Below are 113,500 nucleotides of genomic sequence, written 5' to 3'. Positions count from 1 at the left end.
CCGTCCGCCGCCCGGCAACTGGCCCACGGCCTGATCACGGGCAGTGAGCGCCGGGGTGGCAAGCCCGAGCAGATGGTCGCCTTCCTCTGCCAGGAGCCGGCGGCCGGTGAGTCGGGACGACAGGTCATGCGGCGGCTGGAGCCGCTCGCCCAGAGGCTGCGCACGGAATGCGGCCGCCATGACGTCCCCGTGATCGAGGCACTGTGCATCTCCGACGGCCGCTTCTGGTCGTACTGCTGTCCCTCCGAGGGGTGCTGCCCCGACGAGGGTCTGCCGATGGGACTGCCCGGTACCTCCGTACTGGCCGCCGCGGCGGCCTACGCCGGAATCCAGGTGCGGGGAAGCCTGCGGGAGATGCGGGCCAGACTGCTGCCCTGGGAGACCGCCGCGGCGCTGGACCAGGAGATCGCCCTCGACACCGCCGGTATGGACCTGGTGCCCCGGATCCTCGACGAGGTAAGCCGCGCGACGGTGGCCGAGCGGACGCTGGAACTGGCCGAACGCGTCGTGCGTCGGTTCGCCGAGGCGCCCTTCGTGCCCGGCAGCGCGCCGGCGGACCTGCGGGACGACGACCTGCTCGCCCACGAGGAAGCCGCGGCGCTGATCCTCGGCCTGCAGGACCGCGAGACGCGGGACCGTGCGGCCGAGTGGATGGAGGGCGACGAGGCCGGTCCGGCACTCCGGCTCTGGCGAGCCCTGGCCCGCCGCTGCGTCGGCCCCTACGGCGAGCACGCGGCCGCGCCGCTGACACTCGCGGGCTGGGTCGCCTGGTCCACCGGCGACGACCTCGAGGCGAGGGAGGCGCTGGCCATGGCACTGGGCGCGGACCCGGACTACCTCTTCGCCCGCCTTCTGCACCAGGCCTGCAACGAGGGGCTGGACCCGGAATCGGTCCGCCGCTGCCTGCGCGCGGAGCGTGACGGACGGGCGCGACCGAAGGCGGGGGGAGGCGATGTCCCTGAGGCGAGGGGAGTCCCTGAGACGGAAGGGGCCGTCGGGGCCGTCAGCGCAGTCGGCGAGGAGACGAACGAGGCGGCGCCTCCCGAGGTGAGCCCCACCGACGCCCGGGAGACGCACGGGGCCGCGCCCGACGGCCCGGCGGAGACCACCGCCCGGGAAGCCGGACCGGCCTCCGAGGGCGACACGGACACGTCGACACCCTCGGACGCGCGGGCCCCCAGCGGTTCCTGCCGCCCCCCGGCATCGGGGGAGGCGTCGTTGCGGCGCAGGCGCCGGACCAGGGCAGGCCGATCGGACGCGTCGCGCTCCGGCCGGGAGGACATGCGCCGGGGCGGGGACGGGAGGCGCCCGAGCGGGACGCGCCGGGCGGCCAGGACGCACCCCGCGCCGTCCCGGACCGACACCTTGCACCCGGACTCCTCACGGTCGGCAGACCGCCCGCGCCGGGGCGGCGCTGCAGAGGACGGCACCCCATGCCGAGGCACCGCGGCCGAGTAGCGCACCCGACGCCGAGGTACCGCGGCGGCCGGGAACGGCGCACCGCGCCGAGGTGCCGACAGCTCCCCCGGCCCGATCACGCGAGGCGATGCCCCCGACGGCACCCCATGAGCAGCAACCCCGGGCCGGGAACGGATCGCCGGCTCGACCAGGTGAGCGTGCCCCCTGCCCGGCGCACGCCGGGTCGGTCAGCCCCTCACCCCCGGCCCGCCCCCGGCCACCCTTCGGTCTGCTTTCCCGCTCACGGGCGTGACCCTGCGGGTACGGCAGGACGGTGGGGGGCCCGTCCGCGCCGTGGGCCGCGCGGCGACGAGCCCGCTCGCAGCCGAGGTCGGCGGCGGCCGGGGTGCTGCTGCCGACCGCGCTCGTGGGCGTCCGCCCCGACGCCCCGGCCCGGACGGTTGCGCTCCGGCCCCTGCGCTCCGCACCGCTCGGAGAGATCGGCCTCACGCGGCTGCGGGGCGCCGGCGCCCCCTTCTCCATACGGGTCAGCCGGCTCCGACTGGCCCTGGTCGAGGAGGCCCCCGGCGGACTGCGGCCGGGAGCGTGACCTCGGACGACGCGGCGCCGGACGACGGGAGGAGAGAACGTTTCGAGAGCCGTGAGAACCGTGACCGATCGAAACGGAGCAGTCATGGTCGCCCTTGACGGAGGGAGTGTTTATCGTCAGGCAGACGACTATGATCGCGGCATGCCCTACGACCCGTCAGCCTTTCCGCCTTTCGCCGTCACCGTGGACCTGGTCGTGCTGACCGTGCGCCGCCATGCCCTGTGCGCGCTGGCGGTGCGCAGGGGGGAGCCCCCCTTCCAGGGGCGGTGGGCGCTCCCCGGCGGCTTCGTACGGGCCGACGAGGACCTGTCGCAGGCCGCGGCGCGCGAGCTGGCCGAGGAGACCGGGCTGCGCGCCCACGACCCGTCGGTTCCCGCCCAGGACAACGGCGCCCACCTGGAGCAGCTCGCGACCTACGGTGATCCCAAGCGTGATCCCCGTATGCGCGTCGTCAGCGTCGCCCACCTGGCCCTCGCCCCCGACCTTCCCGCACCCCGGGCGGGCGGCGACGCCAGCAACGCGCGCTGGGCGCCCGTCGAGGAGCTGCTGCAGCAGGGCGGGTACGGCCGGGACGGCGAGCCGGTGGCTCCACTCGCCTTCGATCACGCCCAGATCCTCGCGGACGGGGTGGAACGCGCCCGCTCCAAGATCGAGTACTCGTCGCTGGCGACCGCGTTCTGCCCGCCCGAGTTCACCGTCGGCGAGCTCCGCCGGGTCTACGAGGCGGTGTGGGGTGTGGCGCTCGACCCGCGGAACTTCCACCGCAAGGTGACCGGCACGCCCGGGTTCCTGGTGCCGACCGGGGGCACCACCACCCGCCAGGGGGGCCGCCCGGCACAGCTCTTCCGGGCGGGCGGCGCCACCCTGCTCAACCCGCCCATGCTGCGCCCGGAGGTCTGACGCCGCGTCCCGTGGGGGAGGGTTCGGCACGGCGACTGGTCGGCCCGGGGCGGCCAGGGCCGATCTTTCTTGCGATTCCTTCCCGTGAACCGCCGACGCGGGACCGGGATGTGGCATGGGCGGAGGTCAACGCGCGTCGCGCTACCCGAAAAAACCGACATAACGCGCTATCTTGCTGCGGGTGATCCAGGCCTTCGGATTGACCAGCAACTCCCGCAAGGACCTTCCGCCCGCCGTCGACGACGTCTCCTTCGAAGCGCACGCGGGCCGTGTCACCGTGCTCCTCGGAACGCCGGGCGCGGGCAAGACCACGACGCTCAGACTCATGCTCGAACTCCAACGGGGCCGCGGCATCACCTACTTCAAGGGGCGCCCCCTGCACCGCATCGCCCACCCGTCACGCGAGGTCGGGGTCCTTCTGGGCGATGTCCCGGGCCACCCCGCCCGAACGGTCCGCGGTCACCTGCGCATGCTCTGCGCCGCGGCGGGCCTGCCGACGCGGCGTGCCGACGAAGTGCTGGAGGTCGTCGGGCTCGTCAGCCTGCGCGAAGAGCGGCTGGGCACCCTCTCGCGCGGTATGGACCGCCGCCTGGGCCTGGCCTGCGCCCTGCTCTCCGACCCGCACACGCTCGTGCTCGACGACCCGGCCGCCGGGCTCTCCCCCCGCGAAGCCCGCTGGTTCCACGGCATGCTCCGAGCCCACGCGACCCAGGGCGGCACGGTCCTGTACACCACGGCCGACTCCAAGGAGGCGGCGCGCACGGCCGACCGCGTCGTCACACTCGCCCGGGGGAGCCTGGTCGCCGACCAGGAGGCCGCCGACTTCGCCCGCACCCGGCTGCGCCCCCGGGTCGCAGTCCGCAGCCCGCACGCCACCCGCCTCGCGGCCGCCCTGACCAAGGAGGCCCGCACCGGCCGCCACTCCGTGGAGGTCGTACGGGAGGAGGGCAATCGTCTGTCCGTCTACGGCAGCACGTGCGCCGCCATCGGCGAGACGGCGTTCCGCCACGGCATCCTCATCCACCAACTGGCGGACGAAGTGGGGGACATGGGCCCAGGTGCCGATACGGCGCCCTCGGACGGCGCAGCGGCCCGCGGGGAGCTCCAGTCCTCGCCGACGCCGACGCCGACGGCCACCGGGCAGCGAAAGGCCCCCGTGAACGTCGTACCCGCCCCGGAGCAGCCGACCCCCCGGCGCTCTGCTGCCGAAGCGGGCACGCCGGTGACCGAGGACGCGTCCCCGGCCGCCGCCGCCCGCTCCGGCGACGAGGCCTCCCCGGCCCCCGCCGATCTGGCGTCCGTCGCCACTCACGCCGAGGGCGCGTCCGACAGGGCCGCTGCCGCCGGCGCGCCGGGGACAGCGCCGGCCCAGAGCGCCTGCTCCACGGCCCCCCTTCAGGACGTCTCCGCCGCGGACCGCTCCGAACACACCCCCGCGGCCCGTCGGCCCGCAGGTCCCTCCAGCGCCTCCCACCCCGCGGAAGCCCCTTCCGTGGGCACCCCCGCAGCCGTCCGTCCCCAGGACTCGTCCGCGACCGCCACGCCGGCGCAGTCATCGAAGCCTGGCCACCCCGGGCACTCACCCGCGGCCGGGCGTCCCGCGGGCTCGTCCGCGAGCGAGCGTGCCGTGAATTCGTCCGCGGCCGGGCATCCCGGGCGCGTGTCCGCGCACGCACCCGCGACCAAGCGCCCCGCGCCCCCCTCCGCTGTCGTGCGCCCCGGGAGCAAGGGCGATCCCGCCACGGCGCGGTCCACGGAAGGCGCGCCCACCACCCGCGGGGCCGACGGCGCGTCCGGCACGGCGTCCGGGCAGCCCTCGATTCCGACCCCGCGCCCGGCCGAGGCCGCAGCGTCCGCTCTCTCCTCCCCCCTGCCGCCTCCCATCGCCGTCCGGCCCGGTCCCCGCCCCCTGCGTCCCCTCCGCTACGAGTTGCGCCGCGCCGCCGGGATCAGCACGGGCTTCGTCATCGGTGCCGCCGCCCTCGTCACCTCCGCCCTCACGGCCCTGGTCCTGGGCCGACTCGGTCACACGCCCCAGCCGCGCCTGCTCGCCGCGTGGCCGCAGCAGTTCCCCCTGCCGCCCGCGGCGCTCGCCGCCGGCCTGCTGGGCGCCCTCTCCTTCGGCGACGAGTTCCGCCACCCCGCCCTCGCCGCCGACCGTGGCTCCGTGCCCCGCCGGCTGGGACTGCTCACCGCGAAACTCCTCGTCGCGGCCGCATCCGCGCTGCTGCTGGCCTTCCTCACGGTGGGCTGTGACGCCGAAGTGCTCTACCTCGTCTACGGACGGGAACTCACCCAGGTTCCCGGAGACTGGCTCTCCCCGGCGGTGAGTTGGGTCGGCCTCGTGGTCGGGTGCGCCTGGGCCGGCGTACTGGCCGCCGGTCTGTTCCGGTCCACCACGGCCGGGCTCGCCGCGGTGCTCGCCGTGCCGGTGCTCGCCGTGCCCCTGGTGGAGAAGGTCTTGGCGGGGGCCACGGCCCGGACCGCCGCCGGTTTCCCCCAGCGGCTTCGCGAATCGTTCCTGCTGCAGTGGCCCTTCGGAGGGGACCGCCTTGTTGCCGCTGCGGTCCAGGTGATCGCCCAACCTGTGGGCGGCGCACTGACGTTGTCGCTGGCCACGCTGTTGTGCGCCTACCTGCTGACGACCCTGCGAAGCAGGATCGGATGACCGCCCTGCGCGTCTTTTCGGTCGTCCCGCGGGCACAACTTCCCGAGGGGTGCTCATTTCTTTTCGATAAGGCGTCAATTGCGACGGAGTGAGCGATCACCCTTTCGTGTGCTTTTCACCAAAGACCTCAAGGGAGTTGGAGGCGGCGCCGACAAAGGATCCGTGAGTACCCTTGCGCACACCATGATGACCGCCGCCCGCTCCTCAGACTCCGGCCTCGTCGGCCCGGGCGGACTCGACCGCTACCCCTACGCCGAGGCGCCCGTCCCCGATCGCGTCGGCGCCCCCTCCTGGGAGGGGCCGGACCCGGAGCTGGGCCGGGTGGGCCGGCGTGCCACGGGCAGCCGCGGCCGCGGACTGCACGGCCAACTCGTCCAGCAGCTGGGTCAGATGATCGTTTCCGGGGACCTGGGCGCGGACCGCCCGCTCGTGCCCGAGGAGATCGGCCAGCGCTTCGAGGTCTCCCGCACCGTCGTCCGCGAGTCCCTCCGCGTGCTGGAGGCAAAGGGCCTGGTCAGCGCCCGCCCGAACGTGGGCACGCGGGTACGCCCGGTCAGCGACTGGAACCTGCTGGACCCCGACATCATCGAGTGGCGGGCCTTCGGGCCGCAGCGCGACGACCAGCGCCGCGAGCTCAGCGAGCTGCGCTGGACGATCGAGCCGCTCGCCGCGCGCCTCGCCGCCGGGCACGGGCGCGAGGACGTCCAGCAGCGCCTCGCCGACATGGTCGAGATCATGGGGCACGCCCTGGGGCAGGGCGACGCGCTCACGTTCTCCCGCGCGGACGCCGAGTTCCACACGCTGCTCATCCAGATCGCGGGCAACCGCATGCTGGAGCACCTCTCCGGCATCGTGTCCGCCGCCCTCCAGGTCTCCGGCGGCCCCGTCACGGGCTGCGAGCGGCCGAACGAGACCACTCTGGCGCAGCACGCGCGGATCGTCGACGCGCTCGCGACGGGCGACGGCGCGGCGGCGGAGGCCGCCATGCGCCAGTTGCTCACGGTGCACCCCGAGGTCGAGCGCGTCGTCCCCGCGCCGCGCGAGCACTGACCCGCGCGGAGACGACACGGCCGGGCTCTGCCGTCCTCTCGAGCGGACGGCACGGCCGGCTGCATCGTCCCCGCGGCCCCACCGAGGCGCCGGAGCGCCGCTCGCAGGACCTCGCCGAATCCTTTGTGCATCCGGCGAGGTCCGCGAGCGACGGTCGAGAGCGACCGGGCGGCGTGGCGATCGGCCGGGAACGAACGGCGCGTGTGCGGCGAGCGGCGCGGAAGCGGCTCGGCGGTGCGGCTCCCGTGGTGAAGTCCGCAGGTAGAGTCCGGTCAGCGACACAGGTGACCCCAATTGCCCACATCTGACCGTTCTTGAGTGCTTACGGGGTGTGACTCGGGCCACGCAGATTGGGCGTAACGCTCGTGGAGACAGCGCGATGACCTAAGAGGTGACAGCCGCGGAGGAATACGGACGCCGTTCACGGCGCTGTGCCTCTTCCCGGCCCCCGCCCGCGCCGTCGGCCCGTCCCCAGGCCGGTGGTCGGCTCCTGTCCGTCGTGGACGGGGCCGGAAGCCGTTTTCCAACGTTCCGAGAGGTTGTTCGTGTCGGCCAGCACATCCCGTACGCTCCCGCCGGAGATCGCCGAGTCCGTCTCTGTCATGGCGCTCATTGAGCGGGGAAAGGCTGAGGGGCAGATCGCCGGCGACGATGTGCGTCGGGCCTTCGAAGCTGACCAGATTCCGGCCACTCAGTGGAAGAACGTACTGCGCAGCCTCAACCAGATCCTCGAGGAAGAGGGTGTGACGCTGATGGTCAGTGCCGCGGAGCCCAACAAGCGCACCCGAAAGAGCGTCGCAGCGAAGAGTCCGGCCAAGCGCACCGCCACCAAGACGGTCGCGGCGAAGACGGTGGCCACCAGGAAGGCCACCGCCACCGCCACGCCGGCGGAGCCCGCCGCCGACGCGCCCGTCGAGGACGACGCCCCCAAGAAGGCCGCCGCCAAGAAGACGACCGCCGCCAAGAAGGCAGCGGCGAAGAAGACCACCGTCGCCAAGAAGACGGCGGCGAAGAAGACCACCGCCGCCAAGAAGGACGACGCGGAGCTCCTCGAAGAGGAGGCCCTCGAGGACGCCCCGAAGGCCGCTGACGAGCCCGAGGGTGCCGAGAGCGCCGGTTTCGTGCTCTCCGACGAGGACGAGGACGACGCCCCCGCCCAGCAGGTCGCCGCGGCCGGCGCCACCGCCGACCCGGTCAAGGACTACCTCAAGCAGATCGGCAAGGTCCCCCTGCTCAACGCCGAGCAGGAGGTCGAGCTCGCCAAGCGCATCGAGGCCGGCCTGTTCGCCGAGGACAAGCTGGCCAACGCCGACAAGCTCGCCCCCAAGCTCAAGCGCGAGCTGGAGATCATCGCCGAGGACGGCCGCCGCGCCAAGAACCACCTCCTGGAGGCCAACCTCCGTCTGGTGGTCTCCCTGGCCAAGCGCTACACCGGCCGCGGCATGCTCTTCCTGGACCTCATCCAGGAGGGCAACCTCGGTCTGATCCGCGCGGTCGAGAAGTTCGACTACACCAAGGGCTACAAGTTCTCCACGTACGCCACCTGGTGGATCCGCCAGGCGATCACCCGCGCCATGGCCGACCAGGCCCGCACCATCCGTATCCCGGTGCACATGGTCGAGGTCATCAACAAGCTCGCGCGCGTGCAGCGCCAGATGCTCCAGGACCTGGGTCGCGAGCCCACCCCGGAGGAGCTGGCCAAGGAACTCGACATGACCCCGGAGAAGGTCATCGAGGTCCAGAAGTACGGCCGCGAGCCCATCTCGCTGCACACCCCGCTGGGCGAGGACGGCGACAGCGAGTTCGGTGACCTCATCGAGGACTCCGAGGCGGTCGTCCCGGCCGACGCGGTCAGCTTCACACTGCTGCAGGAGCAGCTGCACTCGGTCCTCGACACCCTGTCCGAGCGCGAGGCGGGCGTCGTCTCCATGCGCTTCGGTCTCACCGACGGTCAGCCGAAGACCCTCGACGAGATCGGCAAGGTCTACGGTGTCACGCGTGAGCGCATCCGCCAGATCGAGTCCAAGACCATGTCGAAGCTGCGCCACCCGTCGCGTTCGCAGGTGCTGCGCGACTACCTCGACTAGGTCGCAGCCGTACGGCTCCGAAGGCCCGGTTCCCCTCAGGGGGCGCCGGGCCTTCGTGCTGCGGCCCGCGGCGCTCTGGATCACTCTGGGTGTTCGACGACTGCCCAGGAGTGAGGAGTGTGCATGCGAAGCCGTATTGCCCGGGCACTGGCCCGGCCGCTGGTCATGGCGGCAGCCACGGCCGCGATACCGCTGGTGAACGCCTCCCCGGCGGCCGCCGACGGCGTGGTCGTCGGCGGTACTCCCGTAGATGTGTCCGTGAGTCCGTGGGCGGTGGCGCTGTCCAGCCGTGACCGGTTCGGGGGTACCCGCGCCGGACAGTTCTGCGGAGGTGTGGCCATCGGTCGGGCCACCGTGCTGACGGCCGCCCACTGCATGGCCAAGGAGGCCGTCGGCGCGCCACCGACACCCGATCTGAAAGTCATCACAGGGCGTACGGATCTGCTCTCGGACGAGGGCAAGGAAGTCTCCGTACGCAGCGTCTGGATCAATCCGGGCTACGACGGTGCCACGAACGCCGGCGACTTCGCCGTGCTCTCCCTCGATGAGCCGCTGCCCCAGAGTTCGGTCATCGCGATGGCAGGCCCGGGCGACCCGGCGTACACACCGGGCACCGGGGCGGCGGTCTACGGCTGGGGGGACACCACCGGCAACGGGGCGTATCCACATACCCTGCACGCCGCCGGCGTGCACATCCTGCCCGACGCCCAGTGCCGACAGGCGTACCCGGGCGGTATCGACGGCACCTACCTGCCGCAGACCATGCTGTGCGCGGGGGAGAAGGAGGGGGGAAAGGACGCCTGCCAGGGGGACAGCGGCGGGCCGCTGGTCGCCGAGGGGCGGCTGGTGGGCCTCGTGTCCTGGGGGAGCGGCTGTGGGCGGCTGGGAAGCCCGGGGGTCTACACGCGCGTGTCCGAGGTCGTACGTACGCTGAGCGCGTTCACCGGCAAGAACAGGACGCCGCACGGATCCCGCCGGGGCTGACGGGGATCAGCGGGGCGCGACGGTGATCGACGGATCATGGACGCCCCGGGCGCGACGGCCACGTGGACGGGCGGCCGCTCCTGAGTGAGGAGTGGCCGCCCGTTCGCCGGCCTGGCCGGCGGTGGCTCGTCGTGCGAGATGTCAGCGCTCATCCTCGGACGCTGAAGCGGGAACGGTGGTGAGGCGCTCCGTCTCGTCCTGTATCTCAGCGGCGATCTTCTTGAGTTCCGGCTCGAACTTGCGACCGTGGTGGGCGCAGAAGAGCAGTTCGCCGCCGCTCGCCAGGACGACGCGCAGGTACGCCTGGGCGCCGCAACGGTCGCAGCGGTCAGCGGCCGTCAGCGGGCTCGCGGGGGTCAGAACAGTAGTCACGTCGCCTCTTCTCTAGCTCGACGAGCTGTCGTACCAGGGTCAACATCCAACCAGCCCCAAACGTTCCCGCTCGTGGCTTTTTCTCGAAAAACCCTTCCGAGACGTCGGCTGCTGCCGGTTTGGCGGCGAATGTGCCGTATTGCGTTTCTGTGTGTCTTACGGTTTCGCGCGGTCGGTCATGGATCGGTCCTCCCGGCCGGGTTGCCGGTTGTTCATGAGGACGTGCCCGGAGCCTAAATGGTTCATGCCTGGAAGGGAACGTGATTCGTGCTTCACTCCATCGAAGGATCGAACATCCATACGACTCTCTACTACTCTGGGTCTCAGCCGAGGGTTGCGTTGCAAGGGCTCTACCAGGCCTCGGTACCCTCTGAGCGGCTACCGATGCCGCGCCCTCACCCCGCAGGGCCCACTCGAAATTCAGCGAGGAGCGAACCGCGTGACCGCCGAGACGTCCGTGCCGTCCACAGCTCTGCTGGCAGGAGCAGACCGGGACGGTTCCAACTACACCGCGCGGCACCTGCTCGTCCTCGAGGGGCTCGAGGCCGTACGCAAGCGCCCGGGCATGTACATCGGCTCGACCGACAGCCGCGGTCTGATGCACTGCCTGTGGGAGATCATCGACAACTCCGTGGACGAGGCCCTGGGCGGCTACTGCGACCACATCGACGTGATCCTGCACGACGACGGCTCCGTCGAGGTGCGGGACAACGGCCGGGGCATCCCGGTCGACGTCGAGCCCAAGACCGGGATGTCCGGCGTCGAGGTCGTCATGACCAAGCTGCACGCGGGCGGCAAGTTCGGCGGCGGCTCGTACGCGGCCTCCGGCGGTCTGCACGGCGTCGGCGCCTCCGTGGTCAACGCCCTGTCCGCCCGCCTCGACGTCGAGGTGGACCGCGGCGGCCACACCCACGCCATCAGCTTCCGGCGCGGCGTCCCCGGCGCGTTCACCGGCAACGGGCCCGACGCCAGGTTCGAGGCCAAGGGGGGCCTGCGGAAGGCCAAGAAGATCCCCAAGACCCGTAACGGCACCCGGGTGCGCTACTGGGCCGACCGGCAGATCTTCCTCAAGGACGCCAAGCTCTCCCTGGAGAACCTGCACCAGCGAGCCCGCCAGACCGCCTTCCTGGTGCCGGGCCTGACCATCGTGGTCCGCGACGAGTACGGGCTGGGCGAGGGTGGCAGCAAGGGCGAGGAGTCCTTCCGCTACGACGGCGGCATCAGCGAGTTCTGCGAGTACCTGGCCAGTGACAGGCCCGTCTGCGACGTCCTCCGCTTCACCGGGCACGGCACCTTCAAGGAGACGGTCCCGGTCCTCGACGACCATGGCCAGATGACGCCCACCGAGGTCACCCGTGAGCTCGGCGTGGACGTCGCGCTGCGCTGGGGAACCGGCTACGAGACGACCCTCCGGTCCTTCGTCAACATCATCGCCACCCCCAAGGGAGGCACCCATGTCGCCGGCTTCGAGCAGGCCGTCGCCAAGACGATGAACGAGGTGCTGCGCGCCAAGAAGCTGCTGCGCGTCGCCGAGGACGACATCGTCAAGGACGACGCCCTCGAGGGCCTCACCGCGGTCGTCACGGTCCGCCTCGCCGAGCCGCAGTTCGAGGGCCAGACCAAGGAGGTCCTCGGCACCTCGGCGGCCCGCCGGATCGTGAACACCGTGATCAGCAGGGAACTCAAGGCGTTCCTGACCTCCACCAAGCGCGACGCGGCCCAGCAGGCCCGCGTGGTCATGGAGAAGGCCGTCGCCGCCGCCCGCACGCGCATCGCCGCTCGGCAGCACAAGGACGCACAGCGCCGCAAGACGGCCCTGGAGTCCTCCTCGCTGCCCGCCAAGCTCGCCGACTGCCGCAGCGACGACGTCGACCGCAGCGAGCTCTTCATCGTCGAGGGAGACTCGGCCCTCGGTACGGCGAAGCTCGCGCGGAACTCCGAGTTCCAGGCACTGCTGCCGATCCGCGGCAAGATCCTCAACGTCCAGAAGTCGTCCGTGACGGACATGCTGAAGAACGCCGAGTGCGGTGCGATCATCCAGGTGATAGGAGCGGGCTCCGGCCGGACCTTCGACCTGGACGCGGCCCGCTACGGCAAGATCATCATGATGACCGACGCCGATGTGGACGGCTCCCACATCCGCACCCTGCTGCTCACGCTCTTCCACCGCTACATGCGACCCATGGTCGAGGCGGGCCGGGTGTTCGCCGCGGTGCCGCCGCTGCACCGCGTCGAACTGATCCAGCCGAAGAAGGGCCAGGACAAGTACGTCTACACGTACTCGGACCGCGAGCTGCGCGACAAGCTGCTGGAGTTCCAGAGCAAGGGCATCCGCTACAAGGACTCGATCCAGCGGTACAAGGGCCTCGGTGAGATGGACGCCGACCAGCTGGCCGAGACGACCATGGACCCGCGCCACCGCACCCTGCGCCGGATCAACCTCTCCGACCTGGAGTCCGCGGAGCAGGTCTTCGACCTCCTGATGGGCAACGACGTGGCACCCCGCAAGGAGTTCATCGCGAGCTCGGCGGCGACGCTGGACCGCTCACGCATCGACGCGTAGCGGCTCCGCTCGGCGGGTGCGGGTGCGGGTGCGGGTGCGGGTGCGGGTGCGGGTGCGGGTGCCGGGGGAGTCTCCCTCCTCCGGCCTCCACCCGCGGGTGGAGAGGCGCGGTGTCTCGGGCTCCACCCGTGATCCACCCGTGGTCCACCCCGGCTCCGATCACGCGGCCCACCGATTTCCGTAGCGTCGAAGGCGTCGGCGGCACTCGGCCGTCGGCATCCCCTTCCGTTCACGGAGGCTCCGATGTCCGGGCTGGCCAACGCGCTGGTGATCGTGGTCGTCGCCGCCCTGGTGATCTCGCGGCAGTGCCGCGCCCGCCGATTCGACGCCGACCGGCGCTGGTGGCTCCTGCCCGCGATCCTCGCGGTCGTCGCGCTGCGCGGTCCCGGCATGCTCGACGTCCGCCACCGCACCGAGTCCGTCGCGCTCCTCGCCGCCGAGGTCGCCGTCGGCCTCGCCGTCGGCGTCGGCTGGGCCTGGACCACCCGTACATGGGTGGAGGCGGACGGCACCATATGGACCAGGAGCGGCAGGGCCGGCGCGGCCGTCTGGATCGCGGGCATCGCCGTGCGCGGTGGCCTCTTCGGACTCGGCGTGCTGCTGGGCGTGCGTCAGAACAGTTCCGCCGTGACCCTCGCCCTGGCGGGGACGCTGCTGGCCCGCTCCGCCGTCCTGGCCTTGCGAACACGGGCCCTCGCCAAGTCCGACCTCCGTGTCCCGTCCGCCCTCCGTGTCCCGTCCGCCCTCCGCGCCACGGCCGACGTCCGTACCGCGGCGTACCGTGACGGCATGCCGCGGCCCGCGTGGAAGGAGCGCGTGTGACGGAGAACGTCTGGACGCGCTGGCCCTCGCGCGAGGCGCTCGGACGCGCGGGGATCTCCCGGGCGCGGCGGTTCCTGGCGCTGTTCGCGAGGCTGCTGGTCCTGGGCATGTTGCTGTGGGGCGTCTTCACCGGAAGTCACGTCCACGGCTGGGCCGCGGCCGGGGCGGCGGCGGGCCTGCTGGCGGCCGCCCTGGCCTCCTGGGCCTTCTTCCGCACCACGCTCGCTCACCGACTCCGGCCGTCCCTCGCTCTGGTCGCGGTGCTCATGGCGATCGGGGTGGTGGCACAGGTGACCGGCTTCCGGGTGCCGGCTCTGGTCCTCTGGTGCGGCTGCGCCGTGGTCTCGCTGGAGCGGCTGCCCCTGGCCGCCGCCCTGCCGGTGGCGTCGGCAGCCCTCGCGACATACGCGGCGGTCGACAGCGACCCGTGGCTGACCACCGCCGCCACGACCGCGGGCCTGGCCCTGGCCGGATACGTCCTGCGTCTCGACGCGGAGGCTCAGGGGCAGGCCCAGCGGCTGCTCGTCCAGGAGCGGGCGGCGCGGGCCGCGGAGGCGGAGTCGGCGGCGCTGGCGGAGCGGGCCCGGATCGCCCGGGAGATCCACGACGTGCTCGCTCACAGCCTCTCGGCGCAGCTCGTGCACCTGGAGGCCGCCCGACTGCTGATCGAGCGGGGTGCCGACCGGGAGCAGATCCTCCAACGAGTGGTGGCGGCGCGGGGCATGGCGCGCGACGGCCTCTCCGAGACCCGGCAGGCGCTGTCCGCCCTGCGCGGGGAGCTGACCCCGCTGGAGGACTTCCTCAACGGGCTCGTGGGGATGAACGACGGTGCCGATGTCACCGTCACGGGTGAACGCAGACCGCTGCCGGCCGAGGCCTCGCAGACCGTGCGCAGGGTCGCCCAGGAGGCGCTGACCAACGCCCGCAAGCACGCCCCGGGCGCCCGGGTCCGGGTGCGGCTGGACTACGGCGAGCACCAAGTCACCCTCGCCGTGCGGGACACGGGCGGCACGCCGGGGGAACTGACCGGATCCGGAGGGGGGTACGGTCTGCTGGGCATGCGGGAGCGTGCCGAGCTGCTGGGCGGCTCGCTGGAGGCAGGGCCGCACGAGGAGGGTTTCGCGGTGACGCTGAAGGTGCCGGTATGACGGAGGAGCCCGGGGAGAGGACCGCGCGGGTCGTCGTGGCGGACGACCAGACCGTCGTCCGGGAGGGCATCGTGATGCTGCTCGGGCTGCTGCCCGGGATCGAGGTCGTCGGGTCAGCGGGCGACGGGGACGAGGCGGTGGAGCTCGTCGCCGAGCTGGCCCCGGACGTGGTCCTGATGGACCTGCGCATGCCCCGCTGCGACGGAGTGGAGGCCACCCGGCGGATCCGCTCGGAACATCCGGGGACGCAGGTGGTGATCCTCACGACGTTCGCGGACGACGACTCCCTGTTCCCCGCTCTCGCAGCGGGAGCCCGCGGCTACCTCACCAAGGACGCCGGCGGGGACGAGATCGTCCGGGCCGTGCAGAGCGTGCTGTCCGGGGACGCCGGACTGTCACCCGGCATCCAGCGGCGCCTGCTGGAGCGTCTGGCCGAGGCGCAGCCCCCGCCCGCCGTCCCGGCCGCGGCGCCGGACGGACTCACCGTGCGGGAGACCGAAGTGCTGGAGCTCATCGCCGACGGCCTGAGCAACCAGGAGATCGCCCGCCGACTGCACGTCTCGACCGCCACCGTGAAGACCCACATCAACAACCTGTTCGCCAAGACGGGCCTCAAGGACCGTGCGCAGGCGGTGCGGTACGCCTATGCGAAGGGCCTGGTCCGGCCACCGACCCGGCCGATCACCTAATGGGGTGAAGAGGACGGCGAAGAGAAGTCGGGGATCTTCCCGTTCTGTCCATCCTTGGACATGCAGTCAAGCAATGGTCGTTCCCGCGGTGGCGGTGAAGGTCCCGAGAACGTGGTCGAGAGCCACGGGGGCCAGGATTCGTCATCCGGAGACATGAGGTATCGGGACCCCTGGTACGACGCGCTGGCCTCCGGGTGGGGTGAGGGGGACGGAGTGCCCGTCCCGGCCGCACCGGTGCCGGGGGCGCGCCGGGAGGATCAGTGCGGCGGCGCCGTCGGCGCGGCGGCCGTCGTCTATCTCGAGGTGCAGCGCAGCGCGGCGTTCCGGGAGGTGCGCGGCCGGTACCGGAGGTTCGTGGTGCCCGCGGTCGCGGTCTTCCTCACCTGGTACGTGGGGTACGTGGTGACGGCGACGGCGGCGCCCGGTCTCATGGCGCGACCGGTGCTGGGCGCGGTGAACGTGGGGATGCTGGCGGGGCTCGGCCAGTTCCTCAGCACGTTCCTCCTCACCTGGGCCTACGCGCGGCACGCGCGGCTGCGCCGGGACCGGGCCGCGCTGGAACTGCGCTGGGACACCCAGGAACTGACGCGTGGTGTGCGGGGCGGGGTCTCGTGACGGACAACCATCAGACCCTGGCGCTCCTGCTGTTCAGCACGTTCGTCGCCGTCACGCTGGGGATCACGACCTGGGTGAGCCGTCACCGGCACGGGTCGGCGGAGGAGTTCTACGCGGGCGGCCGGCTCTTCTCGCCCATGGAAAATGGTTTTGCCATCGCCGGCGACTACATGTCGGCGGCGTCCTTCCTGGGTGTCGCCGGTCTCATCGCACTGTTCGGCTACGACGGGATGCTGTACGTGGTGGGCTTCCTCGTGGCCTGGCTGGTCGTGCTGTTCCTGGTCGCCGAACTGGTGCGCAACTGCGGGCGGTTCACCCTGGCCGACGTCATCGCGGCCCGGATGAGCGAGCGGCCGGTGCGGATCGCGGCCGGAACCTCGTCGGTCACCGTGTCCGTTCTGTATCTGGTGGCGCAGATGGTGGGCGCGGGCAGCCTGGTGGCGCTGCTCCTCGGGCGCACCGGCCAGGGGGCGCAGGCCTGGACGGTCATCGGCGTCGGAGCCCTGATGGTGGTCTACGTGTCGTTCGGAGGGATGCGGGCCACCACCTGGATCCAGATCGTCAAGGCGGTCCTGCTGCTCGGCGGCACCGTCGTGCTGACCGTGCTCGTCCTGGTCCGGTTCCACGGCGACATCGACCGCCTGCTGCTCACCGCCGCCGAGCGCAGCGGCCACGGGGACGCCTTCCTGGCCCCCGGCCTGAAGTACGGCGGCGACTGGACGGCCCGCCTGGACTTCATCAGTCTCGGACTTGCCCTGGTGCTGGGCACGGGCGGACTGCCGCACATCCTGTCCCGGTTCTACACGGTGCCGACGGCGCGGGCCGCCCGCCGGTCGGTCATCTGGTCGATCGGACTCATCGGAGGCTTCTACCTGATGACGATCGTCCTCGGCTTCGGGGCGGCCGCGATCGTCGGCCCCGCGGCCGTGCGGGGCTCCAACACGGCCGGGAACACCGCGGTTCCGTTGCTCGCCCTCGACCTCGGTGGCGGCGCGGACTCCACGGGGGGCACGGTGCTGTTCGCGGTGGTGGCCGCCGTCGCCTTCGCCACGATCCTCGCCGTGGTCGCCGGGATCACTCTCGCCTCCTCGGCGTCGGTGGCCCACGACCTGTACGCCTCCCTGCGCCGCCGGGGCGCCCGGCAGCGCAGCGAGGTCGCCGTGGCGCGGGTCGCCGCGGTCGGTGTCGGCGTGGTCGCGATCGGGCTCGGTCTGCTCGCCCGCGATCTGAACGTCGCCTTTCTGGTGGGCCTCGCCTTCGCCGTCGCCGCCTCCGCGAACCTGCCCGTGCTGCTCTACTCGCTGTTCTGGCGGGGCTTCACGACGCGCGGCGCCGTATGGGCCGTGTACGGCGGGCTGGTGCCGGCGCTGGTGCTCGTCGTGCTGTCGCCGGTGGTGTCCGGCAGTCCCGACTCGCTGTTCCCGGGGGTCGACTTCCAGTACTTCCCGCTGCAGAACCCGGGCATCGTCTCCGTCCCGCTGGGCTTCCTCGCCGGCTGGCTGGGCACCGTCACCTCCGCCGAACTGCCGGACGAGGCCAAGCACGCGGAGACGGAGGTGCGGTCGCTGACCGGCGCGGGAGCCGTGTAGACGCCGTCTCCGACGGATCAAGGGCGCGGGAAGGCGCTGAAAGCGCCTTGATCAGGCCCGGTGAGCCGGTGGCGTCCCGTCGTGGTGTCCGGGTGCCGGGTTACGGCGCCACCCACGCGTACCGGTGTTCGGGGCGGCCCGTGTCGCCGTATCTGAGGGAGAGGCGCAGACGTCCGGCCTGTTCCAGGTGGCGGAGGTAGCGCTGGGCCGTGGAGCGGCTCAGGCCGGTCTCCGCGGCCACCTCGTGCGCCGACAGGGGTCCGCCGGCCCGGTGCAGGACGCCGCAGATCAGATCCGTGGTCGGCTCCGAGTGACCGCTGGGCAGGCCCGGGGAGGACGGCGCGGGGCCGGTGCGCAGGGCACCGAAGATCCGGTCCACCTGTTCCTGCCCGGCCACCCCCCGGCCGCCGACGCGGTCGACGGTGCGGCGCAGGGCCGCGTAGGAGTCCAGGCGGGTGCGCAGCGCGGCGAAGGTGAAGGGTTTGACCAGGTAGTGCAGCGCGCCCAGGCGCATCGCCTGCTGCACGGTCGCCACGTCGCCTGCCGCGGTGATCATGATGACGTCGGCGCCATGGCCCTGTTCCCGCAGGTGATGGACGAGTTGCAGACCCGTCCGGTCGGGCAGGTAGTGGTCGAGCAGGACCAGGTCGATGCCGCCGCGCTGGACGGCGGTCAGGGCCTGCGCGGCACTGTGTGCGCGGGCGGTCACCCGGAAACCGGGAACCTTTCCCACGTACTTGGCGTTGATCTCGGCGACACGGAAGTCGTCGTCGACCACCAGGACGTCAATCATCGGGCCTCTCTCCCTCAAGGCCTTGGCGAGCGTCGAGCCCGTGTTCGGCTCCGTTGTTGTAGCGCGAGCAAAACGAGCACAACAGGTGCTTGCGAGCAAAAGAACGGCTTGCGCCCAGAAGACTGCTGCTGTGGCCCGCACCACACCTACCGTCCCGGCCATGAGCGCAGACACCAGCCCCGCCATCGAACTGCGGGGCGCCAGCAAGACGTTCAGGACCCCGTCAGGGGGCCTGCACACGGCCGTCAGGGGCCTCGACCTCACCGTGGCACGCGGTGAGTTCGTGGCCGTCGTCGGCCCCACCGGTTGCGGCAAGTCGACCACGCTGACCCTGGTCAGCGGCCTGGAGGAGCCCAGCGAGGGCGAGGTGCTGGTCGCCGGCACACCGGTTCGCGGTGTCGGCGACAAGGTCGGGTTCGTCTTCCAGCAGGACGCCACCTTCCCCTGGCGGACCGTGCTGTCCAACGTGATGGCCGGCCCGCGTTTCCGCGGTGTACCGAAGGCGGAGGCGAAGGAGAAGGCGCGCGCCTGGCTGGCCCGGGTCGGCCTCGGCGCCTTCGAGGACCGCTACCCGCATCAGCTCTCCGGCGGCCAGCGCAAGCGCGTCGCCCTCGCCGCCACCTTCGTCAACGACCCCGAGATCCTGCTGATGGACGAGCCGTTCTCGGCTCTCGACGTGCAGACCCGGGCGCTGATGTCGGACGAGCTGCTGGAGCTGTGGGAGGGCACCGGCGCCTCGGTCGTCTTCGTCACCCACGACCTGGAGGAGTCCATCGCGCTGGCCGACAAGGTCGTCGTGATGACCGCCGGTCCCGCGACGGTGAAGCACGTCTTCGACATCGACCTGCCCCGGCCGCGCAAGGTCGAGGAGGTGCGGCTGGAGCCGCGGTTCATCGAGATCTACCGCGAGATCTGGGAGTCCCTCGGCGAAGAGGTCCGCATCACCCGTGAGAGGGGTGCCGCCCATGTCGCCTGAGGTCCTCACCACGCCCGTCGTCGACACGGCCAAGACGCCGGACCGCGCGCACTCCCGGGCCCGCGCCGCGCGCCGCCGCAGGGCGATCGTGACCACCATGCGGGTCCTGCTCCTGGTCGGCGTGCTCGGCCTGTGGGAGGCGCTCTCCCGGGCCAAGATCATCGACCCGTTCAACTTCTCGATGCCCTCGAAGATCTGGGACCAGATCTGGACCTGGGTCACCCACGGCACGGCGCTCGGCTCGCTGGGCGAGCAGATCTGGTACACCCTGCACGAGGCGCTCCTCGGCTGGCTTTTCGGCGTCGTGGCCGGTGTGGTCCTCGGCATCGCGCTCGGCCGCGTCGCCTTCCTCGCCGATGTCCTCGGCCCCTACATCAAGGTGCTCAACTCCATACCGAGGATCGTGCTCGCCCCGATCTTCGTGATCTGGTTCGGGCTGGGACCGGCCTCCAAGGTCGCCTCCGCCGTGGTCCTGGTCTTCTTCCCGGTGTTCTTCAACGCCTTCCAGGGCGCCCGGGAGGTCGACCGCAACCTGGTCGCCAACGCTCGGATCCTCGGTGCCGGCGACCGCAGGGTGACCCTTCAGGTCGTCGTCCCGTCCGCCACCTCCTGGATCTTCACCAGCCTCCACGTCAGCTTCGGCTTCGCCCTCATCGGCGCGATCGTCGGAGAGTACATCGGCGCGACCAAGGGCATCGGCCTGCTCGTCGCGCAGTCCCAGGGCACGTTCAACGCGGCCGGTGTGTACGCCGCGATGGTGATCCTCGCCGTGGTCGCCCTCTTCGCCGAAGGGCTGCTCACCTTCGCCGAGCGCCGCATCTTCCGCTGGAAGCCCGCCGGCTCCGGGGACTGAACGAACCCCTCCCGTACCGCAGTTCGCATCATCAGCGTTTCTCCCGCCCGCACCGCCTCTCACAAGGACGTGAACTCCCATGCGCAAGAACGCCAGACTCGCCGCGTCGGCCGCCGCCGGCCTGCTCGCCCTCACCTCCCTCACCGCCTGCGCCAACGACGCGGCCAGTTCGACGTCCGACTCCGGCAGCGGCTCGGGCGGCGGCAAGGGCGAGCACGTCAAGATCATGGTCGGGGGCCTGGACAAGGTCATCTACCTGCCCGCGATGCTCACCCAGCGGCTCGGCTACTTCTCCGCGGAGGGCCTGGACGTCCAGCTGCTGAGCGAGCCCGCCGGCGTCCAGGCCGAGACCGCGCTCGTCTCCGGCCAGGTCCAGGGCGCCGTCGGCTTCTACGACCACACCCTCGACCTGCAGGTGAAGGGGAAGTCGGTCGAGTCCGTCGTCCAGTTCTCCCACGCGCCCGGCGAGGTCGAGGTCGTCTCCAACAAGGCGGCGGGCGCGATCACTTCGCCCAAGGACTTCAAGGGGAAGAAGCTGGGCGTCACCGGCCTCGGCTCCTCGACCGACTTCCTCACCAAGTACCTCGCGGTCAAGAACGGGGTCAAGGTCAGCGAGTTCACCCCGGTGGCCGTCGGCGCCGGACCGACCTTCATCTCCGCGCTCCAGAAGGGCGCCATCGACGGCGGTATGACCACCGACCCGACCGTCGCGACGATCCTGGACAAGAAGGCGGGGAAGGTCCTCGTCGACATGCGGACGCCCGAGGGTTCGCAGCAGGCACTCGGTGGGCCGTACCCGTCGTCAAGCCTGTACATGCAGACGGACTGGGTCAACAGCCACAAGGACACCGTCCAGAAGCTGGTCAATGCGTTCGTCAAGACGCTCACGTGGATGTCCACGCACAGCGCCTCGGAGATCGCCGCCAAGATGCCCGCCGACTACTCCCAGGGCGACAAGGCGCTCTACGCCCAGGCGATCAAGAGCACGCTGCCGATGTTCACCAAGGACGGCATCATGCCGGCCGACGGACCGCAGACGGTCGAGAAGGTCCTCAAGGCGTTCAACCCGAACATCAAGAACGCCAAGATCGACCTCGGCAAGACGTACACGACGGAGTTCGCCGAGAAGGCCGCGGGCTGACATCCGTATGCAAGGGGGGCACGGTCCCTTCCCCCCGCCCCCACGGGCCGTGCCCTCAGGCGCGGGTCGCCCACACGTAACGGTGTTCCGGGCGGCCCGCGTCGCCGTACTTCAGGGTCAGCCGTGCCCGCCCCGTACGCTCCAGCAGTTTCAGATAACGCTGCGCGGTCTGCCGGCTCACCCCGGTCCGCTCCGCGATCTCCTGGGCGGACACCGGCACGGGCGCGCTCATCAAGGACCTGCGGACGAGTTCGGCGGTGGCGGGGGAGTGCCCCTTGGGCAGTCCGGGCTCCGGCGCGGCGGACAGCGTCCCGAAGATCCGGTCCACCTGCGCCTGTTCGGCCTCGCCGCCGCCGTCCAGGGTGCGCCGCAGCCGGGCGTACGCCTCCAGCTTGGCCCGCAGACCCGCGAAGGCGAACGGCTTGACCAGGTACTGCAGGGCTCCGTGCCGCATCGCCGCCTGCACGGTCGCCAGGTCCCGGGCCGCCGTCACCATGATCACGTCGAGCACGTGACCGCGCCGGCGCATCTCCTGGACCACCGCCAGGCCCGTCCCGTCGGGCAGGTAGTGGTCCATGAGCACCAGGTCCACCCGTGGCAGCGTCTCCAGCAGGCACAGCGCCTCGGCCGCGCCGTGCGCCTCGCCCGCCACGTGGAAGCCGGGCACCTTCTCGACATAGGCCGCGTGCACCCGCGCCACCCGGGTGTCGTCGTCCACGACCAGGACCTCGATCATCGCGGCTCCTCCCCGGCGGCACTGCCGGCCGCGCCCTCGGCGGCGGCCGGCGCCGGTTCAGGGCCCGGCTCGGCGAGTGCCTCGGGCAGGACGACCGTGAACCGCGCGCCGCCGCCGTCCGCCTCGTCCACCGACACGCTCCCGCCCTGCCGCTCGGCGAGCCTGCGCACCAGGGAGAGGCCGATGCCCCGCTTGCCGTGCGCCGGCGGCTGCTTGGTCGACCAGCCCTCCGTGAAGATCAACTCGCGCTGGTCCGCGGGAACGCCGGGCCCCGTGTCGCACACCCGGAGGACGGCGGTGCGTCCCTCGGCGCGCAGTTCGACCTCCACGCGCGCGTGCGGTGTGGCGGCGACCGCGTCGAGCGCGTTGTCCACCAGGTTGCCGACGACCGTCACCAGCCCCCCGGGATCGACCAGCCGGTCCGGCAGCCGGGTCCGGTCCGACACCCACAGCGCGACCCCGCGCTCGGCGGCGACGGTCGCCTTGCCGACCAGCAGGGCGGCGAGCAGCGGGTCCTGGATCTTCTCGGTGACCTGTTCCGACGTGGCCCGGTGGTCGCCGACCACCTCCCCGACGAACTCGACGGCGTCGTCGTACATCTCCAGTTCCAGCAGCCCGAGCAGGGTGTGCATCCGGTTGGCGTGCTCGTGGTCCTGGGCGCGCAGGGCGTCGATCAGGCCGCGTGTGGAGTCCAGTTCGCGGCCCAGCTGCTCCAGTTCGGTGCGGTCGCGCAGGGTCGCCACGGCGCCACCGTCACCGGTGGGCATGCGGTTGGCGACGAGGACGCGCTGCCCGCGCACGGTGAGCAGGTCGGTGCCCGTCACCCGGCCCGCCAGGACGTCGGTCGTGCGGCCCGCGCCGAGGGCCTCGTCGAGGGACCGGCCGACCGCCTCGTCGCCGATGCCGAGCAGCCGTCGCGCCTCGTCGTTGAGCAGCCGGACGCGGCCGGTGCGGTCCAGCGCCACGACACCCTCGCGGATCCCGTGCAGCATCGCCTCGCGCTCCGCGAGCAGCGCCGCGATGTCCGAGAAGGCCAGGTCCCGCGTCTGGCGCTGGACCCGGCGGGAGATCAGCCAGGCGGCCAGCGCGCCGACGGCCAGGGCGCCGCCCGCGTACGCCAGCAGGCCCGGGATGGCATGGAGCAGCCTGGCCCGGACGCTGTCGTACGCGATGCCGACGGAGACGGCCCCGACGATGCCGTGGTCGGCGCCGTACAGCGGCACCTTGCCGCGGGCGGAGCGGGCGAGCGTGCCCTTGTCGATCTCCATGACCTCCCGGCCGGCCAGCGCCTCCGTGGGGTCGGTCGACACGGGCCGGCCGATCCGCCGCGGGTCGGTGTGCGACCAGCGCACGCCCCGCCAGTCCATCACGACGATGTACTCCGCCCGCGTGGCCAGCCGGATCCGCTCCGCCGCCCGCTGCACGGGCCCGTCAGCCGTCGGGGCGGTGTTCTGCACGTCCCGCGCGATCTCGGGGTCCTGGGCGACGGTCCGCGCGATGGCGAGTGCGCGGCGCATCGCCTGGTCGTCCAGCTGATGGCTGAGCGGCGCGAGGAACAGCCCGGTCGCCAGCACCGCCACTCCCGCGGCGATCGCCAGCTGCATCAGCAGCACCTGCGAGAACACCCGCCGGGGCAGGCCGAGGCGCCGGCGGCGTGCGGGGGGAGGGGTGCTCATGCCCATGACGGTACGTCGGAGTGCGGGGGCCGCCCCAGGGGGTGTGGCGCGGATCTCGTGCCCCGTCGCCGGCCGACGGGACCGCGCGGGAGCCGGCCCCCGCGTGGTCCGACGGAGTCAGCCGGCGAGCCGAGCCGCCGTCAGTTCGCGCAGGGCCACCACGTCCATCCGGCCGGGCGTGCCCAGCACCGACGCGCCGCAGCTCTCGGGGCCGGGCGGCAGCGAGGCGCCCTGCGCCACGGACACCCGCCACCGGCGTCCGTCGGCATGGCCCACGGTCACCTCCCAGCGGGGCGCGAACCCTTCGGGGCCCACGACGGCCGGCTCGGTGCGCACGACGGTCAGCGCGTCCGCCCCGTCCTCGCCCGTCGCCGCGCGCACGGCCAGCTCGGCGGCCTGCGCGGGCCGCTCCCAGGCCGTGCGGCCCCGGCAGCCCTCGACCACGACCCGGCCCTCCCGCACGGCGTGCAGCACGTCCTTGACGGCGTGCGCCTCGGCCCGGCCGTAGGCGTATCCGTACGGCAGCACCAGCAGCGTGGGGGAGAAGCGGTGGCCGCCGAGGTGCGTGACCTCCCAGACGCCCTCGACTCCCGAGGCGGCGAGCTCGGTCGCCAGCGGACGGCCCAGCAGGGCGCAGCAGCGGTCGCGCTTGCCGTTGGTGCACACGAGGGCGAGCGGGTCGCCCGTGTGGGGCCGGCCCCCCAGAACCACGTCGAAGGAGTGGTGATCGCCCCGGCCCAGCGCGGCGAAGTCGAGGTCGAGCAGCCGTTCCGGGTCGGCGGTCAGGGCGCTGCGCAGCCACACCCTGCCCGGAACGGTGTGGGCGACGTACACCCGCCGCACGGACGGAGTACGGCGGTCGGCGTGCCGTCCGGGGCGGCGGATGAGCGCGACACGGACGCCCGTGTCCCGCGTGGCCCGCTCCAGCGCGCGGCCCACGGCGGGGTCCAGGTGGCTCGAAGTGAGCGCCTTGGCACCCCATGGGCCGGGCTGCTCCAGGAGCAGCCACGTCGTCGCCGTGGCCGCGGTGGCGGACAGCGGCTCGGCGTGATCCCGGGAGACGGTCGCGCACGTACTCACACAGGTGAGCCTAACCTGACTCGGAGCGGAGCGACGCCCGACCGTGCGGGTGATCTATTCCGGCAGCGGTTGCGGTGGCCGCGGTCCCACGTAGTGGCCACTCGGGCGCATGCGCAGCGGACGCTCCCCGTACTCCTCCAGGGCATGGGCGATCCAGCCCGCCGTCCGGGCCACGGCGAAGATCGTCTCGCCCGCGGTGTACGACATTCCGCTGGACGCGGTGAGCACGGCGAGCGCCAGGTCGACGTTGGCGTGCAGCGGGGCGCGGCGGGCCGCGGTGGCCTCGATGTCGCGGGCCGCCGCGAGGGCCGGGGCGGCGCCCGGGATGCCCTCCAGGATCTCGAACAGCGCACGCGCGCGCGGGTCCTCGCCCGGATAGAGGCGGTGGCCGAGCCCCGGGATGCGGCGGCCGTCCCGGAGCTCCTCCGCGATCACGGGGCCCGCCGAGCCACGGTCGAGCACCTCCAGCAGCAGCCGGTGGGCGAGCCCGCTGGCGGCGCCGTGCAGCGGGCCCTCGATCACGCCCAGCCCGGCGGAGACCGCCGCGTAGGCGTGCGCGCGGGCGGAGGCGGCGACGCGCACGGCGAGCGTCGAGGCGGCCAGATCGTGGTCGACGAGCAGGGCCAGCGCGGTGTCGAGGGCGCGCAGCGACACGTCGTCGGCGGGGCGGCCGCTCAGCCGCGCCCACAGGCGGTGAGCGAGCGGACCGTCGTCGTGGTGGTCCCCGAGGGCCGGCGGCAGCGCGGCGACGAGGGTGGGGATGAGGATGCGGGCGGTGCCGAGCACCGCGTCCTCAGAGAAGTCGAAGCGCAGCGGGTCCGCGGCCGCGGCGGCGATCGCGGCGACCCGCAGCCGGTCGGTGGGCCCGGCGTGCTCGGGCAGGGCGTGCACGGCGCGGCGGGCGACGGCGACGGAGGCGGCGGGCGCGGTGAACGTGACACCGGGACGCAGCTGCCCCGTCCACAGCCACTCGGCGACCTCCTCGTACGTGTGCCGGGCGGCCAGCGCGGTCGCGTCGACGCCGCGGAAGTAGTACCGGTCCTTCTCGATGAGCGTGATGCGGGTGCGTACGGACAGTTCGCCGCCCGTGGCCGCCGAACCGCCGCCGCCCTCCCGCCTGTTGCGGCGGGCGAGCGTCTCGACCTCACGGGCGTCGAAGGTGCTGCCCCGGCCGCCCGGCGCACGCCGGCTGCTCAGCTGACCGCGGCTCACATAGGCGTACACGGTCTCGGGCTTCACACCGAGCAGTTCGGCCGTCTCCCTGGTGGTCAGCCGCCGCTCCGCGGAGCCGGGGGCGGGTTCTTGATCGCGCATGGGGCTCACGGTATCCGTCCGGTCGCGTATTGATTCAATCAATATTGACAGCTAATGAGTCAAGCATGGACAGTCGAATCAAGTTCAGGGAGGAACATGTCCAGCAACAGAGCCGCAGCCACGCTCGTCGACGTACCGAGGGGGCTCGCCGGAGTCGTGGTCACCGACACCCGAATCGGTGACGTCCGCGGACGCGAGGGCTTCTACCACTACCGGCAGTACTCGGCCGTCGAGCTGGCGCGGACGCGCCGCTTCGAGGACGTCTGGCACCTCTTGGTGCACGGGGAACTGCCCGCTCCGGAGGCGGGCGCCGCCTTCGCCGCACGGACCGCGGCGCTGCGCCGGCTGCCCGAGGAGGTCCGGGCCGCGCTGCCCGCCGTCGCGGCCGCGAGTGCCCGGTCCGGCCCGCTCGCCGCGATGCGCACGGCGCTGTCCGTGCTGGGCGCGGCGAAGGGCTTCCGCCCGGTGTACGACATCGACCCGGACCGGCGGCGCGAGGACACGCTGACGGCCTGCGCGGCCGTACCGACGCTGCTCACCGCGCTGCATCGGCTGGGAAAGGGTCTTGAGCCGGTCGAGCCGCGCGAGGACCTGTCGTACGCGGCGAACTACCTGTACATGCTGACGGGTTCCGAGCCGGACCCGGAGCGCGCCCGTGCGGTCGAGCAGTACTTGATCTCAACCATTGACCACGGATTCAACGCGTCAACCTTCACGGCGCGGGTCATCGCCTCGACGGGCGCCGATGTGGCGGCATGCCTGGTGGGGGCAGTCGGCGCCCTGTCCGGACCGCTCCACGGCGGCGCGCCCAGCCGGGCACTGGACACCCTCGACGCCATCGGCACGCCCGACCGCATCGACCCCTGGATCCGGGAACGCGTCCTCGCGGGCGAGCGCATCATGGGTTTCGGTCATGCGGTCTACCGCACCGAGGACCCCCGCTCCCGCATGCTCCGGGAGACGGCCCGGCGCTTCGGCGGCCCGCGCGTCGAGTTCGCCGTCGAGGTGGAACGCCGGGTGGAGGCGATCCTGGCCGAACTGAAACCGGGCCGCGAACTGCACACGAACGTGGAGTTCTACGCGGGCGTGGTCATGGAACTCTGCGGTCTGCCCCGCGAGATGTTCACCCCGACCTTCGCCGCGGGACGGGTGGTGGGCTGGAGCGCGAACATCCTCGAACAGGCGGAGGACTCGAAGATCATCCGCCCGGTCGCGCGGTACGTCGGACCTCGGGCGCCCGTGACGGTGCCGGCGGCCTGAACGGCGGCCGGTCCGCAGTGGCGGCGGCAGCGAGGGGCGCACGGCCCGGCGCCATGTCCGACGTCGCCCCGCGCGAGCTGCTGACGATCGTCCACTCCGGCGGGTTTCCCGCGGCTCGTATCCTGTGTCGGCATTCAGTGTTGGTCCGCGCGTCACAGGTGCGAGCCGGGGCGCGCGTCGGCGTGAGAGAGGTCGCACGGTGAGTGAGCCGAGCCCGCGTACGGGGCCCACCCCGCGTCTGCCGAGTCCGAGTGCGGGCACCCGACCGGATCCCCGCACGAGTACCCGGCAGATCCCGGTCGTCGTGCTCGCCGGATTCCTCGGTTCGGGCAAGACCACGCTGCTCAACCATCTGCTGCACCACAGCGGCGGCAGCCGCATCGGCGCGATCGTCAACGACTTCGGCGCCATCGAGATCGACGCCATGGCGGTCGCGGGCGCGCTCGGGGACTCCACCGTCTCCCTCGGCAACGGATGCCTGTGCTGCGCCGTCGACGCCAGTGAGCTCGATCTGTATCTGGACCGGCTCACCGCGCCCGCCGCCGGGATCGACGTCGTCGTCATCGAGGCCAGTGGGCTCGCCGAGCCGCAGGAGCTGGTCCGCATGGTGCTGGCCAGCGAGAACCCCGCGGTCGTCTACGGCGGCCTGGTCGAGGTGGTCGACGCCGCGGAGTTTTACGGCACCCGGGCGCGGCACCCCGAGATCGACCGCCACCTCGCGCTCGCCGACCTCGTCGTCGTCAACAAGGTCGACCGGGCCGACGACGGCGAGAAGCTGGTGGAGCTGGTGCGGTCCCTCGCCGACGGGGCCGCCGTCGTCCCGGCCCGCTACGGCCGCGTCGACCCCGAGTTCCTCTTCGACTGCCGCCCCGCCGGGGAGCGCGTCGGGCAGCTCTCGTTCGACGATCTGCACGACGACCCGCCGCACGAGTGCGCGGAGCCCGCCCCCGCCGGGCACCTGCACACCGGCTACGACAGCCTCTCCTTCACCTCCGACCTGCCCCTGGACCCCCGCCGGCTGATGCGGTTCCTCGACAGCCGCCCCGACGGGCTCTACCGGATCAAGGGCTACGTCGGATTCGGCCCCCACGACCCGCGCAACCGGTACGCCGTGCACGCCGTCGGCCGGTTCCTGCGCTTCTACCCCGAGCCCTGGCCGGCCGGCGACCCGCGCCGCACCCAACTCGTCCTCATCGGCTCCGCCATCGACACCGAGGCCCTCGGCAAGGAGCTGGAGGCGTGCGGGAACGACGCCCCGCACGCCGACGAGCACGGCATGTGGGGCGTCCTGCGCTACGTACGGGACCCCGACCAGCGGGAGGTACAGGACCCCGACGAGGCCGTGCCCGGTGCCGTGCCCGTGCCCGATCCCGGTGCCGGTGCCGGTGCCGGGCCGGATCCCGGTGCCGAGCCGGTGCCAGGGCCCGGGCCGGGATCCGTGGGGCAGCACTCCCGCCCCACGGATCCCACGGACGCGCTCTAGGCGAGAGGCCCCGGACGCCGGCCCGGCGCGCCTAGACCGGCCCCGCCACCGCCGCGACCGTCTTCGCCAGCGACACGCCCGAGCCGTCGCGGCGCGGGTCCGTCTCCGGCAGCTCGGCCGGGGTGCCGTTCTTCTGCGCGGCCCGTGCCGGGGCGGGCCCCGCCCAGGCGAAGGACAGGCAGTCCTCGCCCTTGAGGAACCGCTGGCAGCGGACCCCGCCGGTCGCCCGGCCCTTGCGCGGGTACTGGTCGAACGGCGTCAGCTTGGCCGTGGTGTGGACCGAGTCGTCCAGCGTGCCGCGCGAGCCGGCCACCGTGAAGACGACCGCGTCCGCGGCCGGGTCGACGGCCGTGAACGAGATGACCTTGGCGCCCTCGGCGAGCTTGACGCCCGCCATACCGCCGGCCGGGCGGCCCTGCGGACGGACCTGCGCGGCCTGGTAGCGCAGCAACTGGGCGTCGTCGGTGATGAAGACCAGGTCCTCCTCGCCGGTGCGCAGCTCGACCGCGCCGACGATCCGGTCGCCCTCCCTGAGGGTGATGACCTCCAACTCGTCCTTGTTGGCCGGGTAGTCGGGCACCACACGCTTGACCACACCCTGCTCGGTGCCCAGCGCCAGGCCCGGCGAGGACTCGTCCAGGGTGGCCAGGCAGACCACGGTCTCGTCGTCCTCCAGGGAGACGAACTCGGCGAGCGGCGCGCCCCCGGAGAGGTTCGGCGCGGTCGCCGACTCCGGCAGCTGGGGCAGGTCCACGACGTTCAGCCGGAGCAGCCGGCCGGAGGAGGTCACCACGCCCACCTCGCCCCGGGCCGTCGCCGGGACCGCCGAGACGATCACGTCGTGCTTGTGGCGCCTGCCCTCGTGGGGCAGCGGCTCGTCGGTCATGGTGCGGGCCAGCAGGCCCGTCGAGGACAGCAGGACCCGGCACGGGTCGTCCGCGACCTGGAGGGACACGGCCGTGGCCGGGACGGCGCCCGCCTCCAGCAGCAGAGTCCGCCGGGGCGTGGCGAACTTCTTCGCCACCGCCGCCAGTTCGGCGGAGACCAGCTTGCGCAGCTCCGCGTCCGACTCCAGGATCCGGGTCAGCTCCTCGATCTCCGCGACGAGCCTGTCCTTCTCCGCCTCCAGCTCGATGCGGTCGAACTTGGTCAGACGGCGCAGCGGCGTATCGAGGATGTACTGGGTCTGGACGTCGCTCAGCGAGAAGCGCCGCATCAGGCGCTCCTTGGCCTGTGCGGAGTTCTCGCTGGAGCGGATCAGGCGGATCACCTCGTCGATGTCCACCAGCGCGGTGAGCAGGCCCTCGACCAGGTGCAGCCGGTCGCGCCGCTTGCCCCGGCGGTACTCGCTGCGCCGCCGCACCACCTCGAAGCGGTGGTCGAGGTAGACCTCCAGCAGCTCCTTCAGGCCCAGCGTCAGGGGCTGGCCGTCCACCAGCGCGACGTTGTTGATGCCGAAGGACTCCTCCATCGGCGTCAGCTTGTACAGCTGCTCCAGGACCGCCTCGGGCACGAAGCCGTTCTTGACCTCGATGACCAGGCGCAGGCCGTGTTCGCGGTCGGTGAGGTCCTTGACGTCGGCGATGCCCTGGATCTTCTTGGAGCCGACCAGGTCCTTGATCTTGGCGATCACCTTCTCCGGGCCGACCGTGAAGGGCAGCTCGGTCACGACGAGGCCCTTGCGGCGCGCCGTCACCGTCTCCACCGTGACCGTCGCGCGGATCCTGAAGGTGCCCCGGCCGCTCTCGTAGGCGTCGCGGATGCCGGACAGGCCCACGATCCGGCCGCCGGTGGGCAGATCGGGGCCCGGGACGTGCTTCATCAGGGCGTCCAGATCCGCGTTCGGATGGCGGATCAGGTGGCGGGCGGCCGCGACGACCTCGCCGAGGTTGTGCGGCGGCATGTTCGTGGCCATGCCGACCGCGATGCCCGACGCGCCGTTGACCAGCAGGTTCGGGAAGGCGGCGGGCAGGGCGACGGGCTCCCGCTCCTGGCCGTCGTAGTTCGGCGCGAAGTCGACCGTGTCCTCGTCGATCGACTCCGTCATCAGGCTCGTCGCCTCGGTCATGCGGCACTCGGTGTATCGCATGGCGGCGGGCGGGTCGTCGTTGCCCAGGGAGCCGAAGTTGCCGTGGCCGTCGACCAGGGGCACCCGCATGGAGAAGGGCTGCGCCATGCGCACCAGGGCGTCGTAGATCGACGCGTCGCCGTGCGGGTGGAGCTTGCCCATGACCTCGCCGACGACGCGGGCGCACTTCACGTAGCCGCGTTCGGGGCGCAGGCCCATCTCGTTCATCTGGTAGACGATGCGGCGGTGGACCGGCTTGAGGCCGTCCCGGGCGTCCGGCAGGGCGCGCGAGTAGATGACCGAGTACGCGTACTCGAGGAAGGAGCCCTGCATCTCGTCGACGACGTCGATGTCGAGGATCCTCTCCTCGTACGGCTCGTCGGGCGGCGGGGTCTTCGTGCTGCGGCGGGCCATCGCTGCCGGCTCCTTGCTGAGCGTTGACGGGATCTGACGCGGACCATTGTGGACCGCGCGACTGACAGTGCGGACCAGGACCCGGCACCCGCCGCTTCACCCGGGGTCCCGAGAGGCCTTCGGAGCCACCCTCGGGCGGTGGCGAAGCGACGGTTGCGGCACCCGCGGGGCGCGCGCGGCGCGGCACCCCGTTCCCGCTTCCGGCCTGCCGTCCCGTTCTCGCTCTCGGCGTACGACCTCCGGGAACTTCGCCAGGCGTCCGCGCGCTTGCATACAGTGGCAGGACGGCAGGAAAACGGCGGTTTCAAGACCGCCACCGCGATCGAAGGGACCTACATGCCCAAGGGTCACACGGCCACAGCCGAGGCAGGCTCCGGCGGCCTGACAGCGACCGAGCACCGCCTGGCCAACGGCCTGCGCGTGGTGCTCTCCGAGGACCACCTGACCCCGGTCGCGGCGGTGTGCCTCTGGTACGACGTCGGCTCCCGCCACGAGGTCAAGGGACGTACCGGTCTGGCTCACCTTTTCGAGCACTTGATGTTCCAGGGCTCCGCGCAGGTGAAGGGAAACGGCCACTTCGAGCTGGTGCAGGGCGCGGGCGGCTCGCTGAACGGCACCACCAGCTTCGAGCGCACCAACTACTTCGAGACCATGCCCGCCCACCAGCTGGAGCTCGCGCTCTGGCTGGAGGCCGACCGCATGGGCTCGCTGCTCGCGGCCCTCGACGAGGAGTCGATGGAGAACCAGCGGGACGTCGTCAAGAACGAGCGCCGCCAGCGCTACGACAACGTTCCGTACGGCACCGCGTTCGAGAGGCTCACCGCGCTCGCCTACCCGGCCGGCCACCCCTACCACCACACGCCCATCGGCTCGATGGCCGACCTCGACGCGGCCACCCTGGAGGACGCGCGCGCGTTCTTCCGCACGTACTACGCGCCCAACAACGCCGTCCTGTCCGTGGTGGGCGACATCGACCCCGAGCGGACGCTCGCCTGGATCGAGAAGTACTTCGGCTCCATCGCCTCGCACGACGGCAAGCCGCAGCCCCGCGACGGCTCCCTGCCCGAGGTCATCGGCGAGCAGCTGCGCGAGGTCGTCGAGGAAGAGGTCCCGGCGCGGGCGCTGATGGCCGCCTACCGGCTGCCGCACGACGGCACGCGCGCGTGCGACGCGGCGGACCTGGCCCTGACCGTCCTGGGCGGCGGGGAGTCCTCCCGCCTCTACAACCGGCTGGTGCGCCGGGACCGTACGGCCGTCGCGGCCGGGTTCGGCCTGCTGCGGCTGGCCGGCGCGCCCTCCCTGGGCTGGCTGGACGTGAAGACCTCCGGTGACGTCGAGGTCCCGGTCATCGAGGCCGCCATCGACGAGGAGCTCGCCCGGTTCGCCGAGGAGGGCCCGACGGCCGAGGAGATGGAGCGCGCCCAGGCCCAGCTGGAGCGCGAGTGGCTGGACCGGCTCGGCACCGTCGCGGGCCGCGCCGACGAACTGTGCCGCTACGCCGTCCTGTTCGGCGACCCGCAGCTCGCGCTCACCGCCGTGCACCGCGTGCTGGAGATCACGCCCGAGGAGGTCCAGGAGGTCGCCAAGGCCCGCCTGCGCTCCGACAACCGCGCGGTGCTCGTCTACGAGCCGGTCGCGGCCGAGACCGAGACCGGGGGCGCGGACGCCGCGGACACCGACGACACCGAGGAGGCGGCGAAGTGACCGAGCTCGCCACGATGGAGTTCCACCCCCGGCCGCAGGCGGGCGAGGCCAGGCCGTGGGCGTTCCCGGCCCCTGAGCGCGAGACGCTGGACAACGGTCTGACGGTGCTGCGCTGCCACCGTCCCGGCCAGCAGGTCGTCGCCGTCGAGGTGCTGCTGGACGCGCCTTTGGAGGCGGAGCCGGCGGGCCTGGACGGCGTCGCCACGATCATGGCGCGGGCCTTCTCCGAGGGCACCGACAAGCACTCCGCCGAGGAGTTCGCCGCCGAGCTGGAGCGTGCCGGCGCCACGCTCGACGCGCACGCCGACCACCCCGGCGTCCGCCTGAGCCTGGAGGTCCCGGCGTCGCGCCTGGCCAAGGGGCTCGGTCTCCTGTCCGACGCGCTGCGGGCCCCCGCCTTCGCCGAGAGCGAGGTCGAGCGGCTGGTGCGCAACCGGCTCGACGAGATCCCGCACGAGCTGGCGAACCCGTCCCGCCGCGCCGCCAAGGAGCTCTCCAAGGAGCTGTTCCCGGCCTCCTCGCGCATGTCGCGCCCGCGCCAGGGCACCGAGGAGACGGTCCGGGCCATCGACTCTGCGGCGGTCCGCGCCTTCTACGACCACCACGTCCGCCCCGCGACGGCCACCACCGTGGTCGTCGGCGACCTCACCGGCATCGACCTCGACGCGCTGCTCGGCGAGACCCTGGGCGCGTGGAGCGGCTCGCAGGCCAAGCCGCGGCCCGTGCCGCCGGTCACCGCCGACGACACCGGCCGCGTGGTGATCGTGGACCGCCCGGGCGCCGTCCAGACGCAGTTGCTCATCGGCCGTATCGGCCCCGACCGGCACGACCGCGTGTGGCCCGCCCAGGTGCTCGGCACCTACTGCCTCGGCGGCACCCTCACCTCCCGTCTGGACCGCGTCCTGCGCGAGGAGAAGGGCTACACCTACGGCGTGCGGGCGTTCGGCCAGGTGCTGCGCTCCGCTCCCGACGGCACGGGCGCCTCGATGCTCGCGATCAGCGGCTCCGTCGACACCCCGAACACCGGCCCGGCGCTGGGGGACCTGTTCGCGGTGCTGCGCAAGCTCGCCGCCGACGGTCTGACCGACGCCGAGCGGGACGTAGCCGTGCAGAACCTGGTCGGCGTGGCGCCGCTCAAGTACGAGACGGCGGCGGCCGTGGCGGGCACGCTGGCCGACCAGGTCGAGCAGCACCTGCCCGACGACTACCAGGCGACTCTGTACCAGCAGCTCGCCGCGACCGGCACGGTGGAGGCGACCGCGGCGGTCGTCAACGCCTTCCCGGTGGACCGCCTGGTGACCGTCCTCGTCGGTGACGCGGCGCAGATCAAGGAGCCGGTCGAGGCCCTCGGCATCGGTCAAGTCGACGTCGTGGCAGCCGAGTAGACGGCCGCGGCGCCCGCACGGCGCGGGTCCGCGCCCACCCGCGCGGGCGGCCGGCGAGCGGTATGCGTGAGGGAGCCCCGGTGGCCGGAGTGTCACCGGGGCTCCCTGATGTCCGAATTGAGGGAGAGGCTGCCTTTCTGCCCTGTGTCCTGCGCTACAAAACCCACCATTCGTTTGGGATTTGAAAGCGGGCCCGTTTAGCGTCGGTCCGGCTGTCCGTCAGGCAACGCGCCGCGCCCGCGGCACCGGACCGTCATCGCCGAGTCCCCGTACGGCGCGAGCCAGGGGAGCCGGGGACCCACCGTCCCTGGGGTGAATCGGACGCCCGCGCGTGCCGCGAGGGGGTCCGTAGGAGACCTTCCTGCTCCGAACCCGTCAGCTAACCCGGTAGGCGAGAAGGAAGGAAAGGAACAGCGTCTGCATGGCGTTCACCCGCGCCACCGGGAAGCACCGTCGTCCCAGCCGGATGCACCGCACCACCGCACGCGCGGTGGGCGTCGCCGCCCTCACCACCTCCGGCGTCCTCGGCACTCTCTCCGCCGCCCCGGCCCTGGCCGCCGAGACGCCCGCTCCTGAGGACACCGGTCTCACCCCGGTCATCACCATCGGTGACTCCGTCGCCGAGAAGATCGACGCCCAGGCCGTCGCCCAGCACCGGGCCGCCGCCCAGAAGCAGGCCGAGGAGGCCGCGCGCGAGAAGGCCGCCGAGCAGGCGCGCAAGGCCCGCGAGGCGGCGCGTGAGGCCAAGGAGCGCGCGGCCCGCGCGGCCGAGCGCAAGCGCCTCAACACCTTCGTGGCGCCGATCAACGGCTCCTACGTCTCCACCGGGTACAAGACCGGCGGCACCCTGTGGTCGTCCGGCTCCCACACCGGCATCGACTTCCACGCCTCCAGCGGCACCGCCGTCCACGCGGTCGGCACGGGCACCGTCGTGAACACGGGCTGGGGCGGGGCGTACGGCAACCAGGTCGTGATCCGGATGGCCGACGGCATGTACACCATGTACGGCCACCTGTCGTCCATCGGCGTCTCGGTGGGCCAGAAGGTCGTGCCGGGTCAGCAGATCGGGCTCTCCGGCGCCACCGGCAACGTGACCGGACCGCACCTGCACTTCGAGGCCCGCACCACTCCCGAGTACGGCTCCGACATCGACCCCGTCGCCTACCTGCGCAAGCACGGCGTCGACGTCTGACGCGGCCCCGGCGCCGCCCGCCTCCCGCACATCCGAAGCCCCGGCTCTCGCAGCCGGGGCTTTCGGCGTTTCGGATGCCCCGCTGTCCAAAAAAACTCCATGGATTCCGGCCCGCCGTCGGAAATTCCGGCTCATTGCAATAGAGTCACGGAACGGGCGTCCATCGTCGGCGTTTCACGGGGATTAAGGCGGAGGTCGGTCATGCGTATTCCGGCGCACTCGGTGTGCACGGCGATCCGGGACGACATCGTCGCAGGCGTCCATGAGCGCGGCAGCCGGCTCACCGAGGAAGTCCTCGCGCGCCGCTACGGCGTCTCGCGCGTCCCCGTGCGCGAGGCCCTGCGCACCCTGGAGGCCGAGGGTTTCGTGGTGACCCGGCGGCACGCGGGCGCGTGCGTGGCCGAGCCGACCGAGCAGGAGGCGGCGGACCTGCTGGAGATGCGGATGCTCCTGGAGCCGCTCGGCGCCGCCCGGGCGGCCCAGCGCCGTACCGAGGCCCATCTGAAGGTCCTGCGCGGCCTGGTCAGACTGGGCCAGGAGCGGGCCCGCAGGGGCAGCAGCGAGGACCTGCGCTCCCTGGGCGGCTGGTTCCACGAGACGCTCGCCCAGGCCTCCGGCAGCCCCGCGCTTACCTCGATGCTGACCCAGTTGCGGCACAAGATCTCCTGGATGTACACGGTCGCGGCGCCGGCCGATCCGGTGGAGTCCTGGGTGGAGCACGGCGCCATCGTGGACGCCGTCGCGCGGGGCGACGGCGAGCGGGCTCGGACGGTCACCGCCGTGCACACCGAGCGCGCGACGGCCGCGCACCGGCTGCGTCCGCCCGGCGCCGCGCCCCGCGCCGACCGTGTGAGGACTTCGCAACATCCCCTAAACACATCGGGCCCGCGGTATTAACACGAGCGCCGTATACAAAGAAGGGATATTTGGTCGAGGTGTATTTCGGCTGCCCTTTTTCAGTGACCCCGGGAATTTCCGCTCGGCGTGCCCCGAGGGGTGAGCGCCGTCCCAGGAAGAGTGTCCACGCCAATTCCGTCGGACCCGCCGAAACGCCGGGTGGACCCGCCGGAGCGAAAGAGGCCGCGCCGCCCGGAAAGGGCGACGCGGCCTCCTGTGCGCGGTGAGGCGGTCAGACCGTCTCGGGGAGTTCCTCGAGCCCCTCGGAGACCAGCTTGGCCAGCCGGTCGAGGGCGATCTCCGCGCCCTCGGCGTCGGAGGCCAGGACGACCTCCTCGCCGCCTTGGGCGCCGAGGCCGAGGACGGCCAGCATGGAGGCCGCGTTGACGGGGGTGCCGTCGGCCTTGGCGATCGTCACGGGGACCCCTGCGGCCGTGGCGGCCCGGACGAAGATGGAAGCGGGGCGGGCGTGGAGGCCCTCGGCCCAGCCGACGTTGACGCGGCGCTCAGCCATGTGATGCTGCCCTTCAGGTGTTCAGGGTTGTCTAGACCAGTTTTCCATATGGTGCGGCGCGCTCCCGGAGCGGTCCGGTGTTCCGGACCCGGGAGGACGTCGGGCCGCGGCCTCGGCCCGACATGTGCCTTCCACAGACTGCCTCGCGCCGTGGCCGTTGCGCCAGGGCGCGCCGTGCGGACGCGGACCGCACCGGCCCGGGTCCGCACTGATCCGAAAGGAAGATCCTGGCCGTACTCTGGGGCCCATGCAGAGCTCGTCGGACCGGCATGTGTACCCCGCCCACTGGGAGGCCGACGTGGTGCTGCGCGACGGCGGCACCGCACGGATCCGCCCCATCACCGTCGACGACGCCGACCGCCTGGTCAGCTTCTACGAGCAGGTGTCGGACGAGTCGAAGTACTACCGCTTCTTCGCGCCCTACCCACGCCTGTCCGCGAAGGACGTCCGCCGCTTCACGCACCACGACTTCGTGGACCGGGTGGGCCTGGCGGCCACGGTGGGCGGCGAGTTCATCGCCACCGTGCGTTACGACCGCATCGGCGCCGACGGCATGGCCGCGACCGGCCCCTCCGACGAGGCCGAGGTCGCCTTCCTCGTGCAGGACGCGCACCAGGGGCGCGGGGTCGCCTCCGCCCTCCTGGAGCACATCGCCGCCGTCGCGCGCGAGCGCGGCATCCGGCGCTTCACCGCCGAGGTGCTGCCCGCCAACAACAAGATGATCAAGGTGTTCACGGACGCCGGCTACACCCAGAAGCGCAGCTTCGAGGACGGCGTCGTCCACCTGGAGTTCGGCATCGAGCCGACGGACCGCTCGCTGGCGGTGCAGCGTGCCCGGGAACAGCGCGCCGAGGGCCGGTCGGTACGGCGCCTGCTTGCGCCCGGGTCGGTCGCCGTCGTCGGAGTCGGCCGCACCCCCGGCGGCGTGGGCCGCAGCATCCTCGGCAACATCCGCGACGCCGGGTTCACCGGCCGCCTGTACGCCGTGAACAGCGCCTTCGCCGAGGACCTGCGGGAGATCGACGGGGTGCCCGCGCACCGCTCGGTGCGGGAGATCGACTCCCCGGTCGACATCGCGGTCGTCGCCGTGCCCGCCGACCACGTCCCCGAGGTCGTCACCGAGTGCGGCGAGCACGGCGTGCAGGGGCTCGTCGTGGTCTCCGCCGGATACGCGGAGAGCGGCCCCGACGGACGCGAGCGCCAGCGCGCCCTCGTGCGGCACGCGCGCGCGTACGGCATGAGGATCATCGGGCCCAACGCCTTCGGCGTCATCAACACCTCGCCCGGCGTCCGGCTGAACGCCTCCCTCGCGCCCCGGATGCCCCGGCCCGGCCGCATCGGGCTGTTCGCGCAGTCCGGCGCCATCGGCATCGCGCTGCTCTCCCGGCTGCACCGGCGCGGCGGGGGCGTCACCGGCGTCACGGGCGTGTCGACGTTCGTGTCGTCCGGCAACCGGGCCGACGTCTCCGGCAACGACGTCCTGCAGTACTGGTACGACGACCCCGACACCGACGTCGCCCTGATGTACCTGGAGTCCATCGGCAACCCGCGCAAGTTCACCCGGCTCGCCCGGCGCACCGCCGCGGCGAAGCCGCTGGTGGTCGTCCAGGGCTCCGGCAGCGGCCCGCAGGGGCACACCGTGCGGGCGACGCGGCTGCCGCACGCCACGGTGTCCGTGCTGCTCCGGCAGGCCGGGGTGATCCGCGTGGACACGATCACCGAACTGGTCGACACGGGCCTGCTGCTCGCCCGGCAGCCGCTGCCCGCCGGGGCGCGCGTGGCGATCCTCGGCAACTCCGAGTCGCTCGGCGTGCTGACGTACGACCGCTGTCTCGCCGAAGGGCTGCGTCCGCAGCGTCCCGTGGACCTGACGACGGCGGCCTCGGCGGAGGACTTCCGCGCGGCGCTGGCCCGGGTGCTCGCCGACGACACCTGCGACGCGGTGGTCGTGACGGCGATCCCGGCCGTGGGGGAGGGGGCCGCCGAGGACGCCGCCCTGGCCGAGGCGCTGCGGTCGGCGGCGGAGACGGTGCCCGGCAAGCCGGTGCTGGTGGTCCACGTCGAGCTGGGCGGACTCGCGGAGGCACTGTCGGCCGCGGCCAGCACCGGCCCGCAGGCCGGGCCCGACGCCGGCTCACAGTCCGGCCCGGAGGCCGGTGCGCAGGCCGGACCCGGCACCGCCCCGCACGCCGCCCGGGACACCGCCCCGCAGCCCGGCCCGGACACCCGCAGGCCCCCCGCCGCGGCGCCCGGAGCGGGCGCGGAGCCCGCCGCCCCGGCCCCCGAAACCCCGGCACCCGGGGCCTCCGGCACCTGCTCCCGCCTGATCCCCGCCTATCCCGCCGCCGAGCGAGCCGTACGGGCCCTCGCCGAGGCGGTCAGGTACGCCCAGTGGCGGCGCGATGCCGCCGACCCGGGCAAGGTGCCCGAGTACGACGACATCGACGAGAAGGGCGCCGCCCGGCTGATCGACGGCCTGCTCGCGCGCGGACAGGGGCTCACCCTCGGAGCCGAGGAGACCGGCGAGCTGCTCGGCCGCTACGGCATCGACGTCCGCCGGGCCCTGCCCGCGTCGACTCCCGACGCCGCCGCCGAGGCGGCCCGCTCGCTCGGCTACCCCGTCGCCCTCAAGGCCACCGCCCCCCACCTGCGCCACCGCGCCGACCTCGGCGGCGTACGCCTGGACCTCGCCGACGAGGAGCAACTGCGCCGAGCGTACGCGGAGTTGACCGAGCTGTTCGGCAAGCCCGAGGAGCTGCGGCCGGTGGTGCAGGGCATGGCACCCAGGGGCGTCGACACCGTCGTACGGGCCGTGATCGACCCGGCGGCCGGCGCGGTGCTCTCCTTCGGGCTCGCCGGGGCCGCCTCACAGCTGCTCGACGACATGGCCCACCGCCTGGTCCCCGTCACCGACCGGGACGCCACCTCGATGCTCCGGTCCATCCGCATGGCGCCGCTGCTGTTCGGCTGGCGCGGCTCCGCGCCGGTCGACAGCCCCGCGCTGACCGAGCTGCTGCTGCGCGTGTCCCGGCTGGTCGACGACCACCCGGAGGTCGTCGCCGTCACTCTGGAGCCCGTCGTCGTGGCCCCGCGCGGACTGAGCGTGCTGGGCGCCGGCATCCGCCTCGCGCACCCGCCCGCCCGCGGCGACCTCGGCCCGCGGACCCTCCCGGCGTACTGAGCCGCGTTTCCCCGGCCCGCGGCGGTGCCTCGCAGTCAGTGCGCCCCCGTAGGATGGGCGGCATGGCCAAGACCAGTACGACGACCCAGGGGCTGCGGGCGGCGATCGAACGCAGTGGCTACTACCCGGCTCTCGTGGCCGAGGCGGTGGAGGCCGCCGTGGGCGGCGAGCCCGTCCGGTCGTACCTGGTCCATCAGGAGACCACGTTCGACCAGAACGAGGTGCGGCGGCACGTGACCGTGCTCGTCCTCACCGGCAACCGCTTCATCGTCAGCCACACCGACGAGCAGGCCGCCGACAGCACCTCCCCGACGCCGTACGCCACCACCTCGACGGAGTCGGTCAAGCTCGACCGGATCTCCTCGGTCGTGGTCAGCCGCGTGGTGGCCAACCCGGAGCAGTACACGCCGGGCACCCCGCCCCGCGAGGTCGTGCTCACCATCGGCTGGGGTGCCGTCTCCCGCATCGACCTGGAGCCGGCCGCCTGCGGCGACCCCAACTGCGACGCGGACCACGGCTACACGGGCAGCTCGACGGCGGACGACCTGAGCCTCCGCGTCAGCGAGGCCGGGGACGGCCCGGAGACGGTGCGCCAGGCGCTCGCCTTCGCGCAGGCCGTCTCCGAGGCGACCGCGGACCCGACCCGCTGATGGCCCAGCCCACCGCCTGGGACCACCCGGAGCCCCTGGCCGTCGAGTCCGCTCCCGTGCCGCAGTACGGATCCGGCTCGCTCGCCGACCTGCTGCCCACGCTCGCCGCCGGCATGGGCGTGCCCGACATGACCGCCGCGATCCAGGAGCTGACCCCGGCCGACCGCGCCTGCGTCTTCCTGATCGACGGACTCGGCTGGGAGCAGCTGCGGGCGCACCCCGAGGACGCGCCCTTCCTGACCTCGCTGCTCGGCAGCTCGCGCGGCGGCACCGGCCGTCCGATCACCGCCGGCTACCCGGCCACCACCGCCACCTCCCTCGCCTCCGTCGGCACCGGCCTGCCGCCGGGCGCCCACGGCCTGCCCGGCTACACCGTGCGCAATCCCGGCACCGGCGAGCTGATGAACCAGCTGCGCTGGCACCCGTGGGCGCCTCCGCGCCCCTGGCAGCCGTACCCCACGGTCTTCCAGCTGGCCCACGACGCCGGTGTGCACGCCGCCCAGGTGTCCTCCCCGACCTTCCAGAACACCCCGCTGACCAAGGTCGCGCTCAGTGGCGGAACGTTCCTCGGGCGGTTGACCGGGGAGGACCGCATGGACGTCGCGGCCCGCGAGCTCGCCGCCGCGGACCGGGCCCTGGTCTACACGTACTACTCCGAGCTCGACGGCGCGGGCCACCGCTACGGCGTCGACTCGGACACCTGGCGCGGCCAGCTCATGCACGTCGACCGGCTCGTCCAGCGCCTGGCCGAGCAGCTCCCGCCCCGCAGCGCGCTCTACGTCACCGCAGACCACGGCATGGTCGACATCCCGTTCGACGAGCAGCACCGCATCGACTTCGACGAGGACTGGGAGTTGAGCGCGGGCGTCGCCCTGCTCGGCGGCGAGGGACGCGCCCGGCACGTGTACGCGCACCGGGGCGCCGCGAACGACGTGCTGACCTGCTGGCGCGAGGTGCTCGGCGAGCAGTTCTGGGTCGCCTCGCGGGACGAGGCGATCGCGGCCGGCTGGTTCGGACCGCGGATCGACGACCGCGTCTACGAGCGCATCGGCGACGTGGTCGCGGCCGCCCGCGACGACGTGCTGCTCATCGCCTCGGAGCGGGAGCCCAAGGAGTCGTCGATGGTCGGCAACCACGGCTCGATGACCCCTGCCGAGCAGCTCGTCCCCCTGCTCGAAGTACGCTCCTGACGCCACCGCCCGCCGCCCCCTTCCGACCTCGCCCGAAAGGTGCTCGACTCCCCATGCCCGAGCTGGTGTTCTTCTCCGGAACGATGGACTGCGGGAAGTCGACACTGGCACTGCAGATCGAGCACAACCGCTCGGCGCGCGGGCTGGTGGGCCTGATCTTCACCCGTGACGACCGCGCCGGTGAGGGCAAGCTGTCCTCGCGCCTCGGACTGGTCACCGACGCGGTGGAGGTCGAGGACGGCGTGGACCTGTACGCCTACATCGTCGAGCACCTGTCGCAGGGCGGCCGGGCCGACTACGTCATCGCCGACGAGGCGCAGTTCCTCGACCCGGTGCAGATAGACCAGCTCGCCCGCGTGGTCGACGACCTGGACGTCGACGTCTACGCCTTCGGCATCACGACCGACTTCCGCTCCAAGCTGTTCCCCGGCTCGCAGCGCCTGGTGGAACTGGCCGACCGGGTCGAGGTCCTCCAGGTCGAGGCACTGTGCTGGTGCGGCGCCCGCGCCACGCACAACGCCCGCACGGTGGGCGGCGTCATGGTCGTCGAGGGCGCCCAGGTCGTCGTCGGCGACGTCAACCGGTCCGCCGACGAGATCGGCTACGAGGTGCTGTGCCGACGCCACCACCGCCGCCGCATGACAGCCGCCTCGGCCCACGCGGCGGTGCTGTCACCGGACGTCCTGCCGGTGTCCTCCGGCTGACCGGTGTCGTGACGCAGGGCCCGGCGACCGCCGACCTGAAAAGAGCCCTGCCGTCCGACAGGAGCGGACAGGGCTCTTGCGACCCCACGGGCGTCAGACGCGCCGCTCCCACGAGGCCGGCCCTACGAACCCCGCCCACGCCTCACGCGAAACCGTGAGCACGGGCCCGGCGACGGCCTTGGAGTCTCGGACGTGCACGGCAGCCGATCCGGCCGCAACCTCCACACACTGACCGCCCTCAGTTCCGCTGTAGCTGCTCTTGAACCAGGCGAGGCCGGATGCGGCGGTCGAGGACTCAGCGATCTTCATAGCGATCCAAGCAACCCTTCGATGAACTTCAATGACTCTCGCGGGCTGAGAGCCTGTGATCGGATAATCCCATAGCGTGCGGCGGCGAGAGCCGTCTGTTCCGGGTCGGTTTCAAGAGCGCTGGTCGCGTGTGTCTCGGCGTACACGAACTTCTTGCCGTCCTTGCGGGTGACGACCGTGAACGGTCCGTTCACACCCGCATTGTCCTCGCACTCGGTCGGCATGACCTGGACCTCGACGTTCTGCTTCTGGCCGACCAGGAGGATGAGTTCCAGTTGTCCCCGCACGACACCCTTGCCGCCGTACCGATGCCGCAAGACGGCCTCGTCCATCACGAAACTCAGCAGGGGCGCGGGGCGCCGGTCGAAGATGTCCTGCCTGGCCAGCCGAGCGGTCACCCGCTGCTCGACCGTTTCCGGTTCCAGGGGCGGGCGCCGCATGGCGAGCAACGCCCTCATGTACTCCTCCGTCTGGAGGAGGCCGTTGACGACATGCGTGTCGTACATGAGCAGCTCAAGGCACTCCTTCTCCAACGCCGCCATCCCCTGAAAGAACACCGGATACTGAGCCCGCTCCACCTGCTCCTTCCACAGGCACAGCAGCCCGCCCGCCTCCAGCACTTCGTCGGCCCGCTCGATCGTCCTGGGAGACGGAATCCTCCGCCCCTGCTCGAACGATGCGATCGTGGACGCCGAGTACCCGAGCCGCCTCCCCAACTCCTCGCGTTCCAGGCCCTCCCGCACCCGCAGAGTCTTCAGGGTCTGTCCGAACGCGAGGACGACGCCACGCCCGGCCTCGTCCTCCGGTCGCCGCCCTGCCCCGTCGTCGTTGTCCCAGCCGTCCCCGTGACTCACGACCGCTCCCACTCCGCTGTCGCTCCCACGCCCCCCGGTGACCGCCTCGGCCCCCGCCCCCACGCTCTCGCGCTCCGCCATGTCCATCACCGCCTCCTCGCCTCAACGCCCCCGCCATGGACGCCGTTACGGCACGCGGCTCGTACAAGCGCGTACGACACGCGTACAGCAGCCCCCTGTCGCCGCGTCACCGCTGGTCACGCCGGGCGACCGACGAGACCGTGATCGGCATGACGATCGAACCGATCCATCCGGCCCGACCCGCCGCAGCCCCGCCGCGCGAGCGCACCTTCGAGATGTGCTTCACCTCCACGCCCCGCGGCGCCCGCCTCGCCCGCCGTCTGGCGGCCGTCCGCCTGGACGCGTGGGGAATCCCGTACGGCACGGACGCGCACGACGCGATCGCGCTGATCGTCGCCGAGCTCACCACGAACGCCGTACGGCACGGGCACGTCCCCGGCCGGGACTTCCACCTGCGCCTCCACGCCCCGCCCCACGAGCGGGCGATGCGCGTCGAGGTCACCGACACCCGCGCCGAACGCCTTCCCCGCCGCCCCGCCGCTCCGGAGGGCGCAGCCGACACCGAGGAGGAAGCCGGCCGCGGGCTGATCCTCGTATCGCACCTGGCGACCCGCTGGGACTGGCACCCGCGCCAGGACGGTCCGGGCAAGACCGTCTGGGCGGAGTACGCGCTCCCGTCACGGTCCCAGTCGCGATCTCACCGGGACCGTTCGACGTGAAGTCCACAGGCGTGCGCGAAGGGCCGACGGCAGGGGTTGCCGGCCCGTCGCCGATCTGAACCGCGGGGGGTCAACGCTGCCGCTGGACCAGGCAGAACCGCGCCCCCTCCGGGTCCGCCACCGTGGCCTCCCGGCCGAGGGCGGTGTCGTGGGCCGGGTCCAGGACCTGGCCGCCGAGGCCGGCGACCCGGGTGAGCGCGGCGTCCGTGTCGGCGACCTCGAAGTACGTCGTCCAGTGCGGGCCCCGGTCGCGGGGCAGGGACGGGCCCAGTCCGTGGACGCCGGCGACCGGACGGCCGTCGAGGCACAGCGTCACCCGGTCGAGGCCGGGCGCCGCGCTCCGCCGCTCCTCGTAACCGAACAGCGTCTCGTAGAACTTGGCGACGGTCGCCGCCTCGTAGGTCACCAGCTCGTTCCAGACGGGGGTGCCGGGCACGCCGGTGACGCCCGTGCCCTGGTGCGCCCCGGCCTGCCAGACGCCGAAGACCGCGCCCGAGGGGTCGGAGCCGATCGCGAGGCGCCCGGCCTCGGCGGCGTCCAGCGGTCCCACTCCGACGGTTCCCCCGCACAGCCGTACCGTCTCCGCCGTCAGATCCACGTCGTCCGAGGCGAGATACGGCGTCCAGGCGACCGGCAGATGGCGGTCCGGCGGCAGTTGACCCATGCCCGCCACCTCGCGGCCGTCCAGCAGGGCCCGTACGTAGGGGCCGAGCTGCTGGGGGCCGGGGCGGAACTCCCAGCCGAAGAGCTCGCCGTAGAAGGCCTCGGTCGCGGCCATCTGGTGAACCATCAGGCTCACCCAGCACGGCGTGCCGGGGGTGTACCGAGCGGGCGCCCCGCCGTCCGGGCCGGCCGACTCCGGTGCCTCGGTCATCGTCACTCTCTTCTCGGCCCCTCGCGGTGGCCGCGTCGCTTCCGCTCTCCGGACCCCGAGCCGATGCTCGTACCACCCGTCGCGGGCGCGTTCGGGGCGTCCCCAGGGCGGTTCCCCGCCCGGAGGATGCCCTGTGCGGCTTCCTGCCCGTTTCCGTGCGCTTGCCTACGGATGTCGATCGGCTGTACAGGATGTGGCCGATCCCGTACGCCGGGTGATCGGACCTGCCCGGCGGGCAGAGTAGCCGGACCTGGACGCGGCGGCCACCCCGTGCGCAAGGATGGTGACCATGAACGCCATCATCTCCGCATCCGACCTCGCGAGCACCCTCACCGGCCCGAACCCGCCGGTCCTGCTCGACGTGCGCTGGCAGCTCACCCTGGCCAGGAAGGCCGGCGAACCGGCCTTCGACGGGCGCGCCGAGTACGGGACCGGGCACATCCCCGGCGCCGTCTACGTCGACCTGGACCGTGAACTGGCCTCGCCGCCGGGCCGGAACGGCCGGCACCCGCTGCCCGACACGGACGAGTTCGGCGCCGCGATGCGCCGCGCGGGAGTGTCGCAGGGCCGGCCGGTGGTCGTGTACGACGGAGGGCAGGGCTGGGCGGCGGCCCGCGCGTGGTGGCTGCTGCGCTGGACGGGTCACCCGGACGTGAGGGTCCTGGACGGCGGGTTGACGGCGTGGCAGGGACCCCTGGAGACGGCGGTGCCCGAGCCCGCGCCCGGCGACTTCGTGCCGCGGCCCGGAGCGCTGCCCCTGCTCGACGCCGACGGGGCCGCGGCGTTGGCGCGGTCGGGGGTGCTGTTCGACGCGAGGGCGGGGGAGCGGTACCGCGGGGAGGTGGAGCCGATCGACCGGGTGGGAGGCCACATTCCGGGGGCGGTGTCGGCGCCCACCACCGAGAACGTGGCGGCGGACGGCCGCTTCCTGCCCGCGGAGGAACTCCGGGCGCGCTTCGAGGCGCTGGGCGCGGGCGACGGCGGGGAGGCCGGCGTCTACTGCGGCTCCGGTGTCTCCGCGGCACACGAGGTCCTGGCCCTCGCCGTCGCGGGGATTCCCGCGGCCCTGTACGTCGGGTCCTGGTCGGAGTGGTCGGCGGACCCGTCGCGGCCGGTCGCGGTGGGACCGGACCCGCAGTGAGCGGACGGGTGCGCGGACCGGCAGCGATCCGCTCCGCGCACCCGGGAGGGGGGCCGCCCGGACAGGCGCGGCCCCCCGGTACGGCAGGATCCTGCCGCTACTCCTGCTTCTTCCGGCGCGTCCCGAACACGATCTCGTCCCAGCTCGGGACCGCGGCGCGGCGCCCGGGGCGGACGCCGTCCGCCTCGGCCTGACGGTCGGTGGCGCCGATGAGACGGTCGCGGTGGCTGCCTACGGAGCGCGGCATGAGGACGTCCGCATAGGCGGAGCCCGCGCCGGCCGAGGCCGCGGGCGCCGGTGGCTCCTCCGCGTCCGGTTCCGTCGGGGGTTCCTCCACGGGCTCCGGGGCACGCTCGGGCACCACCAGGTCGCCCCGGAAGCTCGGCACCGCCTCCAGCAGGCTCGTCAGCGAGTCCCGCTCGTTCCGCTCGCCCGTGCTCTCCTCCGCCGGCTCGGGAGCCTGCGCGGGCAGGCTCGGCCGGTCGCGGTCGAAGGAGCGCTCGCGCGGCAGCCGGGCGATGCGCGGCACGAACGGGAAGCTGGGCTCCGGGGCGCCGAGGTCGTCGGACTCGCCGATCAGGGACCGCGCCTCGTCGTCGACCGCCTGGACGAGTCGCCGCGGCGGATCGTACGTCCAGCTCGCCGAGTGCGGTTCGCCCGCGACCCGGTACACCAGCAGGACTTCCCAGGTGCCGTCGTCGCGGCGCCAGGAGTCCCACTGGACGGTGTCCTTGTCGGCGCCGCGCAGCAGCAGTCGCTCCTGGACGGCCTCGCCGAGCAGCGGACCGGAGTTCTCGCCGGGACGGCGCACCGGGGTCTTCCGGGCCCGCTCGGCCATGAAGGCGCGCTCGGCCAGGACGGGACCCTCGAAACGCCGTACGCGATCGACGGGGATGCCGGCGAGTTGGGCGACCTCTTCCGCGGTCGCGCCGGCTCGTATCCGCGCCTGGATGTCACGGGGGCGGAGATGGCTCTCCACCTCGATCTCGATCTGGCCGAGGCGGGGACGGTCGCCACGCACGGCGGCACGGAGCCGTTCGTCGATCGGAAGCGTGTACTCCGTGCTGTCCGCAGCCTTCAGCACCAGCCGTGTGCCGTCATTCGAGACGGCCACGACACGCAGTTCGGGCATGGGGACCTCCCGGGTGGTGCCTGCCGACGTCACGTGCGTCGCTGCTTCCGCTTGTCGAGTGTGGCCTGCCCGGGTGCAGCCTGCCACAACCTTGCCGAGTTGCCCGGCGTGTCGGGCACGGGCCCTGGATCGCCGTTATGGCACGGTTACCTGTTCACAACGCTCAGTGACCAACTGCGTCACCCTGTGCAACCAGCCCCCTCCCGGCGGTCCAGCAAGGTCCCGGACACCCTGGAGGGAGACCGGACCCAGGGCTCTGCACAGTACTCCATTCGGACCACGTGCGTGGATTGGCGCGCCGTCCAACTTCTGGCAAGGAACGGGACTTGACGGCCCCTGCCCGGTTTTATCGATCATGAACGTGGCGTACTTCACGAAATCGCCGGAAACGGAACTAACGGTTTCGTCCGTTTTCCTCCAATTCGGTGCCGTCGTGCGGACCTTGGCGCCCCGGACCTGGCGGCCCCAGGCTCCGCTACGCGCCCAGCACCCTCCGCAAGTAGTCGTTCTGGAAGCGCCGTTCCGGGTCCAGCCGGTCGCGCAGCGCCGTGAACTCGCCGAAGCGGGGATACACCCCGGAGAGGTACGCGGCGTCCCGGGTGTGCACCTTGCCCCAGTGCGGCCGGCCCTCGTGCGCGGTGAAGATGTGCTCGGCGGCGGTGAAGTACCGCTGGTACGGCGTGCCCCGGAACATGTGGACCGCGACGTACGCGCTGTCCCGGCCCGAGGCGGTGGAGAGCGTGATGTCGTCGGCGGGGGCGGTGCGCACCTCCACCGGGAAGCTCACCCTCAGGTCGGAGCGGTCGAGCATCCTCTTCAGTTCGCGCAGGGTGTCGGTCAGGGCCTCGCGCGGGACGGCGTACTCCATCTCCACGAACCGCACCCGGCGGGGCGAGGTGAAGACCTTGTACGGGATGTCGGTGTACGTTCGCGCGGACAGCGCCCGGCTGGAGATCCGGGCGAGCGCGGGGATGCAGGCCGGCACCGCCCGGCCGACCCAGTTGGCCGCCTGGAAGACCCCGTTGGAGAGGAACTCGTCCTCGAACCAGCCGGCCAGCCGCCCCACCGGCTGCTCCGGGCCCGCGCTGCGGTTGTTGCGCTTGGTGGTGGTGCTGCCGGTGTGGGGGAACCAGTAGAACTCGAAGTGCTCGTTCTCCGACCACAGTTGGTCGAACTCGGCGAGCACCCGGTCCAGCGGCATCGGCTCCTCGCGGGCCGTGAGCAGGAAGACGGGTTCCACCGCGAAGGTGATCGCGGTGACGATCCCCAGGGCGCCCAGGCCGATGCGGGCGGCCGCGAACACCTCCGGGTTCTCCTTCTCGGAGCAGGTGAGCACCGAACCGTCCGCGGTGACCAGCTCCAGCCCCTTGATCTGGGCGGCGATGGAGGCGGACTCGCGGCCGGTGCCGTGGGTGCCGGTGCTGGTCCCCCCGGACACCGTCTGCTCCATGATGTCGCCCATGTTGGTGAGCGAGAGACCCTCGCGGGCGAGCGCCACATTGAGTCTCTTGAGCGGTGTGCCCGCCTCCACCGTGACCGTCATGGCCTGGCGATCAATGTTGCGTATGCCGGTCAACAGTTGAGGGCGGACCAGGACGCCGTCCGTTGCGGCGATGCTCGTGAAGGAGTGCCCCGTACCGACCGCCTTCACCTTCAGCCCGTCCTCGGCGGCCTTCCGCACGGCCGCGGTCAGCTCCTCCACCGAGGCCGGCGCCACCTCCCGCGCGGGGCGCGCGCTGACGTTTCCGCCCCAGTTGCGCCACGTGCCGTTCTTCGTGCTCGTCGTGCTGCCCAACGAAGCCTCCCCGAACCGGAGCCGGCCCGCTGAGCCGGCGAACAGCGCCACAGCCAGAAACGGCAGGCTTGCGACCAGTAGAAGGGGGATCATACTCACGGCCGTCGCTCATATGCCCAGCGCACGGCGGCCGGCTGCCGGCGTGCGCCGCGGGCGCCCCGGCCGGGCGCGGTGCCGTGGAACCCGTCGGCACCGGACGCGACACCCCGCCGTTTCCCGGCTGTCCGTACCGGGTGGCAGGATCGAGACATGCCAGACGCGCTCGATGCCACCCCGTACGACGCCCTGCTCCTGCTCTCCTTCGGCGGCCCCGAAGGTCCGGACGACGTGGTCCCGTTCCTGGAGAACGTGACGCGCGGGCGCGGCATCCCCAGGGAACGCCTGAAGGAAGTCGGACAGCACTACTTCCTCTTCGGCGGGGTCAGCCCGATCAACGACCAGAACCGCGCCCTGCTCCAGGCGCTCCGCAAGGACTTCGCCGACCACGGCCTGGACCTGCCGGTCTACTGGGGCAACCGCAACTGGGCGCCGTACCTGACGGACACCCTGCGCGAGATGGTCCGGGACGGCCACCGCCGCATCCTGGTCCTGGCCACCAGCGCCTACGCCTCGTACTCGGGCTGCCGCCAGTACCGCGAGAACCTCGCCGACTCGCTCGACGCCCTCCGGGACGAGGGCCTGGACCTCCCGCGGGTCGACAAGATGCGGCACTACTTCAACCACCCCGGCTTCCTCGAGCCCATGATCGACGGGGTGATCGAGTCACTGGCCGGCCTGCCCGAGGACGTCCGCGACGGGGCGCACATCGCCTTCACCACCCACTCGATCCCGACCTCCGCCGCGGACACCTCCGGCCCGGTCGAGGGGCACGGCGACGGCGGGGCCTACGTCCGGCAGCACCTGGACGTGGCGAAGCTGGTCGCCGACGCAGTCCGCGAGCGCACCGGCGTCGACCACCCCTGGCAACTCGTCTACCAGTCGCGCTCCGGCGCCCCCCACATCCCGTGGCTGGAGCCGGACATCTGCGACCACCTCGAGGAGCGGCACGCCGCCGGAGCCCCCGCCGTGGTGATGGCGCCCATCGGCTTCGTCTCCGACCACATGGAGGTCCTCTACGACCTGGACACGGAGGCCACGGCCAAGGCCGGGGAGCTGGGCCTGCCGGTGCGCCGCTCGGCCACCGTCGGCGCCGACCCGCGGTTCGCCGCGGCCGTCCGCGACCTGATCCTGGAGCGCGCCGCCGTCGAGCGCGGGCAGCGGGTCACGCCGTGCGCCCTCGGCGCCCTCGGCCCGAGCCACGACGTCTGCCCGGTCGGCTGCTGCCCGGCCCGCGCGCCCCGCCCCGCCGCCGCGGGCGCCGACAGCCCTTACGCCTGAGGAGCCCCGTGATCGACGCCCTGACCACCGAACTGCTGGAACTCGCGCGGGAGGCCGCGCGCCGCGCCGGGGAACTGCTGCGGGACGGCCGTCCGGCCGACCTCGCGGTGGCCGCCACCAAGTCGAGCCCGATCGACGTCGTCACCGAGATGGACATCGCGGCCGAGAAACTGATCACCGGTCTGATCTCGGACCGCCGCCCCGACGACGGCTTCCTCGGGGAGGAGGGTGCCGCCACCGAGGGCACCAGCGGCATCCGCTGGGTCGTCGACCCGCTCGACGGCACGGTGAACTACCTGTACGGACTGCCGACCTGGGCGGTCTCCATCGCGGCCGAGCAGGACGGCGAGACCGTCGTCGGCGTGGTGGCCGCCCCGATGCGCGGGGAGTCGTTCCTCGCGGTGCGCGGCCGCGGGGCCTGGGCCACCGGCGCCTGGGCCGGCCAGCGCAAGCTGGCCTGCCGCACCGCGCCGCCCCTCGAGCATGCCCTGGTCTCCACCGGCTTCAACTACGTCACCGAGGTGCGCACGCACCAGGCCGAGGTCGCCCGGCGGCTCATCCCGCGGCTGCGGGACATCCGCCGCAGCGGCTCGGCCGCGGTCGACCTGTGCGACGTGGCCGCGGGCCGCCTCGACGGCTACTACGAGCGGGGCCTGAACGCCTGGGACTACGCCGCGGGCGACCTGATCGCCCGGGAGGCGGGCGCCCTGACCGGTGGCCGCCCTGGGGAGCGCCCCTCGCGCGAGCTCACGGTCGCGGGCTCCCCGGGCGTCTTCGAGCCCCTCCAGCGCCTCCTGGAGGACCTCGGCGCCTGGCACGACTGACCTGGGACGACGCGGCACGACCGCACACGGCGCGGCACGACCGCCCACGGCAACGAAGCGGGACCCCGGCGCTGGATTCGCCGGGGTCCCGCTTCGCGCACGCTGATCAGACGGCGGACACGCCGACTTCCACACCGTGTTCGGCGGCGAGGCGGCGCAGGTCGTCGAGCTCGGCCAGTTCGACGTCGACGAGGAAGTCGTCGCCTTCGTCGCGCGCCCGCGTCAGGTCGGACTCGGTCGCCTTTATGCGCTGCAGAAGTCCTGCGGTGAATGCGTCCATGCTGCGCCCCCTCGTCCTGGGTCGTGGGTCGGTGGCACGGGGGTGTGCCGTTCGGAAGGGACGATCACGTCTCCAATGGATGCCCAGCGCTGCCCTGCTGGGCGGCGACGGCGCCGGACACCCACGCCCACTCCGCCGGAAAGCGGATCATGATGTACCGCAGGTGGTACGGCACATGCAGAGCGTGATCGCGGGGTGTAAAGCCGTCCTCCCCAACCCCCCTCCCGCGGAAACCTCAACCGCGCGGAAATTTTCGGCATTCCCGGACCTTCATCCGGGTCTCATCCGTCCCACACCTTCTCCTCGCCGGCCGCTTCCCCGGCTTACAGCCGACTTATGACCGAAAAGGGCAGGATGGAGGCACACACCCGTGAGGACCCCTGCCCGCGCGTGCCCGAGCGGCGCTACGCGGGTGGACATCAGGAAGGACAAGGGACGTGCGCGTACTCGTCGTCGAGGACGAGCAACTGCTCGCCGATGCGGTGGCCACCGGGCTGCGCCGGGAGGCCATGGCCGTCGACGTCGTGTACGACGGTGCGGCCGCCCTCGAACGCATCGGCGTCAACGACTACGACGTGGTCGTCCTCGACCGCGACCTCCCCCTCGTGCACGGCGACGACGTCTGCCGCAAGATCGTGGAGCTCGGCATGCCCACGCGCGTGCTGATGCTCACCGCGTCCGGCGACGTCAGCGACCGGGTCGAGGGCCTGGAGATCGGCGCCGACGACTATCTGCCCAAGCCTTTCGCGTTCAGCGAGCTGACGGCACGCGTGCGTGCCCTCGGCCGGCGGACCAGCGTGCCCCTGCCGCCCGTCCTGGAGCGTGCCGGCATCAAGCTCGACCCCAATCGCCGCGAGGTCTTCCGCGACGGCAAGGAGGTCCAGCTCGCGCCGAAGGAGTTCGCCGTCCTGGAGGTCCTCATGCGCAGCGAGGGCGCGGTCGTCTCGGCGGAGCAGTTGCTGGAGAAGGCGTGGGACGAGAACACGGACCCGTTCACCAATGTCGTACGGGTCACCGTGATGACGCTGCGCCGCAAGCTCGGCGAGCCCCCGGTGATCGTCACCGTGCCCGGCTCCGGGTACCGGATCTGATCCGCCGTGGCCGCCACCCCCGCGCCGCCCCAGGCGCCGCCGAAACCCACGTGGGACCCCCGGAGGCCGGAGCCGCCCTTCCCGTGGCTGCGCCCGACCATCCGGATACGGCTCACCCTGCTCTACGGCGGCATGTTCCTGATCGCCGGCATCCTGCTGCTGTCGATCATCTACCTGCTCGCCGCGAACGCGCTGAACGTGGGCAGCGAGCTGCCGTTCAAGATCATCTCGGGCCAGGTCACCAGCGACGCCTGCAACTTCCCGACCCAGACCACCGCGACGCAGCTCAACCACGCGATGAACGAGTGCGTGAACGAGCAGCGCCAGCACGCCCTGGACAGCCTGCTCAGCCGCTCGCTGCTGGCCCTGCTCGGCCTCGCCGTCATCGCCTTCGCCTTCGGCTACGCGATGGCCGGCCGGGTGCTGTCCCCGCTCGGCCGGATCACCCGCACCGCACGCGCGGTGGCCGGCTCGGACCTGTCCCGGCGGATCGAGCTGGACGGCCCGGACGACGAGCTGAAGGAGCTCGCCGACACCTTCGACGAGATGCTGGAGCGGCTCCAGCGGGCCTTCACCGCCCAGCAGCGCTTCGTGGGCAACGCCTCGCACGAGCTGCGCACCCCGCTCGCGATCAACCGCACGCTGCTGGAGGTGCACCTGTCGGATCCCAACGCGCCGGTGGAGCTGCAGCAGCTCGGCAAGACGCTGCTGGCCACCAACGAGCGCAGCGAGCAGCTCGTGGAGGGCCTGCTGCTGCTCGCCCGCAGCGAGAACCAGATCGTGGAGCGCAAGCCGGTGGACCTCGCGGAGGTCGCCTCGCAGGCCGTCGACCAGGTGCACGGCGAGGCCGAGGCCAAGGGCGTCGAGATCCGCGGCGAGCGCAAGCCGGCGGTCGTCCAGGGCAACGGCGTCCTGCTGGAGCGGATCGCGCTGAACCTGGCGCAGAACGCCGTCCGGTACAACGTGCCCGAGGGGGGCTGGGTGGAGGTCACGACCGACGTCCAGCACGGCCAGGCGGTCCTGGTGGTCGCCAACACCGGCCCCGTCGTCCCGGCGTACGAGATCGACAACCTCTTCGAGCCCTTCCGGCGGCTGCGCACCGAGCGCACGGGCAGTGACAAGGGCGTGGGCCTCGGACTGTCGATCGCCCGCTCCGTCGCGCGGGCGCACGGCGGGCACATCTCGGCACGGCCTCGGGAAGGGGGCGGTCTCGTGATGCGCGTCACATTGCCTGTCTGAGATCATATGTGCGAGCACCGGGGTTGTTCGCTGCGCGCGGAATTCGTGAGGACCCGTCAGCGCCTCTCCGTGTGCGATCGATCACAAGCGCATTTTTCCGGCCATCCACTCTCCGTGATCATGAATCATGTCGGAAAGCCGGAAAAATCCTGGTTTTCAGGTGTACTGATCACGGGAAGTACACGGTGGGACCGCTTTGAAGTGCGGCATCCGGACCGTGTACGGTCCCGTTCGCCATCCAAGCCGATCACTCCTGAGGGGGCCGGTTGGGTGTCGATTGAGTAACAGACCTTGATGTGAGGCAAAATCTCCGCCTCAGGTCGGGCACAAGTCCGGCCTCTCACGCGTTACGTGCGCTGGAGACACCGCAGACACCCAGAGGGGGAGAGCGACATGGCAACCGATTACGACACTCCACGCAAGACCGACGACGACGTCGACTCGGACAGCCTTGAAGAGCTGAAGGCCAGGCGGAACGACAAGTCGACCTCCGCCGTCGATGTGGACGAGTTCGAGGCCGCAGAAGGCCTGGAGCTTCCCGGCGCGGACCTCTCCAATGAGGAGCTGGCCGTCCGGGTGCTGCCCAAGCAGCAGGACGAGTTCACCTGCATGAGCTGCTTCCTGGTGCACCACCGCAGCCAGCTGGCCCGCGAGAAGAACGGCCAGCCGATCTGCCGCGACTGCGACTGAGGCGGGGTCGGCCGTGACCGGCTCGACCCCTCCCTGGAAGCGCCGTTCCCCTCGCGGGGGAGCGGACCCGGGGCCGTCCGACGGCCCCCACGGCGTGCGTGACGACGAGCGAGGCTCATCCGATGCGTCCGGCCCGCCCGGACCGACCGGATCAGCCTCGCTCGCATCGCTGTCCGGGCGCGGGGACCCCGCCGGGCCCGAGACAGGTCCCGGGCCCGGTGCCCGGACGGAGACACCTCCTGCCCGGCCGGAGCCGGGAGCCGGCGGGAAGGTCGCGAGGCTGGGCGGCAGAGCCGCACGAGCTGCTCGCGACGGCGCCCGCAAGGGCGGCAGCCGCGCCAGGGCGGGGCTGGCCCACCTCGCCGACCGGATCATCGACATCGCCCCGCGCATCCCCGTACGGGACCTCGCCGCTCTCCGCCGGCAGTTCCCGGGCCTGGGGCCCGAGCAGATCGCGGACAGGCTGGTCGCGGGCGCGGCCAAGGCCACCTCCGCGGTCGGAGCCGGAGTCGGAGCGGCGGCGATGCTGCCCGTGCCGCCCGCGATGCCGACGGAGCTGGCCGCCGAGATCACCGGCGTCGCGGCGATCGAGCTCAAGTTGATCGCGGAGCTCCACGAGGTGTACGGAGTGCGGCCGCCCGGAGATCTCAGGGCCCGCAGCGCCGCCTATCTGACCTCGTGGTCGGGGGAGCGCGGCATCGACGTGACCAGGCCGTCGACGTTCGACTCGGCCTTCGGCGGCCATCTGCGGCGCCGGCTCAGACACCAGATCATGAAGCGCACCGTGCGTGACCTGCCGAATCTGATGCCGTTCATGATCGGTGCCGCCGCCGGTGCACTCCTCAACCGCCGGGAGACCCGCAGGCTCGCCGGGCGGATCCGCGCCGACCTCCGCCGGATCCAGGTCCGCTGGGACGCGCTGCCCGCGCTGCCACCCCTGGAGACCCCCGCCGACGCGCTGGCGGTCGACGACATCCCGGGCGACGTCCGCAAGGAGATCGGGCACTGACGGATCGGGCACCGACGGACCTCCATCGCACCGGTGCCCACGGCACCAGCGGCTCCGGCTGAGCTCGGGGCCGCCCCGGGCCGCGTCGTCGCCGCGTGCACTGCTCCTGGGCGCACGGCTCCATGGGCGCACGGATCCACGGGCGTACGGCTCCACGGGCTTACGGCGCCTGAGCGTGCACGGCGCCGAGCCCTGTGCGGTGGCGTACCGAGCCCCGTACGAGTGCCCGCGGGGGACGGCCGCACGAGGTGCCGCGAGGGGCTTCTACGCGGTCCCCGGCGCCGCGGCCGCCCGGGATGCCTCCAGGGCCTCGGCGAGGCCCTGCGGGTTCCGGGTCGACAGGTACAGGTACGGCGTCGGGTCCTCCGGGTCGGTGACCTCCACGCGCAGCGCCCCGGGGATGTAGGCGCGCAGCAGCAGGAAGGCGCGGGTGTCGGCCTTGTAGGTGCGCCAGGCGCGCGCCTCCTCCGCGTCCAGCACCTCGGCCTCGCCGAGGGCCGTCACCGGGATCTTCGCCTCGCCCGCGACCAGCGTCCCGCCCACGACCCGGATGCGGGGGGAGCCGTACGCGCTCACCACGACCGCTGCCGCGGCGGTCCCGCCGACCAGCCCGCCCAGCGTCGGCAGGGTGCCGAAGGGAAGCATGATCAGGGCGCAGGAGACACCGATCAGGAAGCTCATCAGCCACCAGGAGCGGGGCGCGGTGAGACGTTCTTCGTAGGGCGGGGCGGAGGGCTGCATGAGCCAAGCTTGGCACGGTGTCGGGAGCGGACCGAGGCGCGGGTAAGGTCTGCGGCTGTGAGTGGTAGTTCCGCAGCTCTTCAGCCCCCGTCCGATGCCGTGAAACCCGTGCGGCACCCCGATGCCCCCGCCCCCGGTGAACTCCTCGGCGCGCACTACGAGCAGTGCTTCGGGTGCGGCGGGGAGCAGCCGCACGGCCTGCACCTGCAGGCCCGGGCCGGTGAGGGTGTCCGCATCACCGCCGAGTTCACCGTGCAGAGCGCCCACCAGGGAGCGCCCGGACTGGCCCACGGCGGGGTGCTCGCGACCGCGCTCGACGAGACGCTCGGCTCGCTGAACTGGCTGCTGCGGACCATCGCGGTGACCGGACGGCTGGAGACCGACTTCGTGCGCCCGGTGCCGGTCGGCACCACCCTGCATCTGGAGGCCGAGGTCACCGCGGTGGCCGGGCGGAAGATCTACTCGACCGCCACCGGCCGGATCGGCGGCCCCGACGGGCCGGTCGCCGTCCGCGCCGACGCGCTCTTCGTCGAGGTCAAGGTCGACCACTTCGTCAGCCACGGCCGCGAGCAGGAGATCCAGGCCGCCATGAGCGACCCCGACCAGATCCGGCGGGCGCGCGCCTTCGAGGTGAACCCGTGAGCCGCGACCCCGTGGACGTGCCGATCCGGCGCGTCGACCCCGACGTACCCCTTCCGACGTACGCGCATCCCGGCGACGCGGGGGCCGATCTGCGCACCACCGCCGCCTGCGAACTCGCACCCGGGGAGCGGGCCGTGCTGCCCACCGGAGTGTCTGTCGCGCTGCCCGATGGGTACGCGGCCTTCGTGCATCCCCGCTCCGGCCTCGCCGCCCGCTGCGGTGTCGCCCTCGTGAATGCCCCGGGGACGGTTGATGCCGGGTACCGTGGGGAGATCAAGGTGATCGTGGTGAATCTCGACCCGTGCGAGTCCGTGCGGTTCGAGCGCTTCGACCGGATTGCCCAACTGGTCGTCCAGCAGGTCGAGAGGGTCCGCTTCCAGGAGGTCGCGGAGCTTCCCGACTCGGCGCGGGCCGAGGGGGGCTTCGGGTCCACCGGCGGCCATGCCGCGGTGGACGGCGAAAGCGGCACAAGCGGTCGGGCCGCCGTGGGCGGCCGGACGGGTGGGAATCGATACGCTTCGGTCGTATCCGACCGGGAAGGACAGTGACGTGTTCGGACGTCGCAAGAAGAAGGGTGCCGCCGAGGACGCGGCCGGCGAGGCCGAGCAGGTCGTCGACAACGTCGACACCGAGGCGGACGAAGAGGGCGAGCGCGAGCGCGTGCGGCTCGAGCCCGAGCCGCGGCCCGACGGGCCCTGGGACAGCTCCGAGGTGCGCGACCCGGCCGAGGGCCGCGTGGACCTCGGCGGTCTTCTCGTGCCGGGCGTCGACGGCATGGAGCTGCGGGTCGAGGTCGCGGGCGACGCGATCGTCGCGGCGACCGTCGTGCTCCGTGACAGCGCCATCCAGCTGCAGGCCTTCGCCGCGCCCAAGCGCGAGGGCATCTGGGGCGAGGTGCGCGAGGAGATCGGCAGCGGCATCACCCAGCAGGGTGGCATCGTGGACGAGGTCGAGGGTCCGCTCGGCTGGGAGCTGCGCGCCCAGGTCCCGGTGCAGTTGCCGGACGGCACCGGTGGCTTCCAGGTGGTGCGGTTCGTCGGGGTGGACGGCCCCCGCTGGTTCCTGCGCGGTGTGATCTCGGGTCAGGGGGCGGTGCAGCCGGAGGCGGCCGGCCTGCTGGAGTCGATCTTCCGCGACACGGTCGTGGTGCGCGGCGAGGGCCCGATGGCGCCCCGCGACCCGATCGTCCTGAAGCTGCCCAACGACGCCCAGATGGTGCCCGAGGGCGTCCAGCAGGACGAGGGCCAGTCCCGCTTCTCCGGCGGCATGGGCCAGCTGCAGCGCGGCCCGGAGATCACCGAGGTCCGCTAGCCGGGGTTCCGCGACGACGGACACCGCCTGCCGAGGGCCGCGTCCCCCACGGGGTGCGGCCCTTCGCCGTGCGCGCGTCCGCGACGACGGCGGACCGGGGGCGACCCCGGGCGGGCGGCGAGGCCTGGAGGCCCTCGGACGCCCCTGGCCGGAAGACCGCCGCGCTCCGGGGATGCGCGATGCGTCGGCGACGCGTCAGGGGTGCGTCAAGGACGTCCCCCGAGTGTCCCTTTGCCCGGTTCGGCGGCGCCGAGGGCCGTATGGTCGACGCTGCCCGGGCGGGGCGTACGGGAAGACAATGGGGCCATGGAACGCGGCAAGCTTCGGATCCACCTCGGTGCGGCACCGGGCGTCGGCAAGACCTACGCCATGCTGGCCGAGGCGCACCGCAGGGTGGAGCGGGGCACCGACTGCGTCGTCGGCTTCGTCGAGCACCACGACCGGCCGCGCACCGGCGCCATGCTGCACGGTCTGGAGCAGGTGCCGCGCCGTGAACTGGCGTACCGGGGCCGGACCTTCACCGAGATGGACGTCGACGCGGTGCTGCGCCGGGCCCCGGCGGTCGCGCTGGTGGACGAGCTGGCGCACACGAACGTCCCCGGCTCACGCAACGCCGAGCGCTGGCAGGACGTGGAGGAGCTGCTGGCGGCCGGGATCGACGTGATCTCCACGGTCGGCATCCAGCATCTGGAGTCCCTCGGCGACGTGGTCGAGTCGATCACCGGGTTGCGGCAGCGGGAGACGGTGCCGGACGAGGTGGTGCGACGGGCGGACCAGATCGAGCTGGTCGACATGTCGCCGGAGGCGCTGCGCCGGCGGATGGCGCACGGCAACATCTACCAGCCCGACAAGGTCGACGCGGCACTGGCGAACTACTTCCGGCCCGGCAACCTCACGGCCCTGCGCGAGCTGGCGCTGCTGTGGGTGGCCGACCGGGTCGACGAGTACCTGAACGAGTACCGCAGTCGGCACGAGGTCTCGACGATCTGGGGTTCGCGGGAGCGGATCGTGGTCGGTCTGACCGGCGGCCCGGAGGGGCGCACGCTGATCCGCCGGGCGGTGCGCCTGGCGGAGAAGGGCGCCGGGGGCGAGGTGATGGCCGTGTACATCGCCCGCAGCGACGGACTGACCTCGGCCTCCCCGAAGGAGCTCGCGGTCCAGCGCACCCTGGTGGAGGACCTCGGCGGGACCTTCCACCACGTGGTCGGCGACGACGTCCCCGCCGCGCTGCTCGACTTCGCGCGTGGCGCGAACGCCACCCAGATCGTCCTGGGCTCCTCCCGCCGCAAGGCCTGGCAGTACGTCCTCGGGCCCGGCGTCGGTGCGACGGTGGCCCGTGATTCGGGGCCCGACCTGGACGTGCACATCGTCACGCACGAGGAGGCCGCCAAGGGGCGCGGGCTGCCGGTGGCCCGGGGCGCGCGGCTGGGCCGGGCGCGGATCGTCTCCGGCTGGGCGGTGGGCATCGCGGGACCGGTGGTGGCGGCGCTGCTGCTGAACACCGTCCACCTGGGCCTCGCCAACGACATGCTGCTGTTCCTGGCGCTGACGGTGGCGGCGGCCCTGCTCGGCGGGCTGCTGCCGGCCCTCGCCTCGGCCGCCGTCGGATCGTTCCTGCTCAACTACTTCTACAGCCCGCCGCTGCACCGGCTCACCATCGCCGACCCCAGGAACATCGTCGCCCTCGTGGTCTTCGTCGGGGTGGCCGTGGCGGTGGCCTCGGTGGTGGACGTGGCGGCCCGCCGCACGCACCAGGCCGCCCGGCTGCGCGCCGAGGCCGAGATACTGTCCTTCCTCGCGGGCAGCGTCCTGCGCGGCGAGACCGGCCTGGAGGAGCTGCTGGAGCTGGTCCGCGAGACCTTCGCCATGGAGTCGGTGGCGCTGCTGGAGCGGCCCGGCGACGCCGACCCCTGGACCTGCGCCGGCCGGGTGGGCACGGGGACGCCGCCGCGGCGGCCGGAGGACGCGGACGTGGACGTGCCCGTCGGCGACCGCATGGCGCTGGCGCTGACCGGACGCGTGCTGCCCGCCGCCGACCGCCGGGTCCTCGCCGCCTTCGCCGCCCAGGCCGTCGTCGTGCTGGACCGCCGGCGCCTCCAGGAGGAGGCAGACCGCGCCCGCGCCCTCGCCGAGGGCAACCGCATCCGCACCGCGCTGCTCGCCGCCGTCAGCCACGACCTGCGCACCCCGCTCGCGGGGATCAAGGCGGCCGTCTCCTCGCTGCGGTCCGAGGACGTCGAGTGGTCCGAGGAGGACCGGGCCGAGCTGCTCGAGGGCATCGAGGAGGGCGCCGACCGGCTCGACCACCTCGTGGGCAACCTGCTGGACATGTCCCGGCTGCAGACCGGCACCGTCACCCCGCTGATCCGCGAGATCGACCTCGACGAGGTGGTGCCGATGGCGCTGGGCGGGGTGCCGGAGGGCAGCGTGGAGATGGACGTCCCGGAGTCCCTGCCCATGGTCCGGGTGGACCCGGGGCTGCTGGAGCGGTCGGTGGCCAACCTGGTCGAGAACGCCGTGAAGTACAGTCCGCCGGGCGGGCCCGTCCTCGTGTCGGCCAGCGCCCTCGCCGACCGGGTCGAGGTGCGGGTCGTGGACCGCGGGCCGGGCGTCCCGGACGCGGCCAAGGAGCGTATCTTCGAGCCCTTCCAGCGCTACGGCGACGCCCCGCGCGGCGCGGGCGTCGGCCTGGGCCTCGCGGTGGCGCGCGGCTTCGCCGAGGCGATGGGTGGCACGCTCACCGCCGACGACACACCCGGCGGCGGCCTCACCATGGTCCTCGGCCTCCGCGCGGCCGACGCGCGCCCCGGGCCGGACGCCCCGCGGCGGACGGCGAGCCCCGTACTCACCGAAAGGCAGGTCTGATGCCGAGCCCGACCGGGGGGACCCCACGGACCCCCACGCGCGTCCTGGTGATCGACGACGAACCGCAGATCGTGCGGGCCCTCGTGATCAACCTCAGGGCGCGCGAGTACGAGGTCGACGCGGCCGTCGACGGCAGGACCGCCCTCGACCTGGCCGCCTCCCGCCACCCCGACGTGGTGGTCCTCGACCTCGGCCTGCCGGACATGGACGGCGTCGAGGTGATCCGGGGCCTGCGCGGCTGGACCCGGGTGCCGATCCTGGTGCTGTCCGCCCGGCACTCCTCCGACGAGAAGGTCCAGGCGCTGGACGCGGGCGCCGACGACTACGTCACCAAGCCCTTCGGCATGGACGAGCTGCTGGCCCGGCTGCGTGCCGCCGTCCGCCGCGCCGAGCCCACCGGGGGCGGGGAGGACGACGTGACGGTGGAGACGGACGAGTTCACCGTCGACCTGGCCGCGAAGAAGGTCCACCGGGCCGGCCGGGACGTGCGGCTGACCCCGACCGAGTGGCACCTGCTGGAGGTGCTGGTGCGCAACACCGGGCGCCTGGTCGGCCAGAAGCAGCTGCTGCGGGAGGTCTGGGGGCCGTCGTACGGGACGGAGACGAACTACCTGCGCGTCTACATGGCCCAGTTGCGCCGGAAGCTGGAGGCCGACCCGTCGCATCCCCGGCACTTCATCACGGAGCCGGGGATGGGATACCGCTTCGAGAAGTGAGGTCCGCGGACGCCCGTCCGGGTGACGGCCCCTGCGGCTGCGAAGGCCGCGGTGCACCCCGGTACGCTTCAGATATGAGTGCTGTTCCTCGTTCCGAAAAGCCGGTGGGCCGGTTCCGGCGCATGCTCGACCGGCTCTCCTCGTCGCAGGAGGACCTGGAGTCCGAGGAACTGCGGGAGGACGCCGCGACCGCGGGCTGCACCCGTATCGGCGACTGCCACGACCGCCAGATCGTCACGGTAACTGGTACCTTGCGCACGGTCACCCTGCGTCCGCGCGCCGGAGTCCCGGCCCTGGAGGCCGAGCTGTTCGACGGCTCCGCGGCCCTGGACGTGGTGTGGCTCGGCAGGCGCTCCATCGTGGGGATAGAACCGGGGCGCAAGCTGATCGCATCGGGCCGGATCTCCATGAGCCGGGGCCGCCGGGTGCTCTTCAACCCGAAGTACGAACTGCGACCCCTCGGACGGGAGTAGCCGGTGACCTCACTCGACAAGCCGACCGAAGACCCCCAGGCGAAGGCGGACGACGCCCGGGCGGTGACGGAGGCCGCGCTGTTCGAGGCGTTCGGCGGCGTGCGGGGCATGGTCGAGACGGTGCTGCCCGGCCTCCTCTTCGTCACGATCTTCACCATCGACAAGGACCTGCACTGGTCGGCGATCGCCGCGCTGGCCGTGTCGCTGGTGCTGGTCGTCGTCCGGCTGGCGATGCGGGACACCGTCAAGCACGCCTTCAGCGGCGTCTTCGGCGTCGCCTTCGGTGTCGTCTTCGCGATGATGACCGGCAACGCCAAGGACTTCTACCTGCCGGGCATGCTCTACACGCTGGGCCTGGCGCTGGCGTACATCGTCTCCACGCTCGCGGGCGTGCCGCTGATCGGCCTGATCCTGGGCCCGGTCTTCAAGGAGAACCTCTCCTGGCGCACCCGGAACCCGGGCCGCAAGAAGGCGTACGCCAAGGCCAGCTGGGCCTGGGGCCTGATCCTGCTCGCCAAGTGCGCGATCCTCTTCCCGCTGTACTGGTGGGCCGACACCACGCAGCTCGGCTGGGTCCTGATCGCCCTGAAGATCCCGCCCTTCCTGCTGGCGGTCTGGCTGACCTGGCTGTTCCTCGCCAAGGCGCCCGCGCCCATCGACGTCTTCGCCGAGATGGAGGCCGAGGAGAAGGCCGAGCAGGAGCGCGAGGCCGCCCTGGCGCGGGAGCGCGGAGAGGCCCCGAACGGCGGCCGCCACCGCCGCGAGGCCTGAGTCTTCTCCCTACAGCCCGTACGACCCGAGGGGCGCCCGGAATCCACCGGGCGCCCCTCGTCGTCGTACGACCGGGAAGGCTCAGTCCTCCGTGTCCGCCCGGCGCACCGACAGCAGGTCCTCCAGCTGCTCCTCGCGGGCCTGCGCGGCCACGAACAGCAGCTCGTCGCCCGCCTCCAGGGAGTCCTCCTGGGAGGGCGTCAGGACGCGGGTGCCGCGGATGATCGTGACCAGGGAGGTGTCCTGCGGCCACTCGACGTCGCCGACCTGGGTGCCCGCCAGGGCGGACTCCTCCGGCAGGGTCAGCTCGACGAGGTTGGCGTCGCCGTGGCTGAAGCGGAGCAGACGGACCAGGTCGCCGACGCTCACCGCCTCCTCCACCAGGGCGGACATGAGACGCGGGGTCGACACGGCGACGTCCACGCCCCACGACTCGTTGAACAGCCACTCGTTCTTCGGGTTGTTCACGCGGGCCACCACCCGCGGCACGCCGTACTCCGTCTTCGCGAGCAGGGAGACGACCAGGTTCACCTTGTCGTCGCCCGTCGCGGCGATCACGACGTTGCAGCGCTGCAGCGCGGCCTCGTCCAGGGAGGTGATCTCGCAGGCGTCGGCGAGCAGCCACTCGGCCTGCGGGACGCGCTCGACCGAGATGGCGGTCGGCGCCTTGTCGATGAGAAGGACCTCGTGGCCGTTCTCCAGCAGCTCGCCCGCGATCGAGCGACCGACCGCGCCGGCACCGGCAATGGCGACCCTCATCAGTGACCGCTCTCCTCTTCGGGGCCCTCGGCGAACGCCGCCTCGACCTTGTCCACGTCGTCCGTCCGCATCATCACGTGCACGAGGTCGCCCTCCTGCAGCACCGTCTGCGAGGTCGGCAGGATCGCCTCGCCGAGGCGGGTCAGGAACGCCACGCGGACGCCCGTCTCCTCCTGCAGCCTGCTGATCTTGTGCCCGACCCACGTCGGCGCGGCGTGCACCTCGGCGAGCTGGACGCCGCCGGTGGGGTCGCGCCACAGCGGCTCGGCGCCCGAGGGCAGCAGCCGGCGCAGCATCTGGTCGGCCGTCCAGCGGACCGTGGCCACGGTCGGGATGCCCAGACGCTGGTAGACCTCGGCACGGCGGGGGTCGTAGATGCGGGCGGCGACGTTCTGCACGCCGAACATCTCGCGGGCCACGCGGGCGGAGATGATGTTCGAGTTGTCGCCGCTGGAGACGGCCGCGAAGGCCCCGGCCTCCTCGATGCCCGCCTCGCGCAGGGTGTCCTGGTCGAAGCCGATTCCGGTGACCCGGCGGCCGCCGAACCCGGGACCCAGCCGACGGAAGGCGGTGGGGTCCTGGTCGATCACGGCGACCGTGTGCCCCTGTTGCTCCAGGGTCTGGGCGAGAGCGGAACCCACTCTCCCGCAGCCCATGATGACGATGTGCACGCCCGTCCTTCCGGTGTCAATAGCCACTGCTCAGCCCCATCAGGGTCTCAGACAGAGGGACAAGCTACACATGCGCGGTGCGGGGTGGGCACCCCCCTGTCACATGCCGGGCGGTTCGCGGGCACGGGACACCCCGTTCGGCTTCGCACGGGGGCCGCCGGGTGATGCTGCGCACGCCGCACAGGGTGAGGAATCCGAGGCCCATCAGGGCGGTACCGGCGCCGAGGAGCTCCGCGGTCGCGGGCATGGAACCTCCGGAGGTCGGCGGCCGGCAGGCTTCGCCATCCAGGCACGGCAGCCGCGTCACCTGCGGAATCCGTGGCAATTCCGCTCGCCGAGTTCACCCGTGAGGCAGATCTCGGGTGGCGGGTGGGCGACCTCCTGTTCGAAGCCCTACGATCCTCTGTTGTGTCCAAACTGACCGACGTGCCCAAGCGGATCCTGATCGGGCGCGCACTGCGCAGCGACCGGCTGGGGGAAACGCTCCTGCCGAAGCGCATTGCCCTGCCCGTCTTCGCCTCCGACCCGCTGTCCTCCGTGGCGTACGCACCCGGCGAGGTTCTGCTGGTCCTGTCCATCGCGGGCGTGTCGGCGTACCACTTCAGCCCCTGGATCGCGGTCGCGGTCGTCGTGCTGATGTTCACCGTGGTCGCCTCCTACCGGCAGAACGTCCACGCCTACCCGAGCGGCGGCGGCGACTACGAGGTCGCGACCACCAACCTCGGCCCCAAGGCGGGCCTGACGGTCGCCAGCGCCCTGCTCGTCGACTACGTCCTCACCGTCGCCGTCTCCATCTCCTCCGGCATCGAGAACCTCGGCTCCGCGGTCCCCTTCGTCGTCGAGCACAAGGTGCTCTGCGCGAGCGCCGTGATCGTCCTGCTGACGCTGATGAACCTGCGCGGCGTGAAGGAGTCCGGCAAGCTCTTCGCGATCCCGACGTACGTCTTCGTCGGTGGCGTCTTCATCATGATCGCGTGGGGTGCGTTCCGCGGGCTCGTCCTCGGCGACACCATGCACGCGCCGACGGCCGGCTTCCACATCAAGGCCGAGCACCAGGGCCTGGCCGGCTTCGCCCTGGTCTTCCTGCTGCTGCGCGCCTTCTCCTCCGGCTGTGCCGCGCTCACCGGTGTCGAGGCGATCTCCAACGGCGTCCCGGCCTTCCGCAAGCCCAAGTCGAAGAACGCGGCGACCACGCTGGCGATGATGGGCCTGCTGGCCGTGACGATGTTCTGCGGCATCATCGCGCTGGCCATGAGCACCAATGTGCGCATGGCCGAGAACCCGGCCACCGACCTCATCCGCAACGGGGTGCCGATCGGCCCGGGATACGTCCAGAATCCGGTGATCTCCCAGGTCGCCGAGGCGGTGTTCGGCAAGGGCAGCTTCCTGTTCGTCGTGCTCGCCGCGGCCACCGCCCTGGTCCTCTTCCTCGCGGCCAACACCGCGTACAACGGCTTCCCGCTGCTCGGCTCCATCCTCGCCCAGGACCGCTACCTGCCCCGCCAGCTGCACACCCGCGGCGACCGCCTGGCCTTCTCCAACGGCATCGTGCTCCTCGCGGGCACCGCCGCCCTGCTGGTGGTCATCTACGGCGCGGACTCGACCCGGCTGATCCAGCTGTACATCGTCGGCGTGTTCGTGTCCTTCACGCTCAGCCAGACCGGCATGGTCCGGCACTGGAACCGCCACCTGGCCACCGAGAAGGACCCGGCCAAGCGCAGCCACATGATCCGCTCCCGCGCGATCAACGCCTTCGGCGCCTTCTTCACCGGCCTGGTGCTGGTCGTCGTCCTGGTCACCAAGTTCACCCACGGCGCCTGGGTCGCCCTGCTCGGCATGTGCATCTTCTACGCGACGATGACGGCGATCCGTAAGCACTACGACCGGGTGGCCGAGGAGATCGCGGCGCCCGAGGGCCCGAGCGACGACAGCGTACGGCCGTCGCGCGTCCACTCCGTCGTGCTGATCTCCAAGATCCACCGCCCCACCCTGCGTGCCCTGGCCTACGCCAAGCTGATGCGCTCGGACACCCTGGAGGCGCTCACCGTCAACGTGGATCCGGCGGAGACCAAGGCGCTGCGGGAGGAGTGGGAGCGGCGGGGCATCCAGGTCCCGCTGAAGGTGCTCGACTCGCCCTACCGCGAGATCACCCGGCCGATCATCGAGTACGTCAAGAGCCTGCGCAAGGAGTCACCGCGCGACGCCGTCTCGGTGATCATCCCCGAGTACGTGGTCGGCCACTGGTACGAGCACCTGCTGCACAACCAGAGCGCGCTGCGCCTGAAGGGCCGGCTGCTGTTCACACCCGGCGTGATGGTGACCTCCGTGCCCTACCAGCTGGCCTCCTCCGAGGCGGCGAAGCTGCGCGCCCGCAAGCGCCAGGAGTGGAACGCCCCGGGCTCGGTGCGTCGCGGTCCGGCACAGGAGCGTCCGAAGGAGTCCTCGGCGACCAAGGGCTGAGCCGGTGCGGCGCTCGAGGCCGCCCGCGCGCTGCGCCCGCACCACGCCCGTGGTGAACGGCCGGACGGCACCCACGTAGACTGGTGGGCTGTTGTCCGGCCGTTCCCGCTTCCCGATCTGGAGTCACCCCGCCATGCAGGCAGAACCGAAGAAGTCGCTGGTGGGGGAGGAGTACGAGGTCGAGGTCGGCCCCGTCGCCCACGGCGGGCACTGCATCGCCCGCACCTCGGAGGGCCAGGTGCTGTTCGTTCGGCACGCGCTGCCGGGTGAGCGGGTCGTGGCGCGGGTGACGGAGGGCGAGGAGGGGGCCCGGTTCCTGCGCGCGGACGCCGTGGGCGTGCTGTCCGCTTCCAAGGACCGCATCGACCCGCCCTGCCCCTACGCCGGCCCCGGCCGCTGCGGCGGCTGCGACTGGCAGCACGCCAGGCCGGGCGCCCAGCGGCGGCTGAAGGGCGAGGTGATCGCCGAGCAGTTGCAGCGGCTCGCGGGCCTCACGCCCGAGGAGGCCGGCTGGGACGGCACGGTGATGCCGGCCGAGGGCGACAAGCTCCCGGCGGGCGAGGTCCCGCAGTGGCGCACGCGCGTGCAGTACGCGGTGGATCCGGGCGGTCGGGCGGGGCTGCGCCGCCACCGCTCGCACGAGGTCGAGCCGATCGAGCACTGCATGATCGCCGCCCCGGGCGTCAGCGAACTGGGCATCGAGAAGCGCGACTGGACGGGCATGGACTCCGTCGAGGCGATCGCGGCGACCGGCTCGCAGGACCGCCAGGTGATCCTCACCCCGAAGCCGGGCGCGCGGCTGCCGCTGGTGGAGCTGGACCGTCCGGTCTCGGTGCTGCGGGTGGACGAGCGGAACGGCGCGATCCACCGGGTGCACGGCCGCCCCTTCGTCCGCGAACGCGCCGACGGCCGCACCTACCGGGTCGGCGCCGGCGGCTTCTGGCAGGTCCACCCGATGGCGGCGGACACCCTGGTGAAGGCGGTCATGCAGGGCCTGCTGCCGCGCAAGGGCGAGATGGCGCTGGACCTCTACTGCGGCGCGGGCCTCTTCGCGGGCGCGCTGGCCGACCGGGTCGGCGAGAAGGGCGCGGTGCTCGGCATCGAGTCCGGCAAGCGCGCCGTGGAGGACGCCCGGCACAACCTCGCCGAATTCCCCCGCGTCCGCATCGAGCAGGGCAAGGTCGAGTCGGTCCTGCCCCGCACCGGCATCACCGAGGTCGACCTGATCGTCCTGGACCCGCCCCGCGCGGGCGCGGGCCGCTCGACGGTCGCCCACCTCTCGGCCCTCGGCGCCCGCCGCGTCGCCTACGTCGCCTGCGACCCGGCCGCGCTGGCCCGCGACCTGGCGTACTTCCGCGAGGGCGGATACCGGGTGCGGACACTGCGGGCGTTCGACCTGTTCCCGATGACGCATCACGTGGAGTGCGTGGCGATTCTGGAGCCGGCTGCGAAGGGTATCTGACCTGCGGGGCACTCCACGGCACGGTCCGCCACGGACGTGCTCGGGGTGCCGTCCCTTCCGGACGAGGTCACGACTCGTACCGGAGGACCCCGTCGAGGCCGTCCTCGGCGGTGGTCCGGGTCATGACGTTCCCGTCCAGGAAGTGGACGCCTGTGCGGGTCGGTGAGGAAGAGCCGAAGGCGGCCGTGGTCGTCTGGCGTTGCAGGCGAGGTCGCCGCGGACGCTGAAGCGGGCGACCGGGACGCCCGGGAACGCGGTTGTTCAGCGTCCGGGGCTGTGACCGGACGCAGGTCCCGAGAGGCAACAACGCGACCATGGTGATCACCGCGGTACTGAACGGGCGGCAGTTGCCCCCAGCCACCGACAGGCGAACACTCTGGTGGCCGGTCTTCGACGGCGCGGCCAGGCTGTGCGCGGTGCGGAGGCCGAACTGACTCTCCTGCCGCGTGGTCACGGTGCAGCGGGCCGCGACTCGTAGTGCAGGGTGTGGAAGCGGCCGTTCTCCTCGCGCCCCGCGGGGTCGCGGCCCAGCGCGCGCACCGCCTCGATCGCGAAGCGCTTTTCGCGCTCGTCGGTGAAGAGGCGCTGGGGGTAGGTGCGGGAGGCGTCCACGGTGGTGCTCAGGCCGCGGGCGGCCAGGGCGCGGGCGATCGGCTGGTACGACACCGTCCGCAGCACGAAGGCGCTGACCCACACCGGCCTGCGGGCGCCGTCCAGCAGTGCCGTGAAGGTTCGCTCGGTGATGTAGCTGCCGCCGCCGGTCAACGTGATGAGGCCGACCTCGGCGAGCGCGCCGCGCAGGAGGGGGCCGGGGGAGGCCCGTTCCAGATCGTCGGAGAAGGCGGCGTCCAGCAGGCCCACCTCCAGCGCGTACCGCACGGCGGGGGTTGCGACGTCCAGCCCGAACACCGGCACCGCGTCCGGGCGGCGCCGGGCGGCGTAGAAGGCCTTGTCCGATGCCGTCAGTTCCGCCGTCGACAACGCCCGGCTGTCGGGGGAGGTGTACCGCTCGTACATCTCGGCCAGCGTCACGTCGTGGTTGAGCAGCGCGGCGTTGATCCCGTAGGAGCAGCACACGTCCAGCACCGCCGGCCCTGAGGTGCGGGCGTCGTCGAGCGCGGTCCGCTCGGCGGCGGCCTGCCGGAAGACCGGCTGGGCGTGGTGCGGGATCTCGTACTCCAGCGGCGCCAGCCGGGTGAAGTAGGCGCGGGGGTCCGGACGGCCGTAGATGTCGTCGAACCGTGCCTTGCCGCCCGCCGCGCCCTCGGTACCGCCGGAGCCGGGCTCGGCCATGCCGTACTCCTTCTCGCGCGTGGTATCCGTACCTCCATCATGTCTCGCCCTCTATGTCCCGGTATGCCTGCCACACCGCGGGCTCGGCCGAGCGATCCACGACCCCGGTGGACGCCGGGCTACGTCGAAGGCGCCTCGTGTTCCGGGCCGGTGGCCCTCGTCGTCCCGGCGGGGACGGGGAGACGGAGCGCCATCAGCCAGCCGGCGAGGGCCAGGGCGGCCATCCCGGTGGCCGACACGGTCAGCGCCTGCTCCCTGGCACGTGCGTTGATCCGTACCAGCGCGTCGCTCTCGGCGCCGGTGATGCCCCGCGACGCCAGCTTCGCCCGCACGGCGTCGTCGGACACCGCGGTGATCTGGACCTGCTGCTCCAGCGTCCGCGTCACCCACTCCTTCTGGGCGATGGTGAGGACGCTGCTGTCATTCACCCCGGCCTCGAACGTGTACAGCAGCGCCGTGGTCATCAGGGCACCGGCGAGCGCGACGCCGAAGGAGCTCCCGAGGTAGCCGGCCGTGTAGAAGAGCCCTGTCACATCGCTCAGCTCGTCCCGTTCCGGCGCCGACTGGACGAGGTCGGTGAGTGTCGTGGCCATGCCCCGGCCGAGCCCGATGACGAGAATGCCCGGCACGAGGGCGAGGCCCACGGCCGCCACTCCCTGCGCGCGCGGACTGAACAGGACGGCGACCGCGCCGCAGCCGACGGCCATGCAGACGAACGCCCCCATCGCGGCGGCGCGGTGGGTCATCCTGCCCCGCCCGACGCGCCGGGCGGTCGGCGGGGCGGCCACCATCAGCCCCAGTGCGATCGGGAGCAGCACGATCCCGCAGTACAGCGCTCCGAATCCGAAGGCCGTCTGCAGGAAGACCGGCACCAGGAAGAGCACGCCGTTGGGCACCAGGATCAGCATCAGCTGAGTGGAGATCCCGGTCCGGACGGTGCGGTTCCGCAGCACCGTCACACGGACCAGCGGATCCCTTCCGCTCCTGACGAGACGCAGTTCCCATCCGGCGAAGGCGGCCAGAACGGCCAGGCCCAGGCCCGCGAGGAGGGGAACGGGTGACAGGCCGCCACGCTCCAGCAGGGTGTGGCCGAGCACCACGAAATCCTGCCGGGCCCTGAGCAGGCCGTACTGCCCCGAGAGCAGGGCCGCGACGACGAGCAGAACCAGTCCGGTCGTGGACACCAGCACCCCGCGGACGTCGAAGCCCCGCCCGGGGCGTCCCGGGAAGGCCCCGGCATCGACCGTACGCCGTACGAGCCATGTCACGGCCAGGGTGATCACGGCCCCCAGGAGGAACGACACGCGCCAGGTCAGGAAGTCGGTGATCAGGCCCCCCAGGACCGGACCGGCTGCCGCACCGACTCCGGACGTCATGGCCAGCAGCGACAGCGCCTTGGTCCGCACGGCCCCGGCGAAGGTCCGGGTGAGCATCGCCATCAGCGCCGGAAGCATCAGTGCGACCCCGACCCCCTGGAGCACGGACCAGCCGAGCATCATGAACGGCAGGCTCGGGGCGAAGGCGGTGATCAGTGCCCCCAGGACGAAGACGCCGCCGCCGAGGGCGAACGTCCGCCGGTACCCGTGGCGGGTACCGAGCTTGCTGGCGCTGATCGTGAACGCGGCGACCACCAGGGCGTACAGCGAGATCGCCGACTGCACGCCGGTCAGCGTGGTGTGCAGGTCCCCGACGAGCGCCGACAGGGCCACGTTCATGGCGGTGGCGGTGTAGCCCATCAGCAGGTTCTCGGCGGCGAGGAGGAGGAACAGGGTCCGGGCGGCCGACGACGTGTCCCCTCCCACCGGTCCCCCGAACCGCCGCGCTCCGTTTCGCCCTTGCACGAATGCGTCCTGCCGTTCGATCGCTCCACCCCGGGCAGGCCCGCTGCCGCCGGGGCCGGCCTCTGTCTCCGGCCCCCGGTTCAGACTGCACGCAGTGCGCGGCGCACGCTTGCGGGACGCGCCCACACAGACCCGAGCGGGCGACACGGGCCGCCGCCCGGCCCTCGCCGCCGCGGCGCCCCGCTTCGCCCCGCCCCGGTCACGCGTCGGTACGGCGGCCCGCCCCGCCCCGGGGTCACGCGTCGGTGCGGATGATCACGTCCAGGGTGCGGGGGCCGTGCACGCCCTCCACCCGTTCGAGTTCGATGTCGGACGTGGCCGACGGGCCGCTGATCAGCGTCGTCGGCCGGGTCGGCACCAGGCGGGCCAGCGCCTCCGGCACGCCTGCCTCGACGGTCGACAGGTCCACGACGCACACATGGAGGTCGGGGACGAGGGAGAGGGCGCGGCGGCCCTGCGCGGCCGAGCCGTCCAGGAAGATCGTCCCGGTCTCGGCGCAGCTGACCGCCGACGCCGTGACGACGCCGTCGAGCGCGTCGAGGCGGGGCGCGGGCACGTCCGGCGAGTCGATGTGGACGGTGCCGTCGAAGCCCGCGAGCCAGGCCGGGTCGAGGCCGGCGGGGACGCCGACCGTCCGCGCGCCGCGCTCACGCAGGACGCGAGCGACCGTCGCCGCGGTGTCGGCGGTGACACAGGTGTGGACCCCGGCGCGGTAGTCGACGAGCCGGTCGACGAAGAGGTCGAGGCGCTCGGCGGCGGGCAGCGCGCGGCCGGTGCGGTAGGCGCGTTCGACGGTGACGGGCGGCTGGGGGGCGAGGGCCAGAGCGTCCCTGACCCGGCCGAGCACGACGTCCCGTGCGGACGCTCCCCGCGGGGCGGTCCGCGCGGCCCCGGCCGCCCCGGTGTTCCCGGTGTTCTTCCTCGTGGTGCTCAACGTCCGTCACCTTCCTCGCCGTGCCGGCCGGATGCGGCGGCCTCCTCGGCGCGCAGCGCCCGCTGCCCCTCCGCCGAGGAGAACCAGTCGCGGAACGTCTGCTTCGGCGGCGCCGCGATGTCCCGGCTGTCGCTCCAGCCGTCGAACGGCTTCGGCAGTTTCGTGATCCTGCTGTCGCGTCCGGCGACGACCCGGCCGAGCCCGGCGGCCTTCTGCGCGGTGGTGTACAGGCCGGGCCGCGCCATGACCGCGGCCGCCGCCCTCATGGCGAGCTTCTCGGCGGTGGTGCCGGACTGCTCGGTGTGCTGGTGGCGCAGCTCCACGAGCAGCGACGGGATGTCGATCTTCACGGGGCAGGCGTCGAAGCACGCGCCGCAGAGGGTGGAGGCGTAGGGCAGCGAGGAGTTGGGGTCGTTCTTCGCCTCGTGCATGCCGGCGAGCTGCGGGGTGAGGACGGCGCCGATGGGGCCGGGATAGGTGGAGCCGTAGGCGTGGCCGCCCGCACGCTCGTAGACCGGGCAGACGTTGAGACAGGCCGAGCAGCGGATGCAGTTGAGGGCCTCGCGGCCGATGGCGTCGGCGAGGGCGGCGGTGCGGCCGTTGTCCAGGAGGACGAGGTGGAAGTCCCGTGGGCCGTCCCCCTCGGTCACGCCCGTCCACAGCGAGGTGTACGGGTTCATGCGCTCGCCGGTGGAGGAGCGGGGCAGGAGCTGGAAGAAGACCTCCAGGTCCTGGTAGCGGGGCAGGACCTTCTCGATGCCCATGACGGTGATGAGTGTCTCCGGCAGGGTCAGGCACATGCGGCCGTTGCCCTCGGACTCGACGACCGACAGGGTGCCGGTCTCGGCGACGCCGAAGTTGGCGCCCGAGACGGCGACCTTCGCCGTCATGAACTTCTCGCGCAGATAGGCGCGCGCCGCGGCGGCGAGGTGCGCGGGGACGGAGTCGAGCCCGGCGTCGACGCCGGGGATCCGTTCGAGGAAGATCTCGCGGATCTCCTCGCGGTTGCGGTGGATGGCCGGGACGAGGATGTGGGACGGCTTGTCGTGGGCGAGCTGCACGATCAGCTCGGCGAGGTCCGTCTCGTGGGCGGTGATGCCCTGGCTCTCCAGGTGTTCGTTGAGGCCGATCTCCTGGGTCGCCATCGACTTGACCTTGATGACCTCGTCGCTGCCGGTCGCGGCGACCAGACGTGTGACGATCGCGTTGGCCTCCGCGGCGTCGCGGGCCCAGTGGACGGTGCCGCCGGCCGCGGTGACCTTCGCCTCCAGCTGTTCGAGCAGCTCGGGCAGGCGGTTCATGGTGTCGGTCTTGATCCGGGAGCCGGCCGTGCGCAGCGCCTCCCAGTCGGGCAGCTCGGTGGTGACGGCCAGACGCTTGCCGCGGATGGTGTGGGTGGCGTTGCGGAGGTTGCGGCGCAGCTGCTGGTCGCGCAGCTCACCGCGGGCGGCCTCGGGGAACTTCGCGTCGCCCCGCAGATTGCCCTCGCCGTACGGGGCGCGCGGCGGGGCGGCGGGCATACCGAGAAACGTGCTGCTCATCGGGCGGCCTCCGGGAGGACGTACGGCGCGGTGCGGGTGGCGGCGAGGATCTGCGCGAGGTGCAGGGTGCGGGTGCCCGAGGCGATGCGGGACAGCCCGCCGCCGATGTGCATCAGGCACGAGGAGTCACCGGCGGTGCAGACGTCGGCGCCGGTGGAGGTCACGTTCGCGACCTTGTCGTGGAGCATGGCGGAGGACGTGTCGGCGTTCTTGAGGGCGAACGTGCCGCCGAATCCGCAGCAGGAGTCCGCTTCGGGCAGCTCGACGAGTTCGATGCCCTCGACGGCGCGCAGGAGCCGGAGCGGCTTGTCGCCCACGCGCAGCATCCGCAGGGAGTGGCAGGTGGGGTGGTAGGTGACGCGGTGCGGGAAGTACGCGCCCACGTCCACGGTGCCGAGGACGTCGACGAGCAGTTCCGACAGTTCGTACGTCTTCGCCCTGACCGCGGCGACCCCTGAGCGCAGCGCCGCGTCGCCGTACCGCTCGGCGATCAGCGCGTGCTGGTGGCGCACGGAGCCGGCGCAGGACCCGGAGGGCATGACGACGGCGTCGATGGAGCCGTCACCGAACTGCTCGGCGAAGGCGCGCACCAGCGGGACGGGTTCGCGCTGGTAGCCGGTGTTGACGTGCATCTGGCCGCAGCAGGTCTGCCCCGGCGGGAACACCAGCTCGTGGCCGAGGCGGGTCAGCAGCCGGGCCGTGGACTTCACCGCGTCGGGGAAGAGCGTGTCCCCCAGGCAGGTGGCGAAGAGTCCGATACGCATGGGAGGACCTCCACGATCTCTGTATGGTCCGACCATAGCATCATCGGACCCAGGGTCGGAGGGTCGAGATTTCGCACGAAGGACGGAGCGCAATTTGGTCCGACCTTATTGACATGCGACATCTCCAATGCGCTACTGAGTCGGTCCTCCAGGCGCACCGACCCCCTGCCCTCACGAGCGGGACCTCGTGGTGGGGGTCTACGAAACTCGACGAGGAGTTACTCGCGTGGCCCCTACCCCACCGGCTGAACTCGCGGTCACCTTCACGCCCGACGTGACCGCCGTCGGCGGCAGCCTTGCCGCCACCGCCCTTCTCGGACTCGTTCCCCTGGCCGCCTTCTTCCTGCTGCTGATGATCGCCAAGCGGCCCGCATGGCAGTCCGCGCTCGGCGCGCTGATCGTGGCGCTGCTCGTCGCGGTGTTCGGCATGGGGATGCCGGTCCGGCTCGGCGTCCTGTCCGCCGCCCAGGGCCTGCTCTTCGGCCTCTTCCCGGTCATGCTGATCGTGGTCGCGGCCATCTGGTTCTACGAGCTGACCGTGATCAGCAAGCGCTTCGAGGACCTGCGCCGGGCCTTCAGCGCGGTGGGCCGCGGTGATCTGCGCGTACAGGCCATACTCATCGCGTTCTGCTTCGGTGGCCTGCTGGAGGCCCTGGCCGGCTTCGGCGCGCCCGTGGCGATCACCGCCGCCATGCTGATGGCGGTCGGTCTGCCGCCGCTGCGCGCGGCCGTCACCGTCCTGGTCGCCAACACCGCGCCGGTCGCCTTCGGCTCCATGGCCATCCCGATCACCACCGCGGGCAACCTCACCGGCATCCCGGCCGAGGACCTCGCCGCCGTCGTCGGCCGGCAGACCCCCCTGCTCGCGCTGTTCGTGCCGCTGCTCCTGCTCTTCCTCGTCGACGGCGTCCGGGGCGTGCGCCAGCTGTGGCCGATCGCCCTGGTCACCGGCGCCGTCTTCGCCGTCGCCCAGTTCTGGTGCTCCACGCACTTCGCCTACGAACTGACCGACGTCGTCGCCGCCCTCGCCGGGTTCGCCGCCGCCGTGACCATGCTGCGCCTCTGGAAGCCGAACACCCCCGCCGACCAGCGCTCCCAGGTCGAGTCGGAGCCGCTCACGCCGAGCCGCGTCGCGCTGGCCGTGCTCCCGTACGCGCTCGTGATCGTCGTCTTCGCGCTGGCCAAGCTGAACGCCGGCGGCCTCGACATGCCCACCCTGCTCGGTCGCTGGAACATCGAGCTGGAGTGGCCCGGCCTGTACGGCAACCTCCTCGCCGGCGACGGCTCGGCGGCAGGCAGCGCGATCTACAAGCTGGAAGTGCTCGGCAACCCCGGCACCCTGCTGATCGTCTCCGGCGTCCTGGTCACCCTCGTCTACCGGCTCACGAGCAGCGACCGCTACCCGATGACCGGCGGCATGGCCGTGCGGGCGGCCGGCTCGACGCTGAGGAACATGAAGGCCTCCATAGCCACCGTCGCCGCGGTCCTCGCCCTCGGCTACGTGATGAACCAGTCGGGCCAGACCGTCGCCATCGGCACCTGGCTGGCCGCCGCGGGCGGTGCGTTCGCGCTGCTCTCACCGACCCTGGGCTGGCTGGGCACCGCCGTGACCGGCTCGGACACGTCGGCCAACGCGCTGTTCGCCACCCTCCAGCAGGCCGCGGGCCAGAAGGCGGGCATCGACCCGCACCTGCTGGTCGCCGCGAACACCTCCGGCGGCGTGGTCGGCAAGCTGGTCAGCCCGCAGAACCTGACGATCGCCGCCACGGCCGTGGAAAGGCCGGGCAGCGAACACGTCCTGCTCCGGCGGGTCGCCAAGTACAGCCTCGCGCTGCTCGCGGCCCTGTGCGTGCTGGTGTATCTCCAGTCGCTGCCGGCGCTGTCCTGGATGCTGCCGTAGCCCGCGCGGGCGGGAACGGCGGGCCGGCCCGGGGCGTCCGCCCGGGGCCGGCCCGCACTTCAGGGGTGCGGGGGACCGCGCGAACCGCCCGGCTGCGGTGCGGCCTCCGCCCGGCTACAGGTCGGCCTCCGCCCGGTCGTCGACCAGAGTCCCGTGGAAGCCCCGGATGTGCTCCTCCACCAGATCGGCGGCCCCCGCCCCGTCCCCGGCCCGCACCAGCCGCAGCAACTCCGCGTGCTGCGCGTTGAGTCCGGCGGCGGTCGCGGTCCAGTCCTCCGCGTCCTCCTCCGCCTTGAGGATCAGCGTGCGCACGGACTCCCGGACCGCCGAGGTGAGCGTCGAGATGAGCCGGTTGCCCGAACTGCGGGCGATCAGTACGTGGAACAAGGTGTCCAGCTCGTTGAACTCCGCCACGGTCAGGCCCGGCTCCCGCATCCGCGCGAGCACCTGTTCCGCCTGCGCCAGGTCGTCCTCCGAAGCCCTGCGCGCGGCGGCCTCGAAGCTCGAGCGCTCCAGGGTGACGCGGGCCTCCAGGACGTCCTGGAGGTCGTAGCTGCCGAGCGCCAGATGCAGGCGCAGCAGGCGCCCGAGCGCGTCGTCGGGGTTGCGGACGATCCGGGCACCCGCGTCCGGCCCCCGGCCCGCGTGGGCGACCAGGACACCGATCGTCTCCATGACCCGCAGCGCCTCGCGCAGCGCGGAGCGGCTCACGCCGAGGGTCGGGGCCAGCTCACGCTCGGGCGGAAGGCGGTCTCCGGCCTTCAACTCACCGGCGAGCACCCGCTCCTCGATGCTTTCGAGCACGAGCTCATGCGTGCGTGACTGCCGCACCGGACGCCACTCGGCTGTCATCGCCACCTCCCCGACTCGCTTTCCGTAGCAACTATGTCACAGCGCTATGAGGTCGGACCTCTCGGAAGGCTGAGTGTCCGCCCGTACGGGGCTGTGGGCTGCCGCGGGCATGAGCACGGCAGGGCATCGGCCGTCGTGGCCGATGCCCTGCCGCTCGCTCGCGCGGTTCGGTGCGGGGAGTTCCGCTGCCGGACCGCCTACAGGCTGGGGGCGGACTCCGGTCCGACGTCACCGTCCGGGCGGCGGGAGCGCGGGCTCCTCGTCCTTGGCGGAGTCGTAGCGTTGAGGCGGGCCGGCCGGTCCGGTCCGCCGCACCGGCAGGAAGGACGTGGCGGACCCAGACAGCGAGGAGGAGACATGGACGCGGACGCCTGGGACGAGCGTTACCGGGCCGCGGAGCGCGTGTGGTCGGCCGAACCGAACCGGTGGGTGGCCCGGGAGACCGCCGGACTGCGCCCCGGGCGCGCGCTGGATCTGGCGGCGGGGGAAGGCCGTAACGCCGCGTGGCTGGCGAGCCGGGGCTGGCGGGTCGACGCGCTCGACTTCTCCCCGGTCGCGGTGCGCCGGATCGAGGAAGCGGCCGGGCGGTACGAGGGGGCGGTGCGGGCCGCGGTGGCCGATGTCACCCGGTACACGCCCGAGGAGGCCGCCTACGACCTGGTCCTGATCTCCTACCTCCATCTTCCCCCGCCGGAGATGGACCGGGTGCTGGAGAGCGCCTGCCGTGCCGTGCGGCCCGGTGGCACGCTCATGCTGGTCGGCCATGACGCCGACAACCTGGAGCACGGCACCGGCGGTCCGCGGGACGCACGGGTGCTGTCCAGCGTCGAACGGGTGCGGGCCGTGTGGGAACCGTGCGCCGATCTCGTCGTGGCCGAGGTGGCCCGCCGTCCGGTCGGCGACGCCGTGGCCCTCGACACGGTGGTCCGCGCCGTCCGCCACTGAGCCCGAGCGCCCGCGCCACCTCCCCACGGCCAGCGCGGCCCGCCGCGCCGACCCCATTGCGGTGCGAGGTGAGCTGCCCGGCCCCGCGGCGAGCAGGAGGCGCATCCCCATCGGGCCGGACCGCGGGCCCGTTCGGTGTCATGACCGCTCGTGGTTGTGGGTAGGCGCGGACGACGTCAGCGCAACACCCTTCCAGGAACGGAGCCCACGATTTCATGGCGTACCCACCTGACCTGGCCGGTGCCGCGAACGCGGCCGTCGCGATGCCCCGTTGGATCGGCGACCACACCGCTGCCCTGATCGGGATCCCGCTGCGGATCGCTCTGATCGTCATCGTCGTCGCGCTGGTCAGGATGCTGGCGAAGCGGGCGATCACCCGTGTCGTCCAGCACATCCTGCAACCCGCCGAGGAGGGTGCCCAGGAGGTACGCCGCAGGAGCGGCCGGGGGCCCGCGGTGCTGCACCGCGACAGCAGCCGGGCCGGCGAGCGGCGCCAGCAGCGCGCGCAGACCATCGGCTCCGTCCTCAGCAGCGTCGTCTCCATCGTGCTCTTCGCGGTCGGCGTCGCCATGGTGCTCGACCAGATCGGCATCGCCCTGGGCCCGGTGCTCGCCAGCGCCGGTGTGGTCGGCCTCGCGATCGGCTTCGGCGCGCAGAACCTCGTCGCCGACTATCTCTCCGGCATGCTCATCATGATCGAGGACCAGTACGGCGTCGGCGACTCCGTCGACCTCGGTGAGGCCGTGGGCGAGGTCGAGCACGTCGGCCTGCGGCTGACCCATGTCCGCGACCTCAACGGCGGTCTGTGGCACATCCGCAACGGCGAGATCCAGCGGGTCCGCAACGACAGCCAGGAGTGGGCCCGGGCCGTCCTCGACGTCGCCGTGGCCTACGAGGCGAACCTGGACGAGGTCTACCGGGTCCTGGAGGAGACCGGACACGCGATGCGGCAGGATCCGGCGTTCGCGGGCGTGCTGCTGGAGGACCCCTCGGTGTGGGGAGTGCAGTCCCTGGACGCGGACGGCGTGCTGGTGCGCCTCGCGGTCAAGACGGTGCCGCTCAAGCAGTGGGGGGTCACCCGCGAGCTGCGCCGCCGGGTCAAGGAGGCCCTGGACGCGGCGGGCATCGACATTCCGTTCCCCCAGCGGACCATCTGGCTGCGCAAGGACGACGGCACCACCACCTCCCTCGCCGAGCTGCGCTGACCGGGCGGGCCCGTCCGGCGCACCGTCATCCCCGCCGCCGCGCCGTCAGCCGGATGTCCTGGCTCGACAGGGTCTGGGGCACGGCCGTGAAGGCGCGCAGACGGATGCGGGCGCCGGGGCGGGGGACCGGATACCGGCCGCCGGGAGCCCGTAGTTCGACGCGGGCGGTGGTGTGCGCGGGGATCTCGGCCGGGCCGTGCGCGAGGGGCCAGTAACGGGTCGTCGCCTGGCCCGTGGTGAGCATGAAGTGCGGGGCCAGGGTGCTGTCGCCGGTGTTGGTGACCTGGAGGGCCAGCCCGGTGACGTACGCGGCGGAGGCCCTCCGCACCGACGTGACCCGCATGGCCAGCGGCGGGCGGCCCGTCGCGGCCACGGTCGCGCTCACCAGCGCGGGCAGGAGCAGGAGGACGGCCGCGGCGATCCGGGCCGGCCGGCGGTGCCGGCCGGCCAGCGGGCGCGGGCGGGGCTGCCAGGCCCCGGCGAACTCCGACGGGGGCGCGGTGACCGCGGCCGCGAGCCACAGCGGCGCCATCATCAGGTAGTAGCCGTCCTGGGACCGCGTCGCCACGAAGAAGGCACACCAGGGCAGGACGGTCGCCGCCGGTCCCAGACGCCGGACGAAGAGCACGAAGACGGCCAGCAGGGCCGCGGCCAGCAGCAGGCTGGCGTGCGCGTACCAGTCCAGGCGGTCGCTGCCGTCGGTGAGGTACAGCGAGACGCCCACCAGGCCCTGCCCGTGCAGCACCGCGCCCTGCGTCAGCGGCAGCGCGATGCCCGACAGCCAGGTGCCCGGCTCGCGCACCACGAAGTAGGTGTCGACCAGCAGCCACACGGTGACCGCGACCGCGGTGACCCGCAGCACGACCAGCCCGGCCCGCCGGGGGCCCAGTTCCCCGCGGCGCACCGCGTAGATCCCGGCCAGCAGGAACGGCGTGAGGAACCAGGGCAGTTGCTGCGCCGCGCAGGCCGCGCCCAGGCAGGCGGCCCGCGTCAGGCCCGCCGGGCCGAGCCGTCCGCCCCGCCCGATCCGGGGCCAGCGCACCACCACCGGCACGAGCAGGGCGAGGGCGAGGATCGCCGGGTAACCCTGCCGCCCGTAGGTCGGCAGGAACCCGAAGCCGAGGCACACCATGGTCGCCGCCGACCGCCACGGCACCGGCAGCATCCGCCACAGCACGACCGCGCCCGTGACGAGCGCCCCGGTGCCCATCGCCGTCGCGGGTGCGCCGCCGTGCCCCAGCCACAGCAGCGGAGCGGTCAGCCAGATCGCCAGCGGGGGATAGCCGTACGTGAAGTCATAGCCGCCGTGCACCGTCGGAGTCAGGGCGATGTGGCGGGCGTGGAAGAGCCAGGGCCACGGCCGGCCGTAGACCGGGTGCCCGGCGGTCAGTTCCCGGGCGGCCTGGGTGGTGAGCACCGCCTCGTCGCCGCCCGCGTGGTTCATCGCCCACGCGCACAGGACGAGCGCCACCGCCGTCGCCAGCACGCACAGGTCCAGCCGGGCCAGCGACCGCGCCCGGCGCACCACCAGGGCGAGCACCCCGCACCCCAGGATCGAGGCGTAGCAGAGCGAGATGACCGCGGCTACGGGCAGCCGGTGCGATGCGGCCTGCGTCCACACCGCCCGGGTGCCGATGAACAGGCTGATGTCGGCGAGCAGGGTGAGGACGCGGTGCCACTGAGCGGGGGCTTCCGGGGCGGACACCGGCGGCCGGGTCGGCCGGAAGGGTGCCGCCGACTGCTTCTCTGCCAAGTGCACGGCACCGGACGCTAACCGCGGTCGGTGAGCGGGTCGTGACAGGAGATGAAAAGTCCGGTGTGAGGCCGGTAAGAAGCCATGTTCGGCCCGTAACCACTTCAACACGGCGTCAGGGCCGTTCCGGACACGCGGCGGTGGAAGGGGGCGGGACAGTTCGTCGCGCACCGTGTCGCTGTTCGGCCGAACGGGTGACTTGGCGTAAGAATTGACTGGTGCATGCGATGAGGTACGAGTCAGGTCAGGGGGAGCCGGTGAACAGCCACGACGTCACCGATGAGCAGTGGGAGGGGCTCGCCCAGGTCGTTCCGCTGCGCGGCCGGGACGCCTGGCCGTCCGCGGTGGACCACCGGGTGCGGCCCGACGCGGAGACGGAGACCCGCCGCCGTTTCGTCGTCCTCCGGGTCAATGTGTTCGCGGACGCCCGCGACGTGGCCGAGACACTGATGGCGGGTGTCCCGGTGCTGCTCGACCTCACCGGCGCCGAGACCGGGGTCGCCAAGCGGGTCCTGGACTTCAGCACCGGGGTGGTCTTCGGGCTGGCGAGCGGGATGCACCGCGTCGACCGCAACGTGTTCCTGCTCACGCCGCCCGGCACCGAGGTCAGCGGGCTCATGGAGGGCGCGGCGGTCCCCGGCGTCTAGGGCAGGTCCTCGCGGGGGCGTCCCCCGATCGTAGGAAGATCCCCCGGGCGGAACGGTTCGTCCCACGCGGGCTCTCCTACCGTCCGGGACATGACCGTGTCACCCGCGTCCGCTCCCACCCCGCCGTCGTCCCCCACGCCGGGAGCGGAGCCGGCCTCCCCGGCCTCCCCGGCCTCTCCAACTTCCCCGGCTTCCCCGGTCTCTCCGGCTTCCCCGGCGTCCTTGGGCGGCCCCGAGGAGCGTCTGGCCCGAGAAGAGCGCCCGACCCGCCCGTGCGTCACCGAACTGCGGCTTTCCGCGTTCGCCGGGCACCGCGGCGCGCGCCTTCCGCTCGGGCCGCTCACCCTGCTCGCCGGGCCCAGCGGATCCGGCAAGACCAGCGCGCTCACCGCGTACGAGGCGCTCGCCCGCCTCGGCGGCGGCGCGGAACTCGGCGCGGTCTTCCCCGACCCGGTCGCCTGCGTGCCCGAACGGGCCCGGCCCGACGCCCAGCGCCGCCGCGGCTTCCGCATCGGCTGCACCGTGGACGGCCCCGAGGGGCCGGTCCGGCTGGACGTCGCCGTCCAGGCCGAGCCGGAACTGCGCATCGTGGGCGAGCGGCTGACCGGCGGGGGGCTGGTCCTGCTGGAGAGCGCCCTGCGCGATCCGGGACGGCGCACCGTGCAGGCCGCCTGGCACACGGCGGGCTCCTCGCCGGTCACCCGCGCGCCGCTGCCCGACGACCGGCTCGGCACCGCGCTGCTGCCGCTGCGGGTGGCCGGGAAGACCGACGGACAGCGGCAGGTGATCGCCGCGGCCGAGCAGGCGGTGGTGGCCCTGCGGTCGGTGTTCGCTTGCGACCCGTCGCCCGCCCGGATGCGCGAGCCGGTGCCGGCCGGCGCCGGGCGGCTCCTGCGCGGCTGCGACAACCTCGCCGACGTGCTGTGGCGCACCCGCGCCGAATGCGGGCGGCGCCACGCCCGGCTCGTGGCGGCGGTGCGCGCGGGCTGCGCCGGTCCGGTGGCGGACGTGCTCGCCGAGCCGGTGGACGGCGGGCTGGTCCGGGCGGTGCTGGACCGCGGGGACGGGGTGCGCACCGGGTTCGAGCGGCTGGGCGACGGCGAACTGCGGTACGCGGCGCTGGCCCTGGTGCTGCTGACCGGGCCGGGCGTGCTGGAGGTCGACCCGGCGGGCGAGGTGCCCGCCGCCCTGCAGACCCTGACGGTCCTCGCCGACGGATTCGGCCGGGGGCTGGACCCCGGGCAGCGGGACGGACTGCTGCGGCTGGCGGCGCAGATGTGCGCACGCGGGCACATCCGGCTCACCGCCGCGATGAGCGACGCGTCGGGGGCCGCCGGGGTGCCCGGGGCGAGGGTGGTAGACCTGGTGCCGTGACGAAGGACTCCGAGCGGCCGCTGGACGTGGCCGGGTTGCAGGCCCGGCTGGCCGCGTTCGCGGACGCACGCGGCTGGCAGCCGTACCACACCCCCAAGAACCTGGTCGCGGCGCTGAGCGTGGAGGCCTCCGAACTGGTCGAGATCTTCCAGTGGCTGACGCCCGAGGAGTCGGCCCGCGTCATGGGCGACCCGGAGACCGCGCACCGGGTGACGGACGAGGTGGCGGACGTCCTCGCCTATCTGCTCCAGCTCTGCGAGGTGCTCGGCGTCGACCCGCTGGTGGCGCTCGACGCGAAGATCGACCGGAACGAGCGGAGGTTCCCGGTGCCGGGGGAGCCGGGGTCCACGGACGCCCCCTCAGCTCCGGGCGCCCTGGGGACTCCGGGCGCTCTGGACGCCCCGGGCGCCACCGGCGCTCCGGGCGACGCCGAGGGGGCTTGAGCCTGCCCGGGTGGGTGCCTTAAGCCTGCCAGGGTGGGCGACTTGAGGGGAATTACGGGCTCCGCTATCACTCTCCGGAGTCGTCAAGCTGTCCGCTACCGATTTGTTGTCCGCAGATTTCCGTCTTCCTCTGGCTTTTCGTCCCATCGACCTTCACTCTGGGTAGTGGACAGCGGAGTTCGGGCGGACGTGCGATGAGCACGTCGGGAGAGACGGGGACAGCGCATGGATGCGGTGCGGCTCATCCTGGCGAGCAGATGTGCCCTGGCGGGGAGCGGTGACGCCTCCGCGACCCTGACGGAGGTGTGGCAGGCGCAGGCACTCGCCCAGGCGATAGGAAGCCGGCTCGCGGTCTCGGGTCCGCCCGAACTGCGGGGGGAGGCACTGGGGTTGACGGAACTGGCGGGCCGGGGCTGCGGGGTGCTGGACGTGCCGCACCTCGACCCCGGGGACCTGCGGGCGGCCCAGCTGACCGAGCTGGACGACGCCCGCGAGGCCCTGCTGTGCCTGGACGGCCTGCTCGGCGACGTCGGCATATCGCTGGTGGGCGTGGCCAGCTCGGCGGTCGACGAGGGCGTGTACTGGCAGTGCATGGAGGCGATCGACGCGGCGGACGAGTCCCGGGACCGGGTCCGCGAGATGCTGCGGAAACTGGCGGCCCGCGAGGAGGCGCTGCCGGAACGGGAGCCCGGCTAGGCCCAATGCCGGTGACTTTGCCGCCTTCCAGAGCTCGGCCGTGAGGGTACAGCCGCAGGTCAAAGGCTTGCGCGCGCCGTTAAGTCAGTGGCATTGCGGCTAGGCCCTCTCTTTTCTGGGTGCCGGAACGCGAGCCCCGCCGGCGCCGGAACGGGGGCCCGGTCGGGCAGGATGGAGACATGGATCTTCGCATCTTCACCGAGCCCCAGCAGGGGGCCTCCTACGACACTCTGCTCGCCGTGGCGAAGGCCACCGAAGACCTCGGGTTCGACGCCTTCTTCCGCTCGGATCACTATCTCCGCATGGGCAGCGGGGACGGCCTTCCCGGGCCCACCGACGCCTGGATCACCCTGGCCGGACTCGCCCGCGAGACCAAGCGCATCCGGCTCGGCACGCTGATGACCGCCGGCACCTTCCGGCTGCCCGGAGTGCTCGCCGTCCAGGTCGCCCAGGTCGACCAGATGTCCGGCGGTCGGGTCGAACTCGGCCTCGGCGCGGGCTGGTTCGAGGAGGAGCACAAGGCGTACGGCATCCCCTTCCCCAAGGAGAAGTTCGCCCGCCTCGAGGAACAACTGGCCATCGTCACCGGCCTGTGGGCCACGGAGGTCGGCAAGACCTTCGACTTCCACGGGACGTACTACGACCTCACCGGGTCGCCCGCGCTGCCGAAGCCCGCGCAGGCCCGGATCCCGGTGCTGATCGGCGGGCACGGCCCGACCCGCACGCCGAGGCTCGCCGCCCAGTACGCCGACGAGTTCAACATGCCGTTCGCCTCCGTCGAGGACAGCGAGCGCCAGTTCGGCCGGGTGCGGGCCGCCGCCGAGCAGGCCGGCCGCGGGCCCGACGCCCTGATCTACTCCAACGCCCTGGTGGCCTGCGTCGGCCGGGACGACCAGGAGGTCGCCCGCCGGGCCGCGGCGATCGGCCGCGAGGTCGACGAACTGAAGGAAAACGGTCTGGCCGGTTCCCCTGCCGAGGTCGTCGACAAGATCGGCCGCTACGCCGAGGCCGGCTCCCGGCGCATCTACCTCCAGATGCTCGACCTGCACGACCTGGACCACCTGGAGCTGATCTCGTCCCAGGTCCAGGCGCAGCTGTCGTAGCCTGCGCGGACACTGTCGCCCCCGGGCGAACGGCCGTCCCGGCCGCCTCGTACGAACGGCCGCCCCGGGTCGCCCCGGACCCGGCCACGACCGCCCCCGTCCCACCGGCCGGGGCGGTCGGGCGGGGGCGACTCGCCCGGCTCACCATGCGGTGCCCTCCCGCCGGCACACGGGTGTTCCGCCCAGGGCGGCCGCACGCGGGGCGGTGAGGGTCGGCAGGGAGGCGGCGAGCGGGGTGCCGGGCAGGTCGGCGAGGTCGAACCAGCCGTGCCCGTCGTGCTCGGGGCCGACCCGGACGGCCGTACAGGACCCGCCCGGGAGCGTGCCGCCGTGGAAGACGGGCCGGACCCGCGGGGCGCCCGGCAGGGCCCGGCGGCCGCCCGCGGCGCCGGTCAGCGTTCGATGAGGCGGTGGAACAGGACCGTGTCGAAGACGTCCTCCATCCGCACCGCCACGCCGTCGCGCAGCGTCCAGGAGTGGATGAACGGCAGGGTCTGCGTGGCGCCGCGCACCGAGGTGACCTCCCGGACGCCGAACACCACCACCCGGTCGCCGGCGGACACGAACTCCTGCGGCTCCAGGCGCATTCCGCCGAGCACGGTGGGCACATGGGCCAGGAACTCCTTGACGCCCGCGTGGCCGCGCTTGGTGCCGCCGAGGCCGTACTCGGCCATGCCGTCCGGGTGCACCCACTCGACGTGCGGGTCCAGGGTGTCCAGCAGCGCGCCCACGTCGCGGGCGTGGAAGGCCTGGTAGGCGCGCTGGATCAACTGCAGATTGAGGTCGGTCCTCGCCATGCCGGTCGTCCTTTCTCAGGCTCCGAGGTGGTCCGGGTGGAGGGCGCGCAGGGTGCGCTCGATGCCGTCCCGCCAGCCGATGCGGCAGGGGCCGGTGAGGCTGCGGCGCAGGGTGGGGTCGAACTGGTAGGTCTCCCGGGTGACCGCGCTCGGCACGAGGTCGGCCCGCACGCCGGTGAGCGCCTCGATGTGCCGGACGCAGTCGGTGACACCGACCCCCTCGTCACCGCCCCAGTTCACCAGCGTCGCCGGGGTCGCGGCCGCCCGCCACAGACGGGGGACCTGGTCGACGAGGTCGTCGGTGTAGAGCGGCGAGCACCAGTTCTGCCCCCGCAGCGGTACGGCGATGGGCTCCCCGGCCAGCATCCGGCGGAAGTACAGCATCGGCACGCCGCCGTAACCGCCGGGCCCGTAGGCGATGTTGAGGCGGGCAATGGTGGTGGGCAGGCCCAGCACCTGGGCGAAGGCGCGCACCGCTCCCTCGGTGGCGAGCTTGCCCATGGGGTAGGCGGGCAGCCAGTCGGCGGCGCCGTCGACCGGGTCGTCCTCGGTGTACCGGTGGTCCAGGGTCTGCCGCCGGTACAGGGCGCCGGTCGAGACGTACAGGAACGCCTCGGCGGTGCGGCAGTGGCTCATCAGACGGCCGGTGGCCACCGCGTTGATCTCCGCGGTGGCGTTGAAGTCGCCGTCCTCGCCGCGCCGCACGGCCGAGTGCATCACGTGCGTGAAGTCCTCCGGCAGGCCCTTGAGCGCGTCCGGCGACGGGTCGGCCATGTCCCACCGCCAGGTGGTGACGCCCCTGTCCCGGAGCGCGCGCTCGACGGCCTGGTCGCCGAAACGGCCCAGGCACCACACGTCGTTGTGCTCGGCCAGCGCCTCCGCGACCGGTCTCGCGACCTGACCGGTGCCGCCGGTGATCAGGATTCTGGTGCCGCGCGGCGCGGGCGGGGCCTGCGGCGTGATCGGTCGGTACGGGGTCATCGGTCCTCCGGGGTCTCGCGTCCTGTGGCGGCGTGGGGTCCTGCGGTGTCGTGGGGTGCTGCGGTGTCGTGGGGTGCTGCGGTGTCGTGGGGGTCGGCGGTCTCGGGCCGCGGGGTCACCGAGCGTCTCCGCGCCGGTCCGCGAGGGCGTCCGCCTCGGCCAGCCGGTGGTCCAGCTCACGGCGCAGGATCGCCTGGAAGTCCGCCACGTGCCGTGGGCTCATGAGGGTGTAGTGCTCGCCGGGCACCTCGATGTAGCGGTTGGGCTCGGTGGTGAACTCGTCCCAGCGGCGAAGTTCGTGGTCGAGCCAGTCCTGTTTCGTGCCGCGCAGCGGGATCGCGTAGAAGACGCTCATCGAGCGCACCGAACCGCTGGGCCGGTAGCCGCGCCCGAGGTCGGTGAGCGCGTCGGCGAGCTCGGCCCAGGCGGCGAACTTGGCCGCGTCCAGGTCGAGTTCGGCGAGCCGGCCGGCGGGTGCCAGCGCGATCAGCCGGGCGATCTGCTCCTCGCGGGGGAGGTGGCGCAGCAGGCGGGGGAGTTCGAGGCTCTGCTTCTTGTCGATCAGCGCGAGGAAGAAGGCCAGGTTGGCGGCCGTCTCGACGAAGTCCAGTTCCTCCATGCGGTACTTGATGTGCGGCGGCAGGTTGAAGCTGCCGACGAAGTCGACCCGTTCGCCGCGCGCCCGGAGCACCTTGGCGATCTCGAAGGCGACCGCGCCGCCGTACGAGTAGCCCGCCACCGCGTACGGCCCGTGCGGCTGCTGCCGCTGGATGGCGTCCGCGTAGCAGTCCACCATCTGCTCGAAGGTCGCGAAGGGCTTCTCGCCCTCGTTGAAGCCCCGGGCCCGCAGCGCGTAGAACGGGCGGTCTCCCACGAAGTACTTGGCGAGGTTGACGAAGACCAGGACCTCGCCGACCCCGGGGTGCACGCAGAACAGCGGGGTCTTGGTGCCGCCGGTCTGGAGCGGCACCAGCGGGTCGTACGCGCGGGCGCCGGGCGCGGTGTGCTCGTCGAGCCGCGCGGCCAGGGCCCGGACCGTGGGCGCGGTCAGGACCGTGACGACCTCAAGGCCCCGCACGCCGAGCCGCTCGGCGACCCTGCCGCGCAGCCGCAGGATGTCCAGCGACGTGCCGCCCAGGTCGAAGAAGTTGGCGGTGGCGCTGACGGAGCCGGGGTCGGCGTCGAACAGTTCGGCGTAGATGCCGGCGAGCACCCGCTCGGTCTCGCCCTCGGGGGCCGTGTGACCGCCCAGCATCCGCAGGGTCAGCTCGTCGGCGGCCCGGCGCTCGGCGTCGTACGCGCCGGACTCCAGGCGCTGCCGCATCAGGGAGCGCTGGATCTTGCCGAGGCTGGTCTTGGGGAAGGCGTCCGCGGGCAGCGGCAGCACGAGCGCGGGACGGAAGCCCCAGTGCATCACCACCGTGCTGCGGATCGCCGTGATCAGCCGGTGCAGCGCGGCGTCGTCGGCGCGGGCGCCGGTTTCGGCGTCCGGGGCGGTTCCGGCGGTGCGGGTGAGTCCCGCTTCCGGGGCGAAGGCGATCACGAGCTGCTCGGTGTCGCTGCCGGACGGGCGGACGGGGAAGGCCGCGACATGGGAGCGGGACACCCCCTCGAGCCGTTCCAGGGCGGACTCCACGTCGTGGCTGAAGTAGTTGACGCCGTTGACGATGACGCTGTCCTTGCTGCGGCCGACCAGCGTCAGCCGTCCCCCGTCGAGGCGACCCAGGTCGCCGCTGCGGAACCAGCCGTCGGCGCTGAACGCCTCGCGGGTGGCCGCCGCGTTGTTGTGGTAGCCGCGGGTGATCATGGGGCCCCGGAGCTGGAGTTCGCCGACCTCGCCCTCGGGCAGCGGACGGTCGTCCGGGCCGGCGACGCGGATGTCCAGGCCCTCGACCGGTGTGCCCAGGTTGGCGAACTCGGCGCCCCGGTCGGCTTCGGGGAACGCCTTGCGGGAGTACACGCTGCCCGCGCAGGTCTCCGTCATCCCGAAGGCGGGCCACAGCGCGTCCCGGGCCAGCCCGTGGGGCGCGAAGCGGTCGAGGAACGCCTCGCCGGTGGCGACCACGACGGCCTCACCGCCGCTGATGATGTGCCGCAGCCGGGACAGGTCGAGCCGCTCGCCGGTCTCCCGCAGCCGCCCGGCCGCCGCGTTGACCAGACCGAGCAGGAAGTTGGGGGTGAAGGTCATCGTCACGCCGTGCCGGGAGATCAGCCGCAGGAACTCCAGCGGGTCGCCGAGCACGACGGGTGCCTCCACGTGGAGCTGGCGGCTTCCGGTGGACAGCGGGAGCAGATGGCACTCCAGCAGGGCGGCCACATGGTCGAAGGAGACCCAGTTCAGTGTGGTGTCCGCGGCGGTCAGCCGGTGGTGGCCGTTCTTGGCGGTCATGGAGGCCAGCAGATTGGCGTGGCTGAGGACGACCGCCTTGGAGTGGCCCGTGGACCCCGAGGTCAGCACGAGCAGGGCGGTGTCCTCCGGGGCGGCTCGGTGGAACGCCTCCGCGGGGGGCTCCTCCGCGTGGTCGAGGCTCTCCACGGTCACCACCGACAGGTCCCGCACCGACGGCAGTTCGGCGGTCAGGGCTTCGGTGACGACCACCAGCGGCCCGTCGAGCAGCTCGTTCACATGGGCCAGCTGGGCGCCCCAGCGTTCCCGGTCCCCGCGCAGCGGTGCCATGGGGCAGGGGACGAAGCCGCCGAGCACGGCCGCCCAGAACGCGGGCAGGAACTGCTGCGGGCGCTCCAGGATCAGCACGACGCGGTCGCCGGGGCGCAGGCCCTCGGCCCGCAGCCCGGTGAGCAGCCGGGCCGCTTCGGCGAGGAGCCCCGGATACGGCTGGTCGAGGTGGCCCGCGTCGGCCGGGCCGAGACAGTGGCGGACGCCGCAGGACGGGTGCCGCTCGGCGGCGTCGAGGAGCAGGTCGGTGAGGGAACGCGCGGTGCGGGTGCGGGAGGGGGAGTTCACGGTCGGCTGTCTCCTGGCTTCGGGGCGCGGAGGAGTCTCCGGGACGCGCCGGCGGATGCGGAAAGGGACGTGACTGCGACTGTGCTTCGGATGCCGTAGGGCGGGACTTCGGGTGCCGTGGGACGGGGCTTCGGATGCCGTACGGCGGGACTTCGGATGCCGTGGGGCGGCGCTTCAGGTGCCGTCGGACGCCGCTGCGGGCGCGGTCCGGGGACCGCATTCTCGGCCACCCGCAATTCCCCCGGGCGGTTGCCGGAATAGCCGGTGCGGGACCCGCACCGGGAGGGTGGCGCGCGCGATGAACTCCTCGCGAACATTGGCCGACCGCATTCGGTCCGCGCTCACCGGTTCCGTCTCTCCCAGTAGGTCGTGATCGTTCCTGCTGTACCGCCCGGCGCTCCGTCGCCCCCGTTCGACATCCGAATCCGCGGTGTCCGGAAGTGGCGTGATTGTGTACCGGGCAGCCCCCGTGTGGCTTGTGGTCACGCAGTCACCGTAGGCTTGGGCGTGGACGAACTGCGTTGCCGGTAACGGTGGTTGGCCGGAACCGGACAGACGTACGATGCGTCGTCGAGGGGGTGGCCGGCTCCACGACGGAAGCGGAAGCGGAAAGTCAACTTCTGTAGTCCGTGTGCAGCTTGCTGTCAGAGTGGCCGGAAAAAAGCCGTCCGTGCCGGGAAAAGCGGGACAGCGAATAAGAGTCCTCGCGATCTCCCCTGGGTGCGGGATTCGTTGACTGGTTCTGAGCCAGCGAACTAGTGTCGGAGCGGAGCCGACCCATGGATGCCGCACGCCGAAGAGCTTTTCCATTGAACAGTTTAAGACTCATGTTCTTGGTGCGGGGGCGAAGGGCCCGTCGGCTGCCGGCACGGGGTGTGCGAGGGCCTTGAGCAGGTCCCGGGAAAACAAGGGGGAGCAAGTGACAGGTGCTGTCATCGAATCATCGGGCGCGGAGGGCGCGGAGGGCGCGGAGGAACTCGCCCCAGGGGCCCATGCCGCGCATGTCGAGGAGACCCTGCTGCAGGCACGGGCCCTCATCGAGTCCACCGTCTCCCTCTACCGGAACCGGCCCTCCGGCGGCCCGGACGGGACGCACACCAGCGTCACGGCGCTGCGCGAGACCGTCGCCCAGCTGCTGGTCGACGCGCGTCACTCGGTCTGCATCGCCCTGTCCTCGGCCGACGAGTTCAGCGACACGGTGAAGGAGCTGCTGGCCGAGCGGGAACCGGGCCCGGTGGTCCGGCTGCTGTGCGCGACCGCGGTCGCGGACTGCTCCCTCGCCCGGCTCAGCGCGGCCCCCGGCTCCCGCTTCGAGATCCGCTGCTCCGAGGGAGAGCTGCGGGACGCGGTGGTGGTGGACGGGGCCCGGGCCCTGGTCCGCGCCGTCCCCGGCAACGGCGGAACCCAGGCGATCATGGTCACCGACACGGCCGCCGTGCGCGCGCTGGAGCTGCTCTTCGCCGGCACCTGGTCCCGCTGCCGGCGGCTCGACGAGCACCTCGCCCTCAGCCCGCGGCTGCACAGCGAGCTGACCCGCAGGATCCTGGAACGGCTGCGGGCCGGCCGGACCGACGACGCGGCGGCCCGCGAACTGGACGTGTCCCTGCGCACCTACCGCCGCCACGTCGCGGAGATCATGCGCGAACTCGGCGCCACCTCGCGCTTCCAGGCCGGAGCCCGCGCGGTGGAACTGGGGCTCATACAGAACTAGACGCTCAAAAAACGGGGAAACGGGGAGTACGAGGTGCCCAACGGGCCTGAGGACGAGTTGGAGCAGGCGCTCCTGCAGGTGCAGAACCTGATCGAGTCGACGGTGGCCATCCACCGCGACCGCAGCCTCCAGGAACAGCAGATCACCGTGGTCGACGGCGGCTACCGGGAAGTGCTCGCCCTGGCGGAGGAGTTCATTACGGGGGCGAGAAGGACCATCGACATCGTGCACGCCCGGATGCCGGGCTCCGAGGAGGAACCCGAGCGGGGCGAACTGACCGAGCGCCAGCTGATCTACCGTGCCGCCGAGTCCGTCTCGGCCCGGTTGCTGACCAGCCCCGCCCTGGTCGACGAGGACTTCGTCCACGAACAACTGGCCCTGGAAAGACCCGTGGCCATCCGCATCGCGCGGGTGCCGCCCCTCCAGGCGCTCATGGTCGACGGAACCGTCGCCCTCGTCGTCGCCGAGTCCGCCGTGGGCCGCCGCGCCTCGGTGATCCGGGCGCCTGAGCTGATGCACACCCTGCGCACCCTGTTCGAGAACGTCTGGCGCAACGCCGTCCCGGCGGGCGAGCGCATCGTCTTCGGCAACCGGGACCGCGGCGCCCTGGCCCGCCAGATCCTCGGCGCGCTCTGGGCCGGCGTCACCGACGAGGTGGCCGCCCGCGACCTCGCCGTATCCGTCCGCACCTACCGGCGCCACGTCGCCGAGATCATGGCGCTGCTCGGCGCCAACTCCCGCTTCCAGGCCGGAGTCAGGGCCGCGGAACTGGGCCTGCTGCCGCCCGCCGCCCCGCCCGGCGGGCCATCCTCCCGCCGTCCGTGACCGGCGCACTGGCAGCTTCCTGAAACTTTTGTTGCTGCCCCCGCGCACCGGCAGTTGTATGGAGCCCGAGGAAAGGGATTCGCCCCCGGAGGGGCACTAGGGAATTCCTTTCCCGGCGGCTTCCGAGAATCCCCCGCTCCTTGTGCCGCCGGTGAGCGGGGACCCGTGTGCCTTCATACCCGCACGGGTCCCCGCCCCTCCCCGGTGAATTCGCGCGGAAGGCGGGACCATGAGTCGCATGCCGATTGCCCTGCTGTTTCCCGGCCAGGGAACGCAGAAAGAGGCCATGGGTGAACCCTGGCGGAACACCCCGTCCTGGGAACTCACCCGGGACATCTCCGAGGTGACCGGGGAGGACCTCCCCGAACTCCTGCTGCGCACCCCCGGCGATCAGCTGCGCCGTACCGACCTGGCGCAGCTCGCCGTCTTCACCGTCTCGGTGGTCGCCCACGCCGAGGCGGTGCGCCGGGACGCGCTCGGCGGCCGGGCCGTCGCCTGCGCCGGGCACAGCCTGGGCGAGTACGCCGCCCTCGTCGCCGCCGGGGCGCTCACCGTGCCCGCCGCGGCCGCGCTGGTCGCCGCCCGCGGCCGGGCCATGCGCGGGGCCGCCGAGGACAAAGAGGGCACCATGGGCGTCCTCGTCGCCGCGCCCCTCGCGGAGGTGACCGCCCTGACCGGGCGGATGCGCGCGGACGGCTGCGAGGTGTGGGTCGCCAACGTCAACGCCCCCGGCCAGACCGTGGTGTCCGGCGCCGTCGAGGCCATCGACCGGCTCGCCGGCGAGGCGCCCTCCATCGGCGCCAAGCTGATCCGGCTCCAGGTCGGCGGCGCCTTCCACAGCCCGTACATGGCCCCCGCCGCCGACGCCCTGCGCGCCGCCCTGAAGGACACCGCCTTCGCGCCGGCCCACCTGCCGGTCGTGGCCAACGTGGACGCCGAGGCCCACGCCGGCGACTGCGACTGGCCCGACCTCGGCACCCGCCAGCTCACCTCCCCGGTGCTCTGGGAGCAGAGCGTGCGCACCCTCGTCGGCCCGCTCGGCTGCCGCCGCCTCGTCGAACTCGGCCCCGGCCGCACCCTGGCCGGGCTGGTCCGCCGGATCTCCCCGGACACCGAGGTCGTGTCGCTGGACGGGCCCGGCGCCCTGGACTGACCACTTCCACGCCGTCAGGAGACCACCCACCATGGCACTTGGCACCAAAAGCATCTGGCTGCGCCGGTACGCCGGCCCCGCGCCGCCCCGGCTGCGCCTGCTCTGCCTCCCGCACGCCGGCGGCTCGGCCGGCTTCTTCCACAGCTGGGGGCACGCCTTCGGCGACGACGTGGAGGTGCTCGCCGTCCGCTATCCCGGCCGGCAGGAACGCATCGCCGAGGAGCCCTTCACCCGTGTCGAGGACGTCGCCGACGCCCTCGCCGACGAGCTGTCGCCCTACCTGGACGTCCCGCTGGCCGTCTTCGGCCACAGCATGGGCGCCTCCATCGGATACGAGCTGGCCCTGCGGCTCCAGGCACGCCACCACACCGCCCCGGCCCTGCTGATGGTCTCCTGCCGCAAGCCCCCGCACCTGCTGACCCCGCGCACCGCGGCGCTCGCCGACGAGGGCGCGCTGATCGCCGAGGTCGGCCGGCTGGGCGGCACCGACGCCGCGCTCCTCGCCGACCCGGACCTGCGCGAGCTGGTGCTCCCCGCGATCCGCGCCGACTTCACCGCCGTCGCCCGCTACACCGCCCGGCCCGGTCTCCCGCTCGACTGCCCGGTGACCGGCTACGTCGGCGCGAGCGACCCGGACATCCGGGCCGACGAGGTCGCCGCCTGGGCGGGCCTCGCACCCCGCGGCTTCGACCTGAAGGTGCTGCCCGGCGGCCACTTCTACCTGGTGGACCAGCGCGCCGCTCTGGTCGCGGACATCCGCGCACGGCTGGCACCGCAGTGGTGAGCACCGCGACCCGGCCCGGGCAGACCAGCGGGGTGGGCGTACTCGACAAGGCGGCGGCGCTGCTCGACATCGTGGAGGGCGGCCCGGCCACCCTCGGCGACCTCGTCTCGTTCAGCGGCCTCCCCCGGCCGACCGTGCACCGCATCGCCCTCGCCCTGGAGCGGCTCGGGCTGCTCACCCGCGACCGGCACGGCCGCTGGGTGCTCGGGCCCCGGCTCGACGCCGCCGCCATCGGCGTGCACCACGACCGGCTGGCCGGGGCCGCCGGACCGGTCCTCGCCGAACTGCGCGCACGTACCGGTCTGGACGCCCGGCTCTACCGGCGCCGCGACGGCCTGCAGATCTGCGTCGCCGCCGCCGCGGACCCGGCCGGCCGGCCCGGCGCGGTGCCCGTCGGCGCGATCCGGCCCGCCTCCGCCGGCCCGATCGCCCAGGTGCTGCTCGCCTGGGCGGAACCCGACGAGTTGTACCAGGGCCTGCAGTCCGCGCGGTTCACCGCCGCGCAGCTCACCGTCGTACGCCGCCGCGGCTGGGCCTACGGGCCCGACGCCGTGCCGCCCGGCAGCGTCTCCTACGCCGTCCCCGTGTGCACCCGGGACGGGCGGATCGCCGCGGCCCTCGCCCTGACCGGGCCCGCCGCGCGGATGCCCGAGGCGCCCACGCGCCCGCTCGGGGGCGCCATGTTCGACGCGCTGGCGGGCCTCGCCGACGCGTTGCTGCGGCTGCGCGAGGAAATGCGCCCGGCCGGCTCCTGAGAACCACCGGCGCCTTGGCAGGTTGTTGCAGCCGCCATTGTCGCCGGGGAAGCTCCACCCGCACCATTCAAAGGCGATTGCAGAGCGCCGTCCGCGAATCCGCGGCGGCCCATTCGAAAAAGGGGAAAAGCGTGTCCACTCTCACGCGCGACGAGCGTCTGGAAACCATCAAGGAAATCGTCTGCGACATTCTCGAGATAGAGGAGGACGAGGTCACCGAGGTCAGCCTGTTCAAGGAGGATCACAACGCCGACTCGCTGCGCGCCATCGAGATTCTCGCCGCCCTGGAGAAGGAGTTCGGCGTCGTCATCAACCAGAGCGAGCTGCCGCGCATGGTGAACCTCAAGGGCGTCTACGAGGTCGTCGCGGAGCCGGCGGGCTGGTAGTCGGACCGCTCGCGCGGACTGGGAGGTTGGCATGACGACGGCAGTGAGCGGCCCCGGCCACGGACGGCCGGAGCGGCACCGGGTGGTCCTCACCGGACTCGGGGTGGTCTCCGGCATCGGACTCGGCGCGAAGGAGTTCCTCCAGGGACTCCGCGAAGGCCGCAGCGGTGCCCGGCCCATCACGGTGTTCGACACCGAGGGCTTCGCCCACGCGAACGGGTGCGAGATCACGGACTTCGACCCGCGGGACTGGATCAGCACGCTCGACGTGGAACAGCTCGGCCGGGCCGCGCAGTTCTCGACGGCGGCTGCCCGGATGGCCCTGGAGGACTCCGGACTCGACCTGACCTGGCTGCGCGCCCGGCGCGGGCTGATCTCCATCGGCACCACCGACGGCGAGAGTTACGACCTCGACCAGCTGGTCGAGGGCGAACTCGCCGACGGCACCGGCTCGTTCGACCCCGCGGCCGCCCGGCGGGTGCCGGCCGGGCGGCTGTCGGTGGCCATCGCCCAGGAACTGGGCCTGAGCGACGTGGAGGCGCTCACCATCCCCACCGCCTGCTCGGCGGGGAACTACGCCATCGGCTACGGCTTCGACGCCGTCAGCTCCGGCGAGGCCGACTTCGCCTTCTGCGGCGGCGCCGACGCCATGTGCCGCAAGACGTTCACCGGCTTCTACCGCCTCGGCACCATCGCCCCGGACCGCTGCCAGCCCTTCGACGTCGACCGCAAGGGCATCCTCACCGGAGAGGGCGCCGGCGTCCTCGTCCTGGAGCGGCTGGACTCCGCCCTGGAACGCGGCGCCACCATCTACGCCGAGGTCCTCGGCTACGGCCTCAACTGCGACGCCCACCACCAGGTGGCACCCGACCAGGACAGCGTCGCCGACCTCATGCGGCTCGCCCTGGACAACGCCGGTGTCGCCCCGCACGAGGTGGACCTCATCTCCGCCCACGGAACCGGCACCAGGGCCAACGACATCACCGAGGCGGGCGCCATCCGCCAGGTCTTCGGAGACAGGCCCCCGCGGACCGTCTCCATGAAGTCGATGCTCGGCCACACCATGGGCGCGGCCAGCGCGCTCGGCGCCATCGGCTGCGCCCTCGCCATCCAGAACCGCTTCATCCCGCCCACCATCAACCACGTCACCACCGACCCCGAGTGCGACGTGGACTGCGTGCCGAACCAGGCCGTCGAGGCCGACCTGAGGATCGTCCAGAACAACGGTCTGGCGTTCGGCGGCAACAACGCGGCGGTCCTGCTCGGCCGGTACGACGCGACCCGGGAGGCGTCATGACGAACCGTCCCGTCATCGGCATGGGGGCCGTCGCCGCCACCGGCTCCGGCGTCGGCGAGCTCTTCGACGCCCTGTGCCGCGGCACCAGCGGCCGCGCCGGGCTGCGCGGCTTCGACCGCAGCCGGTTCCGCGCCCAGCACGCCTACGAGGTCGACGACCGGCCGGTGCCCGGCCAGGACGTACCCGGACGCGCGACCCGGCTGCTGCTCGACGCGGTCGGGCAGGCCGCCGCCGACGCCGGCCTCGGCGACGACCTCAGCGGCATCCCCGTCCTGGTCGGCACCGGGCTGCGCGAGCTGCGCTCGATGGAGCTGTGGTGGCGCGACGGGTCCCCGTTCGCCGACTCCGGGCTGCACTTCGGCACCGGGCTGCGCGAACGCTTCAACGCCGACGTCACCCACACCTTCTCCAACGCCTGCTCCGCCTCGCTGTACGCGCTGGCCCTCGCCTCCGACCTGCTCGACCAGCAGGGGGACGGCGCCCCCGACACGGTGATCGTCGCCGGCGTCGACGTGCTGACCGAGTCGATGTACGGGCTGCTCGAACGCGTCCACCCTCAACCCCCGGACCAGGTCCGGCCCTTCGACCGCAACCGCACCGGCGTCCTGATGGGCGACGGCGCCGCCGCCGTCGTCCTGCGCCGCACCGACGAGGGCGCCCCGCAGGTCTACGGACGGCTGCGCGGCGTCGCCGTCAACTGCGACGCGTACCACGTCACCGCGCCCTCCCCGGACGGGATCGCCGAGGCCATGCGCGCCGCCCACCGGCTCGCCGGCGTCAAGCCGTCCGACATCGACCTGGTGATGCTGCACGGCACCGGCACCCTGCTCAACGACGAGGCCGAGGCCGCGGCCCTGCGCGAGGTGCTCGGCGACGACGCCTCCGTCCCGCTGATGACCGCCGTGAAGTCCATGACCGGCCACACCTCCGGCGCCTCCGGGCTGCTCAACCTGATCGTCGGCATCCGCGCCCTGCAGGAGGGCCGCGTCCCGCCGACCGTGGGCCTGGACGACCCGGTGGAGGAGGCCGCGCCGTTCCGCTTCGTCACCGGCGAGGCCGCGTCCGGGCGCGAGCTCGGAGTGGCCCAGCTCAACGCCTTCGGATTCGGCGGCATCAACGCCGTGGCCATTGTGGAGGGTCCCCGATGACACTGACACCAGCGACCGACTCCGCCGCCGTGGTGGTCTCCGGCGCCGCCGTGCTGCTGCCGGGCGCCGACACCGTACGGGCCCTGGCCGACGGGCCCGCCCCCGGCGGCGCGGCCGTCGAACCGGCCGACCACGTCGGCCGCAAGGGGCTGCGCTACAAGGACCGGGCCACCCAGCTCGGCTACGCCCTGACCGCTGCCGCGCTGCGCGACGCCGGGCTGCTCGGCGTGGACGGCCTGACCGTGCCCGCCGCGAGCACCGGCATCGTCGCCAGTTCCAACTTCGGCAACCTGGACACGGTCGCCCGGGCCCTCGACACCATCCGCGAGGAGACCGTCACCGCCACCAGCCCGATGGACCTGCCCAACGCCTCCAGCAACGTCATCGCCTCCTCGGCGGCCATCCGCTACGGGCTGCGCGGCCCCAACCTGATGGTCTGCAACGGCGAGACCTCCGGCCTCGACGCCGTGCACTGGGCCGCCACGATGATCGGGGCGGGCCGGGCCGAGCGGTTCCTGGTGCTCGGCGTCGAACCCGACAACGAGGTCGTGCGCCGCCTGCTCGGCGGCGCCCGCGCCGTCGACGGCGGAGCCGCGCTCGTCCTGGAGTCCCGCACCGCGGCCGCCGAGCGCTCCGCCACCGTCCGCGCCGTGCTCGGCCCGTACCGCAGGGGAGCGGACGAGCCGGGCGGCACGGCCCCCGGCTGGGAGCTGCCCGCGCACCTCGGCAGCGCCTCCGGCGCCCACGGGGTGCTCCAGATCGCCGCCGCCGTCGGCTGGTTCGACGCCGGCCGGCGCGAACCGGTGCGCGCGGTGGCGGGCGGCCCCGGCCACGACGCCGGCGCGGGTCTGCTGCTGCTCGCCCCCGAGGCGGCCTGACCGCCATGAGGAGGACATCCCGGTGAACACCCACATCGACCTGCGGCCCGTCTCCGTGGAACAGCGCACCGAAGGCAGCGGCCCGCGGGTCCTGCTGCTGCACGGCCTAGCCGCCGCCGACAGCGTCTGGGAACGCACCCTGCCCCTGCTGCCGGACACCTACCAGCTGTGGACCGCCCGGCTGCCCTGGCGCACCGAGACCATCGCCGACTGGGACGCGCAGCCCAACCTCCGCGGCTGGCTCGCCCAGGCGCTGACGGCCGTGCCCGACGGACCCGAGGTGGTGGTCGCCCACTCCATGGCGGCCAACGTGCTGCTGGACCTGCTCGACCAGAAGCAGCGGGGCGGCGTCGACGCGCTGCGCCGGTTCGGCATCCGCGCCCTGGTGCTCGTGTCGCCCTTCTATCGCTCCGGCGCCGAGGAGTTCGACTGGAGCACCATCAGCTACTACCTCAACGACTTCCACCTGATCATGGAGGAAGGGATCCGCGCCCACTCCGGCGGCCGGTTCTCCGAGGACGTCCAGCGCGCCATGGCCCTGCGGGTGCGCGACCGGGTCGGTCCCTACGGATGGCTCCGCTTCTTCGACCTCTATCTGCGCACCCCCGCCCTGGACACCGGCCGCGTCACCGTGCCCACGCTGGTGCTGGCCGGGGAGACCGACTTCGCCGCCCGGCCCGAGGAGGGCCTGGCGCTCGCCGGCGCGCTTCCCGATGCCACGGCCCGCGTCCTGCCCCGCTGCGGGCACTTCCCGATGCTCGACGCGGCCGAGGACTTCGCCGCCGAGCTGAGCAGTTTCGTCCACTCGACCCTGAGCCTCCCGCTGCAGCGGGGAGCCGCCCCTCTCGACGCCCTGGAGCCCCAGCGATGACCCTCGTCACGGACACCGCCGTCAAGGCGCTGCTGACCACCGCCACCACCACGCAGGTGCGCCCCCGCTACGAGGGCTCCAACATCTGCACCTGGATCGGCTTCAAGCACGTCAACTACCTCGTCGAGGAAGCCGTCCTGGACCACTTCCGGCAGGCCGGACTGCCGGCCCGCGCCCTCTACGAGGAGCACGGCCTCGGCCTGGACCTGGTGTCCCTCGACACCCGCATCCTGCACGCCTTCCACATGGACGACGTCGCCGAGGCCGAGGTCGTGCCGTGGACCAAGGACGAGGACGCGACCATCGGGTTCAAGGTCACCATCCGGTTCGAGCGCGACGGCGAGATCCACAAGGCCGTCACCTCCAAGGTCCGCGTCTCGCTGCGCAGGGACACCTACCTGGAAGCGGCCGGCGAGGTGCCCGAGCCGCTCGCCCGGTTCGCCGTCGCCGTGCTCGGCGACGACCTGGAGCGCGCGCCGGGCACCGCCGCCCCGGCCGAGGAGGAGATCCTCGCCTCGCTCACCGCGGGACGCAACGCCTACGCCTGGAAGTGGAACATCCCCTACCCGTACTGCCACTTCACCGAGCGCATCCAGATGTCCGGCTACCTGCGGCTGATGGAGGAGGGCAAGGACCGCTTCGTCGCCGACCGCGGCATCTCCATCAAGACCCTGCTCGACGACCGCCGCTGGATCCCCGTCGTGCCCCGCTCCGACATCCGCATCCTCGACGAGGCGCTGATGGAGGAGGACCTGTACACCGTCTACACGGTGGAGGAGGTCTTCAAGGACTTCACCTACACCTCCCGCATGGACTGGTACGTGCTGCGCGACGGCGAACTGGTGAAGACCGCCACCGGGCGCATCGTGCACGGCTACGCCCTGATCGAGAACCGCCGCGACTGGAAGCTGGTCACCTTCGACCAGCACGTCCTCGACGCCCTGAACGGCAAGGCGCCCGGGGCGTGACGGAGGACTGGGAGAGCGGCACGCCACGGCTGCTGCTCGTCGAGAGCCAGGCCGGCGCCGCCGGGGACACGGGTTTCCGGCGCGACGCGGTCACCCAGGTGCTCACCGGCCAGTCCGCCCTGCTCTTCCTGGTGCAGGACGGCGTCGTGCTCGCGGTGCCGGGCAGCGACGCCGACCTGGACCGGTTCCAGAAGGAGGGCGGCGTCCTCGCGGCCGACAGCTTCTCGCTGGCCCAGCACGGGCTGGACACCGCGACCCTGCGGCCCGAGCTGCGCGTGGTCGGCATGGACGTGGTGGCGGGGTGGATCCTCGATCCGGCGGTCCGGGTGGTGTGGCACTAGGGCCTTTCTTTCGGGTCGGGCCGGCTCCGGGCGACGGTGCCTTCCGAGGTGCCCGAGCGGCGTCCGGTGCGTGCAGATGCAAGGCGGAGGAAGGAGTCGACGCGATGGGGGTCCCCCTGCCCGAGCGCAGCCGAGAGTTCGGGGGAGTCGGCGAGTGACGACAACGCGGCAGATGTGCGTGCCGGACGCCGCGACCCCGGCAAGATCCGAAAGAGAGGGCCCAGGTGGCCAGGCAGATTCCGCACACCGATGTGCTCATCACCCTGATGGGCGCGCCCCACGCCTCGGACCAGGTCACCAGCGCCCTGCGGCTCACCCAGGCCCTGCTGGAGCGCGACGCCACCGTCCAGGTGTGGACCTGCGGGTACGCCACGCTGCTGACCCAGCGCGCCCAGGGCCCCGACAAGCCGCGCAACCTCGCCGACTGGAACCGGACGTACCGCTCCCTGCCGGGTCTGGCCGGGGAACTGCTCGAAGCGTTCCCCGACCGCCTGCACTGGTACGGCTGCCGCTTCTGCAGCGACGACCGGGGCGTGGCCGAGCACCTGCCGGCGGTGGTGCTCCGGCCGCCCGCCGGGTACGCCGCCAATGTCGCCGCCGCCGGCAAGACCCTGCTGATCGGAGTGATCTGATGACACATCAGCAGCGTGTGCTGGCCATCGTGGAGCGTGGGTACCGGGGCGCCCTGGACAAGCAGTTCTTCGACGAGCTCTACCTCGCCACCGAACTGCACCGCCAGCTCGGCGGCCTGGACATCCTGCTGCGCGGTCCGGCCGTCGGCTACGCCCTGGACGCCGACCCACCGCCGCCCCTGCGCATCGGCAACCGCACCGTCGACACCCTCACCGACCCCCGCAAGGGGCTCCGCTCGCTGCTCGACGCGGGCGTCGGCGTCTGGGTGGAGCGGCCCGCGCTCGCCGCGCTCCACTCGCCCCGCCCGCCGCTCGACGGCATCCAACTCGCCGGGGAGGGCGAGGTGGCGGCGCGCTGGGACGAGTACCGGATGGTCTTCTTCCTCTGAACCCCCCGGAAACACACCCGCATTCCCGTGAACGGAAGGAACTCGTGACGGTCATGACCACCCTCACCCAGGGCAGGGACACCGGTACCGGCACCGGACGCCCGGTGATCACCGCATGGTCGGCCGTGTCGCCGTACGGCATCGGCCGGGCCGCCTACGCCGAGGGCCTGCGCGAGCGGCGCGGCACCGTCACCGGCCTCGGCCCCGAGCACGGCCCCACGCCCGACGGCGTCGGCTGCGTCGTGCCCGCCTTCGGCGTACGCGAGGTGCTCGGAAAGAAGGGCACCCGCTCCATGGACCGGGTCACCGGACTCGCGGTCACCGCCGCCGGCGCGCTGCTGGACGACGCCGAGCGCAACCGTGCCGTGGGCACCGGCGAGGGCGCCGCCTTCGCGCTCGGCACCACCACCGGCAGCGCCCAGTCGATGATGGACTTCACCCGCGACTCGCTCACCGGCGACCAGCCCTTCTTCGTCGACCCGGCGCGCTTCCCCAACACCGTGATGAACTGCGCGGCCGGCCAGAGCGCCATCTGGTACCGGCTCAAGGGCCCCAACGCGACCATCGCCGGCGGCCGCACCGCCGGGCTGCACGCGCTCAACTACGCGCGCCGACTGCTCGGTTCGGGCCGCGCCCGCACCGTGCTGTGCGGCGCCGCCGAGGAGTTCTCGCCCGCCCGCGCCTGGCTGGAGCACCACTGCGCGGACGGCACGGCCGCCGCGCCGCCGCTCGGCGAGGGCTGCGCGATGCTCCTGGTCGAGCCGCACGCGCCCGACGACCCCGGACAGCCCGTCCTCGCCGAGGTCCTCGCCGTCGAACTCGGCGTCGTCCTGCACGGCGACACCCGCCCCGCCCTCGTCGCCTGCCTGCGCTCGGCGCTGCGCCGGGCCGGCGTCGCGCCGGACCGGGTGACCGCCGTCGCCCGCTCCGGCGCCCCCGGCCGCGAGGGCCGCGGCGAGGCGGAGGCGGTGCGCGAGGTGCTGGGCGCGGCGGACGCCGCCGACGTGTCGCCGACCGCACTGATCGGCGACACCGGCGCCGCGGCCGCCGCCTTCCAGGCCGCCGCCCTCCTGTCGTACGCCGCGGACCGGCCCGCCGGACCGGCCGGCCGGGTCGGCGTGATCACCTCCGTGGACCGCAGCGGCAGCGTCGGCTGCGCGCTGCTCGGCCTGCGCTGAGCGCCGGGCCCGCCCTGGGGCCTCTCCCGGCCCCCCGGATCCCTCCCCTCATCACCCCTCCCCGCATCCCGAGCTGCCGAAAGGACCCGACCGTGCTGGACAAGGAAGAACTGCGTGCCCTCGTGGCGCAGGTGCTCGACGTCGACGTCAGCGAGGTGACCGACGACGCCCGGTTCGTCGACGACCTGGAAGTCGACTCCCTGATGGCCCTGGAGGTCGTCGTGATCCTGGAGAAGAAGTACGGCATCCGGCTGCCGGAGTCCGACCTCAAGCAGATCGTCACCCTGCAGAGCGCCTACGAGCTGCTGCTCGGCAAGCTCGACCCGGCGCGGGTGGCCTGATGACCGCCGCGAGCCCGCTCGCGGCCCGCGTCGAAGTGCTGCCCGCCGAAGGGGAGTTCAGCACCGCGGCCCGCTTCACCGTGGACCACGCCGAGACCGTGCTGCCCGGCCACTACCCGGGCTTCCCGATCTTCCCGGGGGTCTGCCTGGTGGAGTGCACCCACCAGGGTGCCGCGGCGACCGCGCCGGACGGGGCCAAGGGCGCCGCGCTGGCCGCCGTGGAGTCGGCCCGGTTCACCGGACCGGTCTTCCCCGGCGACCGGGTGGACATCGCCATGGCGTGGAAGCGGACCCCGGCCGGCGACTGGCAGTGCCGGGCCAGGCTGGGCACCGCCCGTGGTCCCGCCGCCTCCGTGCGGCTCCGCTACACCCCGCGGCCGGCCGAGGGGGCGGCGGCATGACGGGCCAGCGGGAGATCCGGGCCCGGCTGCCGCACCGCTTCCCGATGCTGCTCGTGGACCGGCTCGTCGACGTCGTACCCGGCGAGCGGCTGGTCGCGCTGAAGGCGGTCACCTGCAACGAGCCCTGGTACGAGAAGCTCGGCCCGGACACCCCCGACGAGGACTTCGCCTACCCCCCGGCCCTGCTCGTGGAGTCCTGGTGCCAGGCCGCCGGGGTCCTCGCCACCTGGGACGCCCCCAACCCGGACGTGCTGACCGGGCAGGTGATGCTCTTCGGCGGCATGACCGGCGTCGCCTTCCACCGCCCGGTGCTGCCGGGCGAGGTGCTGGAGCACCGCGTACGGCTCGACCGCCGGGTCGACGACACCGTGCTGTTCGAGGGCGAGAGCCGGTCCGCGGGCGAGCCGGTGATGAGCGTGGAGCGCGTCGTCATGGCCTTCCGCCCGGCCTCAGCCCTGCGCCCGGCGTCCCCTCCGGGCCCCGCCGCCACCGGACGTACCCCGCACGCACACCCATGAAAGAGAGACCATGACTGACAGCACACGCCGGGTGGCGCTGGTCACCGGCGGGTCGCGCGGCATCGGCCGGGCCACCGTCCGCGCGCTCGCCCGCGACGGCTTCGACGTCGCCTTCTGCTACCGCTCGGACGACGTCTCGGCCCGCACTCTGGAGAAGGCCGGCGACGAGTTCGGCGCACGGATCACCGGCACCCGTGTCGATGTGGCCGACGCCGCCTCGGTACGCGCCTGGATCGAGACGACCGAGGAGCGCCTCGGCCCGATCGACGCGGCCGTCACCGCCGCCGGCATCACCCGCGACAACCCGCTGGTCCTCATGGAGGACGAGCAGTGGCGGCAGGTCATCGAGACCAACCTGGACGGTGTCTACCACGTCTGCCGGGCGGTCGTCTTCGGCATGATGAAGCGCCGCCGGGGAGCCATCGTCAACCTCTCCTCGGTCGCCGGCGTCCACGGCCACGGCACCCAGACCAACTACTCGGCGTCGAAGGCCGGGATCATCGGCTTCTCCCGTGCCCTGGCCAAGGAGACCGGGCGGTCCGGCATCCGGGTCAACGCGGTCGCCCCCGGCTTCATCGACACCGACATGGTCGCGGCGATGAACGACCAGGCGCGCCAGGAGGCCCTCGCCGCCATCCCGCTGCGCCGCATGGGCACCGCCGAGGAGGTCGCCGACCTGGTCGCCTACCTGGTGTCGGACCGGGGCGCCTACATCACCGGCGCCGTGCTCCAGATCGACGGCGGCATCACCCTCTGAGGCCCGCCCCCCGCCGCCGTCAGGCGGTCCGGCCCCCGGCCCGTGGCCGACGGGCCTCCCGAACCACCCGAGCACATACGACCGTTGGAGGCGGTGATGGCACGACGCGGACCGCGCTGGTACTTCTCCTTCCGCAGCCCCTACTCCTGGATGGCCTACCGGGACCTGCTGGACCGCTACCCGGACGTGGCCGGACAGATCGAGTGGCTGCCCTTCTGGGAGCCCGACCAGCCGGCCCTGGACGAACTCGAGCGCAGCAACGTCAGGCTGCCCTACGTCGCGATGTCCAGGGAGAAGCACCTCTACATCCTCCAGGACGTGCGCCGCCTCGCCCGCGCCCGCGAACTGGAGATGGTGTGGCCGGTGGACACCGCGCCGCGCTGGGAGGTCTCCCACCTCGCCTATCTGGCCGCCGAACGACTGGGCGCGGGACCGGAGTTCATCGCCGCCACGTACCGCGCGCGCTGGGAGCTCGGCGAGGACATCTCCGACCCGCGGACCATGGCCCGGATCGGCCGGGACATCGGGGTCGACCCCGGTGCCCTGGAGAGCGCGCACGACGATCCCGCCGTGCGGGAGAAGGGCCTTCAGGCGCTGAACTCGCTGCACCGGGACGGAGTGTTCGGCGTGCCCTTCTTCATCGTCGGATTCGACAAGTTCTGGGGAGTCGACCGGCTCCCCCAATTCGCGGAGTCGGTGCGGGCGAAAGTAGCCACGTGACCGGCGTACGACCACCGCACAACGCGTACGACCACCGTACGAAAAGAAGCAGCGATCGCAGAGAAAGGCGACCCGAATCATGGCCACCAATCCCTTCGAGGACGACAGCGCGGACTACTTCGTCCTCGTGAACGACGAGGGCCAGTACTCCCTGTGGCCCGCATTCGCCGAGGTGCCGGCGGGCTGGACCGTGCGGCACGGCGCGGCGGGCCGGCAGGAGTGCCTCGACCACATCAACGAGCACTGGACGGACATGCGTCCGGCCGGCCTGGTCCGCGCCATGGGCGGCTGACCGGGACGGAAGGACGCGCGGCCGCGGGCCGCGGGGGAGCGGGCGTTGGCAGTTATCTGCAACGCCCGCTTCGCGTGTGCGGGAGCGGTTGGCAGGTTGATGCAGTGGGCGTTGTCGGTGAATTCCGGCGGATGCGAGAGTTTCAGCGGTTCCCCGGAACTGCTGATCGAGGTTGTCACCGAAGTTGTCTGCTAGGGGTGGATGGGAATGCTTGGAGACGGCATATCGCTGACCGCGGCCCAGGCCGGAATCTGGTTCGCCCAGCAGCTGGACCCGCAGAACCCGATCTACAACGCGGCCGAATACCTCGACATCCGGGGAGACATCGACGCCGAAATCCTCGAAAGGGCGCTGCGTATCCTGGTCGGGGAGGCCGAGGCGCTGCGGATGCGCGTCGTCGAGGACGGCGAGGGCCTGTGGCAGGTCGCCGACCCCGACCCGCGGTGGACGCTGGAGCGGCTGGACCTGAGGGGCGAGGAGGACCCGGAGGCGGCCGCCGAGGAGTGGATGCGCTCGGTCCTCGCGCAGCCCGTCGACCCGCGCCACGACCTGCTGTTCCGATTCGCCCTGCTGCGCGTGGCCGCCGACCGGTACTTCTGGTTCTACCGCTACCACCACGTCACCGTGGACGGCTTCGCCGTCGCCCTGCTCGCCCGGCGGGCCGCCGACCTCTACACCGCGCTCGCCGCGGGCGAGGAGCCGCCGGCCGGCGGGTTCGGCCCGGTCGCCGACCTGGTCGCCGCGGACGCCGAGTACCGGGCCTCCGAACGCTTCACCGCCGACCGGGAGTTCTGGCGGGACCGGCTGGCCGGCTGCCCCGAGCCGGTGGGCCTGTCCGACCGCACCCCGGTCATGGCGCACGGCCTGGTCCGCCGCACCTCGTTCCTGCCCCGGGAGAGTCTGGAGCGGCTGCGGGACACCGCCCGCGAGGTCGGCGTCACCTGGCCGGCGACGATGATGACCGCCGCGGCCCTCTACCTCCAGCGGTCCACGGGAGCCGACGAGGTGGTCCTCGGCGTCCCCGTCTCCTGCCGCCTGGGCCGCGCCGCCCGCTCCGTACCGGGCATGGTCTCCAACGTGGTGCCGCTGCGGGTGCCGGTCACCCAGGACATGACCCTGTCCGAGCTGCTCCAGCGGCTCTCGGCGGAGCTGCGGGCCGTGATGAGGCACCAGCACTACCGGTACGAGGACCTGGTCCGCGACCGCAACCTGCTGGGCGGCGGCGGACGGCTGACCGGCCCCGAGATCAACATCATGATGTTCGACTACGGCCTGGTCTTCGGCGACGCCCCCGCGATGGTGCGCAACCTCTCCATCGGCCCCTCCGACGACCTCTCCCTGATCGTCTACGAGCGTTCCGACGGCCGCGGCCTCCAGGTCGACTTCGACGCCAACCCCGCCCTCTACACCGGCGAGGAGATCGCCGCCCACCAGCAGCGCTTCATCGGCTTCCTGGACCGGCTGGCGACCGCCGCCCCCGACACCCCGGTCGGGCACCTCGACCTCGTGGACGCCACCGAGCGCGCCCTGGTGCTCCGCGGCCACAACGACACCGCGCACCCCGTGCCGGACACCACCCTGACCACGCTCCTCGAACAGCAGGCCCGGCGCACCCCCCAGGCCGAGGCCCTCCGCTTCGAGGGCAGCTCCCTGACCTACCGCGACCTGCACGCCCGCGCCGACCGGCTCGCCCACGTGCTGCGGTCGAACGGCGTCGGCCCGGAGAGCCTCGTGGCGCTCGCCGTGCCCCGCTCCGAGCACCTGGTGACCGGCCTGCTCGCGGTGCTCAAGGCGGGCGCCGCCTACCTGCCCGTGGACCCCGACTACCCGGCCGAACGCGTCCGCTTCATGGTCGCCGACGCCCGGCCCGCGCTGCTGCTCACCACCGCCCGGACGGCCGCGCGGCTGCCGGACGACCTGTCCGTGCCCACGCTCGTCCTGGACACCGACGACACGGCGGCCCGGCTGCGCGCCCAGCCCGGCACCCCGCCCGCCGGCCCGGCCGCGGACGGGGACCACCCGGCGTACGTCATCTACACCTCGGGCTCCACCGGCCGCCCCAAGGGCGCCGTCGTCCCCCACCGCGCCATCGTCAACCGGCTGCTGTGGATGCAGCACCGGTACGGGCTCGGCGCCGACGACCGCGTCCTGCAGAAGACCCCGTCCGGGTTCGACGTGTCCGTCTGGGAGTTCTTCTGGCCGCTGATCACCGGCGCCACGCTCGTCGTAGCCCGCCCCGAGGGCCACAAGGACCCCCAGTACCTGGCCGCGCTGATCCGCGACGAGCGGGTGACCACCGCGCACTTCGTGCCGTCCATGCTCCAGGTCTTCGTCCAGGAGCCGGCCGCCGCCCGCTGCACCGGACTGCGCCGGGTGATCTGCAGCGGCGAGGCGCTCCCCGGCGAACTGCAGAACCAGTTCTTCCGCGTCCTGCCGCGCGTCGGCCTCTACAACCTGTACGGGCCGACCGAGGCAGCCGTCGACGTCACCTGCTGGGAGTGCGCCCCCGCGGACGGACCCGTGCCGATCGGCCGGCCCGTCTGGAACACCCGCACCTACGTCCTCGACGCGGCCCTGCGCCCGGCCGCGCCCGGCACGCCCGGCGAGCTCTACCTCGCCGGTGTCCAGCTCGCCCGCGGCTACCTCGGCCGGCCGGGTCTGACCGCCGGGCGGTTCGTCGCCGACCCGTACGGGCCGCCGGGATCCCGGATGTACCGCACCGGCGACCTCGCCCGCTGGACCGACGAGGGCGCCCTCGTCTACCTCGGCCGCACCGACGACCAGGTCAAGGTCCGCGGCCTGCGCATCGAACTCGGCGAGATCGAGGCCGCCCTCACCCGCCATCCCGGTGTCCGCCAGGCCGCCGTGGTGACCCGCGAGGACCAGCCGGGCGACCAGCGGATCGTCGCCTACGTCGTCGCCGCCGACGGAACCGGCACCGGCGCCCCCGGGACCGGAACCGGTCCCGACGCCGAGGAGCTCCGTCGCGAACTGACGCGGGAACTGCCCGAGTTCATGGTCCCCACCGCCTTCGTCGGCCTGCCCGAACTGCCCGTCACCCCCAACGGCAAGCTGGACCGGCGGGCGCTGCCCGCCCCCGACCGCACGGCCGCCGCCGGCGGACGCGCGCCCGGCAGCCCGCGCGAGGAGATGGTCTGCCGGCTCTTCGCCGACGTGCTCGGACTGCCCCGGATCGGCATGGACGACAACTTCTTCACCCTCGGCGGCCACTCCCTGCTCGCCACCCGCCTCGTCTCCCGCGTCCGGGCCACCTTCGGCGCCGAACTCACCATCCGGAGCATCTTCGAGGCGCCCACCCCGGCCCTCCTCGCGGCCAGGATCGCGGGCGGCGACCGGGACGAGGACCCGCTCGACGTGGTTCTGCCGCTGCGCCCGCACGGCACCCGCCCCGCCGTGTTCTGCGTGCACCCGGCCGGCGGCCTCGGCTGGTGCTACGCCGGACTCATCCGCCACCTCGACCAGGACGTGCCCGTGTACGCCCTCCAGGCCCGCGGCCTGGACGGGACCGGCCCGCTGCCGGGCTCCTTCCACGAGATGGCGGCCGACTACATCGAGCAGATCCGCCGGATCCAGCCGCACGGCCCCTACCACCTGCTCGGCTACTCCTCCGGCGGCATCGCCGCCCACGTCATCGCCTGCGCGCTGCAACAGGCCGGCGAGGAGGTCGGACTCCTCGCCATCCTCGACACCTACCCCGGTCAGACCCTCGCCGAGCTGGGCGAACAGGAGATCCTCGCCGACCTGCTGCGCTGGGTCGGCTACGACCGCCGCTACCTCGGCCGCAAGCCGCTCAGGCACGACAAGGTCATCGAGATCCTGCGCAAGCTCGGCAGCTCCCTGGCCAGCCTGGAACCCCACCACATCGAGGCCATCGGCCGGGTGTACGCCAACGGGCGTGACCTCGTCCACGAGTTCGTGCCCGACCGCTTCGACGGGGACGTCACGGTCCTCGTCGCCTCGCTCGACAAGGTCGACATCTCCCCGACCCCCGAGACCTGGCGCCCGTACGTGAGCGGCGACATCACCGCGCACCACCTGGAACGCAGCCACAACGACCTCATGAAGCCCGCCGCCCTGGCCGAGATCGGCCGGATCCTCGCGGCCGAGCTGCGGCGCACCGACCGGCGCACCGCCACCGCGGTCCCCGCCCCGTCCCCGGCCGGCGTGTGACCGGCGACCGCGCAACCGACAGCCATTCAAGGGTGGTCAACACGATGAACGACACCGTGCGCGCCGTGCCGGACGCCGACCCGACGGAGCTGATCGAGGCCCAGGCCGCCCGCACCCCGCACGCCACCGCAGTGGTCTTCGAGGGGCGGCGGCTCACGTACGCCGAACTCAACGCCCGCGCCAACCGGCTGGCCCGGGTCCTCGTGACGCGCGGCGCCGGGCCGGAGGGCCTGGTCGCCCTCACCCTGCCGCGCTCCCTCGAACTGCCCGTAGCGCTGCTGGCGGTGCTCAAGGCCGGTGCCGGATACGTGCCGCTCGATCCGGACTACCCCGCCGACCGCGTCCGCTACATCCTCGACGACGCCCGTCCCGCCCTGCACCTCGACGCCGCACGGCTCGCCGAGGCCGAGGCCGAGGGCACCCGCCTCGCGGACGACGACCTCACCGACGCCGACCGCCTCGCCCCGCTCCGGCCCGCCCACCCGGCGTACACGATCTACACCTCGGGCTCCACCGGACGGCCCAAGGGTGTGCTGATCACCCGCCGCAACCTGCTCAACTTCCTTTCCTTCATGGCGGACCGCTTCCCCATGACCGGCCGGGACCGGCTGCTGGCGGTGACCACCGTTGCCTTCGACATCGCCGTCGTGGAGATGTACCTGCCGCTCCTGACCGGAGCCGCCGTGGTGATCGCCCCCCGGGAGACCGTCGTGGACCCCGCACGGCTCGGCGCGCTCGCCACCGCGAGCGGTGCCACCGTCCTCCAGGCGACCCCCTCGCTGTGGCAGGCCCTGACGGCCGAACGGCCCGACGCCGTACGGGGACTGCGGATGCTGGTCGGCGGGGAGGCCCTGCCGCCTTCGCTCGCCTCCGCGATGACCGCGCTCGGCGCCGAGGTCACCAACCTGTACGGGCCCACCGAGACCACCGTCTGGTCCACCTCCCTGCGGATCGAGGACGCCGCCCAGCTGCCCGGCATCGGCGGCCCGATCTGGAACACCTCCCTCTACGTCCTCGACGACCGGCTGCGCCCGAGCGGGGAGGGTGAGCTCTACCTCGGCGGCGAGGGCCTGGCCCGCGGCTACCGGAACCGGCCGGGACTGACCGCCGAACGGTTCGTCGCCGACCCCTTCGGACCGCCCGGCGCCCGCATGTACCGCACCGGCGACCTCGCCCGCCGCCGCGCCGACGGCGGGGTGGACTACCTCGGCCGCGTCGACCACCAGGTCAAGATCCGCGGCTTCCGCATCGAGCTCGGCGAGATCGAGTCCGTCCTCGCCAGGCACCCGGAGGTCGCCCAGGCCGCCGTGGTCGCCCGCGAGGACCGCCCCGGCTCCCCGCTCCTCGCCGCCTACGTCGTCCCGGCCGCCCACGCCCGCGCCACCGGCGGCCCCGGCCCCGCCGCCCTGCGCGAACTGGCCGCCCGGAGCCTGCCCGACTACATGGTCCCGGCCGCCTTCGTCACCCTCGACGCGCTGCCGCTCACCCCCAACGGCAAGCTGGACCGCAAGGCCCTGCCCGCCCCCGACTTCTCCTCCGCCGCCATGGGACGGGCGCCCCGCACACCGCACGAGGAGCTGCTCGCCGGGCTCTTCGCCGAAGTGCTCGCGCTGCCCTCGGCCGGCATCGACGACGACTTCTTCCACCTCGGCGGGCACTCCCTGCTCGCCACCCGCCTGGTCGGCCGGATCCGCGCCGCCCTCGGCGTCGAACTCCCCGTGCGCGCCGTCTTCGAGGCTCCCACCGTGGCCGCGCTCGCCGAACGCCTCGGCGACGCCGGCACCGCGCGGCCCGCGGTGCGCCCCGCCGTCCGCCCCGACCGGGTCCCGCTGTCCTCCGCGCAGCTCCGCCTGTGGTTCCTCGACCGGCTGGAGAACGGAAGCGCCGCCTACCACCTGCCCTACGCCCTGCGTCTGCGGGGTGGGGTGGACCGGGGGGCGTTGCGGGCGGCGCTGGGTGATGTGGTGGCGCGGCACGAGAGTCTGCGGACGGTGTTTC

General features: G+C 72.7%; 99 protein-coding genes, 2 pseudogenes and 1 riboswitch (1 of these 102 cut by a window edge). Of the genes and pseudogenes, 74 read left to right on the top strand and 27 right to left on the bottom strand.

Annotation, left to right across the window (positions count from 1 at the left end; all coding sequences use genetic code 11):
- The 7 genes and pseudogenes from ACF1A5_RS25360 to ACF1A5_RS25330 form a co-directional block, all read left to right on the top strand.
- Positions 1–1,458, top strand: partial view of a DUF4192 family protein gene (locus ACF1A5_RS25360; RefSeq protein WP_392195159.1) — the 3' portion only. Its footprint begins 363 nt before the window's first position; 1,458 of the gene's 1,821 nt are visible here — the last part of the coding sequence; its start codon lies off the left edge, out of view; its stop codon occupies positions 1,456–1,458.
- A 259-nt stretch (positions 1,459–1,717) separates the two neighbouring features.
- Positions 1,718–2,008: pseudogene (locus tag ACF1A5_RS25355) on the top strand (glycogen debranching protein); the annotation flags it as partial.
- Positions 2,009–2,149: 141 nt separating this feature from the next.
- Positions 2,150–2,908, top strand: a complete 759-nt coding sequence (locus tag ACF1A5_RS25350) for an NUDIX domain-containing protein (protein WP_067301855.1) — start codon at positions 2,150–2,152, stop codon at positions 2,906–2,908.
- 181 nt (positions 2,909–3,089) lie between these two features.
- Positions 3,090–5,576 carry an ATP-binding cassette domain-containing protein gene (locus ACF1A5_RS25345; RefSeq protein ID WP_392195158.1) on the top strand — a complete coding sequence of 829 codons (2,487 nt, stop codon included), beginning with the start codon at positions 3,090–3,092 and terminating at the stop codon, positions 5,574–5,576.
- A 162-nt stretch (positions 5,577–5,738) separates the two neighbouring features.
- The gene (locus tag ACF1A5_RS25340; protein WP_392195157.1) at positions 5,739–6,626 is read left to right on the top strand and encodes a FadR/GntR family transcriptional regulator; all 888 of its coding nucleotides are present in this window, start codon (positions 5,739–5,741) and stop codon (positions 6,624–6,626) included.
- Positions 6,627–7,171: 545 nt separating this feature from the next.
- Positions 7,172–8,713: an RNA polymerase sigma factor gene (locus tag ACF1A5_RS25335; RefSeq protein ID WP_392195156.1), complete on the top strand. Its 1,542-nt coding sequence runs from the start codon at positions 7,172–7,174 to the stop codon at positions 8,711–8,713.
- Between the two features lie 123 nt (positions 8,714–8,836).
- Positions 8,837–9,697, top strand: a complete 861-nt coding sequence (locus ACF1A5_RS25330) for a S1 family peptidase (RefSeq protein ID WP_392195155.1) — start codon at positions 8,837–8,839, stop codon at positions 9,695–9,697.
- 141 nt (positions 9,698–9,838) lie between these two features.
- Here ACF1A5_RS25330 and ACF1A5_RS25325 read toward each other — a convergent pair whose 3' ends face one another.
- Positions 9,839–10,069 carry a hypothetical protein gene (locus tag ACF1A5_RS25325; RefSeq protein WP_392195154.1) on the bottom strand — a complete coding sequence of 77 codons (231 nt, stop codon included), beginning with the start codon at positions 10,067–10,069 and terminating at the stop codon, positions 9,839–9,841.
- 439 nt (positions 10,070–10,508) lie between these two features.
- On the opposite strand from ACF1A5_RS25325, the gene ACF1A5_RS25320 reads away from it, so the two are divergent.
- From ACF1A5_RS25320 to ACF1A5_RS25295, 6 genes are all read left to right on the top strand, one after another.
- A complete protein-coding gene (locus ACF1A5_RS25320) occupies positions 10,509–12,632 on the top strand; it encodes a type IIA DNA topoisomerase subunit B (RefSeq protein WP_392195153.1) in 2,124 nt (707 codons plus the stop codon).
- 243 nt (positions 12,633–12,875) lie between these two features.
- Positions 12,876–13,454 carry a DUF1453 domain-containing protein gene (locus tag ACF1A5_RS25315; protein ID WP_392195152.1) on the top strand — a complete coding sequence of 193 codons (579 nt, stop codon included), beginning with the start codon at positions 12,876–12,878 and terminating at the stop codon, positions 13,452–13,454.
- The gene (locus ACF1A5_RS25310; RefSeq protein WP_392195151.1) at positions 13,451–14,602 is read left to right on the top strand and encodes a sensor histidine kinase; all 1,152 of its coding nucleotides are present in this window, start codon (positions 13,451–13,453) and stop codon (positions 14,600–14,602) included. Before ACF1A5_RS25315 ends, ACF1A5_RS25310 begins: the two co-directional genes overlap by 4 nt.
- Positions 14,599–15,291: a response regulator gene (locus ACF1A5_RS25305; protein WP_392195150.1), complete on the top strand. Its 693-nt coding sequence runs from the start codon at positions 14,599–14,601 to the stop codon at positions 15,289–15,291. Before ACF1A5_RS25310 ends, ACF1A5_RS25305 begins: the two co-directional genes overlap by 4 nt.
- A 60-nt stretch (positions 15,292–15,351) precedes the next feature.
- On the top strand, positions 15,352–15,906 hold the full coding sequence (locus ACF1A5_RS25300; RefSeq protein ID WP_392195149.1) for a DUF485 domain-containing protein: 555 nt from the start codon (positions 15,352–15,354) through the stop codon (positions 15,904–15,906).
- Positions 15,903–17,495 (top strand): cation acetate symporter, encoded by a 1,593-nt coding sequence (locus ACF1A5_RS25295; RefSeq protein ID WP_392195148.1) that lies wholly within the window; start codon positions 15,903–15,905, stop codon positions 17,493–17,495. The genes ACF1A5_RS25300 and ACF1A5_RS25295 overlap by 4 nt, the downstream gene beginning before the upstream one ends.
- A 100-nt stretch (positions 17,496–17,595) precedes the next feature.
- Here ACF1A5_RS25295 and ACF1A5_RS25290 read toward each other — a convergent pair whose 3' ends face one another.
- Positions 17,596–18,288 carry a response regulator gene (locus ACF1A5_RS25290; RefSeq protein ID WP_392195147.1) on the bottom strand — a complete coding sequence of 231 codons (693 nt, stop codon included), beginning with the start codon at positions 18,286–18,288 and terminating at the stop codon, positions 17,596–17,598.
- Positions 18,289–18,448: 160 nt separating this feature from the next.
- Here ACF1A5_RS25290 and ACF1A5_RS25285 point away from each other — a divergent pair, with 160 nt between their 5' ends.
- From ACF1A5_RS25285 to ACF1A5_RS25275, 3 genes are all read left to right on the top strand, one after another.
- Positions 18,449–19,264 (top strand): ABC transporter ATP-binding protein, encoded by an 816-nt coding sequence (locus tag ACF1A5_RS25285; RefSeq protein WP_392195146.1) that lies wholly within the window; start codon positions 18,449–18,451, stop codon positions 19,262–19,264.
- Complete coding sequence (locus tag ACF1A5_RS25280) at positions 19,254–20,117, top strand: ABC transporter permease (protein WP_392195145.1); 864 nt, start codon at positions 19,254–19,256, stop codon at positions 20,115–20,117. Before ACF1A5_RS25285 ends, ACF1A5_RS25280 begins: the two co-directional genes overlap by 11 nt.
- Before the next feature lie 79 nt (positions 20,118–20,196).
- Positions 20,197–21,258 carry an ABC transporter substrate-binding protein gene (locus tag ACF1A5_RS25275; protein ID WP_392195144.1) on the top strand — a complete coding sequence of 354 codons (1,062 nt, stop codon included), beginning with the start codon at positions 20,197–20,199 and terminating at the stop codon, positions 21,256–21,258.
- 55 nt (positions 21,259–21,313) lie between these two features.
- Here ACF1A5_RS25275 and ACF1A5_RS25270 read toward each other — a convergent pair whose 3' ends face one another.
- From ACF1A5_RS25270 to ACF1A5_RS25255, 4 genes are all read right to left on the bottom strand, one after another.
- Entirely contained in the window at positions 21,314–21,994 is a 681-nt protein-coding gene (locus ACF1A5_RS25270) for a response regulator (protein WP_392195143.1), read from the bottom strand.
- Complete coding sequence (locus tag ACF1A5_RS25265) at positions 21,991–23,670, bottom strand: ATP-binding protein (protein ID WP_392195142.1); 1,680 nt, start codon at positions 23,668–23,670, stop codon at positions 21,991–21,993. Before ACF1A5_RS25265 ends, ACF1A5_RS25270 begins: the two co-directional genes overlap by 4 nt.
- 117 nt (positions 23,671–23,787) lie before the next feature.
- Complete coding sequence (locus ACF1A5_RS25260; RefSeq protein WP_392195141.1) at positions 23,788–24,750, bottom strand: sucrase ferredoxin; 963 nt, start codon at positions 24,748–24,750, stop codon at positions 23,788–23,790.
- A 54-nt stretch (positions 24,751–24,804) separates the two neighbouring features.
- Complete coding sequence (locus ACF1A5_RS25255; RefSeq protein WP_392195140.1) at positions 24,805–26,064, bottom strand: citrate/2-methylcitrate synthase; 1,260 nt, start codon at positions 26,062–26,064, stop codon at positions 24,805–24,807.
- Positions 26,065–26,160: 96 nt separating this feature from the next.
- Between ACF1A5_RS25255 and ACF1A5_RS25250 the strand changes: the two genes are divergently transcribed.
- Together ACF1A5_RS25250 and ACF1A5_RS25245 are read left to right on the top strand one after the other, a co-directional pair.
- Complete coding sequence (locus ACF1A5_RS25250; protein WP_392195139.1) at positions 26,161–27,324, top strand: citrate synthase/methylcitrate synthase; 1,164 nt, start codon at positions 26,161–26,163, stop codon at positions 27,322–27,324.
- Between the two features lie 238 nt (positions 27,325–27,562).
- Complete coding sequence (locus ACF1A5_RS25245) at positions 27,563–28,807, top strand: CobW family GTP-binding protein (RefSeq protein ID WP_392195224.1); 1,245 nt, start codon at positions 27,563–27,565, stop codon at positions 28,805–28,807.
- Positions 28,808–28,838: 31 nt separating this feature from the next.
- On the opposite strand, the gene ACF1A5_RS25240 is transcribed toward ACF1A5_RS25245, so the two are convergent.
- Positions 28,839–31,289 (bottom strand): DNA topoisomerase (ATP-hydrolyzing) subunit A, encoded by a 2,451-nt coding sequence (locus ACF1A5_RS25240; protein WP_392195138.1) that lies wholly within the window; start codon positions 31,287–31,289, stop codon positions 28,839–28,841.
- A gap of 336 nt (positions 31,290–31,625) precedes the next feature.
- Between ACF1A5_RS25240 and ACF1A5_RS25235 the strand changes: the two genes are divergently transcribed.
- The 4 genes from ACF1A5_RS25235 (at position 31,626) to ACF1A5_RS25220 (ending at position 36,467) form a co-directional block, all read left to right on the top strand.
- Positions 31,626–32,993 (top strand): M16 family metallopeptidase, encoded by a 1,368-nt coding sequence (locus ACF1A5_RS25235; protein ID WP_392195137.1) that lies wholly within the window; start codon positions 31,626–31,628, stop codon positions 32,991–32,993.
- Entirely contained in the window at positions 32,990–34,378 is a 1,389-nt protein-coding gene (locus ACF1A5_RS25230; RefSeq protein WP_392195136.1) for a M16 family metallopeptidase, read from the top strand. Before ACF1A5_RS25235 ends, ACF1A5_RS25230 begins: the two co-directional genes overlap by 4 nt.
- Positions 34,379–34,625: 247 nt before the next feature.
- Positions 34,626–34,786: riboswitch (cyclic di-AMP (ydaO/yuaA leader) on the top strand.
- Positions 34,787–34,799: 13 nt separating this feature from the next.
- Positions 34,800–35,570, top strand: coding sequence for a M23 family metallopeptidase (locus ACF1A5_RS25225; protein WP_392195135.1), 771 nt, complete (start codon positions 34,800–34,802; stop codon positions 35,568–35,570).
- A gap of 201 nt (positions 35,571–35,771) precedes the next feature.
- On the top strand, positions 35,772–36,467 hold the full coding sequence (locus tag ACF1A5_RS25220; RefSeq protein WP_392195134.1) for a GntR family transcriptional regulator: 696 nt from the start codon (positions 35,772–35,774) through the stop codon (positions 36,465–36,467).
- Between the two features lie 232 nt (positions 36,468–36,699).
- Here ACF1A5_RS25220 and ACF1A5_RS25215 read toward each other — a convergent pair whose 3' ends face one another.
- Positions 36,700–36,981: an HPr family phosphocarrier protein gene (locus ACF1A5_RS25215; protein ID WP_392195133.1), complete on the bottom strand. Its 282-nt coding sequence runs from the start codon at positions 36,979–36,981 to the stop codon at positions 36,700–36,702.
- A 247-nt stretch (positions 36,982–37,228) separates the two neighbouring features.
- On the opposite strand from ACF1A5_RS25215, the gene ACF1A5_RS25210 reads away from it, so the two are divergent.
- From ACF1A5_RS25210 to ACF1A5_RS25195, 4 genes are read left to right on the top strand one after another with little or no spacing between them, the layout of a single operon-like run.
- Positions 37,229–40,162, top strand: coding sequence for a GNAT family N-acetyltransferase (locus ACF1A5_RS25210; protein ID WP_392195132.1), 2,934 nt, complete (start codon positions 37,229–37,231; stop codon positions 40,160–40,162).
- Between the two features lie 53 nt (positions 40,163–40,215).
- Positions 40,216–40,812, top strand: coding sequence for a DUF5998 family protein (locus ACF1A5_RS25205; protein ID WP_392195223.1), 597 nt, complete (start codon positions 40,216–40,218; stop codon positions 40,810–40,812).
- Positions 40,812–42,002, top strand: a complete 1,191-nt coding sequence (locus tag ACF1A5_RS25200; protein WP_392195131.1) for an alkaline phosphatase family protein — start codon at positions 40,812–40,814, stop codon at positions 42,000–42,002. The genes ACF1A5_RS25205 and ACF1A5_RS25200 overlap by 1 nt, the downstream gene beginning before the upstream one ends.
- Before the next feature lie 53 nt (positions 42,003–42,055).
- Complete coding sequence (locus tag ACF1A5_RS25195) at positions 42,056–42,706, top strand: thymidine kinase (RefSeq protein WP_392195130.1); 651 nt, start codon at positions 42,056–42,058, stop codon at positions 42,704–42,706.
- Positions 42,707–42,799: 93 nt separating this feature from the next.
- Here ACF1A5_RS25195 and ACF1A5_RS25190 read toward each other — a convergent pair whose 3' ends face one another.
- Together ACF1A5_RS25190 and ACF1A5_RS25185 are read right to left on the bottom strand one after the other, a co-directional pair.
- The gene (locus tag ACF1A5_RS25190) at positions 42,800–43,015 is read right to left on the bottom strand and encodes a DUF397 domain-containing protein (protein ID WP_392195129.1); all 216 of its coding nucleotides are present in this window, start codon (positions 43,013–43,015) and stop codon (positions 42,800–42,802) included.
- Positions 43,012–43,950: a helix-turn-helix domain-containing protein gene (locus ACF1A5_RS25185; RefSeq protein ID WP_392195222.1), complete on the bottom strand. Its 939-nt coding sequence runs from the start codon at positions 43,948–43,950 to the stop codon at positions 43,012–43,014. Before ACF1A5_RS25185 ends, ACF1A5_RS25190 begins: the two co-directional genes overlap by 4 nt.
- 149 nt (positions 43,951–44,099) lie before the next feature.
- On the opposite strand from ACF1A5_RS25185, the gene ACF1A5_RS25180 reads away from it, so the two are divergent.
- The gene (locus ACF1A5_RS25180; RefSeq protein ID WP_392195128.1) at positions 44,100–44,609 is read left to right on the top strand and encodes an ATP-binding protein; all 510 of its coding nucleotides are present in this window, start codon (positions 44,100–44,102) and stop codon (positions 44,607–44,609) included.
- 70 nt (positions 44,610–44,679) lie between these two features.
- Here the strand turns inward: ACF1A5_RS25180 and ACF1A5_RS25175 are convergent, their stop codons facing one another.
- Entirely contained in the window at positions 44,680–45,483 is an 804-nt protein-coding gene (locus ACF1A5_RS25175; RefSeq protein WP_392195127.1) for a VOC family protein, read from the bottom strand.
- 289 nt (positions 45,484–45,772) lie between these two features.
- Between ACF1A5_RS25175 and ACF1A5_RS25170 the strand changes: the two genes are divergently transcribed.
- The gene (locus ACF1A5_RS25170) at positions 45,773–46,624 is read left to right on the top strand and encodes a sulfurtransferase (protein WP_392195126.1); all 852 of its coding nucleotides are present in this window, start codon (positions 45,773–45,775) and stop codon (positions 46,622–46,624) included.
- Between the two features lie 97 nt (positions 46,625–46,721).
- On the opposite strand, the gene sepH is transcribed toward ACF1A5_RS25170, so the two are convergent.
- Positions 46,722–47,756, bottom strand: a complete 1,035-nt coding sequence (gene sepH / locus ACF1A5_RS25165) for a septation protein SepH (RefSeq protein ID WP_392195125.1) — start codon at positions 47,754–47,756, stop codon at positions 46,722–46,724.
- Between the two features lie 475 nt (positions 47,757–48,231).
- The gene (locus tag ACF1A5_RS25160; protein WP_392195124.1) at positions 48,232–49,551 is read right to left on the bottom strand and encodes a D-arabinono-1,4-lactone oxidase; all 1,320 of its coding nucleotides are present in this window, start codon (positions 49,549–49,551) and stop codon (positions 48,232–48,234) included.
- A 249-nt stretch (positions 49,552–49,800) separates the two neighbouring features.
- On the opposite strand from ACF1A5_RS25160, the gene ACF1A5_RS25155 reads away from it, so the two are divergent.
- Positions 49,801–50,928 (top strand): ferrochelatase, encoded by a 1,128-nt coding sequence (locus ACF1A5_RS25155; RefSeq protein ID WP_392195123.1) that lies wholly within the window; start codon positions 49,801–49,803, stop codon positions 50,926–50,928.
- A gap of 8 nt (positions 50,929–50,936) precedes the next feature.
- Complete coding sequence (locus tag ACF1A5_RS25150) at positions 50,937–51,752, top strand: inositol monophosphatase family protein (protein WP_392195122.1); 816 nt, start codon at positions 50,937–50,939, stop codon at positions 51,750–51,752.
- Positions 51,753–51,858: 106 nt separating this feature from the next.
- On the opposite strand, the gene ACF1A5_RS25145 is transcribed toward ACF1A5_RS25150, so the two are convergent.
- The gene (locus ACF1A5_RS25145; RefSeq protein ID WP_356188208.1) at positions 51,859–52,032 is read right to left on the bottom strand and encodes a hypothetical protein; all 174 of its coding nucleotides are present in this window, start codon (positions 52,030–52,032) and stop codon (positions 51,859–51,861) included.
- Positions 52,033–52,469: 437 nt separating this feature from the next.
- Here ACF1A5_RS25145 and ACF1A5_RS25140 point away from each other — a divergent pair, with 437 nt between their 5' ends.
- The 4 genes from ACF1A5_RS25140 (at position 52,470) to ACF1A5_RS25125 (ending at position 56,061) form a co-directional block, all read left to right on the top strand.
- The gene (locus ACF1A5_RS25140; RefSeq protein WP_007385219.1) at positions 52,470–53,123 is read left to right on the top strand and encodes a response regulator transcription factor; all 654 of its coding nucleotides are present in this window, start codon (positions 52,470–52,472) and stop codon (positions 53,121–53,123) included.
- A 6-nt stretch (positions 53,124–53,129) separates the two neighbouring features.
- Positions 53,130–54,362 carry a sensor histidine kinase gene (locus tag ACF1A5_RS25135; protein ID WP_392195121.1) on the top strand — a complete coding sequence of 411 codons (1,233 nt, stop codon included), beginning with the start codon at positions 53,130–53,132 and terminating at the stop codon, positions 54,360–54,362.
- Between the two features lie 393 nt (positions 54,363–54,755).
- Complete coding sequence (locus ACF1A5_RS25130; RefSeq protein WP_005481602.1) at positions 54,756–55,052, top strand: DUF4193 domain-containing protein; 297 nt, start codon at positions 54,756–54,758, stop codon at positions 55,050–55,052.
- 13 nt (positions 55,053–55,065) lie between these two features.
- Positions 55,066–56,061 (top strand): hypothetical protein, encoded by a 996-nt coding sequence (locus ACF1A5_RS25125; protein WP_392195120.1) that lies wholly within the window; start codon positions 55,066–55,068, stop codon positions 56,059–56,061.
- A gap of 264 nt (positions 56,062–56,325) precedes the next feature.
- On the opposite strand, the gene ACF1A5_RS25120 is transcribed toward ACF1A5_RS25125, so the two are convergent.
- Positions 56,326–56,802, bottom strand: coding sequence for a DUF3093 domain-containing protein (locus ACF1A5_RS25120; RefSeq protein ID WP_392195119.1), 477 nt, complete (start codon positions 56,800–56,802; stop codon positions 56,326–56,328).
- A gap of 57 nt (positions 56,803–56,859) precedes the next feature.
- Here ACF1A5_RS25120 and ACF1A5_RS25115 point away from each other — a divergent pair, with 57 nt between their 5' ends.
- From ACF1A5_RS25115 to ACF1A5_RS25085, 7 genes are all read left to right on the top strand, one after another.
- On the top strand, positions 56,860–57,444 hold the full coding sequence (locus ACF1A5_RS25115; RefSeq protein WP_392195118.1) for a PaaI family thioesterase: 585 nt from the start codon (positions 56,860–56,862) through the stop codon (positions 57,442–57,444).
- Positions 57,441–57,992, top strand: coding sequence for a dUTP diphosphatase (gene dut / locus ACF1A5_RS25110; protein WP_392195117.1), 552 nt, complete (start codon positions 57,441–57,443; stop codon positions 57,990–57,992). Before ACF1A5_RS25115 ends, dut begins: the two co-directional genes overlap by 4 nt.
- Before the next feature lies 1 nt (position 57,993).
- Positions 57,994–58,755 (top strand): DUF3710 domain-containing protein, encoded by a 762-nt coding sequence (locus ACF1A5_RS25105; RefSeq protein WP_392195116.1) that lies wholly within the window; start codon positions 57,994–57,996, stop codon positions 58,753–58,755.
- Positions 58,756–59,061: 306 nt separating this feature from the next.
- On the top strand, positions 59,062–61,620 hold the full coding sequence (locus ACF1A5_RS25100) for an ATP-binding protein (protein WP_392195115.1): 2,559 nt from the start codon (positions 59,062–59,064) through the stop codon (positions 61,618–61,620).
- Positions 61,620–62,336 carry a response regulator gene (locus ACF1A5_RS25095; protein ID WP_392195114.1) on the top strand — a complete coding sequence of 239 codons (717 nt, stop codon included), beginning with the start codon at positions 61,620–61,622 and terminating at the stop codon, positions 62,334–62,336. The genes ACF1A5_RS25100 and ACF1A5_RS25095 overlap by 1 nt, the downstream gene beginning before the upstream one ends.
- A gap of 74 nt (positions 62,337–62,410) precedes the next feature.
- Positions 62,411–62,809 carry an OB-fold nucleic acid binding domain-containing protein gene (locus ACF1A5_RS25090; protein ID WP_356188189.1) on the top strand — a complete coding sequence of 133 codons (399 nt, stop codon included), beginning with the start codon at positions 62,411–62,413 and terminating at the stop codon, positions 62,807–62,809.
- Positions 62,810–62,812: 3 nt separating this feature from the next.
- Positions 62,813–63,580, top strand: a complete 768-nt coding sequence (locus tag ACF1A5_RS25085) for a DUF3159 domain-containing protein (RefSeq protein WP_392195113.1) — start codon at positions 62,813–62,815, stop codon at positions 63,578–63,580.
- Positions 63,581–63,661: 81 nt separating this feature from the next.
- On the opposite strand, the gene ACF1A5_RS25080 is transcribed toward ACF1A5_RS25085, so the two are convergent.
- Both ACF1A5_RS25080 and ACF1A5_RS25075 read right to left on the bottom strand, forming a co-directional pair.
- Positions 63,662–64,339 carry a potassium channel family protein gene (locus ACF1A5_RS25080; protein ID WP_392195112.1) on the bottom strand — a complete coding sequence of 226 codons (678 nt, stop codon included), beginning with the start codon at positions 64,337–64,339 and terminating at the stop codon, positions 63,662–63,664.
- A complete protein-coding gene (locus tag ACF1A5_RS25075) occupies positions 64,339–65,010 on the bottom strand; it encodes a TrkA family potassium uptake protein (RefSeq protein ID WP_356188183.1) in 672 nt (223 codons plus the stop codon). The genes ACF1A5_RS25080 and ACF1A5_RS25075 overlap by 1 nt, the downstream gene beginning before the upstream one ends.
- A gap of 408 nt (positions 65,011–65,418) precedes the next feature.
- On the opposite strand from ACF1A5_RS25075, the gene ACF1A5_RS25070 reads away from it, so the two are divergent.
- Complete coding sequence (locus tag ACF1A5_RS25070; protein ID WP_392195111.1) at positions 65,419–67,470, top strand: APC family permease; 2,052 nt, start codon at positions 65,419–65,421, stop codon at positions 67,468–67,470.
- Between the two features lie 133 nt (positions 67,471–67,603).
- Positions 67,604–68,932, top strand: a complete 1,329-nt coding sequence (locus tag ACF1A5_RS25065; protein ID WP_392195110.1) for a class I SAM-dependent RNA methyltransferase — start codon at positions 67,604–67,606, stop codon at positions 68,930–68,932.
- Between the two features lie 450 nt (positions 68,933–69,382).
- Here the strand turns inward: ACF1A5_RS25065 and ACF1A5_RS25060 are convergent, their stop codons facing one another.
- The 5 genes from ACF1A5_RS25060 to ACF1A5_RS25040 all read right to left on the bottom strand — a co-directional run bounded on the left by ACF1A5_RS25060 (position 69,383) and on the right by ACF1A5_RS25040 (position 75,305).
- A complete protein-coding gene (locus tag ACF1A5_RS25060) occupies positions 69,383–70,225 on the bottom strand; it encodes a hypothetical protein (protein ID WP_392195109.1) in 843 nt (280 codons plus the stop codon).
- 119 nt (positions 70,226–70,344) lie between these two features.
- A complete protein-coding gene (locus ACF1A5_RS25055; protein ID WP_392195108.1) occupies positions 70,345–72,027 on the bottom strand; it encodes an MFS transporter in 1,683 nt (560 codons plus the stop codon).
- A 274-nt stretch (positions 72,028–72,301) separates the two neighbouring features.
- Positions 72,302–72,913: a lactate utilization protein C gene (locus ACF1A5_RS25050; RefSeq protein ID WP_392195221.1), complete on the bottom strand. Its 612-nt coding sequence runs from the start codon at positions 72,911–72,913 to the stop codon at positions 72,302–72,304.
- A gap of 83 nt (positions 72,914–72,996) precedes the next feature.
- Complete coding sequence (locus tag ACF1A5_RS25045) at positions 72,997–74,541, bottom strand: LutB/LldF family L-lactate oxidation iron-sulfur protein (protein WP_392195107.1); 1,545 nt, start codon at positions 74,539–74,541, stop codon at positions 72,997–72,999.
- Positions 74,538–75,305, bottom strand: coding sequence for a (Fe-S)-binding protein (locus ACF1A5_RS25040; protein ID WP_392195106.1), 768 nt, complete (start codon positions 75,303–75,305; stop codon positions 74,538–74,540). The genes ACF1A5_RS25045 and ACF1A5_RS25040 overlap by 4 nt, the downstream gene beginning before the upstream one ends.
- A 226-nt stretch (positions 75,306–75,531) precedes the next feature.
- Between ACF1A5_RS25040 and ACF1A5_RS25035 the strand changes: the two genes are divergently transcribed.
- Positions 75,532–77,205: an L-lactate permease gene (locus tag ACF1A5_RS25035; protein ID WP_392195105.1), complete on the top strand. Its 1,674-nt coding sequence runs from the start codon at positions 75,532–75,534 to the stop codon at positions 77,203–77,205.
- 114 nt (positions 77,206–77,319) lie between these two features.
- Here the strand turns inward: ACF1A5_RS25035 and ACF1A5_RS25030 are convergent, their stop codons facing one another.
- Entirely contained in the window at positions 77,320–78,057 is a 738-nt protein-coding gene (locus tag ACF1A5_RS25030) for a FadR/GntR family transcriptional regulator (protein ID WP_392195104.1), read from the bottom strand.
- 357 nt (positions 78,058–78,414) lie between these two features.
- Between ACF1A5_RS25030 and ACF1A5_RS25025 the strand changes: the two genes are divergently transcribed.
- Both ACF1A5_RS25025 and ACF1A5_RS25020 read left to right on the top strand, forming a co-directional pair.
- Entirely contained in the window at positions 78,415–79,002 is a 588-nt protein-coding gene (locus ACF1A5_RS25025) for a class I SAM-dependent methyltransferase (RefSeq protein ID WP_392195103.1), read from the top strand.
- A 215-nt stretch (positions 79,003–79,217) separates the two neighbouring features.
- A complete protein-coding gene (locus ACF1A5_RS25020; RefSeq protein ID WP_392195102.1) occupies positions 79,218–80,207 on the top strand; it encodes a mechanosensitive ion channel family protein in 990 nt (329 codons plus the stop codon).
- A 25-nt stretch (positions 80,208–80,232) separates the two neighbouring features.
- Here the strand turns inward: ACF1A5_RS25020 and ACF1A5_RS25015 are convergent, their stop codons facing one another.
- Complete coding sequence (locus ACF1A5_RS25015) at positions 80,233–81,966, bottom strand: hypothetical protein (RefSeq protein WP_392195101.1); 1,734 nt, start codon at positions 81,964–81,966, stop codon at positions 80,233–80,235.
- 221 nt (positions 81,967–82,187) lie between these two features.
- Between ACF1A5_RS25015 and ACF1A5_RS25010 the strand changes: the two genes are divergently transcribed.
- From ACF1A5_RS25010 to ACF1A5_RS24990, 5 genes and pseudogenes are all read left to right on the top strand, one after another.
- Positions 82,188–82,607, top strand: a complete 420-nt coding sequence (locus ACF1A5_RS25010) for a cell division protein SepF (protein ID WP_392195220.1) — start codon at positions 82,188–82,190, stop codon at positions 82,605–82,607.
- A gap of 90 nt (positions 82,608–82,697) precedes the next feature.
- Positions 82,698–83,981, top strand: coding sequence for an AAA family ATPase (locus tag ACF1A5_RS25005; RefSeq protein WP_392195100.1), 1,284 nt, complete (start codon positions 82,698–82,700; stop codon positions 83,979–83,981).
- Positions 83,978–84,313: pseudogene (locus tag ACF1A5_RS25000) on the top strand (nucleotide pyrophosphohydrolase); the annotation flags it as partial. The gene ACF1A5_RS25005 and the pseudogene ACF1A5_RS25000, both read left to right, overlap by 4 nt.
- Positions 84,314–84,649: 336 nt before the next feature.
- Entirely contained in the window at positions 84,650–85,120 is a 471-nt protein-coding gene (locus ACF1A5_RS24995; RefSeq protein ID WP_392195099.1) for a DUF6099 family protein, read from the top strand.
- Positions 85,121–85,299: 179 nt separating this feature from the next.
- A complete protein-coding gene (locus ACF1A5_RS24990; protein WP_392195098.1) occupies positions 85,300–86,223 on the top strand; it encodes an LLM class F420-dependent oxidoreductase in 924 nt (307 codons plus the stop codon).
- Between the two features lie 392 nt (positions 86,224–86,615).
- On the opposite strand, the gene ACF1A5_RS24985 is transcribed toward ACF1A5_RS24990, so the two are convergent.
- From ACF1A5_RS24985 to ACF1A5_RS24975, 3 genes are all read right to left on the bottom strand, one after another.
- Positions 86,616–87,020, bottom strand: a complete 405-nt coding sequence (locus ACF1A5_RS24985; protein WP_392195097.1) for a nuclear transport factor 2 family protein — start codon at positions 87,018–87,020, stop codon at positions 86,616–86,618.
- Positions 87,021–87,035: 15 nt separating this feature from the next.
- On the bottom strand, positions 87,036–88,001 hold the full coding sequence (locus tag ACF1A5_RS24980; protein ID WP_392195096.1) for an NAD-dependent epimerase/dehydratase family protein: 966 nt from the start codon (positions 87,999–88,001) through the stop codon (positions 87,036–87,038).
- Between the two features lie 115 nt (positions 88,002–88,116).
- Positions 88,117–90,966, bottom strand: a complete 2,850-nt coding sequence (locus ACF1A5_RS24975; protein ID WP_392195095.1) for an alpha/beta fold hydrolase — start codon at positions 90,964–90,966, stop codon at positions 88,117–88,119.
- Positions 90,967–91,885: 919 nt separating this feature from the next.
- Between ACF1A5_RS24975 and ACF1A5_RS24970 the strand changes: the two genes are divergently transcribed.
- From ACF1A5_RS24970 to ACF1A5_RS24860, 23 genes are all read left to right on the top strand, one after another.
- Positions 91,886–92,677, top strand: coding sequence for a DNA-binding response regulator (locus ACF1A5_RS24970; protein WP_392195094.1), 792 nt, complete (start codon positions 91,886–91,888; stop codon positions 92,675–92,677).
- Between the two features lie 33 nt (positions 92,678–92,710).
- Entirely contained in the window at positions 92,711–93,502 is a 792-nt protein-coding gene (locus ACF1A5_RS24965; RefSeq protein WP_392195093.1) for a LuxR family transcriptional regulator, read from the top strand.
- Between the two features lie 238 nt (positions 93,503–93,740).
- The gene (locus ACF1A5_RS24960; RefSeq protein WP_392195092.1) at positions 93,741–94,655 is read left to right on the top strand and encodes an ACP S-malonyltransferase; all 915 of its coding nucleotides are present in this window, start codon (positions 93,741–93,743) and stop codon (positions 94,653–94,655) included.
- Positions 94,656–94,686: 31 nt separating this feature from the next.
- The gene (locus ACF1A5_RS24955; protein WP_392195091.1) at positions 94,687–95,439 is read left to right on the top strand and encodes a thioesterase II family protein; all 753 of its coding nucleotides are present in this window, start codon (positions 94,687–94,689) and stop codon (positions 95,437–95,439) included.
- A complete protein-coding gene (locus ACF1A5_RS24950) occupies positions 95,436–96,194 on the top strand; it encodes a helix-turn-helix domain-containing protein (protein WP_356194317.1) in 759 nt (252 codons plus the stop codon). Before ACF1A5_RS24955 ends, ACF1A5_RS24950 begins: the two co-directional genes overlap by 4 nt.
- Positions 96,195–96,325: 131 nt before the next feature.
- Positions 96,326–96,580 (top strand): acyl carrier protein, encoded by a 255-nt coding sequence (locus ACF1A5_RS24945; RefSeq protein ID WP_356194314.1) that lies wholly within the window; start codon positions 96,326–96,328, stop codon positions 96,578–96,580.
- 31 nt (positions 96,581–96,611) lie between these two features.
- Positions 96,612–97,877, top strand: a complete 1,266-nt coding sequence (locus tag ACF1A5_RS24940; protein WP_392195090.1) for a beta-ketoacyl-[acyl-carrier-protein] synthase family protein — start codon at positions 96,612–96,614, stop codon at positions 97,875–97,877.
- On the top strand, positions 97,874–99,025 hold the full coding sequence (locus ACF1A5_RS24935) for a beta-ketoacyl-[acyl-carrier-protein] synthase family protein (RefSeq protein WP_392195089.1): 1,152 nt from the start codon (positions 97,874–97,876) through the stop codon (positions 99,023–99,025). The genes ACF1A5_RS24940 and ACF1A5_RS24935 overlap by 4 nt, the downstream gene beginning before the upstream one ends.
- Positions 99,022–99,903, top strand: coding sequence for a beta-ketoacyl synthase N-terminal-like domain-containing protein (locus ACF1A5_RS24930; protein ID WP_392195088.1), 882 nt, complete (start codon positions 99,022–99,024; stop codon positions 99,901–99,903). Before ACF1A5_RS24935 ends, ACF1A5_RS24930 begins: the two co-directional genes overlap by 4 nt.
- 22 nt (positions 99,904–99,925) lie before the next feature.
- Positions 99,926–100,774, top strand: a complete 849-nt coding sequence (locus ACF1A5_RS24925; protein WP_392195087.1) for an alpha/beta fold hydrolase — start codon at positions 99,926–99,928, stop codon at positions 100,772–100,774.
- A complete protein-coding gene (locus tag ACF1A5_RS24920) occupies positions 100,771–101,742 on the top strand; it encodes a hypothetical protein (RefSeq protein WP_392195086.1) in 972 nt (323 codons plus the stop codon). The genes ACF1A5_RS24925 and ACF1A5_RS24920 overlap by 4 nt, the downstream gene beginning before the upstream one ends.
- Complete coding sequence (locus ACF1A5_RS24915) at positions 101,739–102,083, top strand: hypothetical protein (RefSeq protein ID WP_356194297.1); 345 nt, start codon at positions 101,739–101,741, stop codon at positions 102,081–102,083. Before ACF1A5_RS24920 ends, ACF1A5_RS24915 begins: the two co-directional genes overlap by 4 nt.
- A gap of 224 nt (positions 102,084–102,307) precedes the next feature.
- Positions 102,308–102,715 carry a hypothetical protein gene (locus tag ACF1A5_RS24910; RefSeq protein WP_392195085.1) on the top strand — a complete coding sequence of 136 codons (408 nt, stop codon included), beginning with the start codon at positions 102,308–102,310 and terminating at the stop codon, positions 102,713–102,715.
- Positions 102,715–103,104, top strand: coding sequence for a hypothetical protein (locus ACF1A5_RS24905; RefSeq protein ID WP_392195084.1), 390 nt, complete (start codon positions 102,715–102,717; stop codon positions 103,102–103,104). Before ACF1A5_RS24910 ends, ACF1A5_RS24905 begins: the two co-directional genes overlap by 1 nt.
- A gap of 53 nt (positions 103,105–103,157) precedes the next feature.
- Positions 103,158–104,282, top strand: a complete 1,125-nt coding sequence (locus tag ACF1A5_RS24900) for a beta-ketoacyl synthase N-terminal-like domain-containing protein (protein WP_392195083.1) — start codon at positions 103,158–103,160, stop codon at positions 104,280–104,282.
- A 92-nt stretch (positions 104,283–104,374) separates the two neighbouring features.
- Complete coding sequence (locus ACF1A5_RS24895) at positions 104,375–104,623, top strand: acyl carrier protein (protein WP_392195082.1); 249 nt, start codon at positions 104,375–104,377, stop codon at positions 104,621–104,623.
- Positions 104,623–105,024 (top strand): 3-hydroxyacyl-ACP dehydratase FabZ family protein, encoded by a 402-nt coding sequence (locus ACF1A5_RS24890; protein ID WP_392195081.1) that lies wholly within the window; start codon positions 104,623–104,625, stop codon positions 105,022–105,024. Before ACF1A5_RS24895 ends, ACF1A5_RS24890 begins: the two co-directional genes overlap by 1 nt.
- A complete protein-coding gene (locus ACF1A5_RS24885; RefSeq protein WP_392195080.1) occupies positions 105,021–105,542 on the top strand; it encodes a 3-hydroxyacyl-ACP dehydratase FabZ family protein in 522 nt (173 codons plus the stop codon). Before ACF1A5_RS24890 ends, ACF1A5_RS24885 begins: the two co-directional genes overlap by 4 nt.
- 10 nt (positions 105,543–105,552) lie before the next feature.
- A complete protein-coding gene (gene fabG / locus ACF1A5_RS24880; RefSeq protein ID WP_392195079.1) occupies positions 105,553–106,299 on the top strand; it encodes a 3-oxoacyl-[acyl-carrier-protein] reductase in 747 nt (248 codons plus the stop codon).
- 96 nt (positions 106,300–106,395) lie between these two features.
- Positions 106,396–107,019, top strand: coding sequence for a 2-hydroxychromene-2-carboxylate isomerase (locus ACF1A5_RS24875; RefSeq protein ID WP_392195078.1), 624 nt, complete (start codon positions 106,396–106,398; stop codon positions 107,017–107,019).
- Positions 107,020–107,098: 79 nt separating this feature from the next.
- Entirely contained in the window at positions 107,099–107,311 is a 213-nt protein-coding gene (locus ACF1A5_RS24870) for an MbtH family protein (RefSeq protein WP_392195077.1), read from the top strand.
- A gap of 201 nt (positions 107,312–107,512) precedes the next feature.
- Positions 107,513–111,502 carry an amino acid adenylation domain-containing protein gene (locus ACF1A5_RS24865; RefSeq protein ID WP_392195076.1) on the top strand — a complete coding sequence of 1,330 codons (3,990 nt, stop codon included), beginning with the start codon at positions 107,513–107,515 and terminating at the stop codon, positions 111,500–111,502.
- A gap of 44 nt (positions 111,503–111,546) precedes the next feature.
- Positions 111,547–113,500, top strand: a 1,954-nt coding sequence (locus tag ACF1A5_RS24860; RefSeq protein WP_392195075.1) for an amino acid adenylation domain-containing protein, incomplete at its 3' end; no start/stop codon positions are given.

The sequence above is a fragment of the Streptomyces sp. NPDC014864 genome (genome assembly GCF_043081525.1).
Taxonomy (GTDB): Bacteria; Actinomycetota; Actinomycetes; order Streptomycetales; family Streptomycetaceae; genus Streptomyces.
Note: the sequence above shows the minus strand (reverse complement) of the source record. Positions and strands in the feature narration are given on the sequence as shown.

What these genes read in the sequence shown, in the direction of transcription:
- ACF1A5_RS25240 (WP_392195138.1), bottom strand. Translation starts at nt 31,289, where the DNA reads ATGGCCCGCCGCAGCACGAAGACCCCGCCGCCCGACGAGCCGTACGAG.
- ACF1A5_RS25200 (WP_392195131.1), top strand. Translation starts at nt 40,812, where the DNA reads ATGGCCCAGCCCACCGCCTGGGACCACCCGGAGCCCCTGGCCGTCGAG.
- ACF1A5_RS25220 (WP_392195134.1), top strand. Translation starts at nt 35,772, where the DNA reads ATGCGTATTCCGGCGCACTCGGTGTGCACGGCGATCCGGGACGACATC.
- ACF1A5_RS25145 (WP_356188208.1), bottom strand. Translation starts at nt 52,032, where the DNA reads ATGGACGCATTCACCGCAGGACTTCTGCAGCGCATAAAGGCGACCGAG.
- ACF1A5_RS25270 (WP_392195143.1), bottom strand. Translation starts at nt 21,994, where the DNA reads ATGATCGAGGTCCTGGTCGTGGACGACGACACCCGGGTGGCGCGGGTG.
- ACF1A5_RS25190 (WP_392195129.1), bottom strand. Translation starts at nt 43,015, where the DNA reads ATGAAGATCGCTGAGTCCTCGACCGCCGCATCCGGCCTCGCCTGGTTC.
- ACF1A5_RS25235 (WP_392195137.1), top strand. Translation starts at nt 31,626, where the DNA reads ATGCCCAAGGGTCACACGGCCACAGCCGAGGCAGGCTCCGGCGGCCTG.
- ACF1A5_RS25255 (WP_392195140.1), bottom strand. Translation starts at nt 26,064, where the DNA reads ATGCGCGATCAAGAACCCGCCCCCGGCTCCGCGGAGCGGCGGCTGACC.
- ACF1A5_RS24875 (WP_392195078.1), top strand. Translation starts at nt 106,396, where the DNA reads ATGGCACGACGCGGACCGCGCTGGTACTTCTCCTTCCGCAGCCCCTAC.
- ACF1A5_RS25300 (WP_392195149.1), top strand. Translation starts at nt 15,352, where the DNA reads ATGCAGTCAAGCAATGGTCGTTCCCGCGGTGGCGGTGAAGGTCCCGAG.
- ACF1A5_RS25285 (WP_392195146.1), top strand. Translation starts at nt 18,449, where the DNA reads ATGAGCGCAGACACCAGCCCCGCCATCGAACTGCGGGGCGCCAGCAAG.
- ACF1A5_RS25195 (WP_392195130.1), top strand. Translation starts at nt 42,056, where the DNA reads ATGCCCGAGCTGGTGTTCTTCTCCGGAACGATGGACTGCGGGAAGTCG.
- ACF1A5_RS25265 (WP_392195142.1), bottom strand. Translation starts at nt 23,670, where the DNA reads ATGAGCACCCCTCCCCCCGCACGCCGCCGGCGCCTCGGCCTGCCCCGG.
- fabG (WP_392195079.1), top strand. Translation starts at nt 105,553, where the DNA reads ATGACTGACAGCACACGCCGGGTGGCGCTGGTCACCGGCGGGTCGCGC.
- ACF1A5_RS25025 (WP_392195103.1), top strand. Translation starts at nt 78,415, where the DNA reads ATGGACGCGGACGCCTGGGACGAGCGTTACCGGGCCGCGGAGCGCGTG.
- ACF1A5_RS25275 (WP_392195144.1), top strand. Translation starts at nt 20,197, where the DNA reads ATGCGCAAGAACGCCAGACTCGCCGCGTCGGCCGCCGCCGGCCTGCTC.
- ACF1A5_RS25250 (WP_392195139.1), top strand. Translation starts at nt 26,161, where the DNA reads ATGTCCAGCAACAGAGCCGCAGCCACGCTCGTCGACGTACCGAGGGGG.
- ACF1A5_RS25290 (WP_392195147.1), bottom strand. Translation starts at nt 18,288, where the DNA reads ATGATTGACGTCCTGGTGGTCGACGACGACTTCCGTGTCGCCGAGATC.
- ACF1A5_RS25080 (WP_392195112.1), bottom strand. Translation starts at nt 64,339, where the DNA reads ATGAGGGTCGCCATTGCCGGTGCCGGCGCGGTCGGTCGCTCGATCGCG.
- ACF1A5_RS25100 (WP_392195115.1), top strand. Translation starts at nt 59,062, where the DNA reads ATGGAACGCGGCAAGCTTCGGATCCACCTCGGTGCGGCACCGGGCGTC.
- ACF1A5_RS24985 (WP_392195097.1), bottom strand. Translation starts at nt 87,020, where the DNA reads ATGGCGAGGACCGACCTCAATCTGCAGTTGATCCAGCGCGCCTACCAG.
- ACF1A5_RS25020 (WP_392195102.1), top strand. Translation starts at nt 79,218, where the DNA reads ATGGCGTACCCACCTGACCTGGCCGGTGCCGCGAACGCGGCCGTCGCG.
- ACF1A5_RS25170 (WP_392195126.1), top strand. Translation starts at nt 45,773, where the DNA reads ATGAACGCCATCATCTCCGCATCCGACCTCGCGAGCACCCTCACCGGC.
- ACF1A5_RS25205 (WP_392195223.1), top strand. Translation starts at nt 40,216, where the DNA reads ATGGGCGGCATGGCCAAGACCAGTACGACGACCCAGGGGCTGCGGGCG.
- ACF1A5_RS24960 (WP_392195092.1), top strand. Translation starts at nt 93,741, where the DNA reads ATGCCGATTGCCCTGCTGTTTCCCGGCCAGGGAACGCAGAAAGAGGCC.
- ACF1A5_RS24935 (WP_392195089.1), top strand. Translation starts at nt 97,874, where the DNA reads ATGACGAACCGTCCCGTCATCGGCATGGGGGCCGTCGCCGCCACCGGC.
- ACF1A5_RS25280 (WP_392195145.1), top strand. Translation starts at nt 19,254, where the DNA reads ATGTCGCCTGAGGTCCTCACCACGCCCGTCGTCGACACGGCCAAGACG.
- ACF1A5_RS25120 (WP_392195119.1), bottom strand. Translation starts at nt 56,802, where the DNA reads ATGCAGCCCTCCGCCCCGCCCTACGAAGAACGTCTCACCGCGCCCCGC.
- ACF1A5_RS25040 (WP_392195106.1), bottom strand. Translation starts at nt 75,305, where the DNA reads ATGCGTATCGGACTCTTCGCCACCTGCCTGGGGGACACGCTCTTCCCC.
- ACF1A5_RS25065 (WP_392195110.1), top strand. Translation starts at nt 67,604, where the DNA reads ATGCAGGCAGAACCGAAGAAGTCGCTGGTGGGGGAGGAGTACGAGGTC.
- ACF1A5_RS25315 (WP_392195152.1), top strand. Translation starts at nt 12,876, where the DNA reads ATGTCCGGGCTGGCCAACGCGCTGGTGATCGTGGTCGTCGCCGCCCTG.
- sepH (WP_392195125.1), bottom strand. Translation starts at nt 47,756, where the DNA reads ATGCCCGAACTGCGTGTCGTGGCCGTCTCGAATGACGGCACACGGCTG.
- ACF1A5_RS25030 (WP_392195104.1), bottom strand. Translation starts at nt 78,057, where the DNA reads ATGACAGCCGAGTGGCGTCCGGTGCGGCAGTCACGCACGCATGAGCTC.
- ACF1A5_RS24865 (WP_392195076.1), top strand. Translation starts at nt 107,513, where the DNA reads ATGGGAATGCTTGGAGACGGCATATCGCTGACCGCGGCCCAGGCCGGA.
- ACF1A5_RS24905 (WP_392195084.1), top strand. Translation starts at nt 102,715, where the DNA reads ATGACACATCAGCAGCGTGTGCTGGCCATCGTGGAGCGTGGGTACCGG.
- ACF1A5_RS25330 (WP_392195155.1), top strand. Translation starts at nt 8,837, where the DNA reads ATGCGAAGCCGTATTGCCCGGGCACTGGCCCGGCCGCTGGTCATGGCG.
- ACF1A5_RS24870 (WP_392195077.1), top strand. Translation starts at nt 107,099, where the DNA reads ATGGCCACCAATCCCTTCGAGGACGACAGCGCGGACTACTTCGTCCTC.
- ACF1A5_RS24995 (WP_392195099.1), top strand. Translation starts at nt 84,650, where the DNA reads ATGGATGCGGTGCGGCTCATCCTGGCGAGCAGATGTGCCCTGGCGGGG.
- ACF1A5_RS25185 (WP_392195222.1), bottom strand. Translation starts at nt 43,950, where the DNA reads ATGGCGGAGCGCGAGAGCGTGGGGGCGGGGGCCGAGGCGGTCACCGGG.
- ACF1A5_RS25225 (WP_392195135.1), top strand. Translation starts at nt 34,800, where the DNA reads ATGGCGTTCACCCGCGCCACCGGGAAGCACCGTCGTCCCAGCCGGATG.
- ACF1A5_RS24920 (WP_392195086.1), top strand. Translation starts at nt 100,771, where the DNA reads ATGACCCTCGTCACGGACACCGCCGTCAAGGCGCTGCTGACCACCGCC.
- ACF1A5_RS25010 (WP_392195220.1), top strand. Translation starts at nt 82,188, where the DNA reads ATGAGGTACGAGTCAGGTCAGGGGGAGCCGGTGAACAGCCACGACGTC.
- ACF1A5_RS25215 (WP_392195133.1), bottom strand. Translation starts at nt 36,981, where the DNA reads ATGGCTGAGCGCCGCGTCAACGTCGGCTGGGCCGAGGGCCTCCACGCC.
- ACF1A5_RS24955 (WP_392195091.1), top strand. Translation starts at nt 94,687, where the DNA reads ATGGCACTTGGCACCAAAAGCATCTGGCTGCGCCGGTACGCCGGCCCC.
- ACF1A5_RS25350 (WP_067301855.1), top strand. Translation starts at nt 2,150, where the DNA reads ATGCCCTACGACCCGTCAGCCTTTCCGCCTTTCGCCGTCACCGTGGAC.
- ACF1A5_RS24930 (WP_392195088.1), top strand. Translation starts at nt 99,022, where the DNA reads ATGACACTGACACCAGCGACCGACTCCGCCGCCGTGGTGGTCTCCGGC.
- ACF1A5_RS24890 (WP_392195081.1), top strand. Translation starts at nt 104,623, where the DNA reads ATGACCGCCGCGAGCCCGCTCGCGGCCCGCGTCGAAGTGCTGCCCGCC.
- ACF1A5_RS25095 (WP_392195114.1), top strand. Translation starts at nt 61,620, where the DNA reads ATGCCGAGCCCGACCGGGGGGACCCCACGGACCCCCACGCGCGTCCTG.
- ACF1A5_RS25175 (WP_392195127.1), bottom strand. Translation starts at nt 45,483, where the DNA reads ATGACCGAGGCACCGGAGTCGGCCGGCCCGGACGGCGGGGCGCCCGCT.
- ACF1A5_RS25180 (WP_392195128.1), top strand. Translation starts at nt 44,100, where the DNA reads ATGACGATCGAACCGATCCATCCGGCCCGACCCGCCGCAGCCCCGCCG.
- ACF1A5_RS24885 (WP_392195080.1), top strand. Translation starts at nt 105,021, where the DNA reads ATGACGGGCCAGCGGGAGATCCGGGCCCGGCTGCCGCACCGCTTCCCG.
- ACF1A5_RS24940 (WP_392195090.1), top strand. Translation starts at nt 96,612, where the DNA reads ATGACGACGGCAGTGAGCGGCCCCGGCCACGGACGGCCGGAGCGGCAC.
- ACF1A5_RS25210 (WP_392195132.1), top strand. Translation starts at nt 37,229, where the DNA reads ATGCAGAGCTCGTCGGACCGGCATGTGTACCCCGCCCACTGGGAGGCC.
- ACF1A5_RS25155 (WP_392195123.1), top strand. Translation starts at nt 49,801, where the DNA reads ATGCCAGACGCGCTCGATGCCACCCCGTACGACGCCCTGCTCCTGCTC.
- ACF1A5_RS24990 (WP_392195098.1), top strand. Translation starts at nt 85,300, where the DNA reads ATGGATCTTCGCATCTTCACCGAGCCCCAGCAGGGGGCCTCCTACGAC.
- ACF1A5_RS25305 (WP_392195150.1), top strand. Translation starts at nt 14,599, where the DNA reads ATGACGGAGGAGCCCGGGGAGAGGACCGCGCGGGTCGTCGTGGCGGAC.
- ACF1A5_RS25005 (WP_392195100.1), top strand. Translation starts at nt 82,698, where the DNA reads ATGACCGTGTCACCCGCGTCCGCTCCCACCCCGCCGTCGTCCCCCACG.
- ACF1A5_RS25130 (WP_005481602.1), top strand. Translation starts at nt 54,756, where the DNA reads ATGGCAACCGATTACGACACTCCACGCAAGACCGACGACGACGTCGAC.
- ACF1A5_RS24900 (WP_392195083.1), top strand. Translation starts at nt 103,158, where the DNA reads ATGACCACCCTCACCCAGGGCAGGGACACCGGTACCGGCACCGGACGC.
- ACF1A5_RS25060 (WP_392195109.1), bottom strand. Translation starts at nt 70,225, where the DNA reads ATGGCCGAGCCCGGCTCCGGCGGTACCGAGGGCGCGGCGGGCGGCAAG.
- ACF1A5_RS25090 (WP_356188189.1), top strand. Translation starts at nt 62,411, where the DNA reads ATGAGTGCTGTTCCTCGTTCCGAAAAGCCGGTGGGCCGGTTCCGGCGC.
- ACF1A5_RS25045 (WP_392195107.1), bottom strand. Translation starts at nt 74,541, where the DNA reads ATGAGCAGCACGTTTCTCGGTATGCCCGCCGCCCCGCCGCGCGCCCCG.
- ACF1A5_RS24980 (WP_392195096.1), bottom strand. Translation starts at nt 88,001, where the DNA reads ATGACCCCGTACCGACCGATCACGCCGCAGGCCCCGCCCGCGCCGCGC.